General features: G+C 60.8%; 109 protein-coding genes, 2 tRNA genes, 2 pseudogenes and 1 riboswitch (1 of these 114 running past the window's edge). Of the genes and pseudogenes, 96 read left to right on the top strand and 17 right to left on the bottom strand.

Going from position 1 to position 115343, the window contains the following annotated elements:
• Positions 1-266 precede the first annotated feature (266 nt).
• From ACEXKH_RS00005 to rpsJ, 6 genes are all read left to right on the top strand, one after another.
• Positions 267-785, top strand: coding sequence for an RNA polymerase sigma factor (locus ACEXKH_RS00005; RefSeq protein ID WP_195364297.1), 519 nt, complete (start codon positions 267-269; stop codon positions 783-785).
• The gene (locus ACEXKH_RS00010) at positions 736-1812 is read left to right on the top strand and encodes a DUF4179 domain-containing protein (protein ID WP_373572629.1); all 1077 of its coding nucleotides are present in this window, start codon (positions 736-738) and stop codon (positions 1810-1812) included. Before ACEXKH_RS00005 ends, ACEXKH_RS00010 begins: the two co-directional genes overlap by 50 nt.
• A gap of 524 nt (positions 1813-2336) precedes the next feature.
• Positions 2337-2714 (top strand): 30S ribosomal protein S12, encoded by a 378-nt coding sequence (rpsL, locus tag ACEXKH_RS00015; protein WP_006235012.1) that lies wholly within the window; start codon positions 2337-2339, stop codon positions 2712-2714.
• A 73-nt stretch (positions 2715-2787) separates the two neighbouring features.
• Positions 2788-3261 (top strand): 30S ribosomal protein S7, encoded by a 474-nt coding sequence (rpsG, locus tag ACEXKH_RS00020; protein ID WP_006235013.1) that lies wholly within the window; start codon positions 2788-2790, stop codon positions 3259-3261.
• A 19-nt stretch (positions 3262-3280) separates the two neighbouring features.
• Entirely contained in the window at positions 3281-5380 is a 2100-nt protein-coding gene (fusA, locus tag ACEXKH_RS00025; RefSeq protein ID WP_152067423.1) for an elongation factor G, read from the top strand.
• Between the two features lie 60 nt (positions 5381-5440).
• Complete coding sequence (rpsJ, locus tag ACEXKH_RS00030; RefSeq protein ID WP_022094184.1) at positions 5441-5749, top strand: 30S ribosomal protein S10; 309 nt, start codon at positions 5441-5443, stop codon at positions 5747-5749.
• A gap of 116 nt (positions 5750-5865) precedes the next feature.
• Here the strand turns inward: rpsJ and ACEXKH_RS00035 are convergent, their stop codons facing one another.
• Positions 5866-6642 (bottom strand): biotin--[acetyl-CoA-carboxylase] ligase, encoded by a 777-nt coding sequence (locus ACEXKH_RS00035; RefSeq protein ID WP_373572630.1) that lies wholly within the window; start codon positions 6640-6642, stop codon positions 5866-5868.
• Between the two features lie 176 nt (positions 6643-6818).
• On the opposite strand from ACEXKH_RS00035, the gene ACEXKH_RS00040 reads away from it, so the two are divergent.
• From ACEXKH_RS00040 to ACEXKH_RS00170, 27 genes and pseudogenes are all read left to right on the top strand, one after another.
• Positions 6819-7778, top strand: a complete 960-nt coding sequence (locus ACEXKH_RS00040; RefSeq protein WP_373572631.1) for a 3-oxoacyl-ACP synthase III family protein — start codon at positions 6819-6821, stop codon at positions 7776-7778.
• A 52-nt stretch (positions 7779-7830) separates the two neighbouring features.
• On the top strand, positions 7831-8067 hold the full coding sequence (locus ACEXKH_RS00045; protein ID WP_055285196.1) for an acyl carrier protein: 237 nt from the start codon (positions 7831-7833) through the stop codon (positions 8065-8067).
• A 2-nt stretch (positions 8068-8069) separates the two neighbouring features.
• A complete protein-coding gene (fabK, locus tag ACEXKH_RS00050) occupies positions 8070-9014 on the top strand; it encodes an enoyl-[acyl-carrier-protein] reductase FabK (protein ID WP_373572632.1) in 945 nt (314 codons plus the stop codon).
• The gene (locus ACEXKH_RS00055) at positions 9002-9928 is read left to right on the top strand and encodes an ACP S-malonyltransferase (RefSeq protein ID WP_373572633.1); all 927 of its coding nucleotides are present in this window, start codon (positions 9002-9004) and stop codon (positions 9926-9928) included. Before fabK ends, ACEXKH_RS00055 begins: the two co-directional genes overlap by 13 nt.
• A gap of 30 nt (positions 9929-9958) precedes the next feature.
• A complete protein-coding gene (gene fabG / locus ACEXKH_RS00060; protein ID WP_373572634.1) occupies positions 9959-10732 on the top strand; it encodes a 3-oxoacyl-[acyl-carrier-protein] reductase in 774 nt (257 codons plus the stop codon).
• 39 nt (positions 10733-10771) lie between these two features.
• Positions 10772-12019 (top strand): beta-ketoacyl-ACP synthase II, encoded by a 1248-nt coding sequence (fabF, locus tag ACEXKH_RS00065; RefSeq protein ID WP_373572635.1) that lies wholly within the window; start codon positions 10772-10774, stop codon positions 12017-12019.
• Positions 12020-12022: 3 nt separating this feature from the next.
• A complete protein-coding gene (gene accB, locus ACEXKH_RS00070; RefSeq protein WP_346977376.1) occupies positions 12023-12496 on the top strand; it encodes an acetyl-CoA carboxylase biotin carboxyl carrier protein in 474 nt (157 codons plus the stop codon).
• A 9-nt stretch (positions 12497-12505) separates the two neighbouring features.
• The gene (gene fabZ / locus ACEXKH_RS00075) at positions 12506-12928 is read left to right on the top strand and encodes a 3-hydroxyacyl-ACP dehydratase FabZ (protein WP_117563763.1); all 423 of its coding nucleotides are present in this window, start codon (positions 12506-12508) and stop codon (positions 12926-12928) included.
• Positions 12929-12938: 10 nt separating this feature from the next.
• On the top strand, positions 12939-14282 hold the full coding sequence (locus ACEXKH_RS00080) for an acetyl-CoA carboxylase biotin carboxylase subunit (RefSeq protein WP_373572636.1): 1344 nt from the start codon (positions 12939-12941) through the stop codon (positions 14280-14282).
• Positions 14275-15993 carry an acetyl-CoA carboxylase, carboxyltransferase subunit beta gene (gene accD / locus ACEXKH_RS00085; protein WP_373572637.1) on the top strand — a complete coding sequence of 573 codons (1719 nt, stop codon included), beginning with the start codon at positions 14275-14277 and terminating at the stop codon, positions 15991-15993. Before ACEXKH_RS00080 ends, accD begins: the two co-directional genes overlap by 8 nt.
• Positions 15994-16032: 39 nt before the next feature.
• Positions 16033-17247: a PTS transporter subunit EIIC gene (locus tag ACEXKH_RS00090; RefSeq protein WP_373572638.1), complete on the top strand. Its 1215-nt coding sequence runs from the start codon at positions 16033-16035 to the stop codon at positions 17245-17247.
• A gap of 149 nt (positions 17248-17396) precedes the next feature.
• Positions 17397-18551: a cation diffusion facilitator family transporter gene (locus ACEXKH_RS00095; RefSeq protein ID WP_373572639.1), complete on the top strand. Its 1155-nt coding sequence runs from the start codon at positions 17397-17399 to the stop codon at positions 18549-18551.
• Between the two features lie 39 nt (positions 18552-18590).
• On the top strand, positions 18591-19217 hold the full coding sequence (locus tag ACEXKH_RS00100; RefSeq protein WP_373572640.1) for a histidine phosphatase family protein: 627 nt from the start codon (positions 18591-18593) through the stop codon (positions 19215-19217).
• A gap of 458 nt (positions 19218-19675) precedes the next feature.
• The gene (rplC, locus tag ACEXKH_RS00105) at positions 19676-20296 is read left to right on the top strand and encodes a 50S ribosomal protein L3 (protein ID WP_035137484.1); all 621 of its coding nucleotides are present in this window, start codon (positions 19676-19678) and stop codon (positions 20294-20296) included.
• A gap of 46 nt (positions 20297-20342) precedes the next feature.
• Complete coding sequence (gene rplD, locus ACEXKH_RS00110; protein ID WP_373572641.1) at positions 20343-20969, top strand: 50S ribosomal protein L4; 627 nt, start codon at positions 20343-20345, stop codon at positions 20967-20969.
• The gene (rplW, locus tag ACEXKH_RS00115) at positions 20970-21257 is read left to right on the top strand and encodes a 50S ribosomal protein L23 (RefSeq protein WP_006235033.1); all 288 of its coding nucleotides are present in this window, start codon (positions 20970-20972) and stop codon (positions 21255-21257) included. It abuts the gene before it with no gap.
• A 179-nt stretch (positions 21258-21436) separates the two neighbouring features.
• The gene (gene rplB, locus ACEXKH_RS00120) at positions 21437-22267 is read left to right on the top strand and encodes a 50S ribosomal protein L2 (RefSeq protein ID WP_117583062.1); all 831 of its coding nucleotides are present in this window, start codon (positions 21437-21439) and stop codon (positions 22265-22267) included.
• 32 nt (positions 22268-22299) lie between these two features.
• Positions 22300-22560, top strand: a complete 261-nt coding sequence (gene rpsS / locus ACEXKH_RS00125) for a 30S ribosomal protein S19 (RefSeq protein ID WP_006235035.1) — start codon at positions 22300-22302, stop codon at positions 22558-22560.
• A 14-nt stretch (positions 22561-22574) separates the two neighbouring features.
• The gene (rplV, locus tag ACEXKH_RS00130; RefSeq protein ID WP_006235036.1) at positions 22575-22946 is read left to right on the top strand and encodes a 50S ribosomal protein L22; all 372 of its coding nucleotides are present in this window, start codon (positions 22575-22577) and stop codon (positions 22944-22946) included.
• A gap of 6 nt (positions 22947-22952) precedes the next feature.
• Positions 22953-23663: a 30S ribosomal protein S3 gene (gene rpsC / locus ACEXKH_RS00135; RefSeq protein ID WP_006235037.1), complete on the top strand. Its 711-nt coding sequence runs from the start codon at positions 22953-22955 to the stop codon at positions 23661-23663.
• Positions 23663-24079 (top strand): annotated as a pseudogene (gene rplP / locus ACEXKH_RS00140) (50S ribosomal protein L16); the annotation flags it as partial. The gene rpsC and the pseudogene rplP, both read left to right, overlap by 1 nt.
• Before the next feature lie 86 nt (positions 24080-24165).
• On the top strand, positions 24166-24381 hold the full coding sequence (rpmC, locus tag ACEXKH_RS00145) for a 50S ribosomal protein L29 (RefSeq protein WP_006235039.1): 216 nt from the start codon (positions 24166-24168) through the stop codon (positions 24379-24381).
• 16 nt (positions 24382-24397) lie between these two features.
• Positions 24398-24658: a 30S ribosomal protein S17 gene (gene rpsQ / locus ACEXKH_RS00150; RefSeq protein ID WP_006235040.1), complete on the top strand. Its 261-nt coding sequence runs from the start codon at positions 24398-24400 to the stop codon at positions 24656-24658.
• Positions 24659-24776: 118 nt separating this feature from the next.
• Entirely contained in the window at positions 24777-25145 is a 369-nt protein-coding gene (rplN, locus tag ACEXKH_RS00155; RefSeq protein WP_006235041.1) for a 50S ribosomal protein L14, read from the top strand.
• Positions 25146-25158: 13 nt separating this feature from the next.
• Entirely contained in the window at positions 25159-25464 is a 306-nt protein-coding gene (gene rplX / locus ACEXKH_RS00160) for a 50S ribosomal protein L24 (RefSeq protein WP_006235043.1), read from the top strand.
• Positions 25465-25805: 341 nt separating this feature from the next.
• Positions 25806-26885 (top strand): Gfo/Idh/MocA family protein, encoded by a 1080-nt coding sequence (locus tag ACEXKH_RS00165; protein ID WP_373572642.1) that lies wholly within the window; start codon positions 25806-25808, stop codon positions 26883-26885.
• A gap of 3 nt (positions 26886-26888) precedes the next feature.
• Complete coding sequence (locus ACEXKH_RS00170; protein ID WP_373572643.1) at positions 26889-27635, top strand: DeoR/GlpR family DNA-binding transcription regulator; 747 nt, start codon at positions 26889-26891, stop codon at positions 27633-27635.
• A 378-nt stretch (positions 27636-28013) separates the two neighbouring features.
• Here the strand turns inward: ACEXKH_RS00170 and ACEXKH_RS00175 are convergent, their stop codons facing one another.
• Positions 28014-28673 carry an RluA family pseudouridine synthase gene (locus ACEXKH_RS00175; RefSeq protein WP_373572644.1) on the bottom strand — a complete coding sequence of 220 codons (660 nt, stop codon included), beginning with the start codon at positions 28671-28673 and terminating at the stop codon, positions 28014-28016.
• Positions 28674-28688: 15 nt separating this feature from the next.
• The gene (locus ACEXKH_RS00180; RefSeq protein WP_373572645.1) at positions 28689-31184 is read right to left on the bottom strand and encodes a U32 family peptidase; all 2496 of its coding nucleotides are present in this window, start codon (positions 31182-31184) and stop codon (positions 28689-28691) included.
• A gap of 378 nt (positions 31185-31562) precedes the next feature.
• On the opposite strand from ACEXKH_RS00180, the gene ACEXKH_RS00185 reads away from it, so the two are divergent.
• Positions 31563-31940 (top strand): RidA family protein, encoded by a 378-nt coding sequence (locus tag ACEXKH_RS00185; protein WP_055285184.1) that lies wholly within the window; start codon positions 31563-31565, stop codon positions 31938-31940.
• A 118-nt stretch (positions 31941-32058) separates the two neighbouring features.
• Here the strand turns inward: ACEXKH_RS00185 and ACEXKH_RS00190 are convergent, their stop codons facing one another.
• Positions 32059-32715: a helix-turn-helix transcriptional regulator gene (locus ACEXKH_RS00190; RefSeq protein ID WP_373572646.1), complete on the bottom strand. Its 657-nt coding sequence runs from the start codon at positions 32713-32715 to the stop codon at positions 32059-32061.
• Between the two features lie 352 nt (positions 32716-33067).
• Here ACEXKH_RS00190 and ACEXKH_RS00195 point away from each other — a divergent pair, with 352 nt between their 5' ends.
• The 5 genes from ACEXKH_RS00195 (at position 33068) to xdh (ending at position 42443) form a co-directional block, all read left to right on the top strand.
• The gene (locus tag ACEXKH_RS00195) at positions 33068-34462 is read left to right on the top strand and encodes a uracil-xanthine permease family protein (RefSeq protein ID WP_035137475.1); all 1395 of its coding nucleotides are present in this window, start codon (positions 33068-33070) and stop codon (positions 34460-34462) included.
• A gap of 196 nt (positions 34463-34658) precedes the next feature.
• Positions 34659-36014, top strand: coding sequence for a putative aminohydrolase SsnA (gene ssnA, locus ACEXKH_RS00200; protein ID WP_373572647.1), 1356 nt, complete (start codon positions 34659-34661; stop codon positions 36012-36014).
• A gap of 148 nt (positions 36015-36162) precedes the next feature.
• Positions 36163-39162, top strand: coding sequence for a putative selenate reductase subunit YgfK (gene ygfK, locus ACEXKH_RS00205; protein WP_373572648.1), 3000 nt, complete (start codon positions 36163-36165; stop codon positions 39160-39162).
• 11 nt (positions 39163-39173) lie between these two features.
• A complete protein-coding gene (locus ACEXKH_RS00210) occupies positions 39174-39653 on the top strand; it encodes a 4Fe-4S binding protein (RefSeq protein WP_035137469.1) in 480 nt (159 codons plus the stop codon).
• A 12-nt stretch (positions 39654-39665) separates the two neighbouring features.
• Positions 39666-42443 carry a selenium-dependent xanthine dehydrogenase gene (xdh, locus tag ACEXKH_RS00215; RefSeq protein WP_373572649.1) on the top strand — a complete coding sequence of 926 codons (2778 nt, stop codon included), beginning with the start codon at positions 39666-39668 and terminating at the stop codon, positions 42441-42443.
• Between the two features lie 654 nt (positions 42444-43097).
• On the opposite strand, the gene ACEXKH_RS00220 is transcribed toward xdh, so the two are convergent.
• Complete coding sequence (locus ACEXKH_RS00220; protein ID WP_373572650.1) at positions 43098-44087, bottom strand: hypothetical protein; 990 nt, start codon at positions 44085-44087, stop codon at positions 43098-43100.
• Between the two features lie 667 nt (positions 44088-44754).
• Between ACEXKH_RS00220 and ACEXKH_RS00225 the strand changes: the two genes are divergently transcribed.
• Positions 44755-46134, top strand: a complete 1380-nt coding sequence (locus tag ACEXKH_RS00225; RefSeq protein WP_373572651.1) for an ATP-binding protein — start codon at positions 44755-44757, stop codon at positions 46132-46134.
• An 892-nt stretch (positions 46135-47026) separates the two neighbouring features.
• Positions 47027-47761, top strand: coding sequence for an exonuclease domain-containing protein (locus ACEXKH_RS00230; protein ID WP_373572652.1), 735 nt, complete (start codon positions 47027-47029; stop codon positions 47759-47761).
• Between the two features lie 110 nt (positions 47762-47871).
• On the opposite strand, the gene ACEXKH_RS00235 is transcribed toward ACEXKH_RS00230, so the two are convergent.
• The 3 genes from ACEXKH_RS00235 to ACEXKH_RS00245 all read right to left on the bottom strand — a co-directional run bounded on the left by ACEXKH_RS00235 (position 47872) and on the right by ACEXKH_RS00245 (position 50437).
• Entirely contained in the window at positions 47872-48294 is a 423-nt protein-coding gene (locus ACEXKH_RS00235) for a hypothetical protein (RefSeq protein ID WP_373572653.1), read from the bottom strand.
• A gap of 8 nt (positions 48295-48302) precedes the next feature.
• Positions 48303-48393: riboswitch (SAM riboswitch) on the bottom strand.
• 273 nt (positions 48394-48666) lie between these two features.
• Positions 48667-49659, bottom strand: a complete 993-nt coding sequence (locus ACEXKH_RS00240; protein ID WP_373572654.1) for a hypothetical protein — start codon at positions 49657-49659, stop codon at positions 48667-48669.
• A gap of 124 nt (positions 49660-49783) precedes the next feature.
• Positions 49784-50437, bottom strand: coding sequence for a helix-turn-helix transcriptional regulator (locus tag ACEXKH_RS00245; RefSeq protein WP_346963628.1), 654 nt, complete (start codon positions 50435-50437; stop codon positions 49784-49786).
• Between the two features lie 277 nt (positions 50438-50714).
• On the opposite strand from ACEXKH_RS00245, the gene dpaL reads away from it, so the two are divergent.
• The 6 genes from dpaL to hydA all read left to right on the top strand — a co-directional run bounded on the left by dpaL (position 50715) and on the right by hydA (position 58094).
• Positions 50715-51929 (top strand): diaminopropionate ammonia-lyase, encoded by a 1215-nt coding sequence (dpaL, locus tag ACEXKH_RS00250; RefSeq protein ID WP_373572655.1) that lies wholly within the window; start codon positions 50715-50717, stop codon positions 51927-51929.
• Between the two features lie 237 nt (positions 51930-52166).
• Positions 52167-53552 carry a YgeY family selenium metabolism-linked hydrolase gene (locus tag ACEXKH_RS00255; protein WP_373572656.1) on the top strand — a complete coding sequence of 462 codons (1386 nt, stop codon included), beginning with the start codon at positions 52167-52169 and terminating at the stop codon, positions 53550-53552.
• Between the two features lie 201 nt (positions 53553-53753).
• Positions 53754-54956 carry a knotted carbamoyltransferase YgeW gene (ygeW, locus tag ACEXKH_RS00260; RefSeq protein WP_373572657.1) on the top strand — a complete coding sequence of 401 codons (1203 nt, stop codon included), beginning with the start codon at positions 53754-53756 and terminating at the stop codon, positions 54954-54956.
• A gap of 14 nt (positions 54957-54970) precedes the next feature.
• Positions 54971-55921: a carbamate kinase gene (gene arcC / locus ACEXKH_RS00265; protein ID WP_260698748.1), complete on the top strand. Its 951-nt coding sequence runs from the start codon at positions 54971-54973 to the stop codon at positions 55919-55921.
• Positions 55922-56102: 181 nt separating this feature from the next.
• On the top strand, positions 56103-56717 hold the full coding sequence (locus tag ACEXKH_RS00270) for a nucleotidyltransferase family protein (protein WP_373572658.1): 615 nt from the start codon (positions 56103-56105) through the stop codon (positions 56715-56717).
• Between the two features lie 9 nt (positions 56718-56726).
• Positions 56727-58094, top strand: coding sequence for a dihydropyrimidinase (gene hydA, locus ACEXKH_RS00275; RefSeq protein ID WP_373572659.1), 1368 nt, complete (start codon positions 56727-56729; stop codon positions 58092-58094).
• A gap of 119 nt (positions 58095-58213) precedes the next feature.
• On the opposite strand, the gene yqeC is transcribed toward hydA, so the two are convergent.
• Positions 58214-58948, bottom strand: a complete 735-nt coding sequence (gene yqeC, locus ACEXKH_RS00280) for a selenium cofactor biosynthesis protein YqeC (RefSeq protein ID WP_373572660.1) — start codon at positions 58946-58948, stop codon at positions 58214-58216.
• 102 nt (positions 58949-59050) lie between these two features.
• Between yqeC and yqeB the strand changes: the two genes are divergently transcribed.
• The 23 genes from yqeB (at position 59051) to ACEXKH_RS00395 (ending at position 73664) form a co-directional block, all read left to right on the top strand.
• The gene (yqeB, locus tag ACEXKH_RS00285) at positions 59051-59845 is read left to right on the top strand and encodes a selenium-dependent molybdenum cofactor biosynthesis protein YqeB (RefSeq protein ID WP_373572661.1); all 795 of its coding nucleotides are present in this window, start codon (positions 59051-59053) and stop codon (positions 59843-59845) included.
• A gap of 9 nt (positions 59846-59854) precedes the next feature.
• Positions 59855-60898 (top strand): XdhC family protein, encoded by a 1044-nt coding sequence (locus tag ACEXKH_RS00290; RefSeq protein ID WP_373572662.1) that lies wholly within the window; start codon positions 59855-59857, stop codon positions 60896-60898.
• A gap of 311 nt (positions 60899-61209) precedes the next feature.
• Positions 61210-61767: a 50S ribosomal protein L5 gene (gene rplE / locus ACEXKH_RS00295; protein ID WP_006235260.1), complete on the top strand. Its 558-nt coding sequence runs from the start codon at positions 61210-61212 to the stop codon at positions 61765-61767.
• Between the two features lie 79 nt (positions 61768-61846).
• A complete protein-coding gene (locus tag ACEXKH_RS00300) occupies positions 61847-62032 on the top strand; it encodes a type Z 30S ribosomal protein S14 (RefSeq protein ID WP_022094280.1) in 186 nt (61 codons plus the stop codon).
• Positions 62033-62151: 119 nt separating this feature from the next.
• The gene (gene rpsH / locus ACEXKH_RS00305; RefSeq protein WP_215694729.1) at positions 62152-62550 is read left to right on the top strand and encodes a 30S ribosomal protein S8; all 399 of its coding nucleotides are present in this window, start codon (positions 62152-62154) and stop codon (positions 62548-62550) included.
• Between the two features lie 33 nt (positions 62551-62583).
• Complete coding sequence (gene rplF, locus ACEXKH_RS00310; RefSeq protein WP_006235263.1) at positions 62584-63120, top strand: 50S ribosomal protein L6; 537 nt, start codon at positions 62584-62586, stop codon at positions 63118-63120.
• A gap of 75 nt (positions 63121-63195) precedes the next feature.
• Positions 63196-63564: a 50S ribosomal protein L18 gene (gene rplR, locus ACEXKH_RS00315; protein WP_055252235.1), complete on the top strand. Its 369-nt coding sequence runs from the start codon at positions 63196-63198 to the stop codon at positions 63562-63564.
• A gap of 14 nt (positions 63565-63578) precedes the next feature.
• The gene (gene rpsE, locus ACEXKH_RS00320) at positions 63579-64103 is read left to right on the top strand and encodes a 30S ribosomal protein S5 (RefSeq protein WP_195364328.1); all 525 of its coding nucleotides are present in this window, start codon (positions 63579-63581) and stop codon (positions 64101-64103) included.
• A gap of 2 nt (positions 64104-64105) precedes the next feature.
• A complete protein-coding gene (gene rpmD, locus ACEXKH_RS00325; protein WP_006235266.1) occupies positions 64106-64288 on the top strand; it encodes a 50S ribosomal protein L30 in 183 nt (60 codons plus the stop codon).
• Between the two features lie 3 nt (positions 64289-64291).
• On the top strand, positions 64292-64741 hold the full coding sequence (gene rplO / locus ACEXKH_RS00330; RefSeq protein WP_006235267.1) for a 50S ribosomal protein L15: 450 nt from the start codon (positions 64292-64294) through the stop codon (positions 64739-64741).
• Positions 64735-66021, top strand: coding sequence for a preprotein translocase subunit SecY (secY, locus tag ACEXKH_RS00335; RefSeq protein ID WP_343006246.1), 1287 nt, complete (start codon positions 64735-64737; stop codon positions 66019-66021). Before rplO ends, secY begins: the two co-directional genes overlap by 7 nt.
• 18 nt (positions 66022-66039) lie before the next feature.
• The gene (locus tag ACEXKH_RS00340; protein WP_006235269.1) at positions 66040-66666 is read left to right on the top strand and encodes an adenylate kinase; all 627 of its coding nucleotides are present in this window, start codon (positions 66040-66042) and stop codon (positions 66664-66666) included.
• Positions 66663-67451 carry a type I methionyl aminopeptidase gene (map, locus tag ACEXKH_RS00345; protein WP_373572663.1) on the top strand — a complete coding sequence of 263 codons (789 nt, stop codon included), beginning with the start codon at positions 66663-66665 and terminating at the stop codon, positions 67449-67451. Before ACEXKH_RS00340 ends, map begins: the two co-directional genes overlap by 4 nt.
• A gap of 145 nt (positions 67452-67596) precedes the next feature.
• Positions 67597-67815, top strand: a complete 219-nt coding sequence (gene infA, locus ACEXKH_RS00350) for a translation initiation factor IF-1 (RefSeq protein ID WP_035137443.1) — start codon at positions 67597-67599, stop codon at positions 67813-67815.
• A gap of 150 nt (positions 67816-67965) precedes the next feature.
• A complete protein-coding gene (rpmJ, locus tag ACEXKH_RS00355; RefSeq protein WP_006363204.1) occupies positions 67966-68079 on the top strand; it encodes a 50S ribosomal protein L36 in 114 nt (37 codons plus the stop codon).
• A 14-nt stretch (positions 68080-68093) separates the two neighbouring features.
• Entirely contained in the window at positions 68094-68468 is a 375-nt protein-coding gene (gene rpsM, locus ACEXKH_RS00360; RefSeq protein ID WP_022094275.1) for a 30S ribosomal protein S13, read from the top strand.
• Positions 68469-68482: 14 nt separating this feature from the next.
• On the top strand, positions 68483-68887 hold the full coding sequence (rpsK, locus tag ACEXKH_RS00365; RefSeq protein WP_006235274.1) for a 30S ribosomal protein S11: 405 nt from the start codon (positions 68483-68485) through the stop codon (positions 68885-68887).
• Positions 68888-68906: 19 nt separating this feature from the next.
• Positions 68907-69503: a 30S ribosomal protein S4 gene (gene rpsD, locus ACEXKH_RS00370; protein ID WP_006235275.1), complete on the top strand. Its 597-nt coding sequence runs from the start codon at positions 68907-68909 to the stop codon at positions 69501-69503.
• A 32-nt stretch (positions 69504-69535) separates the two neighbouring features.
• On the top strand, positions 69536-70477 hold the full coding sequence (locus ACEXKH_RS00375; RefSeq protein ID WP_006235276.1) for a DNA-directed RNA polymerase subunit alpha: 942 nt from the start codon (positions 69536-69538) through the stop codon (positions 70475-70477).
• 30 nt (positions 70478-70507) lie between these two features.
• Positions 70508-70975, top strand: coding sequence for a 50S ribosomal protein L17 (gene rplQ, locus ACEXKH_RS00380; protein WP_006235277.1), 468 nt, complete (start codon positions 70508-70510; stop codon positions 70973-70975).
• 92 nt (positions 70976-71067) lie between these two features.
• A complete protein-coding gene (gene truA, locus ACEXKH_RS00385; protein WP_373572664.1) occupies positions 71068-71892 on the top strand; it encodes a tRNA pseudouridine(38-40) synthase TruA in 825 nt (274 codons plus the stop codon).
• A 161-nt stretch (positions 71893-72053) separates the two neighbouring features.
• A complete protein-coding gene (locus ACEXKH_RS00390) occupies positions 72054-73094 on the top strand; it encodes a glycosyltransferase family 2 protein (protein ID WP_373572665.1) in 1041 nt (346 codons plus the stop codon).
• Positions 73095-73226: 132 nt separating this feature from the next.
• On the top strand, positions 73227-73664 hold the full coding sequence (locus ACEXKH_RS00395) for an arginine repressor (protein ID WP_006235280.1): 438 nt from the start codon (positions 73227-73229) through the stop codon (positions 73662-73664).
• Positions 73665-73839: 175 nt separating this feature from the next.
• On the opposite strand, the gene ACEXKH_RS00400 is transcribed toward ACEXKH_RS00395, so the two are convergent.
• Positions 73840-76023 carry a transglycosylase domain-containing protein gene (locus ACEXKH_RS00400; protein WP_373572666.1) on the bottom strand — a complete coding sequence of 728 codons (2184 nt, stop codon included), beginning with the start codon at positions 76021-76023 and terminating at the stop codon, positions 73840-73842.
• 165 nt (positions 76024-76188) lie between these two features.
• Between ACEXKH_RS00400 and ACEXKH_RS00405 the strand changes: the two genes are divergently transcribed.
• The 3 genes from ACEXKH_RS00405 (at position 76189) to ACEXKH_RS00415 (ending at position 81568) form a co-directional block, all read left to right on the top strand.
• Entirely contained in the window at positions 76189-78159 is a 1971-nt protein-coding gene (locus tag ACEXKH_RS00405) for a U32 family peptidase (protein ID WP_373572667.1), read from the top strand.
• A gap of 97 nt (positions 78160-78256) precedes the next feature.
• Complete coding sequence (gene tyrS / locus ACEXKH_RS00410) at positions 78257-79468, top strand: tyrosine--tRNA ligase (protein ID WP_196033333.1); 1212 nt, start codon at positions 78257-78259, stop codon at positions 79466-79468.
• 279 nt (positions 79469-79747) lie between these two features.
• On the top strand, positions 79748-81568 hold the full coding sequence (locus ACEXKH_RS00415; protein ID WP_373572668.1) for an adenine deaminase: 1821 nt from the start codon (positions 79748-79750) through the stop codon (positions 81566-81568).
• A 98-nt stretch (positions 81569-81666) separates the two neighbouring features.
• Here ACEXKH_RS00415 and ACEXKH_RS00420 read toward each other — a convergent pair whose 3' ends face one another.
• The 3 genes from ACEXKH_RS00420 to ACEXKH_RS00430 form a co-directional block, all read right to left on the bottom strand.
• Positions 81667-82509 (bottom strand): Cof-type HAD-IIB family hydrolase, encoded by an 843-nt coding sequence (locus ACEXKH_RS00420; RefSeq protein WP_373572669.1) that lies wholly within the window; start codon positions 82507-82509, stop codon positions 81667-81669.
• A gap of 87 nt (positions 82510-82596) precedes the next feature.
• Positions 82597-84015 carry a citrate synthase gene (locus ACEXKH_RS00425; RefSeq protein ID WP_055310358.1) on the bottom strand — a complete coding sequence of 473 codons (1419 nt, stop codon included), beginning with the start codon at positions 84013-84015 and terminating at the stop codon, positions 82597-82599.
• Between the two features lie 77 nt (positions 84016-84092).
• Positions 84093-84380 (bottom strand): ACT domain-containing protein, encoded by a 288-nt coding sequence (locus tag ACEXKH_RS00430; protein ID WP_006235289.1) that lies wholly within the window; start codon positions 84378-84380, stop codon positions 84093-84095.
• Between the two features lie 305 nt (positions 84381-84685).
• On the opposite strand from ACEXKH_RS00430, the gene rpmE reads away from it, so the two are divergent.
• The 6 genes from rpmE (at position 84686) to ACEXKH_RS00460 (ending at position 92410) form a co-directional block, all read left to right on the top strand.
• A complete protein-coding gene (rpmE, locus tag ACEXKH_RS00435) occupies positions 84686-85111 on the top strand; it encodes a 50S ribosomal protein L31 (RefSeq protein ID WP_006235303.1) in 426 nt (141 codons plus the stop codon).
• Positions 85112-85452: 341 nt separating this feature from the next.
• Positions 85453-88260, top strand: a complete 2808-nt coding sequence (gene secA, locus ACEXKH_RS00440) for a preprotein translocase subunit SecA (RefSeq protein WP_117778512.1) — start codon at positions 85453-85455, stop codon at positions 88258-88260.
• On the top strand, positions 88260-89408 hold the full coding sequence (gene prfB, locus ACEXKH_RS00445; RefSeq protein ID WP_117583026.1) for a peptide chain release factor 2: 1149 nt from the start codon (positions 88260-88262) through the stop codon (positions 89406-89408). The genes secA and prfB overlap by 1 nt, the downstream gene beginning before the upstream one ends.
• 130 nt (positions 89409-89538) lie before the next feature.
• A complete protein-coding gene (locus tag ACEXKH_RS00450) occupies positions 89539-90429 on the top strand; it encodes a YitT family protein (RefSeq protein WP_373572670.1) in 891 nt (296 codons plus the stop codon).
• Between the two features lie 207 nt (positions 90430-90636).
• The gene (locus ACEXKH_RS00455; protein ID WP_373572671.1) at positions 90637-91467 is read left to right on the top strand and encodes a transketolase; all 831 of its coding nucleotides are present in this window, start codon (positions 90637-90639) and stop codon (positions 91465-91467) included.
• 1 nt (position 91468) lies between these two features.
• On the top strand, positions 91469-92410 hold the full coding sequence (locus ACEXKH_RS00460; RefSeq protein ID WP_117797450.1) for a transketolase family protein: 942 nt from the start codon (positions 91469-91471) through the stop codon (positions 92408-92410).
• Between the two features lie 117 nt (positions 92411-92527).
• On the opposite strand, the gene ACEXKH_RS00465 is transcribed toward ACEXKH_RS00460, so the two are convergent.
• The gene (locus ACEXKH_RS00465; RefSeq protein ID WP_373572743.1) at positions 92528-93709 is read right to left on the bottom strand and encodes a hypothetical protein; all 1182 of its coding nucleotides are present in this window, start codon (positions 93707-93709) and stop codon (positions 92528-92530) included.
• A 24-nt stretch (positions 93710-93733) separates the two neighbouring features.
• Positions 93734-93826, bottom strand: a pseudogene (locus ACEXKH_RS00470) (zinc-ribbon domain-containing protein); the annotation flags it as partial.
• Between the two features lie 384 nt (positions 93827-94210).
• On the opposite strand from ACEXKH_RS00470, the gene ftsE reads away from it, so the two are divergent.
• From ftsE to ACEXKH_RS00520, 10 genes are all read left to right on the top strand, one after another.
• Positions 94211-95431: a cell division ATP-binding protein FtsE gene (ftsE, locus tag ACEXKH_RS00475; protein WP_445012647.1), complete on the top strand. Its 1221-nt coding sequence runs from the start codon at positions 94211-94213 to the stop codon at positions 95429-95431.
• Entirely contained in the window at positions 95418-96338 is a 921-nt protein-coding gene (gene ftsX, locus ACEXKH_RS00480) for a permease-like cell division protein FtsX (protein ID WP_343006266.1), read from the top strand. Before ftsE ends, ftsX begins: the two co-directional genes overlap by 14 nt.
• Positions 96339-96530: 192 nt before the next feature.
• Positions 96531-98666 carry a ribonuclease R family protein gene (locus ACEXKH_RS00485; RefSeq protein WP_373572672.1) on the top strand — a complete coding sequence of 712 codons (2136 nt, stop codon included), beginning with the start codon at positions 96531-96533 and terminating at the stop codon, positions 98664-98666.
• Positions 98667-98840: 174 nt separating this feature from the next.
• Positions 98841-99446, top strand: coding sequence for a recombinase family protein (locus ACEXKH_RS00490; RefSeq protein ID WP_373572673.1), 606 nt, complete (start codon positions 98841-98843; stop codon positions 99444-99446).
• 120 nt (positions 99447-99566) lie between these two features.
• Positions 99567-100136 carry a VanZ family protein gene (locus ACEXKH_RS00495; RefSeq protein WP_373572738.1) on the top strand — a complete coding sequence of 190 codons (570 nt, stop codon included), beginning with the start codon at positions 99567-99569 and terminating at the stop codon, positions 100134-100136.
• Positions 100137-100333: 197 nt separating this feature from the next.
• On the top strand, positions 100334-101185 hold the full coding sequence (locus ACEXKH_RS00500; protein WP_343006269.1) for a MurR/RpiR family transcriptional regulator: 852 nt from the start codon (positions 100334-100336) through the stop codon (positions 101183-101185).
• 10 nt (positions 101186-101195) lie between these two features.
• Positions 101196-102119, top strand: a complete 924-nt coding sequence (murQ, locus tag ACEXKH_RS00505; protein ID WP_373572674.1) for an N-acetylmuramic acid 6-phosphate etherase — start codon at positions 101196-101198, stop codon at positions 102117-102119.
• 57 nt (positions 102120-102176) lie between these two features.
• Complete coding sequence (locus tag ACEXKH_RS00510; RefSeq protein ID WP_373572675.1) at positions 102177-103607, top strand: PTS transporter subunit EIIC; 1431 nt, start codon at positions 102177-102179, stop codon at positions 103605-103607.
• Positions 103608-103724: 117 nt separating this feature from the next.
• Positions 103725-104777 (top strand): MupG family TIM beta-alpha barrel fold protein, encoded by a 1053-nt coding sequence (locus ACEXKH_RS00515; protein ID WP_373572676.1) that lies wholly within the window; start codon positions 103725-103727, stop codon positions 104775-104777.
• Between the two features lie 92 nt (positions 104778-104869).
• Positions 104870-105229 carry an arsenate reductase family protein gene (locus ACEXKH_RS00520; protein WP_373572677.1) on the top strand — a complete coding sequence of 120 codons (360 nt, stop codon included), beginning with the start codon at positions 104870-104872 and terminating at the stop codon, positions 105227-105229.
• A 212-nt stretch (positions 105230-105441) separates the two neighbouring features.
• Here ACEXKH_RS00520 and ACEXKH_RS00525 read toward each other — a convergent pair whose 3' ends face one another.
• A complete protein-coding gene (locus ACEXKH_RS00525; protein WP_373572678.1) occupies positions 105442-105852 on the bottom strand; it encodes a hypothetical protein in 411 nt (136 codons plus the stop codon).
• A 276-nt stretch (positions 105853-106128) separates the two neighbouring features.
• Here ACEXKH_RS00525 and ACEXKH_RS00530 point away from each other — a divergent pair.
• The 6 genes from ACEXKH_RS00530 to ACEXKH_RS00555 all read left to right on the top strand — a co-directional run bounded on the left by ACEXKH_RS00530 (position 106129) and on the right by ACEXKH_RS00555 (position 108712).
• Positions 106129-106202, top strand: a tRNA-Gln gene (locus tag ACEXKH_RS00530).
• 17 nt (positions 106203-106219) lie between these two features.
• A tRNA-Glu gene (locus ACEXKH_RS00535) sits at positions 106220-106293 on the top strand.
• A 98-nt stretch (positions 106294-106391) separates the two neighbouring features.
• Positions 106392-107309 (top strand): hypothetical protein, encoded by a 918-nt coding sequence (locus ACEXKH_RS00540; protein ID WP_373572679.1) that lies wholly within the window; start codon positions 106392-106394, stop codon positions 107307-107309.
• On the top strand, positions 107299-107769 hold the full coding sequence (gene smpB / locus ACEXKH_RS00545) for an SsrA-binding protein SmpB (protein WP_006235325.1): 471 nt from the start codon (positions 107299-107301) through the stop codon (positions 107767-107769). The genes ACEXKH_RS00540 and smpB overlap by 11 nt, the downstream gene beginning before the upstream one ends.
• 206 nt (positions 107770-107975) lie before the next feature.
• Positions 107976-108479, top strand: coding sequence for a flavin reductase family protein (locus ACEXKH_RS00550; protein WP_373572680.1), 504 nt, complete (start codon positions 107976-107978; stop codon positions 108477-108479).
• Between the two features lie 89 nt (positions 108480-108568).
• Positions 108569-108712 (top strand): rubredoxin-like domain-containing protein, encoded by a 144-nt coding sequence (locus ACEXKH_RS00555; protein WP_055251878.1) that lies wholly within the window; start codon positions 108569-108571, stop codon positions 108710-108712.
• A gap of 307 nt (positions 108713-109019) precedes the next feature.
• On the opposite strand, the gene ACEXKH_RS00560 is transcribed toward ACEXKH_RS00555, so the two are convergent.
• The gene (locus tag ACEXKH_RS00560; protein WP_373572681.1) at positions 109020-110276 is read right to left on the bottom strand and encodes an Nramp family divalent metal transporter; all 1257 of its coding nucleotides are present in this window, start codon (positions 110274-110276) and stop codon (positions 109020-109022) included.
• Between the two features lie 518 nt (positions 110277-110794).
• On the opposite strand from ACEXKH_RS00560, the gene gltB reads away from it, so the two are divergent.
• Positions 110795-115343, top strand: the 5' portion of a protein-coding gene (gltB, locus tag ACEXKH_RS00565; protein WP_373572682.1) for a glutamate synthase large subunit. 158 nt of this gene lie beyond the right edge of the window; the window shows 4549 of its 4707 coding nt (coding positions 1-4549); it begins with the start codon at positions 110795-110797; its stop codon lies off the right edge, out of view.

Raw genomic sequence — 115343 nt, forward strand, 5'->3', positions numbered from 1 at the left:
TTAAGTTTGTCGCGAGTTCCGCACGAGCCGGAGGCCACTTAATGTGGCCTCCGTGCGAGCCAGGACTGTAGAGCAGCAAACTTAAGCCCAGGGCCGCCTGGGACGGGAATCCGCCCTTGCGCACAGGCGCAGTTTCCTTTTGTGCTGAAAAAGGGTCAGGGTATTTTTGATAGGTATTTCCTCTTGAATTTGAAACATTTCGTTCGGTCAAAGCGTTTCTATGGTGAGGGCCTCATTAAGAACAACAGCGTCACCGGGAGGTGATTATGGAAGAACAAGCTTTTAGACAGGCGGTCGAAGATCACAGGGATGTCGTGTTTCGAATCGCATTGACGTATCTGCGCGATCGTGCCGATGCCGACGATGTCGCTCAAGACGTCTTTCTGAAGTTACTCAAAAGCGATGCGCAATTTGAAAGCTGGGAACATCTTCGTCGATGGCTTATCCGGGTCACGATCAATGAATGCAAATCTCTCTTTCGAAAGCCATGGAGGCGTGTGGAGGATATTGAGAACCTGGCCGATTCGCTTTCGACGGCGCAGGAGGAGACCAAGGCGGTCCTGTCAGACGTTATGCGACTTCCGGAACGATTCCGTGTTCCCATCATGCTCTATTACTATCTGGGCTTTTCGACCTCAGAGATTGCCGAGTTATTGCATGTGCCAGCCGCGACTGTTCGAACGCGTTTGGCTCGCGGCAGATCGAAGCTCAAGTTCATCCTAGAGGAGGGCGACCGTGAAATCCAATCAAATCAAGCAGGCCTTCGAGTCCGTCCAAGCCGATAGCGATCTTGCTGACCGTGTTCTTTATGCCGCTGCTGGTGAGCCGCTTCGCCGAAAGGGCCACGCGAAGCCTCTGTATGTTGCCGTGATCGGATGCCTTGCCGGAGTGCTGGCGACCGGAGGGGTCGCCTACGCCGTCGTCAATTCCAGCTATTTTGCCTCTGCCTGGGGAAACCACGGCAACGGGGATTCCATTACCTGGACCAACGGCGGCTCATCGGGAACTAAATATACCTACACCAGAGAGTTTGGCGATGGCATCGCGCCCCAAAGCCTGGAAGGCGCAGTCCAGGAGGTTAATCTGTCCGTCGAGGGCAACGGCTATACGCTTGATATCCATGAGATGGCAATCGACCAAAACGGCTGCGGAGCCGTGACGTTTACGTTGTCCAATCCAAATGGAGTTAACTACTACAAGCCAGCAGCAGAGATTGGCGAACTTGTTCTCTATGGTGAAGAAGAGCAGGGCATCGGCACGCCCGATATGAAGTTCGGCGAGGAATGGCCTGACACACGCAGCACAATTGATAAGGACACATCAAGCGATACTGTCATTAATGGCACGATGTACTTTGCCGCTATGGATCGCGAGCGAGATTTGCAACATGCTGTCACCTGGAATATCCATTGGACCGAGGGTGAAGGTGAGAGTGCGAGGCGGTTTGAGGCGTCGACACCCGAGTTCAATATTGGAGCGTACGTCGATACAAAGGAACTCCGCTCCGGTGACTCGCCTCTTGAGATTAGCCCGTTTTCCATCCAGACGCACATCGATGATTTGGGCTATGAAGCAGTTGATAATAAGCTGACCGTCAGCTACAAGGATGGATCGGAGCAGATTATCGAAGATGACGACGCAGGGGTGTTCAACTTATATTTTTCTTATGGGCGCAATAGCGGAGAGAACATCTGGGTGCCAACGAAGTTGATTGATGTCGATCAAGTTGTCTCGGTAACCCTTGAAATTGTGAGGTATACATCAACAGGGGAGACCGAAACAGAAGTACCCTTTACCATCGTCTATTCGTAAGATTTGGGGCCGCTTCTTACTAGGGGAAGCGGCCTCTTTTGCGTTAAATGGAAACGCCGCCGATTTCCATGCGACAGATGAGAGCAGATTACCGCTGGAGCGCGACGTTTCCCCAGATAAAACCGACCAAAATAAACCTGTCCCTTTTTGGCAGGTAGCGTTGCCTCGACGAGCATGTCGGATTCCCGGGCCGGGCGGCCTGCGGTTTAAGTTTGTCGCGAGTTCCGCACGAGCCGGAGGCCACTTAATGTGGCCTCCGTGCGAGCCAGGACTGTAGAGCAGCAAACTTAAACCGCAGGCCGCCCGGCCCGGGAATCCGACATGCGCACAGGAGGGGGATCCCTTTTGTGTAGGGTTTGCGGAAATATGCCAATTTTGGGATACGCCCGGCGGCGTGGTCTGTTGACGGCACAGCTAACGCCACGTATCCTATCGAACTGCGTGTTTCGTAGGGGGATGCTGACCCCTCGATTCAAGCCGTTGCACTTTACAGAAAGCTGGAATCATTCGAGAAGGAGTACGCTTTGCCTACTATTAACCAGCTGGTTCGCCAGGGCCGTCGTTCCGTGCCCAAGAAGTCCAAGAACGCTGCTCTGCAGCACAACTCCCAGAAGCGCGGCGTGTGCACCCGCGTCTTCACCACGAGCCCCAAGAAGCCGAACTCGGCTCTTCGTAAGGTTGCCCGTGTTCGCCTTGTCAACGGCATCGAAGTTACTGCTTACATCCCGGGTGAGGGCCACAACCTGCAGGAGCACTCCATCGTGCTCGTCCGCGGCGGTCGTGTCCGTGACCTCCCTGGTGTCCGTTATCACGTCATCCGTGGCGCCTACGACGCTGCTCCGGTCCAGAACCGTATGCAGGCCCGTTCCAAGTACGGTGCTAAGCGCCCCAAGGCCAAATAAGCCAGATAACGTTTTGATACTTTCGCCGTGTGCCGCCTAAGCGCCGCACGGTAGACACTTAAGGAGATTTCACATGCCGCGTCGTGCAGCAGCTAATCGTCGTGAGGTTCAGCCTGACGCCGTTTACAACAACCGCCTGGTGACTCAGCTCATCAACAAGGTCCTTCTTGACGGCAAGAAGGCCACCGCTGAGCGCATCGTTTACACCGCTTTCGAGATCGTTGCCGAGAAGTCTGAGGGTGGCGACGCTCTCGCTACCTTCAAGAAGGCTATGGACAACGTCAAGCCCACGCTCGAGGTTAAGCCCAAGCGTGTCGGTGGCGCTACCTATCAGGTCCCGATGGAGGTCAACTCCCGTCGTTCCACCGCTCTGGGTATCCGCTGGATCGTCAACTTCTCCCGCGCTCGCAAGGAGAAGACCATGGCCGAGCGTCTCGCCAACGAGATTCTCGACGCCTCCAACGGCCTGGGCGCTTCCGTCAAGAAGCGTGAGGACGTCTTCAAGATGGCCGAGGCCAACCGCGCGTTCTCTCACTATCGTTGGTAAGTTAAGGTAAGGAACTAACATGGCTAAGCCTAAGTACAAGCTTTCCGATACCCGTAACATCGGCATCATGGCTCACATCGATGCCGGTAAGACCACCACGACCGAGCGTATTCTTTACTACACCGGTAAGACCCACAAGATCGGTGAGGTCCATGAGGGCGCTGCCACCATGGACTGGATGGTTCAGGAGCAGGAGCGCGGCGTAACCATTACCTCCGCTGCTACCACCTGCTTCTGGAACAAGGACGGTAAGGACTACCGCATCCAGATCATCGACACCCCGGGCCACGTTGACTTCACCGCCGAGGTCGAGCGCTGCCTGCGCGTCCTCGATGGCGCTGTCGCCGTTTTCGACGCCGTTGCCGGCGTTCAGCCCCAGTCTGAGACCGTTTGGCGTCAGGCTTCCACCTTCAACGTCCCCCGCATCGCCTTCATCAACAAGTATGACCGCGTGGGCGCTGACTTCTTCAACGCTATCGAGACCATGAAGGATCGTCTCGACGCCAACGCCGTGGCCGCTCAGGTCCCGATGGGCGCCGAGGACAACTTCTGGGGCGTCATCGACCTCGTCACCATGACTGCATGGGACTTCAAGGCCGACGAGAAGGGCATGACCTACCCCGAGCCGATGGACGAGATCCCGGCTGAGTTTGCCGACATCGCTGCCACCAAGCGCGAGGAGCTCCTCGACGCTGCTGCCAGCTTTGACGACGAGCTCATGGAGAAGATCCTCATGGAGGAGGACTTCACCGTCGAGGAGCTCAAGGCTGCTCTGCGCAAGGGTGTTCTGGCCAACGAGCTCAACCTCGTCTTCGTGGGCTCCGCTTACAAGAACAAGGGCGTTCAGGAGCTGCTCGACGCTGTCGTCGACTACCTGCCCAGCCCGCTCGACGTTGAGGCCGTCACCGGTACCGATCCGGACACCGGCGAGGAGATCCAGCGTCATCCTTCCTTCGACGAGCCCTTCTCCGGCCTGGTCTTCAAGATCATGACCGACCCGTTCGTCGGTAAGCTCACCTACGTCCGCGTTTACTCCGGCCGCGCTGAGTCCGGCTCCTACGTTGTCAACGCTTCCAACGGTCAGCGCGAGCGTCTCGGCCGCATCCTCGAGATGAACGCCGCCGAGCGTATCGACCGTGACGACGCCGCTGCCGGCGACATCGTCGCTTGCGTCGGCTTCAAGAACTCCACCACCGGTGACACCCTGTGCGAAGAGGGCAAGGAGATCGTCCTCGAGAAGATCGAGTTCGCTAAGCCCGTTATCGACGTTGCCATCGAGCCCAAGACCAAGGCCGAGCAGGACAAGATGTCCCTGGCTCTGACCAAGCTCGCCGAGGAGGACCCGACCTTCCAGGTGTCCACCAACCACGAGACCGGCCAGACCATCATCGCCGGCATGGGCGAGCTGCACCTCGAGATCATCGTCGACCGTCTGCTCCGTGAGTTCAAGGTTGACGCTAACGTGGGTAAGCCCCAGGTTGCCTACCGCGAGACCGCTGGTCACGACGTCGAGAAGGCTGAGGGCAAGTTCGTCCGTCAGTCCGGTGGTCGCGGTCAGTACGGCCACGCCGTCATCAAGCTCGAGAAGATGGAGGAGGGCTTCGGCTACGAGTTCGTCAACGCTATCGTCGGCGGCGTCGTGCCCAAGGAGTACATCCCGTCCATCGACAAGGGCATCCAGGAGGCCCTGAACACCGGTGTTATCGCCGGCTTCCCGGTCCTCGACGTCAAGGTCACCCTGTTCGACGGTTCTTACCACGAGGTCGACTCCTCCGAGGCTGCCTTCAAGATCGCCGGTTCCATGGCTATCAAGGACGCCCTCAAGAAGTCCGACCCGCAGCTGCTCGAGCCGATCATGGCTGTCGAGGTCGAGACCCCCGAGCAGTACATGGGCGACGTTATGGGCAACCTCTCCGGTCGCCGCGGCAAGATCGAGGGCATGGAGGATCGCAAGAACAGCAAGCTCATCCGTGCCAAGGTGCCGCTGGGCGAGATGTTCGGTTACGCTACCGACCTTCGCTCCCAGACCCAGGGCCGTGCATCCTACACGATGCAGTTCGACTCTTATGAGCCCGCGCCCAAGTCCATCGTGGACGAGGTCATGAGCAAGAACGCCTAAGTTCGAGCTCCCTGTTACGTAATCCGCGAGAACATCTCTCGCACTCTTTGGAGGTTTAAGTTGGCTACCCAGAAGATCCGCATTCGCCTCAAGGGCTATGATCACGAGGTCGTCGATCAGTCCGCGAAGCTCATCGTCGAGACCGCTCAGAAGACCGGCGCTCGCGTTTCCGGTCCTGTCCCCCTGCCCACCGAGCGTAACCTGTACACGGTTATCCGTTCGCCGCATGTGAACAAGGACTCCCGTGAGCAGTTCGAGATGCGCACCCACAAGCGCCTCATCGACATCCTCGACCCCACCTCGGGCACCGTTGATTCGCTCATGCGTCTCGACCTCCCCGCTGGCGTCGACATCGACATCAAGCTCTAAGCGATATCGCTCATAGCTTAAAGAGCCCCGCTGCCATTATGGTAGCGGGGCTCTTTTGTTTTGAATGGTGGCCTTGGGGGCCCGGATAATGCGGCCGAATGGGTGGCTATGGCGTCTTATTTACCCATGGGGCGCAGCGATGCCTCCTCAAAATGGAAGGATCGCAAGTCGTCTTCTGTCTCGATGCACGCGCGACCAAAGTCATCGACCGTTTGAAAGATTCCACGCGCCAGCTCGTCCCCAGCGGGGGAACGGGCGATAACGTGATCCCCAATCCAATTGAGATGACCGATATATTCGCCGTGGACGGTCGCGAGCGGTCCGGCGTCTTCTTCCATGGCGTTGAGACGCTCTGCCCATGTGTCTACAGCGTTCACGACCGCGTGATAGACCTCCTTGAGTAGCACATCGACGGCGGGAACATTCTCGTTGAGGTCCGAGAGACCGATTGCCGGCAGGCCGTCATCAGGAACCTCCGAAGGCACATAGTTCACATTGACGCCAATGCCGCAGACGGCGAAAGGTTTGCCTTCGTTATCGCGTGCCGCCTCGACCAGAATGCCGCCGAGCTTTCGTCCTCGCGCGACCAGGTCGTTGGGCCATTTGAGGCCAATCTCGTTTGCAAGACCCTGCTTTTCGAGCGCCTCGAGCACCGCTAGGCCGCTGACGGCGGCAAGACCAGAGTACTTTGCAGGATTAACGCATGGACGCAGGACAATCGAAAGCAATAGGTTGCCGGCGGTTGAATCCCACTTGTGGCCGCGCCGGCCGCGTCCTGCAGTCTGAGCCCGGGCGGCAAGTCCTGTGCCGTGCGGCGCTCCTTGTTTTCCTGCTTCGAGCAGGTCATCGTTGGTCGATCCGGTTACGTCGACTATCGTTAATTTGGCATCCATAGCGGCTGCTACCTCCTTAATGAATAAGTGAATAACGCAATGGTGTCGTGAGGCAGACACAATGTGAAGCCTTTGTCGCATTTGGACAATTTAATGTTAACACGTCAACAATGACTGAAATGCGCTATCCTCTCTTGGTCGATGTAAACACGTCAACAACTCAAAGGAGGTTAGTGATGGGTTTCACGATACTGGGAACGGGCTCGGCGCTTCCTGCGCGCAGCGTTTCCAATGACGAGCTGTCCGAGTTCCTCGATACCTCGGATGAGTGGATTTTTACCCGCACCGGTATCAAGAGCCGCCACGTCTGCACCACTGAGTCACTCGACGACCTTGCCGTAGCGGCGAGCGAGCGGGCACTCCAGGTATCCGGAATCGACGCGAGCCAGCTGGATCTGATCGTCTGCTCGACGACGACGGGTGACCACCTTGTTCCCGCTGAGGCGTGTGCCGTTGCTGAGCGCCTGGGTGCCACATGTCCTGCCTTCGACGTTTCGGCGGCTTGTGCCGGCTTCGTTTTTGCGCTCGATGTCGCCGAGGGCTATATCGCCCGCGGTCGCGCCAGGCACGTGCTGGTCGTTGCCGCCGAGCAGATGACGCGCGCGCTCGATTGGACCGACCGCGCCACGTGCGTGCTCTTTGGCGACGGCGCGGGCGCTGCAGTGATAGGGGCTGGGGGAGACAACCCCCTTGCCGTTGAGCTTTCGACGGCGCCCGACGTCGAGACGTTGCGCGTTCCCGGTCTGGTCGGCACCTCGCCGTTTAAGGACTCCGCAGATAGCGCGAGCGTGCTGTCCATGAATGGTCGCCGCGTGTTCAAGTTCGGCGTCAACGCCATCTGCGACACGGTCCATAAGCTTGCGAGCGATGCGGGCATTTCGGTCGAAGACATCGACCATTTTGTATTCCATCAGGCTAACGAACGAATCCTGAGTCAGGCGGTCAAGCGTCTCGACGTGCCAGACGAGCGCGTGGTTCGAACGCTACGCGAGACCGGCAACATTTCGAGCGCCTGCATTCCCTTTGCGCTTGACCGGCTGGCACGTACCGACGCACTGAATGAGGACGACACCATCGCCCTCGTTGGATTTGGCGCCGGCCTGGATATAGGTGGCTATCTGCTTCGTTGGAAGTAGTCGCACATAGGAAATAAAAACGCCCCTAGGGCACAAACAAAGGAGAACTACCATGGCAGATCAGAAGACCTTCGAGCGCGTTTGCGACGTTATCCGCGAGACCGCTGGCCTTGACGACGTCGAGATGAAGCCCGAGTCCACGCTCGAGGAGATTGGCCTCGACAGTCTGGGCACCGTCGAGATCCTCGTCGCCGTTGAGGACGAGTTTGGCATTGAGCTCGATACCGAGGAGAACCCCAAGACGGTCGGCGAGTTCGTCGATACGGTCGAGGCGGCATTGGAGAAGTAGTGATGCTCAAGTCTCCTCTCTGCGATCTGCTCGGCATCGAAAAACCCGTGTTCCAGGGTGGCATGGCCTGGATTGCCGATGCCTCGCTGGCATCTGCCGTGTCCGAGGCGGGCGGCTTAGGCATTATCGCGGCCATGAATGCCGACGCAAACTGGCTGCGCGATCAGATTCACGAGCTGCGCGCCAAGACGGATAAGCCCTTTGGCGTCAACGTTATGCTCATGAGCCCGTTTGTCGACGAGGTCGCACAAGTGGTGATCGATGAGCGGGTGCCCGTTGTGGTGACCGGCGCCGGCAATCCCACCAAGTACATGAAGGCCTGGGGCGATGCGGGCATCAAGGTTATTCCCGTCGTGGCATCGGTGGCGCTGGCGCGTCTCGTGGCGCGTCGCGGAGCCACTGCCGTGGTTGCCGAGGGTACCGAATCAGGCGGCCATATTGGCGAGACCTCGACGATGGCGCTGGTGCCGCAGGTTGTCGATGCGGTCGATATTCCCGTGGTTGCGGCTGGCGGCATCGCCGATGGCCGCGGTGTGGCGGCCGCCTTTATGCTCGGCGCCGCTGGCGTCCAAGTGGGCACGCGTTTTCTCGTTGCCGATGAGTGCACCGTCTCCGAGCAATACAAAGAACTGGTGCTCAAGGCGGGCGACACGTCGACGCGTGCGACCGGTCGCTCGACGGGACATCCGGTTCGCGCCCTCAAGAGCCCCTTCACCAACGCGTATGCCAAGAACGAGGCGGCGGGCGCAAGCCCCGAGGAGCTCGGGGCCATGGGCACGGGCGCGCTTCGTAAAGCCGCCAAGGACGGCAACTACGAAGAGGGTTCGTTTTTGTGTGGACAGATTGCCGGCATGGTCAACGAACGCCAGAGCGCACGCGAAATCGTCGACGATCTGGTCGATGGCGCCGAGCATGTCCTGAAGGGTTCGTTCGCATGGGTAGCGTAGCGTTTCTGTTTGCCGGTCAGGGTGCCCAGCATCCCGCGATGGGCGTCGACCTCATCGAAGCATCACCGGCGGCTGCCGAGGTGTTTGCAATCGCCGATGAGGTACGCCCGGGGACGAGCGAGCAGTGCCGGAGCGCCTCGAAAGAGGAGCTCTCGCAGACCGAGAACACGCAGCCTTGCGTGTTCGTGCACGACTTGGCTGCCGCCGTCGCCCTGCGCGAGCGCGGCGTGGTGCCTGCCGCCTGTGCGGGATTCTCGCTGGGCGAGGTCGCCGCGCTCACCTTTGCGGGGGCATTCGATACGCGAGCGGGCTTTGAGCTCGTGTGTGAGCGCGCGGCGCTTATGGCCACGGCGGCCGAGCGTCACCCCGGCGGCATGCGCGCAGTCATCAAGCTCGATGCGGCGCAAGTTGAGGGCCTGGCAAAACAGGCAGGCGAGGACTGCTGGCCGGTCAACTACAACAGCCCCCAGCAGACGGTTGTGGCCGGAGCGCCCGATGCGTTGCAGACCCTCGACGTCCTGGTAAAAGAGGCTGGTGGCCGGGCCATGAAGGTCGCGGTGTCGGGTGCATTCCATAGCCCCTATATGGCCGAGGCGACCTGTGACCTTGCTGCATATATCGAGGCCGGTCACGCGCCGTCCCCGTTGCTCATTCCTGTTATGGCAAATATGACGGCGGCGCCCTATCCGGCCGACCCGCAGACGGCATCGGAGGTGCTGGCCAACCAGGTGAGCCATGCCGTGCGCTGGGTCGACACGCTGCATGCTCTGCAGGATCAAGGCATCGACACGTTTATTGAGGTCGGCCCCGGCAAAACGCTGTCCGGCCTGGTCAAGCGTACGCTGAGCGACGTTCGCGTGTATTCGTGCGAAACGGCCGAGCAGGTCGCAGCTATCGCCAACGAGCTCGCATAGTCCACAGGGCTGTAACCCGAAAGGAATGACATGGGCAACTTGAACAACGGCGCGCTCGAGCGCAACGACTCACATCGCGTGGCACTAATCACGGGCGGCTCGCGGGGTATCGGCCGCGCTTGTGCCGTGGGCCTGGCGGAGGATGGCTACGATATTGCCGTCGTCTATGCCGGCGGCGTCGATGCGGCACGCGAGACGTGCAAAGCCTGCGAGGCGGCTGGCGCCACGGCGCGCGCATATCAATGTGACGTGGCCGACCCCGATGCTGTCAACACATGCGTGGAGGCGGTCCTGAGCGACTTCGGCTCAATCTGGGCGCTCGTCAACAACGCCGGCATCACCCGCGATGGCCTGCTCATGCGCATGGGCGATGACGCATTCGATTGCGTGCTCGATGTCAATCTCAAGGGAACATTCAATATGATGCGCGCACTCACCAAGACCTTTATGCGCCAGCGCGGCGGCTGCGTCGTCAACATGAGCTCGGTCGTGGGCCTGATGGGCAATGCCGGGCAAGCCAACTACGCTGCCTCCAAGGCGGGTGTGATAGGGCTTACCAAGGCGGTGGCGCGCGAGCTTGCGCCCCGCGGCGTACGAGTGAACGCGGTCGCCCCCGGGTTTGTCGAGACGGACATGACGGCAAAGCTCTCGGAGAAGGTGCGTGCGGCAACCGAGGAGCAGATTCCCCTTAAGCGCATGGCGCGCCCCGAGGAAGTGGCCGGCGTGGTGCGCTTTTTGGCGAGTGATGCGGCTGCCTACATTACGGGTGAGGTCGTGCGCGTCGACGGCGGAATGGCGATGTAGAAACCAGGGCCGAAGAACGGCTTGAATGAGGAGACCAAGATGGAACAGAGAGTTGCAATCACCGGCATCGGTGCCGTATCGCCGCTCGGCAACACCGCGCTTGCCACCTGGGCGGCAATGTGCGCCGGCACGTGCGGCATCGGCCCGATTACGCACTTCGATACGGATGCGTTTGCCGTCAAGGTGGCGGCCGAGGTCAAGGGTTTTGACGGCAACGACTACTTTGGCAAGCACGACGCCAAGCACCTGGACCCCTGCGTTCAGTTTGCACTGGCGGCGTCGGACGAGGCCATGCACGATGCGGGCTTTGATGTCGAAGGCGCCATCGATCGCGAGCGCCTGGGCGTCTACGTGGGGTCGGGCGTGGGCGGCATGCAGACGCTCGTCGACAACGTCCATACGATTGCCGACCGTGGGCCCCGCCGCGCATCGCCTTACATGATCGCGATGATGATCCCCAACATGGCATCGGGCAATATCGCAATCCGTCACAAGGCAAAGGGTCCGACCCTGCCCGTGGTGACCGCGTGTGCAACCTCGGCCCATGCGGTGGGTGAGGCGTTCCGCGCCATCAAGCACGGCTATGCCGATGCAATCCTCGCGGGCGGCGCCGAGGCGGCCATTATCCCCGATGCCGTTGCGGGCTTTACGTCCTGCCGCGCATTGACCACCAACCCCGATCCCGCGACGGCCTGTCGCCCGTTCGATGCAGACCGCGACGGCTTTGTGATGGGCGAGGGCGCCTGCGTGCTCGTGCTCGAGAGCATGGAACATGCGCAGGCGCGCGGTGCGCACATTTATGCCGAGGTCGTGGGCTACGGCAACACCGATGATGCCTATCACATCACGAGCCCCGATCCCGAGGCTGCCGGCATTGCCCGCGCGATATCGCTGGCGGTGGCCGAGGGCGACGTCAAGCCTTCCGAGGGCCTCTACATCAACGCTCACGGCACCTCGACTAAGCTTAACGATTCGTCCGAGACGGCGGGTATCAAGCGAGCGCTCGGCGAGGACGCGGCGCGCGCCGCACATGTTTCGTCGACCAAGTCGATGACCGGCCACATGATCGGCGCCACGGGCGCCATCGAGGTCATGGCCTGCGCCATGGCGCTCGAGCAGGGCGTGGTGCCGCCGACCATTAATTACCACACGCCCGATCCCGGCTGCGATCTTGACTACACGCCCAATCGCGCGGTTCGCGCTGACCTTACCTGGGCACTTTCGACCAATCTGGGCTTTGGCGGACACAACGCCGCCATCGCGCTGCGTAGATATACGAGGAGCTAGAGCATGGATTCCAAAAGACTTGCCGAGATAGCCGATGTCATGGAGAACCGCGGCCTCACGCGCGTACGCGTTGAGGAGCCTGATGGCACCGCGGTCGAACTCGAGCGCGCGAGCGCCGCACAGCCGGTTGCCGTGCCCATGCCCATGCCGAGCGCTATGGCCGCTCCAGTTGCAGCTCCCACAGTCGCGCCTGCCGCACCGGAGCCCGCCGCGCAGACACCTGTTGCCGCACCGGAGCCCAAGGGCACCGAGGTGACCGCTCCCATGGTCGGCGTTTTCTATGCTGCTCCAGCGCCGGGCGACGAGCCGTTTGTGCGCGTGGGCTCCAAGGTCAAGGCCGGCGAGACCCTCTGCATCATCGAGGCCATGAAGGTTCTCAACGAGGTGACAGCCGAGGCAGACGGCGAGGTGCTCGAGATCTGCGTGGCCGACGGCGACCTCGTGGAGTTTGGCAGCTGCCTCATGAGAATCGGATAGGTGATATCCATGAACAAAGAAGAGCTTAAGGAACTGTTGCCGCATCGCGAACCGATGCTTTTGCTCGACGAGGCCGAGCTGGTGGGCGACGAGGCCCACGGCAAGATCACGATCACGGGCGACGAGTACTTTTTGCAGGGGCATTTTCCGGGAAACCCGGTGGTCCCCGGCGTGATTCAGTGCGAGATGCTCGCCCAAAACTGCTGCGTGCTGCTGATGGGCGATGAGGAAGCGCGCGGCGCGACGCCGTTCTATACGAGTCTGGACAAGGTGCGCTTTAAGCGTCCGGTGCGCCCGGGCGACACGGTTGATCTGGTGTGCACCATCACGCGTGCGCGCGGGCCGTTCCGCTTTGCGACGGGTACTGCGAGCGTCAACGGTGAGGTTTGCTGCCGCGCCGATATGTCTTTTGCACTCATGCACGAAAGTTAAGGAAGGCTTCATGTTCGACAAAGTGCTCATCGCCAACCGCGGCGAAGTCGCGGTCCGTGTTATCCGCGCGTGCCGCGATATGGGCATCAAGACCGTCGCCGTTTATTCCACGGCCGATGCGGACGCGCTGCACGTGCAGCTTGCCGACGAGGCGTATTGCATCGGCGGTCCGCGTCTTGCCGAGAGCTACCTCAACGACGATGCTGTGCTCACCTGTGCCGTAAAGTCGGGAGCTAAGGCAATTCATCCCGGCTATGGCTTTTTCTCCGAGAAGGCGAGCTTCGTGCGCGACTGCGACAAGTATGGCCTGGCGTTTGTTGGTCCTTCGGCCAAGGTGATCGACAGCATGGGCGACAAGGACGCCGCACGTCGAACGGCTGCCGCGGCGGGCGTGCCCATCGTGCCGGGCTGCGATTTGCTCAAAAGTCCCGAGGAGGCAACGGCCGAGGCTGAGCGCATTGGCTGCCCCGTGCTTATTAAGGCGCGTGCGGGCGGCGGCGGTCGCGGTATTCGTAAGGTCGAGCGCGTGGAAGATGCGGCAAAGGCCTTTATTGAAGCACGCGCCGAGGGCGAGGCCGTTTTTGGCGACGGCGAGTGCTACATGGAGAAGTTCGTCGCGCCGGCGCATCACGTTGAGGTGCAGATTATGGCCGATAAGCAGGGCCATGTGTTTTCGCTCGGCGAGCGCGAGTGCTCGGTGCAGCGGCGCAACCAAAAGCTAATCGAGGAGAGCCCCGCGCCGTGCCTCGACGGACACGACGACATTCGTGCCCGCATGCACAAGGCCGCACGCGACCTGGCTCGTGCCGTCGACTACGAAGGAGCCGGTACCATCGAGTTCCTGTATTCGGACGACGGCAATTTCTACTTTATGGAAATGAACACGCGCTTGCAGGTGGAGCATCCGGTTACGGAGTTTGTGACCGATACCGACTTGGTCAAGTGGCAGCTGCGCGTGGCAGCCGGCCAGCCTCTGCCCTTTGAGCAGGAGGACATGCCGGTCCGCAACCACGCCATGGAGTGCCGCATCAATGCCGAAACGCCGGACTTTCTGCCGTCATGCGGAACGGTCACCGCGTTGCGTGTGCCGGGTGGTCCGCGCGTGCGCTGGGATTCCGCCATGTTTACCGGTGCAAAAGTTCCGCCGTACTACGACTCCATGCTTGGCAAGCTCATCGTGTGTGCGCCCACGCGTGACGGCGCCATTCGCAAGATGCGCTCGGCCCTGGGCGAGCTCGTGATTGAGGGCGTGAGCGAAAACAGCGAGCTTCAGCTCGACGTGCTGGCAAACGACGAGTTCTTGTCGGGCATGTATCACACCGATCTGATGGGGCATCTCTATGCTGATGAATAGAAAAGCGAAGACGGTCAACGTCCTCGAGGGGCCGATGACCGAGTCGTGCGCCGAGTTTCCCGCGCGCCACGTGTTTATCAAGTGCCCGGAGTGCCGCCGTGTGATCGATGAGACACGCCTGCACGACAACCTCGAGGTCTGCCCCCGTTGCGGCAAGCATTTTCGCGTGAGCGGTCGTGCGCGCCTGGGTATGACAGTCGACGAGGGCACGTTTGAGGAATGGGATGCCAGTCTGGCGCCGGAGGACTTTCTCTCGTTTCCCGGCTATGCCGACAAGCTCAAGAGCGTGAGCGAACGTTCGGGCGAGCGCGATGCCGTTGTGTGCGGCAAGGGCAAAATCTGCGGTTGCGATACGGCGCTCTTCTTTATGGACGCCAACTTTATGATGGGCTCGATGGGTTCCGTGGTGGGCGAGAAGATCTGTCGCACATTTGAGCATGCGACCGAGCTGGGATTGCCAATTGTCGGCTTTACCGTTTCGGGCGGTGCGCGCATGCAAGAGGGCGTGACCTCGCTTATGCAGATGGCCAAGATTTCTGCGGCGGTTAGGCGCCATAGCGAGGCGGGCGGCCTGTATATTACGGTGCTCACCGATCCCACGACTGGCGGCGTGACCGCGAGCTTTGCCATGGAGGGCGACATTATCCTGGCCGAGCCCGATGCCCTGACGGCATTTGCCGGCCCGCGCGTGATCGAGCAGAACATGCACAAGCGACTGCCCAAGGGATTCCAGCGCTCCGAGTTTTTGCTGGAGCATGGCTTTTGCGATGCCGTTGTTCCGCGTGGCGAGATTGCGCTTACGGTAGGCGAGCTGCTGGCGCTGCACGAAGGGCATGCGCCCGGCCTGGGGGCACCGCATGAAATCGTGCGTACGGGTCGCTGCGGCAAAAAGCTGGGACACTTGTTTAGGCGCTCGGCCGCACCAAAAACCGCGCTCGAGATTGTCAAGCAGACCCGTTCGGCAGATCGCGCCACGGCGGGTGAGATAATCTCGCTGGGCCTGGATGGATTTGTGGAGCTGCACGGCGACCGTTACTTTGGCGACGACGCCGCTGTGGTGGCTGGCATTGGCTGGAAAGACGGACGCCCCGTAACGGTCATCGCCATCGAGCGCGGCACCACGACCAAAGAGCGCATGCGGCGCAACTTTGGCATGGCACACCCTGAGGGCTATCGCAAGGCGCGGCGCCTAATGCGCCAGGCCGAAAAGTTTGGTCGACCGGTTCTGTGCCTGGTCGATACTTCGGGCGCGTTTTGCGGCATCGGTGCCGAGGAGCGCGGCCAGGGCGAGGCGATTGCCCGGAACTTGATGGAGATGAGTGGTCTTAAGACCCCGATTGTTTCCGTCGTTACGGGCGAGGGCGGATCCGGTGGCGCACTGGCGCTGTCCGTGGCTGATCGCATTTTTATGCTTTCGAGCTCTGCTTACTCGGTCGTGAGCCCCGAGGCCTGTGCGTCGATCCTGTGGAAGGATACCGAGCGTGCGAATGAGGCCGCCGAGGCGCTTAAGCTCACGGCCCCCGATCTGCTGGCGCTCGGCATCATCGACGGTATTGTCGACGATAGGGGCCTGTCGCATGAGGAGATCGCCGGTGCCGTCATGTCCTCGGCATTTGATGCCTTCGATACGCTTGGGCAGCTCGACGACGCGACCCTCACAAACCTCCGCTACGAAAAGTACCGCACAATCGGTCAGTACCGCACGATGTGATAAGGGACAGTCCGCATGTCACATTGGGAAAGGTGTTCCATGCCACAAGTTTCTAACACCTCATTTACAACGACCGTTTCATCAAACGCCATGGCTGTGGTCGATTATCTGTCCAAAAGCATGATGTCGGCGCTGCCCTTTATTGTCTGCGCGGCGTTGTTTCGCACCGTCGCCGTCATTATGGGCGAAGGCATGCTGGGCCTGTGGTCTGTCGATTCCGAAATCTATCGCCTGTTCTACAGTTGGCTCTATAACGCCGGCTACTACTTCTTGCCCATTTATCTTGGTTGGGCGGCCGCCCGCCAGCTCGGTTGCTCGGAGCAGCTGGGCATGATGCTGGGCGGCGTATTGATTGCGCCCGATCTGCTCAAGCTTGTCGATGCCGTATCGACGACGGGGGCATCGATGACTTCCGTGTATGGTCTGCTTCCCGCGCCGGTCAATGATTACACGACGACTGTTATTCCGGTTCTCATCTCGGTGCCCGTGCTATGGCGAGTGGAGTGTTTCTTTCGACGCGTTATCCCTAAGGCCGTGGCGTTTTCGTTCGTTCCGTTTGCGACCATGCTTGTCATGGTTCCGGTTTCGCTGTGTATCACGGCGCCGGCGGGCAGCTATCTGGGCATGCTGTTGGGCCAGCTTATGTTTATGCTTGGCAATTCCGGTGGCATCGTGTCGCTGCTCACGCTCATGGGGCTTGCCGCGGGCTGGGAGTTTCTTAAGATTGCGGGCGTCAGCAACGTTGTCCTATCGCTTGCGTACGCGCAGTTTATGAGTGTAGGAACGGATTCGTGCATCCTGATCGCCGCGACGATGGCAACGTTCGCCGTTTGGGGCATGCCCTTTGGCGCGTCGCTCCGCGTTGCGGATAAGGACGAGAAGGCGCTCATGCTGGGCTATTCGATCTCGGGCGTGCTTGGCGGCGTAAGCGAGCCGGCGCTGTACGGTTGCGGCTTTAAATATGGCAGGTGCTTGACGTGCATGGCCATTGGCGGCGCCGTCGGAGGACTTGTTGCTGCCGTGGGCCACGTTACGGCCTATACCATCGGCATGACGAATGTCCTCATGGTCATTGGCTTTGCCACGGGCGGTATTTCGAACCTGCTCTGGTGCTGTGCTGCCGGCGGTGTGGCATTTGCGGTGTCTGCGGCGCTGAGCTACTGCTTTGGCGTGGTGTCGACGAAGGTGCAGGCGGCAGAAGACGAAGCCGATTCGCCCGAAACGATGACGAGCGTTGTCGAGGCGGACGCATAAGCCTGTGCGACAAAGGACGATTTCTTTGTCATATTCCAAGGCCGTGGCCCGTGTGGGTTGCGGCCTTTTTGTATCTGGAGGACAAAGTGGCTACACTACAATCCGTTTGAGCAATAGATATATAGGTAGTACCGTGGGGGCGGATGTAGATGGTCGAGTGGATTGTTCGTCGTGCGCAGGGCGACCGTGCGCGCGTGGGCACGTTGACGGGCGTGGTGTGTATTCTCGCCAATGTGGCACTATGCGCTGCGAAGGGCGCAATTGGCGTGCTGTCGGGATCGGTTTCGATCGTGGCGGATGCCATGAACAACCTGTCCGATGCCAGCTCGAATATCGTGAGCGTGCTGGGCTTTAAGCTGGCGAGCAAGCCGGCCGACCCCGAGCATCCTTACGGACATGGCCGCTACGAGTATCTCTCGGGTCTGGTCGTGGCGGCGCTCGTGCTGCTGATCGGCCTCGAACTGGTGAAGTCCTCGGTTGAGCGCATCATCCACCCCGAACCTGTCGAGTTCTCGCTTGCCCTGGTGGCAGTTCTAGTGCTTTCGATGGTCGTAAAGCTCTGGATGGCGGCCCTCAACCAAAAGCTCGGTGACCGTATTGAGTCCGATACGCTGCATGCGACCGCGCAGGATTCCAAGAACGATGTCCTAGCCACGGGCGCCGTGTTAGCGTGCGCAATTGTTTCGCAGGTGACGCACATCAATCTTGACGCATGGGTCGGCCTTGCCGTTGGCGCCTATATTGGCTGGAGCGGCTTTGAACTCATCCAGGATACGGTGAGCCCGCTTTTGGGTCAGTCGCCCGATCCTAAGCTGGTCAAGCACATTCGAGACAAGATCATGAGCTATCCCGGCGTTTTGGGCGTTCACGATCTGATGGTTCACGACTACGGCCCGGGCAGGAAGTTCGCAAGCGCTCACGCTGAGATGGCAGCCGAGGCCAGCCCGATGGAAAGTCACGACACGCTCGATAACATCGAGCAGTCGTTTAGGGACGAGGACGGCATGATCGTCACGCTTCACTACGACCCCATCGTGACCGACGATCCAAAGGTGGCGAGCATGCGCTTGCGCATTCACGTCATGGCCCAGGAGATCGATAGCCGCCTCTCGATTCATGACCTGCGCTGCGTGCCGGGTCCTACGCACACCAATGTGATTTTCGACTGCGTGCGCCCCTCGGATTTGCAGATGAGTGCCGAAGACTTAAAGCACGCGTTGGCGAAACGTGTCGAATCGGAATATCCCAAGTCGGTCGCAAAGATTACGATCGACGAGGACTATGTCGGCCATACCCACGAGTAGAGCTGTGCCGGCAAAGCAACTGATGCAGAAGGGGAGAGCATGAAGCGCCTATACCTACTCCGCCACGGCCAGACGGAATTCAATGTCAAAAAGCTCGTCCAGGGTCGCTGCGATTCACCGCTCACCGATTTGGGCCGTCAGCAAGCCGGGATGGCAGCCGCATGGCTCAAAGCCCACAACGTCGTTCCCGACAAAGTGGCCTCATCACCCTTAGGCCGAGCCATGGACACAGCTCAGCTCGTCGCATGCGAGCTCCTCGGCCCGGACGCAGCAGTCGAGCCCTGCGAAGGCATTATCGAGCGCTGCTACGGCACCTTCGAAGAAGGCCCCCACGACGCCCTGCCCACCGATGTCTGGGATCCGGGCGAGGACCTGGTCCCCTTCGGAGGAGAAGGAAGCCGCGCGCTGCAAGAACGCATGGTAGGCGCCCTCTCCAATCTCATGGGCGCCGAGGGCATCGAAACCCTCCTAGCAGTAAGCCACGGCAGCGCCAGCCGCCAATTCATCAAGGCTGCAGCTCCAGAGGGCTTCGAGCTCCCAACAAAACTCCCCAACTGCGCCATCATGATCTTCGATTTTGACGAGGAAAAACTACAAGCAGAGGGCGAGCCAATGCAATGCAAGTTCACCCTCCAGCAAATAGTGGACCCTCAACAAAGTAATTAGCTGAGCGAGCAGAGTTAAGCAGACATCAACGTGTCGTCTCCCGAGCTTTGGCGGAGGGGCGGGGCCGAGAGTAGTTAAGGTTGTCGCGAGTTCCGCACGAACAGGAGAGCACTTAATGTGCTCTCCGTCGTGAGCAGGACTGTAGAGCAGCAACCTTAACTACTCTCGGCCCCGCCCCTCCGCCAAAGCTCGGGAGACGTGCCACGCACTTTACCTGCGTAAACAATGTGAGTGAAATATGAATCTCGATGGATACGCCCGCAGCCGTGTATACTAAACAGCTGTGTGTAACCAGGGGAGTATTCTGGCTGGACAAAATGCCTGCTTAATAGGGTTGTCAGGTAGTCCGGACGCAATACAAGGTTGGGGAGCACGTCGTGTAAGTAGTGGTCCTCTAGGGGCGTACGCTCGGTGGTGTACGCATTGTCCCAAGACCACGCGAGAGTTGGGATCATATCTTGATCAGCATGATTCTCGGCCGCAAGATTGGCATGACCCAGGTTTGGGACGAGGACGACAACGTCGTTCCCGTCACGGTCATCCAGGCTGGCCCCTGCGCTGTCTCGCAGGTTAAAACTCAGGCAACCGACGGCTATGACGCCGTCCAGATCGGTTTCGGCGACATCAAGGCCAAGAACGTGAACAAGCCCATGGCTGGTCACTTCGCCAAGGCCGGCGTCGAGCCTGTCCGCTTCCTTCGTGAGGTCCGCGTCGAGAACGGCGAGGAGCACAAGGTCGGCGAGGTCGTCACCGTCGCTGATTTCGCTGATGTCGAGAAGGTCGACGTCATCGGTACCTCCAAGGGTAAGGGCTTCCAGGGTCGCATCAAGCGCTGGGGTCAGCGCCGCGGTCCTATGACGCATGGTTCTCACTTCCAGCGTCACCCCGGTTCTATCGGTCAGTGCGCCTATCCTGCGCGCGTCCTCAAGGGCGTCAAGATGGCCGGTCACATGGGTAACGAGCGCGTTACCGTCAAGAACCTTTCCGTTGTCCGCATCGATGCCGAGCAGAACCTCATCTTGGTCAAGGGCGCTGTCCCGGGTGCCAAGAATGGTCTCGTCGCCATCCGTATGGCCTAAGGGCCCAGCCCATTTAGCCCAGCGTCATACCAAGGAGAACACTTAAATGGCAAAGTTTGAAGTAAAGAACAGCGAGGGCAAGAAGGTCGCCGAGGCCGAGCTCGCCGCTGAGGTGTACGGCATCGAGCCGAACATCCACGTTATGCACCACATCGTCAAGTGCCAGATGGCCTCTTGGCGTCAGGGCACCCAGTCCGCTAAGGGCCGCTCTGAGGTTTCCGGTGGCGGCAAGAAGCCTTGGCGTCAGAAGGGCACCGGCCGTGCCCGCCAGGGTTCCATCCGTGCTGCCCAGTGGCGTCACGGTGGCGTTGTCTTCGCCCCCAAGCCCCGTTCTTACGCTAAGCGTATGAACAACAAGGAGGTCAAGCTGGCTATGCGCTCCGCGCTGTCCGCCAAGCTGGCCGAGGGCGAGCTCGTGCTCGTCGACGACTACGGCTTCGAGAAGCCTTCCACCAAGGCTGCCGTTGCCATGCTCAAGGCTCTCGGCCTTGAGGGCAAGCGTCTGACCATCATCGTTCGCGATGAGGACGTCAACGCCTACCTGTCGTTCCGCAACATTCCCAAGACGTTCATCATCACCGCCGACGAGGCCAACACCTACGATCTCGTCAACAACAACGCTGTGCTGATGCCCGCCGACATCGCCGCTCACTTCGGGGAGGTGCTTGCTTAAATGACCGCCCACGAGATCATCATCCGTCCGATCGTGTCCGAGCGTTCCTTCTCCGGTATGGAGCAGAACAAGTACACGTTCGAGGTCGCCAAGGATGCTAACAAGTATCAGATCAAGGATGCCGTCGAGGAGATCTTCGGCGTCAAGGTCGTTCGCGTGAACACCCTGACGGTCAAGCCCAAGACCAAGCGCGTGCGCTATGTCGCCGGCAAGACCCGTTCTTGGAAGAAGGCCATCGTCACGCTGGCCGAGGGCGACACCATCGAGGTCTTTGGCAACCAGGCCTAAGACTCGCTGCTGTTGAGTGAGCTCATGCCTCCCAAATAGGGGAGGCGAGAGCTCAAGGTTTTGGGCGTATAAAATGGACACGCCCGGAACCGTGTATACGTCCGGTGTCATCGCACCCGAGGCAGAACCTCGAATCCCTGTCTGCGATGGCTAACGGATTCCTATTGAAAGGGATTGTAATGGCTGTAAAGCACCTTAAGCCGACCTCCGCTGGTAGGCGTTGGCAGACGATCTCCGACTTCTCCGAGATCACCTGCACCAAGCCCGAGAAGTCTCTTCTCGAGCCCCTGCCCAAGAAGGCCGGTCGTAACAACAACGGCCGCATCACCACCCGCCACCAGGGCGGCGGCGTGAAGCGTCGTTACCGCGTGATCGACTTCAAGCGCAACAAGGACGGCGTGCCCGCCAAGGTTGCCACGATCGAGTACGATCCGAACCGTTCCGCTCGCATCGCTCTGCTGCACTACGCTGACGGTGAGAAGCGCTACATCCTGGCCCCCAAGGGCCTCGAGGTCGGTCAGACCGTCATGTCCGGTTCTGACGCCGACATCAAGCCGGGCAACGCTCTGCCCCTCGCCGACATCCCCGTCGGTACGCTCATCCACGCCGTCGAGTTCCAGCCGGGCAAGGGCGCTGCTATCGCCCGTTCCGCCGGTAACTCCTGCCAGCTGATGGGTAAGGAGGGCAAGTACGCCATCGTCCGTATGCCTTCCTCCGAGATGCGCCGCATCCTCGTTACCTGCCGCGCCACCGTCGGTGAGGTCGGCAACGCCGATCACGCCAACATCGTCATCGGCAAGGCCGGCCGTAAGCGTCACATGAACGTGCGCCCGACCGTCCGCGGTACCGTCATGAACCCTGTCGACCACCCGCACGGCGGTGGCGAGGGCAAGAACCACACCTCTGGTCGTCCCTCTGTTACCCCCTGGGGTAAGCCGACGAAGGGCCTTCGTACGCGCAAGAAGAAGAAGGTCTCGAACCAGCACATCATTCGTCGCCGTAAGAAGTAATTTCGGATACCGAGTTTTAGGAGAAAGCACTTATGAGCAGAAGTCTCAAAAAGGGCCCGTTCGTGGAGACTCGCCTTCTCTCGCGTATCACCGCGATGAACGAGGCTGGCAAGAAGGACGTCGTGAAGACCTGGTCCCGCGCGTCCACCATCTTCCCCGAGATGGTTGGTCACACCATCGCCGTCCACGACGGCCGCAAGCATGTGCCCGTGTATGTTACCGAGTCCATGGTTGGTCACAAGCTCGGCGAGTTCGCGCCGACTCGTACGTTCCGTGGCCACAAGGCCAAATAGGGGGTTAACCGTAAATGGCAACTAAGTCTATTGAAACTGAGGCCACCGAGGTTCGCGCCGTCGCTAAGTACGTGCGTGTTTCCCCCAGCAAGGCCCGCCTGGTGGTCGATCTGATCCGCCGCAAGCCTGTCGCTCAGGCCTTCGACATCCTCCACTTCTGCGACCGCGCCGTCGCCGTGGATGTCGAGAAGGTTCTCCGTTCCGCCGTTGCGAACGCCGAGAACAACAACGGTCTGCGTGCCGACAACCTGGTTGTCGCCGCTGCCTATGTTGACGAGGGTCCGACGCTTAAGCGCATCCGTCCCCGCGCCAAGGGTTCCGCTTCTCGCATTCTGAAGCGTACTTCCCACATCACCGTCGTCGTTGCTCCTCGAAAGGAGGCGTAAAGCTGTATGGGTCAGAAAGTCTACCCCACCGGCTTCCGTCTTGGCATCACCGAGAACTGGCGCTCCCGCTGGTTCGCAGAGAAGGATTACGCTAAGACCCTCGGTAACGATCTCGAGATCCGCAAGTACCTCGAGAAGCGTCTTTCCCGCGCAGCTGTCTCCCGCGTCGAGATCGAGCGCGCTGGCGACAAGGTGAAGGTCATTATCCTCACCGCTCGCCCCGGCGTTGTCATCGGTAAGAAGGGTGCCGAGATCGATACCCTCCGCACCGAGCTCGAGAAGGTCGCTGGCGTCTCCAAGGGCCAGCTCTCCGTCGACGTTGTCGAGATCAAGCGCCCCGAGCTCGACGCCAACCTCGTTGCTCAGTCTATCGCCGAGCAGCTCGAGGGCCGCGTTGCCTTCCGTCGCGCTATGCGCAAGGCTGTCCAGTCCGCCCGCAAGGCCGGCGCTAAGGGCATCCGTATCCAGTGCTCCGGTCGTCTCGGCGGTGCCGAGATGGGCCGTCGTGAGTGGTACCGCGAGGGTCGCGTGCCTCTGCACACCCTCCGTGCTAAGATCGACTACGGCACGGCTGTCGCCAGCACCACCATGGGCGCTTGCGGCGTGAAGGTCTGGATTTACCTGGGCGAGAAGCTCCCGGGCCAGCCTGTTCCCAACCCTGCACTCGAGGGCTCTTCCCGTCCTCGTCGTCGTAACTCCGAGAGGAGGGGTCAGTAGTGCTTGCCCCTAAGCGTATTCTTCACCGCAAGGTGCAGCGTGGCTCCATGAAGGGCCAGGCCAAGGGTAATACCGAGCTGCATTTCGGCGAGTTTGGTATCCAGGCTCTCGAGGCCCATTGGATCACCAACCGTCAGATCGAGGCCGCTCGTATTGCCATGACCCGCTACATGAAGCGTGGCGGTCGTGTCTACATCACGATCTTCCCCGATAAGCCCATCACCAAGAAGCCTGCCGAGACTCGCATGGGTTCTGGTAAGGGTAACCCCGAGGAGTGGGTGGCCGTCGTCAAGCCCGGCCGCATCATGTTCGAGGTCAAGGGTGTTCCCGAGGAGGTCGCTCGCGAGGCTCTGCGTCTTGCGCAGCACAAGCTCCCCATCAAGACCAAGATTGTTGCTGCCAAGAACGCTGAGCAGCGCATCGAGAAGGAGATGGCTGAGGAGGCCGCTCTCGAGGCCAAGTGGGCTGCTGAGGACGCCGCCGCCGCCAAGGAGGAGAACTAATGAAGCCCGCAGAGATTCGTGAGCTCTCGGACGCTCAGCTCGTTGAGAAGCTGAAGGAAATGCGCGCCGAGCTCTTTAACCTTCGTTTCCAGATGGCCACCAGCCAGCTGGACAACACCGCTCGCGTCAACACCGTGAAGAAGGACATCGCTCGCGTCCTCACGGAGCAGCGCGCCCGCGAGATCGCAGCGGAGAAGTCCGCTGTCGCCGAGTAGGACCTAAGGAGAGAACATGACTGATTCGCGTAACTCGCGTAAGGTCCGTACGGGTGTCGTTACCTCCGTCTCCGGTGCCAAGACCATTGTTGTCACCATCACCGAGCGCAAGCGTCACCCCAAGTACGGCAAGATGATGACCAGCTCCAAGAAGCTGCACGCTCACGACGAGGAGTGCACGGCTGGCGTGGGCGATACCGTCCGCGTTATGGAGACCCGTCCTATGTCCAAGATGAAGCGTTGGCGCCTCATCGAGGTCGTCGAGCGCGCTAAATAAGCAGTCGCTCTTACGACTTGTACGTTTCCGAAGATGTGCGTATGCCTGGCTTGCATACCACGGGCCGTATAAAGGCTGCGCACCTCTCTTCGGTTCTTAGTTCGGAGGAACATCTACCATGATTCAGATGCAAACCATGCTGAACGTCGCCGACAACTCCGGCGCTCGCAAGATTCGCTGCATCAAGGTGCTTGGCGGTTCCAAGCGTCGTTATGCAGGCATCGGCGATGTGTTCATCGGTGCTGTCCAGGAGGCTACCCCTGGCGCCAACGTCAAGAAGAAGGACGTTGTCCGTTGCGTCGTCGTTCGCACCGTTAAGGAGATCCGCCGCAAGGATGGCTCCTACATTCGCTTTGATGAGAACGCCTGCGTTGTCATCAACAACGATGGTTCGCCCGTCGGCACCCGTATCTTCGGGCCCGTCGCTCGCGAGCTTCGTGACAAGAAGTACATGAAGATCGTCTCGCTCGCTCCCGAGACCCTGTAGTTAGGGGAGATATATGTATATCAAGAAGGGCGATAAGGTCCAGGTTCTCTCTGGTAAGGATCGCGGCAAGCAGGGCGTTGTCCTGCGTGCTCTCCCCGCCGAGAACAAGGTCGTTGTCGAGGGCGTTTCGGTCGTCAAGAAGGCCGTCAAGCCCAACGCTGCCAACCAGCAGGGCGGCATCGTTTCGCAGGAGGCCCCCATCGATGCCTCCAACGTCAATCTCGTTTGCCCCGAGTGCGGTAAGGTTACCCGCGTCGGTCACGAGAAGGACGGCAAGAACAAGCTGCGCGTCTGCAAGAAGTGCGGCCACAAGTTCTAAGCTGCCCGCAACATCAAGTTGCTAGCAAAGGCCCGGATGCCACGGCACCCGGGCCTTTTTCTATCCCTACTCATTAGGGATACTCATTGGGGACAGACTTAAATGAGTACCCTAACTGGGTAAGCATAAATGAGCGGGTTGTGCTGTATAAATTGCTTGTGTGCGCGTTTATGCGCGTTAGATTGCGTTTAATTACGCAGCTATGCGTATATATGCGCCGTTTACGGGGTAATAATGACCGTTTAGCGGTGAGATACGCAAAAACGCGCACAGACGTGCGTGTTTGTGCGAATATAGAGCTGTCAGAAATGCAAGACGTTCTATGACACAGGAGACACATAATGGCAGATTCCAAGCAGGCTCCACTCGACGCCGCGGCAGCCGCCAAAGCAGCATTTGCTTCGGTCCAGGACAAGCCGTTCCCTAACGACATCTTTACGGCTCCCGAGCTCCGTTGGGCTGTGATCGGTTGCGGCGTTATTGCCAACCAAATGGCCCAGTCCCTCGCGCTGGCCGGCCGCAAGCTTGCGGGCGTCGCCAACCGCACGCTGTCCAAGGCCCAGGCTTTTGCTGAGCAGTATGGCATCGAGAAGGTCTATGAAACGGTTGAGGACCTCTATGCCGATCCGGATATCGACGCCGTCTATATCACCACGCCGCACAACACGCATATCACCTATCTGCGTGCCGCGCTGGCCGCCGGCAAGCACGTGCTCTGCGAGAAGGCCATTACCCTCAACTCTGCCGAGCTCGACGAGGCCCGTACCATCGCCGACGAGCACAACGTGGTCCTTATGGATGCTACCACGGTGCTCCACATGCCGCTGTATCAGGAGCTGCGCCGTCGCATGGATGCGGGCGACTTTGGCCGCATGAACCTCGCCCAGCTCAACTTTGGCAGCTATAAGGAGTGCGGCGACCTGACCAACCGCTTCTACAACCGCAGCCTTGCCGGCGGCGCCATGCTCGATATTGGCGTGTATGCCCTGTCCGTCATGCGCCTCTTTATGGCAAGCCAGCCCGCTGAGGTCGTTTCGCTGGGCAATACCTGCGAGACTGGCGTTGACGTCGCAGGTGGCATTGTCTGCCGTAACGCCGAGCAGCAGCTGGGCGTCGTGAGTCTTACGCTCCACTCCAAGCAGCCCAAGCGCTCGGTTATCAGCTTCGACAAGTGTTATATCGAGGTCAACGAATATCCGCGTGCTGACCATGCGACCATCGTGTGGACTGCAGACGGTCACCGTGAGGAGGTCCACGCCGGAACCGAGGCCTACGCACTGTGCTACGAGATGGCCGACCTGGAGAAGGCCGTTGCCGGCGATGATTCGAAGCGCGAGCTTCTGGGCTATGCTTCCGATGTTATGGAGCTGATGACCAAGCTCCGCGCCGATTGGGGAGTCGTGTACCCCGAGGAGGAGTAAGCGATGCTTGCGGAAGATAGGCTCAACGCGATCGTGTCAATGGTGCAGCAGGCTGGCTCGGTTACCGTGCCGGAGCTTGCTGAGGCCCTGGGCGTGACGGCGTCTACTATTCGGCGCGACCTGCAGACGCTCGACCGAGCACACCGTATCGCCAAGGTGCACGGAGGTGCGACAAGTCTGGAGCGCGCGCACGTGACGCGCGACCTGACGATCAACGAGCGCAGCGATCTCCATAATGATGACAAGGAGCGCATCTGCGCCCGTGCGGCGGCGCTTGTGGAGCCCGAGAGCTTTGTGTACATCGATTCAGGTTCGACGACGCTTAGGCTCATCGAGCATCTTCCGCGCCTTGAGGGCGTCACCTATGTGACCGACTCCGTGCTCCATGCTCAGCATCTCGCTCTGCGCGGCATGCGCACCGTGGTGCTGGGCGGCGAGCTCAAGCCCGAGACCGAGGCGCTCGTTGGCCCCGATGCCTTGGCAACCCTGGACCATTACAACTTCAACTGCGGCTTTTGGGGTTCTAACGGCATTGCCGCCGAGCAGGGCTTCACGGCGCCCGATATCGAGGAGGCGCAAGTAAAGCGTATCTCGATGCGCCATACCGCCAAACGCTTCGTAATCTCGGACGCCAGTAAATTCGGCATGGTGGCGCCCGTCAAGTTCGCGGACTTCCGCGACGCAACGATTATTACCGCGGGCGAGGTGCCAGCCAAGTACCAGTCGATGGACAACGTCATCACGGTCTAGCGACAGGGCAAGGTCAAAACCATTTAGGTTCCTCAATAGAAAAGCGGCAACACCCTCGATGGGCGATGCCGCTTTTGTTGTCTACCGGTTTTGTCTAAGTCTGTAACAACTAGACCGTTAAAAGTGGGCTAGGTGCTACAGATTGAGATACTTCCGAACCGCGCCGTCCCTTTGTCTCAATCTGTAACATCTGGGACCGATTTTGCCGAGTTATTGTTACAGATTGAGATTTTCCCTTAAGGGGGATTCGAATGTCTCGATCTGTAACAGATAGACCGGAAAATGGGTTCTAACTGTTACAGATCGAGACGTTTTGGGACCGCGGCTGAGCCATTGGGGCAAAACCACCACAAAGGTGCCTGTCCCCATTGTGGTGGTTTAGGGTTCCCAGGGGCAGGGGGCTTCGATGTAGATGTGCTCGCCGGTTACGGGATGCGTAAAGGACACGCTGTGGGCATGGAGCATGAGGCCGCAGGGGCGCGGCGTGCCATAGAGCTCGTCGCCTACCAGGGGATGACGCTCGCTCGCCAGGTGCACACGGATTTGGTGTTTGCGGCCGGTGAGCAGCTCGACATCGATATACGAGCGTGTGGGCAGGCCACGACGGCTCTTAAGGCGCTTGAGCACCTTTACGCGCGTCTGAGACGGCTTGCCGCTGGCACCGACGCGCATCTTGCGACTGTCGTGGCGGTCGCGGGCGATGGGCTTGTCGATGAGCTTTTCGTTCCAGTCGATTTTGCCCTCGGCAAGCGCCAGATAGTGCTTTTCGAAGGCGTGATCGATGACCATCTGATCAAAAGCAGGCTGCGTCTGCTTGTCGAGCGAGAACAGCACCACGCCGGTGGTGTTGCGGTCCAGGCGGTTGAGCGGCTGCATGTCAGTCGCGGCAAAACCGTCGCCCATGGCCAGCAGCAGGTCGCTGGCGTAGTCGGTAAGTGTACGCTCGCCGGTGCCGTCACCGTGGACGATCATGCCGGCGGGCTTATCGATGGCCATAAGCCAGGCGTCGCAGTAGAGGACTTGAGGTTCTTCGTTCACGTGTAAGCCTTTCGGTTAGCTAATTCCCACAAACATGCAGCCCGAGGTCGCCCCGCGCAGGCGGGCGGCGGGCTTGCGGCCGGCTTGAGCTGCCTCAATGGCGCGGCGGACGCGAGCGACGGCACGGCCAATCTCATCGGCCTCGAGCAAGGTTCCGTCGACCATAAGACGGCGCACGCCGGCATCGAGCAGTTGTGGAACCTGTGGCGTGAGGTCGATAGGGTAGGCATCGTACAGGCGCGAACGGCCGTGGATGTCGGTACGCACCGGCATGACCTTGCCGTCGATATTCTTGAGCGACAGCTTGCGGGCGCGCAGACGGCAGCTGGCACAATCGTGGATGCAACCGTTGGCCACCTGCAGGATGCAGTGCTCGCTCGTCATAACGCGCGGGCGGCCGAAAACGGTGATGCCCAGGGCTGCGGGCGCGGAGGTGCCAAGCGAGACGATCTCGTCGAGCGTGATCTCGGGCGAGAGCCAAAACGCCCCGGCCCCGCGCTCGGCGAGTGCCTCCATGCAAGGCGTGTTGTGCACGGGCAGGCAGGATCGAATTTCGGCCGTGGCACCAACTTGGGCGGCCAGGGCGAGCTCAGAGATGTTGCCAATAGCGACCGTGGCACCGGCAACAATCCACGGGTCGACGCGTACGTGGTCAGCGGCGCGGCAGACCTCGTCGAGTACGGGTACGATGCCCTGCTCAAACGCATCGGCGGGGGAGAGCTCGGCCGCATCGAGCGCGTCGGTAGTCATGTAGACGCGCGTTGCACCCTCGGCACGAGCTGCCTCGGCGGCCTCGAGCGAGCTGACGGTGGCGCAGATCTGCGGCTCATCGCGGTAGTGCTCGGGCGCGGGGTGGGAATCACTGGTGACAATCGCCGGCAGCTCGAGTGTGCGGGCGCGCTCGTCATACGGCGCCAGAATGGCCTCCTCGAGCGCCTTGCAAGCGGCGGCGCGCACTTTATGTACGGCGGAGAAACCCATGCCGCAGCCCTCATCGAGGGCCACGTCAAAGCTCGCGGCCTCAAAGGGAGAGGAGCCCATGCGGCCTACATGCTCAACCAGATCGGACGCCTCGACGGCGCGGGTCTTGGCACCCTCGACGGTAAAGCCCGTGGCTGTAGCCGTAAGCGAAGGGTCGTCGCAGCAGGTGAGCGTCACGGTAAACGGCTCGCCCAGACGCGCCACAACGGACACGTCTACGGCGCGGCGGCGCAGCACATCGCGCTTGAGCGCGGCGCCGGCGGCGTCGATGGCACGCTGGCTGCGGATGACGCGCACGCGGCAGCCCTCGGGCATGCTGCGGGGCACGCGGCACTCGATGATGTCGCCGGCAGCGGCATCATCGGCGGCAATGGTGGTCAGGAACTGGTCAAACTCGTTATCGTGGCGAAGCTCCAGCAGGTCGCCCTTGCCCACGGGCTCAAACAGCTCAATGCGGGCGATGGCGGCGCGGCGACGGCGGTCGTCGGGCTTGAGTCCGCGTACATCGCGGTTGGCCAGACGGCTGCCCAGCACCGTGCCCACAATCTGGCCGCGGTTGTTGGAGCGCTCGTAGCTCATCATCTCGTCGCCCGAGGTGCCATCCTGGTAGGCGTGCGTAAAGTCGCGATTAAAGCAGCGCTTGAGCTGGCGCTGGCGGGCTGCCTCTTCATCCTTGGAGGTCGAAACATCGGCCAGCATGTCATCAATCTGATGACGATACACATCAACGATGGAGTACACGTAATCGGGCGCCTTCATGCGGCCCTCGAGCTTGAGCGACGCGGCGCCGGCGTCATACAGACGGCGAACAAGCTGTGAGGTGTTGGTGTCGCGCGGGCATAGCGCACGCTCGCGGCCGGCGGGGGAGAGCGCGCGGCCGTTCTCGTCGATCAGCTCGTAGGGCAGGCGGCAGGGCTGAGCGCACATGCCGCGGTTGGCCGAGCGGCCCGCCATGGCAAAGCTCGAAAGCAGGCACAGGCCCGAGTAGCAAAAGCAGATGGCGCCGTGGCTAAAGACCTCCAGGTCCACATCGGGCGCAGCATTATGAATGACGGCAATCTCGTCGATGGAAAGCTCGCGCGAGAGGGTCACGCGGTCGGCGCCCTGCTCGCGGCACCAAAGGGTTCCGCGGTCGTCGTGGACGTTTGCCTGGGTCGAGATGTGCGTCTCGATGCCGGGCATCGTGCGCTTGACCTCAAAGAACAGGCCCCAGTCCTGGATGATGAAGGCGTCGGCACCCAGTGTGGAGCAGCGATGGATGAGTTGCAGCGCATCGCCCATCTCAGACTGCTTGATGACGATGTTGACCGTGACGTAGACGCGCGACCCGGCCAGGTGTGCAGCACGGCAGGCCTGCTCAAAGGCCTCGTCGGTAAAGTTGGTGGCCTTGCGTCGGGCGTTGAAGCTGCCCATGCCGCAGTAGATGGCGTCTGCCCCGGCGGCGAGTGCGGCGGCAAAGGGCTCAGGCCCTCCGGCGGGCGCCAAAAGCTCGGGTCTGCGGTTGGTGGTTCGACTGGCGGTTGCGGTCATATCCTGCCTTTCAAAATGCTCAGATACTCAAAAGTATAGTGGTGCTGTTGCGGCGGACGAGCCCTGTGGCCCAAGCAGGATAAAGTCTTCAGCAGCCCTTGCAGCAAAAACGATCCGTTTCCCTCCGTCCCCTATGGATCACCTGATCGGCTGGGGACGGAGGGAAACGGATCGTTTTGAGTTTCACCGTCCGGTCGTGCCGTTCAGCGGCCGACAGGTGCCGTTGGGCGATAAAATATTCTCGCAACGTGATAATAATCTTGCATCGCGCGGAAACCTTGAGTACTATCCCAATCAAGCGCGGTGTTCAGACCGAATTGTGCCTCCCGGTGTGAACGCCGCGCTCACGCTCTCTCAACTGATCGTAAGGAGATAAACATGAGCAAGACCGTCGTGTCTTCCGATAACGCACCTGCAGCCATCGGCCCGTATTCCCCCGGCATCCAGGCCGGTAACATGGTGTTCCTGTCCGGCCAGCTGGGTATCGATCCCGCAACCGGCAAGATGCCCGAGGGCGTCGAGGCCCAGGCTAAGCAGTCCCTTGCTAACGTCGAGGCCCTGCTGACCGCTGCCGGCGCCACCTTTGCCGATGTCGTCAAGACCACGGTCTACCTGGCCGACATCGCCGACTTCGCTGCCGTGAACGAGATCTACGCTTCCAAGTTCGAGGCTCCGTTCCCCGCGCGCAGCGCTTTCCAGGTTGCCGCCCTTCCGGCCGGCGGTCTGGTCGAGATCGAGGTCGTCGCCGCTCTCTAAGGCGTTGACAACAACTAAACATGACATGCAAAAAGACCCTGCAGTGCGAGCTGCAGGGTCTTTTATCAAGCGATGCGACAAAAATAATCCGTTTCCCTCCGTCCCCAAGGGATCACGTTTAGCCTTCCTTGCGGACTTTTTGCAGGTAGCGGTAGACGCTGGGCTCCGAGATGCCCAGCGCGGTGGCGGCGCAGGCCACGGCGCCCTTGAGCATGAATACCCCGTTGCCGTTGAGGTGGCGAATGACGTCCACGCGGTCGCTCTGACCAAGCGACGCTACATCCAGCCCGCGCGCGCTCAGCAGCTCGGCAATACTGCGGTCGATGAGCTCCTGCGTGGACTCCGAAAGGCTTTCGACCTCGATAGACGCGGGCTCCGTGCGCGTCGGCGCCGCGTCGAAGCATGCCATGAGCTGCTGTGCCATGGCGTTGATGGAGCGCACGGTCGAGAGGTCGGTGTTGACGCAGAGCATACCGACGATCTCGTCACCCTCACGGATAAAGTACGTCGCCGACTCCAGCGTCTTGCCACCGGCACCGCGCCCCTCATAGCCCGTAATAAACGGCAGGTCGCGATACTTGGGGTCGTGCATGATCTTGAGCGCCAGATCGGTGGCGGGACCGCCGACCTTACGGCCGCTTACGATGCCGTTGCGAATATCGACGATGGCGTGGTCGGGATCCGAGAAATCATGCAGCACGATCTCGCTGTTTTTGCCGAGTATCTGCTCCAGGAAATCGACCATCGGCAAAAAGCGACGTACGGTCTCGTTCACGGGCAACTCCTTTGGGTGAAATCGGAAATGTTCATAACAATTTTTTCTCATGGTAACACGGTGTCTATTGACTCGTGTATTCGCAGGTACATTGCGTAATACAGACGAGCGGTAGGAATTTGGCGGTAAACGGTCGACCAAAAGAAAAGTTATATGTTATTTTGACCAGACACTTTTCTGACCTGCGGAAATGCGTTATCTCAGCTGAAGAATAGTCTGATAACAAAAAATTATTATTGAGAATGAGAATCATCTTTAATACGATATGCAACGAAGGCACAACCTCAACCCCGCACTGCGTCACAATGGAGCGTTAGATGCGAAAACAACTATTTCGAGGATTGGTGGTCAAATGACCCAGGAGACGGTTACGAACGGCACTGAAGCCCTGTTCACTCGCGAAGGCATGCCTCCCGTTAAGGAAATGATCCCGTGTGCCCTTCAGCACGTACTGGCATCGTTTGCCGGCATCATTACCCCGGCGGTCATCATGGCCGGCGTCTACGGCTTTAATAGCCAGCAGAGCACCGACATCATCCAGGTTGCACTCATTCTTTCGGCAATCGACACGGCCCTTCAGGCCTTCGCTCCCTTCCGTCGTATCGGCGGCGGCCTGCCCATCGTCATGGGCGTTTCGTTCGCGTTCCTGCCGGCCCTTCAGGCCATGGGCGCCTCGGGCTTTAGCTTTGGCGCGCTGCTGGGCGGCGAGATCGTCGGCGGCGCCGTTGCGGTCCTCTTTGGTCTGGCCTACAGCAAGATCAAGTGGCTGTTCCCGCCCGTCGTGACCGGTACGGTCATCTTCTCCATTGGCGTCTCTCTCTATCCCACGGCCGTCAAGTACATGGCCGGCGGTATGGGTACGCCGCTGTGGGGCACCCCGCAGGCCTGGTGCGTTGCTCTTATCACCTTCGCCGTGGTCTTTGCGCTCGCCAACTTTGGCAAGGGCACGCTCAAGCTGGGATCTGTGTTCTTTGGCATGATCGTTGGCATGATCGTCTCCATCCCCTTTGGCATGATCGACTTCTCCAGCGTCGCTACCGCCCAGGTCTTCGCCCTTCCCAAGCTCATGCCCTACGCACTCGAGTTTGATCCCGAGGTCTGCATTACCCTCGCTGTCGTGTTCCCCATGGTTGCCATCCAGGTTATCGGTGACGTTTCCGCCGCCTGCCTGGGCTCCATCGACCGTATGCCCACCGAGCGCGAGCTCTCCGGCGCTATCGTGTCCCAGGGCCTCACCTCTATGGTCGGCGGCCTGCTGGGTGGTCTTCCCACCAGCGCCCTTGGCCAGAACGTGGGCATCATCTGCTCCAACAAGGTCGTCAACAAGTGGGTCTTTGTGATCATCGCGGCCGTCTTTGCCATCGCCGGTCTGTTCCCGCAGCTCTCTGCCGTGCTCTCCGCCATCCCGCAGCCCGTCATCGGCGGCGCGACCGTCGGCGTCTTTGGCACCATCACCATGAACGGCGTGCGCATGTTCACCCGCGAGGGCCTCACGCAGCGTACTACCACCATCGTCGGTACCTCCGTCGTCTTTGGCCTGGGTATCTGGATGGCCAGCGGTTGCCTTGCCGGCGAGGGTATGCCCACCTGGGTGTCCACCGTCATCGGCTCCAACGCCGTGACCCCCACTGCCATCATGGCCATCGTGCTCAACCTGATCCTTCCGCAGACGCCGGTCGTGGCTCAGCACATCGATGCCGCCAAGGATGCCGCTGTTGATCTGGTCCTGCCCGAGAGCAAGAAGTAACCAATTCGGTGCTATTCGCCGGCGGATGCATCGCCTCGTCCGTCGGCGCCATGCGGCGCCAAGCCGCACTTCAAAGGGCTTGTCCCTTTGGTGAAGCGTTGACGGGAGAGGGCCCGTTTCCGGTGTAGGCCGGCGCTTCGCACTTCCGCCATGTCAGAGGTGTCAAACCCCGCCTCTGATGTCGAAGGGAGCATCCATGCTTCTGGTCGCTAACGGTTCCGTCTTTACCCGCAACGCTCAGACTCCGTTTATTCCCAACGGTGCGGTCGCCATTGACGGAGATACGATCGTCGAAGTGGGCCCCGAGCGCGAGCTCAAGGCCAAGTACCCGGATGCCGAGTACGTCGACGCCCGGGGCAACCTCATCATGCCCGGACTCATCAACTGCCACACCCACATCTACTCGGGTCTGGCCCGCGGCCTTGCCATTAAGGGCTGCAACCCCACCAACTTCCTGGAGAATCTTGAGCAGCAGTGGTGGAAGATCGACGACAACCTGACGCTCGACGGCACCAAGGCCAGCGCCTATGCCACGATCTTGGACTCCATCCGCGATGGCGTCACCACGATCTTCGATCACCACGCGAGCTTCTGCGAGATCCCGGGAAGCCTCTTTACCATTAAGGACGCCGCTCAGGAGCTGGGCATGCGTTCGTGCCTGTGCTACGAGGTCTCCGATCGCCGCGGCCAGGAAAAATGCGACCAGGCCATTGCCGAGAACGCCGAGTTCGCCCAGTGGGCCGCCAAGGAGCGTCGCGATAACGACAACCACATGATCGCCGCCATGTTTGGCGGTCACGCCACCTTTACGCTGTCGGACGAGACCATGGACAAGATGGCCGAGGCCAACAACGGCCTGACCGGCTTCCACATCCACGTGTGCGAGGGCATGAACGATGTGTGGGATTCCCGCCTCAACCGCGGCGGTATCAGCCCCGTCGAGCGCCTGCTGCAGCACAACCTGCTCGGTCCCGACACCATGCTCGGCCACTGCATCCACGTGACGCCCGCCGAGATGGATATCGTCAAGGAGTCCGGCGCCTGGCTGGTCAACAACCCCGAATCCAATATGGGCAACGCCGTGGGCTGCGCCCCCGTGCTCGAGTTCTTCCGCCGCGGCATCCCCGTGTGCATGGGCACCGACGCCTACACCCACGATATGCTCGAGAGCCTCAAGGTCTTCCTGATCATTCAGCGCCACAATGCCGCCATGCCCAACGTGGGCTGGTGCGAGGCCATGACCATGCTGTTCGAGAACAACGCCAAGATGGCCAGCAAGTACTTCGATCGCAAGCTCGGTGTGCTCGAGGCCGGCGCCGCTGCCGACGTCATCGTTATGGACTACAAGCCCTTTACGCCGCTGAGCGAGGAGAACATCGACGGCCACATGCTCTTTGGCATGATGGGCAAAAACTGCCGTACCACCATCATCAACGGCAAGGTTCTGTACAAGGATCGCGAGTTCGTTGGCATTGACGAGGAAAAGATCAACGCGTGGACCATGGCTGAGTCCAAGAAGCTCTGGAGCACGCTCAACGATCGCACCTACTAATAACAAGTAGATTAACGCGCGTCGGATGTTTCGCCGCATCCGACGCGCGTATAGGCGACCTCCGCGGGGTCGCCGGCGCTGTGCTAGCGCTACACCGTATTTGCGCCCGCCGCGCGGTCTCGCCGGGCGTTACAGAGAGGAGCTCATTATGAGCGACATCATGAGGCCGATCCCGTTTTCGCAGCTGATGAACTGGATCATCGAGGAGCACAAGACTCAGGGCGCCATCTTTGGCGTGCGCAAGATGGTCACGGCCAACCAGGAGGGCGCGCTTCCCATTTTTGACGAGCGCATCGAGACTCCGTTTGGCCCGGCCGCCGGTCCCAATACGCAGCTTGCCCAGAACATCGTGGCATCTTACGTTGCCGGTTCCCGCTTCTTTGAGCTCAAGACCGTCCAGGTTATGGACGGCGAGGAGCTCTCCAAGTGTGTGAACAAGCCCTGCATCGTGGCGCAGGACGAGTGCTACAACTGCGAGTGGTCGACCGAGCTCGAGGTTCCGCAGGCCTTTGCCGAGTACGTGAAGGCATGGTTCGCCTGCCACCTGATCGCTCGCGAGTACGGCCTGGGAAGCCCGGACGGCTTTGTCTTCAACATGTCCGTGGGCTATGACCTGGAGGGTATTAAGAGCCCCAAGGTCGATGCCTACATCGAGGGCATGAAGGATGCCAGCGGCTCCGACGTCTGGAACGAGTGCCGCGCATGGGCTCTCGCCAACCTGGACAAGTTTGAGCATGTCGACGCCGCGTTTGTCGAGTCCATCCCGGCACGCGTTTCCAACTCCATTACCGAGTCTACGCTGCATGGCTGCCCGCCGGCGGAGATTGAGCGCATCGCGACCTACCTCATCACCGAGAAGGGCCTCAATACCTACATTAAGTGCAACCCCACGCTGCTGGGCTATGAGTTTGCACGTCAGCGCCTCAACGAGCTGGGCTTTGACTACATCGTCTTCGATGACACGCACTTCCGCGAGGACCTGCAGTGGGCCGACGCCGTGCCCATGTTCGAGCGCCTGATTGCCCTGTGCGCCGAGCGCGGCCTGGAGTTTGGCGTCAAGCTGACCAACACGTTCCCCGTCGACGTGACGAGGAACGAGCTGCCCTCCACCGAGATGTACATGTCCGGTCGTTCGCTGTTCTCGCTGACCATCGAGGCTGCCCGCCGCATTACCGAGCAGTTCGATGGCAAGCTGCGCATCAGCTACTCCGGTGGCGCCACGGTCTACAACATCCGCGCCCTGTATGACGCCGGTATTTGGCCCGTCACCCTGGCGACCGACGTTCTCAAGCCCGGTGGCTACGAGCGCTTTAGCCAGATGGCCGGTGAGTTTACCGACCTGGACGGCAAGCCGTTTGAGGGCATTTCGCTCGAGGCCGTGACTGCGATCCAGACCGACTCGCTCACCAACCCGCTCTACAAGAAGCCACTGCGCCCGCTGCCCGACCGCAAGGTCGCCGGCAAGAGCCCGCTTTCCGACTGCTTTACCACGCCATGCCGCACGAGCTGCCCCATCCAGCAGGATATTCCCGCCTACCTGGCGGCCGTTGACGAGGGCCGCTACGAGGACGCACTCAACATCATCATCGAGCGCAACGCCCTGCCGTTCATTACCGGCACCATCTGCCCGCATCCCTGCGGCCGTGCCTGCGAGCGTGCGTTCTACGAGCCCGAGGGCGCCCAGATTCGCGCCAGCAAGCTCAAGGCCGCCCGCGAGGCCATGACCGCCGTGCTGCCCAAGCTGCGCGCCCAGGCTATCGCCAACGACGGCGAGCGCAACGTTGCCGTTATCGGCGGCGGCCCGGCCGGCCTGGCGACGGCGTTTTTCCTGACGCGCGCCGGCGTGCCCGTCACCATCTTTGAGGCCCGCGATTCGCTTGGCGGCGTGGTCCGTCACGTGATCCCCGAGTTCCGTATCGCCAGCGACGATATCTCGCACGACGCCGAGCTTTGCCTGGCCTTTGGTGCCAAGGTTCAGCTCAACGCCCGCGTGGAGTCCATCGACGAGCTCAAGGCCCAGGGCTTTACCGACGTGGTCGTGGCCACCGGCGCCTGGATGCCCGGCTCTGCGGGCTTAGGCGAGGGCGCCGAGCTCGACGTGCTGGAGTTCCTCGAGGCCGCCAAGAAGGGCGAGAAACTCGAGCTGGGCGAGGACGTCGTGGTTATTGGCGCCGGCAACACCGCCATGGACGCCGCCCGCGTGGCCAAGCGCCTGGCAGGCGTGAAGAACGTGCGCCTGGTGTATCGTCGCACCAAGAAGCAGATGCCCGCCGACGAGGAAGAGCTCGATCTTGCTCTTGCCGACGGCGTTGAGTTCTGCGAGCTGCTGGCGCCCAAGGCACTCAATGGCGTCGTGCTGACCTGCGACGTCATGGAGCTTGGCGAGCCGGATGCAAGCGGCCGTCGCAGCCCTGTCGCCACGGGCGAGACCGTCGATCTGCCCGCCACCACGGTGATCTGCGCCGTGGGCGAGGGCATCGATGCCAGCCTGTACGACGCCGCGGGCGTCGAGCACGACCGTCGCGGCCGCCTTGCCGCCACCTCCACCGGCGTCGAGGGCGTCTGGGCTGCGGGCGACTGCCGCCGCGGTCCCGCCACCGTGGTCGAGGCTATTGCCGACGCCGCCGAGGTCGCCCGTGCCATCGCCGGCGTGGACTTTAACAAGTACGCCGACCAGAATGCTCAAGCCGGTCGCGAGGACGCCTGCTACGAGCGCAAGGGTACGCTCTGCCGCGACAAGCGTAACTGCACCAAGACCCGCTGCCTGGGCTGCGGCTCGGTGTGCGAGGTCTGCTGCGACGTGTGCCCCAACCGCGCCAACGTTGCCATTAAGGTGCCGGGCCTGGCCAAGCACCAGGTGGTACATGTCGATGGCATGTGCAACGAGTGCGGCAACTGCGCCGTGTTCTGCCCCTACCAGGAGGGTCGTCCCTACAAGGACAAGCTCACCCTGTTCTGGAACGAACAGGACATGGAGAACTCCGAGAACGAGGGCTTCCTGGCCGTGGACGAGGACCACTTTAAGGTCCGCGTCGCCGGCACGGTCCGCACCGTCTCGGTCGATGCCGTCAACACCGGTCTTCCCGAGGCCGTCCGCCTGACCATCAAGGCCGTGCGCGACAACTATCCGTATCTCCTTAAGAAATAGGCGAGTCTCTTATGGCCAAATCCATTCAACATAACGTGGCCTACGTTGCCTGCGGAAGCGGCTGTGCTTCCGCAGGCGGCGACGCCCGCTGCAGCGAAGGCTGCATTGGCTGTGGCGCCTGCGTCACGGCCTGCCCCCACGGCGCCATTGCGCTGGTCGATGGCGTCGCCCGCGTGGATCGCTCAAAGTGCACGGGCTGTGGCCTGTGCGGCATGGCGTGCCCGCAGCGCGTGATCGCCTTCGTTCCCGGCTACCAGAACATTCTGGTGCGCTGCAACAACACCGATAAGGGCGCCATTGCGCGCAAGATCTGCGACACGAGCTGCATCGGTTGCGGCATGTGCGCCAAAAAGTGCCCCGCCGGCGCTATCCGCATTGAGGACAACTGCGCCCATATCGACGGCGCGGACTGCCTGTCGTGCGGCATGTGCGCCGTCGTCTGCCCGCATGGCGCCATCCACGACCGTACCGGCATCGCCGCCGGCGTGTAGAAGGGAATCACCATGGCACAGGAATTCACTTTTACCGTTAACGGCGTCGAGCACACGACGACCCAAAACAAGCCGCTGCTGCGCTACCTGCGCGACGACCTGCATATTCACTCCGCCAAGGACGGCTGCTCCGAGGGCGCGTGCGGTACCTGCACCATCCACGTGGACGGTGCGGCCGTCAAGGCCTGTGTGCTGACCACCGCCCTTGCCGCCGGCCGTAACATCGTGACCGTCGAGGGCCTGCCCGAGGACGTGCGCGAGGCCTTTGTGTACGCCTTTGGCGCCGTGGGCGCCGTGCAGTGCGGTTTTTGCATCCCCGGCATGGTCATGGCGGGTGCAGCGCTCATCGCCGAGGATCCCGAGCCCACCGAGGAGCAGATCAAGTACGCCATTCGCGGCAATGTCTGCCGCTGCACCGGCTACAAAAAGATTATCGAGGGCATCTCGCTGGCCGCTGCGGTGCTCCGCGGCGAAAAGCAGATCGACGAGGACCTGGAGCGCGGCGATGACTACGGCGTGGGCAAGCGCACCTTCCGTATCGACGTGCGCAAGAAGGTGCTCGGCGAGGGCAAGTATCCCGACGACATCGACGAGCTCGATCAGCCGGGTCTGACCTACGCCAGCGCCGTGCGCTCCAAGTATCCGCGCGCCCGCGTGCTCTCCATCGATACCTCCAAGGCCGAGGCCCTGCCCGGTGTGGTGGGCATCCTGCGCGCCGAGGACGTGCCGGTCAACCAGGTCGGCCACCTTATCCAGGACTGGGACGTCATGATTGCCCAGGGCGATATCACCCGCTGCGTGGGTGACGCCATTGTGCTGGTGGTCGCCGAGGACGAAGCGACGCTCGAGAAGGCCAAGAAGCTCGTAAAGATTGATTACGAGCCGCTGGAGCCCGTGCGTAACATTGTCGAGGCCAAGGCTGCCGACGCCCCGCGCCTGCACGACAGCTTCTTTGCCTTTGGCAACACGGTGGAGCTCAAGGACAACGTGTGTCAGAGCCGCCATGTGACGCGCGGCGACGCCGCCAAGGCGCTGGCAGAGAGCGCGTTTACCGTGACGCAGCGCTTTACCACGCCCTTTACCGAGCATGCCTTCTTGGAGCCCGAGTGCGCCGTTGCCTTCCCGTACAAGAACGGCGTCAAGGTGCAGTCGACCGACCAGGGTGCCTACGACACGCGCAAAGAGTGTGCCCACATGTTTGGCTGGGACAACGAGCCCGAGCGCGTGGTCGTCGAGACCATGCTCGTGGGCGGCGGCTTTGGCGGTAAGGAGGACGTTTCGGTCCAGCACCTGGCCGCGCTCGCCGCATATAAGTTCCAGCGTCCTGTGAAGTGCAAGCTCACGCGTGCCGAGTCGCTCGCGTTCCATCCCAAGCGCCACGCCATGGACGGCACCTTTACGCTGGGCTGCGACGCCGAGGGCAACTTTACCGGCCTGGACTGCGAGATCAACTTTGATACCGGCGCCTACGCTTCGCTGTGCGGCCCGGTGCTCGAGCGCGCCTGCACGCATGCCGTTGGCCCCTACAAGTACCAGAACACCGACATTCGCGGTTTTGGCTACTACACCAACAACCCGCCCGCCGGCGCGTACCGCGGCTTTGGCGTTTGCCAGTCCGAGTTTGCGCTCGAGAGCCTGATTGACTTGCTGGCAGAGAAGGTCGGCCTGGATCCGTGGGAGATTCGTTACCGTAATGCTATCGAGCCGGGCGAGGTTTTGCCCAACGGCCAAATTGCCGACTGCTCCACGGCGCTTAAGGAGACGCTGCTCGAGGTCAAGGATGCCTACTACGCGCATCCCGGCCACGCCGGCATTGCCTGCGCCATGAAGAATGCCGGCGTGGGCGTGGGCCTGCCCGATGCCGGTCGCTGCAAGATTCGCGTCGAGGATGGCGTGGCTGTGGTCTATGCCGCCACGTCCGACATCGGCCAGGGCTGCAACACGGTCTTTTTGCAGGACGTTGCCGAGGCCTGCGGTCTGCCGCTTCGCTGCATTGCCAACGGCGAGTGCTCCACCGAGAACGCTCCCGATTCCGGCACCACGTCTGGTTCGCGTCAGACGGTCGTGACCGGCGAGGCCGTGCGCGGTGCCGCCTTCCTGCTGCGCGACGCCATGGTTGGCATCGAGGCCGGCAAGCCTGCGCCCGCCGCTCCGGTGAGCGCGCATGGCGACGGCGTCAAGATCGAGTACGACGACGGTCGCGCCTACCAGCTGCGCACACAGGAACTCGTCGCCGGCCAGGGTATGCATCCTCAGGACCCTGCGGCCACCATCAAGGCGCTCGAGGGATGCGAGTTTGGCTACGTGTATCTGGAGCCGACCGACAAGCTGGGCGCCGATGTTCCCAACCCCAAGAGCCACATCTGCTACGGTTTTGCCACACATGTGGTCATTCTGGATGATGACGGCCGCGTGAGCGAGGTCTATGCCGCGCACGATTCCGGCAAGGTGGTCAATCCCATCTCCATCCAGGGTCAGATCGAAGGCGGCGTGCTCATGGGTATGGGCTATGCGCTTACCGAGGACTGGCCGCTCAAGGACTGCGTACCCCAGGCCAGGTACGGTACGCTCGGGCTGTTCCGTGCGCCCGAGATTCCGAATATCCACGCCATCTACGTGGAGAAGGACGAGCTGTTGCCCGTGGCATACGGCGGCAAGGGCATCGGCGAGATCGCAACGATTCCCACGGCGCCCGCCGTGCAGAACGCCTACCGCGCGTTCGACGGCAAGCTGCGTCCGGATCTTCCCATGGTGGATACGCCCTACAGCCGCGCCCGTCACCGCGGGTAGGGTAGGACGCGCACGGCCATTGCTGACGGGCTGTTCGCGCACAACACCAACTGCATACGCTGCACCTTTGGCCCCGGCTCCATCGCGAGCCGGGGCCTTTTGTTTGGAGCGGAGGCAGCATCCCGGAATCCGCGCCTGGAATGGGATGCGCTTTCCGGAACAGCTCTCAAGCGGAAATTGCATCCCGGAATCGACGCTCAGAATGGGATGCACTTTCCGGTAGAGCCTCTAGCGGAAAGCGTGTCCCGGAATTCGGCTCCAGAGTGGGATGCGCTTTCCGGTTGGAGCTTCAAACGGAAACTGCGTCCCGGAATTTCGCTTCAGAGTGGGATGTCGTTTCCGGCTGAACCCTCTGGCGGAAAGTCCATCCCAGAATTGACGCTCGAAGTGGGACACGGTTTCCGGATTGGCCCTCAGCGGAAAATGTATCCCAGTTTGAGCGTCTATTCCGGGATGCCGTTTCCGCTGAGAGCTTCATCCGGAAAGTCTGTCCCGTTCTGAGCCTCGATTATGGGATGCGCTTTCCGCTAGGCATGCCATATGGAAAGCGCATCCCGTTTTGAGCACTCAATCTGGGTCCTGGTTTCCGCGGGTGCTACCAACCGGAAAGTGTGTCCCGGTTTGGTAGGCAGACGGGCATAAGCTCAGCAGCCCCTACAGCTCTACCTCGTTGAGCCATGTCGGCAGCGCGGTCTGCCGGATGCCTGCCGTCTGCAGCTTTTTCGCGAGCGTGCCTGTCGAACGGACTTCGTTCATGGTAAAGCGCAGCAAGGGATGACCGTAAAGCGATAGGTGTGCCTCGCGCTGGCGTTCGGAAACGAGTGCCTCGGCGGTGGTGCGCCCGGCTAGCATGGTCTGGTCGGTATATTTGACAAGCCCGTCGAGTTCGCCAAGCGTGAGCTCCCTGGCTTGACGCTCCCAGGCAAAATCCGTTCGCATGCTTTCGGTCGAATCGAAGGGATCCGTTAGCTCGTATTGAAGTTGGTCGGGTGCAAAGCCGGTCTCAATCATGACAGCGCGGGCGACAGATTCCCCGCCGCTCTCGGCGCGCGCGTCAGCATATTGGAGCGTGGTGAGGGCCGTGCGCACCGCGCGACCGTTGCGAGCGCCCGCTCGTTTTTCAACTGCTCCCATCAGCTGCTCTCGCGGTAGGCCGAGCTTTGAGATCGCCGAATCGGCAATGGGCATGCCATCGGCAAAACCGGTCTGCAGCAGGCAATCCGTTACCGTTTGGATGGGCGGCGTTACCGATGTACCGGATAGACGGATTGCTCCGGCCGGCTCGATCTGATGCCGCTGAATATGCGCGCCCGGGCGAGCCGACGGCTTTGTCGAGCTGCAGACATGCGCAACATTCAGGTGTCGCCACGAGACCTCGAGCTCCAGCAGACAGGCGGCCGAAAACGAGCAGAACGTCCAATCGGGGTGGATGATCGCAAGGGCGCGAATAATCTCGCAATGACGCTGTGCCCGGTTGAGTTCATCCCAGCGCGTTTTTCGCGCAAACAGCCCCGGTATGGGCGAAGCGACCGTGACGCCCGTGCGCCGAAGGAGCGCTTTGCGGATTGCCGTGCTCGGGGGAATCAGACAGCGCCCCTCCTGCTGGCTTGAGTGAGCAGTTGGTCGATGATTTGGTCGTTGCAATGCGCCATGGGCTACCGCCTCCTTTTTTGGGGTGGCAAAAACGTATCAGCCGGAACTTGCCGCTCAACTGACCAAAAGCTGACCAAAATCTAACCATGCAGGTAGATGGCTTGGTTTTGACGTCACTTTTTGAAGCCGAATCGGTGGGCGGCAATCGACATCCGTGAACGGTAGCTAGTTATGAAGCCTTGGTAAGTTTCGGGACGTGTACTTTTTCGAAAAAGAGCAATCTATCTGCTGTTTTGTGTTTCTGGATCGCATAATTTGAAGGCATGTGATAAAGGCGGCGGATCGTCGACTGGTATCTGCGGAAACTGTGACCCAGATTTCGGCCCCAGGGTGGGATGCCGTTTCCGGATCGGGCCTCAAACGGAAATTGCATCCCGGAACGAGCGCTCAGAGCGGGATGAACTTTCCCAACGGGGCCGCAGGCGGAAATTGCGTCCCGGATTCAAGCCTCAGAACGGGACGCGCTTTCCGGATGGCATGTTTGGCGGAAACTACGGCCCAGTTTTTGGCTCCAGAACGGGATACATTTTCCGGAACGGTCCACGTGCGGTGGTGTACCGCCCCTTTCGTGTGCGCCGCTTGTCGAATTACGTTATAGCTAGCTATATTATAGGAAGGTATAATATAGCTAGCTATAACGCAAAGGAAGGATGGCCCTATGTTTATCGGAAGAACAGTGGAAATGTCCGAGCTCAATCGACTGTATGGCACGGGCTCCTTTGAGATGCCTGTGATTTACGGCCGCCGTCGCGTGGGCAAAACGCGTCTTATCACAGAGTTTATCCAAGGCAAGAAGGCTATTTACTTTCAAGCTCGTCGTACCAATGCAGAGGCAAACCTGCATGGCTTTAGCCAGGCGATACTTGCGGGCTCCGTTGGTGTTGCTGGCGTGTCGTTTCGTAGTTTTGACGAGGCGTTCGATGCGTTGGCTACCATGGCTCGCACGGAACGTTTGATTGTCGTGATCGACGAGTATCCTTATCTCGCCCAATCGAATCCCGAGATCAGCTCGTTGCTGCAAGACAAGATCGATCACTTGTACAAAGAGACCAAGCTTATGCTTATCCTGTGCGGGTCGTCGCTTTCGTTTATGGAAGAGCAGGTGTTGGGCTACGAGAGTCCGCTATACGGTAGGCGTACGGCCCAGTTTAAAATCATGCCGCTCGATTTTATGACGACCCTCGGCCTGTGGCAGAGCATGGGTCGCGAAGACGCTGCAGTTTGCTATGGCATGACGGGTGGCATTCCTGCATATATCGAGAAAGTCGATCCTGCCGCACCGCTCAAGGACAACATCAAACGTCTTTTTCTTACTCCTACGGGCTATCTCTTTGAGGAGCCGAGTAACCTGCTATTGCAGGAGTGCCGCAATCCCGAGCAATATGATGCGATCGTGCAAGCAATTGCTCAGGGGCGCTCGAAGATCTCGGAGATTGCGAGCTCTACGGGAATCCCTGCGAGCAACGTAAAGAGCTATGTGGATAAGCTGGCGTCGCTTGGGATTGTCGAGCGCGAGCTGCCCCTAAACGAGACGAGTAATAAGCGAGCCGTGTATCTGCTGAGCGATCAGATGTTTAGGTTCTGGTACAAGTTTGTTCCGCAGAACATCGGGCTGATTCAAAACGATATGGCCGAGATGGCGTATAAGCGCATTGAGCCACACGTATCGGATTACATGGGTACGGTCTTTGAGCTTATATGCAGACAATACGTGTACGAACTCGCGCGCGCGGGCCAGCTCGATGTGGTTCCGGCGAGCGTCGGGCGCTGGTGGGGGACGGATAATCGCACGCATACGCAGGAAGAAATCGACTTGATTGTTGACGATGGCGAGAGCACTGCTCTGTTTGCGGAGTGCAAATGGCGCAATGAACCGGTGGGCGAAGACGTGCTGCAAAAGCTCGTGTACCGAAGCGAGCTCTTTAGGCGGCAACGAAAAAGCTATGCACTTTTCTCAAAAAGCGGCTTTACACAGGGATGTTGGGATGCCGCGGAGAGCAGGGGAGGCGTTAGGCTGATCTCGTTTGCCGAGATGTGAGGGCGGGGTAGCTCTGCTCGAGGGCAAGAGCCTGTCCTCGAATTGCTGGAATAGGGCCCCTTCTTTTGTCGTGTTGGCTGCCTGCGGAATGCCGGCGGAAAGCGTGTCCCGGATTATAGCTCCAGAGTGGGATGGCCTTTCCGGATCGGCCCCTCGCGGAAAATGCATTCCGGAATGAGCGCTCAGACTGGGACGCATTTTCCGGATCGGCCTTCAAGCGGAAACTACGTCCCGGATTCAAGCCTCGGAATGGGACGCGCTTTCCGGATGGGCTTCAAGCGGAAACTGTGTCCCAGAATCGACATGGCTTCAAGTGGAAAGCGCGTCTTAGAATGCCGCGCCGGCGTTTTTGGCGGTCGTGGTTGGAAAGGGGAGCATTGCCTACACACGCGACGACGGCGTGGCGGTGATCCCCATGGCGGCACTTGGGGCGTAGTGGTTTTGCGGGGCGTCGGGCTTCCTTTACCGAAAATCCATTTGGTAAACCAGATGCTCGCGGATAGAATAAAGTTGACGGCAGCCCAAGTGGTGAAGAGCTGGGCAGCGCCGTTGCTTGGTCAAGAGGTCAATGCCTTAATGGCAGCGACTTGTTATGCTTCGAATGCTGCTTGAGTGCCTCGGAAAGTTCGATAAGCGCCGTGAAGAGCGAGACCAAAGCAACCAAGAGCTCTACGAGCTCTGATGGGCCCGGGATGACCTCTGATTCAAGTCACCGGGCCTCAATCTTTTTCATGCATTTGAATAGAGTGGGCGACTCTCTTGGGGCCGTCTGCATGGCGTGTGCTTGACGCATGGTATTGCGCCCCGCTTTCATGTCCGCACGGGCGCCTATCCTTACGGCAATGTAGCCGCCTATGTAGCAAGCGGCAGGCAACGGAGAAAGGCCCTAACCGTGTCAGCTGAAAAGACGCCGTGTATCTCGGCTATCGATACGACGAACTTTGCGCGCCAGATTGTGCTGGACTTTGAGTTTGCGCCGGTGCCAAAGCAACGCCAGCGCCGTGGGCTGCGCAATGAGATCATCGAGGTCGGCGCCGTCAAGCTCGATTACCACGGCAACGTTATGGGCGAGTTCTCGCAGTTTGTGCAGACGGAATTTACCGAAGGCGTTGCGTATCCCGTCCGCGAGCTCACAGGGATATCGGCTGTGGACACCGCGATGGCCGATCCGCTCTGCATGGTGATCAAAAGGCTCAGCGACTGGATCGGTCGCTACTCCGCCCAGGTGGTTTGCTGGAGTGGGGCGGATCGTCGACAGCTTTTGACCGAGTGCCAGGCAAAGCACATCGACCTTTCCGCATTTCCTACGGACTGGGCCGACCTGCAGGCGTTTTACACCTCGATCATGGACGTTGGCAGCCACGGGCGCGTCTCTTTGAGTGACGCGGCGACGTGGTTTGGCATCGAGTTCGACGAGTCGACGGGCCACGCTCACAGTGCCCTAGCCGATGCGCGCGTGACCGCCAAGCTGCTCAAGCAGATGATGGACGGGGACTATCACGTGAGTCCGCACGCCCAGGAGATCCGCCAGCGGTGGGGGATGGGCGAGCGAGCCCAGACGCGCCTTACCAGTAAGTGCCCCGAGCTGGGCGACCTTCTGTTGAAGCTGAAGGCGGAGGGGAGGTAGGCCTTTTGAGAACGCCATTCGGTTTGGCATGGCGGGACTGTAAGCGCGACTTCGCCCTGCTGTTTGAATCGAAGCGTCAACCAGTATGGCGAGCTGTCTGGTCTGTCTGCCTACGCCCCCGCAATCTCACGCGAAGCACTCAGCAGCTCGTACTCCCTCTGGCTCCACTGGTGCAGTCTCGTCGCGTTGACGGCATCACGACACAAGTCCAAAAACACCTCGGCTCCCTCGCAGAAGCACTCGCGGGCAAAGGCGCCGGATCCGTCCGCAACGCACTTGCCGTCGGCAAAGAGCTTCCAGCTGGACGGCTCGCGCGAGTCGTCTCCGAGCAGCTTGATCTGCAGTACGTGCGGGTTGCCAGCAGCACAGAGCTCTTCCTCGAGCTTCTGTACCGTAAAGCGCATCTGGTGGGAGAGGCTGCTCTTGACCATGGTCGAGGCGTAGCCATTTGGCTTATCCAGAAGATGCATGTGATTCGGTTTGACGACCAGATTGTGGAAGTTGCGCTCGCTGCGCACGGAGAAATTGTCCATACGGACTCCTTTCATCGATGTTGGCAGGGCCACCGTGCCTCTTGGCCGGTTGGCGTCGGGATCGTGGAGCCAACTCTCTACCCCGACTCTGGATAAAACGCGCCCACTCCTTGCGGGCACGATGGAGTCTATCAGCGCGCGCGGACAGAAATCAAGCGCCGCCTGCGAAATGATGTGCAGACGGCGCTTGATTACGCGGCAATTATTCGGCAAACATCCGGAAAAGTGTCGAAATCAGCCGTATGAAAGTACGGAAAAGTGTCAAATTCGAGCCGCCCAAATTACGGAAAAGTGTCGAAATGGGCGCGTGGAAATCACGGAAAAGTGTAAAACCGCACGTAAACAGGGGTGCGGCATAGCTTATGTTCCAACCTAGCTGTTGGGGTCGCCCTTGAGGGTGTTGATGTCCAGGTGTTGGTTGTCGTCCTCTTTTTGCTGCGTTGCCGATTCGGACGCGGTGGGGCCGCGGAATAGCTGGAATCCCTCAAATGCAATCACGCCGAGCAGAGCGATGATGATGGCGATAAAGACAACCTTTGCCGCCTGCGAAAACTCCGAAAAGCGCGGCGGTTCTTCTTCGGTGTGGTAATCGGCAGCGCGCTTATCGTCGGTGCCGTGGGTATACGACGATGCCGAGGCTGCCTTTACGCTCGCTTGGTTGTAATCGGGAGCGGGCGTGGCGGCAAACGGGTCGCGAGAATAGCCGCTCGACGTTTGGCCGTAATCCTCGGTTTCGATGTGGCCGGCGCGAGCCTGTTCGCTCGGGCGGTTGGCGTACGCTGCGGTGTTGTCGTATGCGGAGTCGCGTTCCTCGACAGCTGCAAACAGGGGGTTGACCGGAATGTTGAGCGCAGGCATGCCACCCGAGGTCTCGTCCAGATCTGCCGCCGCCCAGGAATCAAAGGCAAACTGGCGGTTGGAAAGATCATCCAGATCCATGACAGGCGGCTCGAGCTCGGGCTCGGGAGCCGTGTATGCCGGCTGCTGCGGGGCAGCGTAGCGAATCGTGCTGTCTGCCGTGGGGCGCTGTGCCGCTGCAGCGAGAAACGCCGCCGTCTCGGACGGATCGCTGGCAGGACGGGGTGCAGGGGCGGCTTTGCGCGTCGCCTGCACGATGGGACGGGTGGCAAAGTCGTCCGCGGGCACGGATGCCGGCGCGGGCGTGGCGGAAGGTACGGGCTTTGAACTTGTCGGGCGAACTCCGCCGCCCATGAGTTCCTCGGCGGTCCAGGGGCGGTCGCTCATTACGTCGTCGAGGCTCAGCGCAAAAAGGCCCTCTTCGCCCTCGTCAAACGCGTGTTTCGCATGCCTGGCGCCAGAAGCGGTGCCTCCGCGGCCGTTGCGTGATGCGTTGCTCGACCCCATCTTGTTCCATCCTTTCGAAATACTCGCATTCATCGATTATATGGAACTTCCCAAGCGGCTCGGTCTTGGATTCGTGCTTTCCAGAACTCGCGCCCAAAAGGGGAGGGGCAATCCAGGCGAGTGCCTACTTGTCGCCGGCCGCCGCCTTGGCCTCATTGAGGTAGCTATAGAAGCTGTACTTTGAGATGCCAAAGAACTCGCAGGCGCGCTCGCTCGACTTGGAAATGAGAAAGGCGCCGCGACGGTCGAGGTAGCCAATGGCACGAATGCGCTCGTCTTTGGTCATGAGTGCCGCGGGCTTGCCCACAAACTGTTCGCACTCGCGCAGCAGATCTTCGAGCAGGTCGCCGATGTTTTTGGTAATGGGCTCGGGCTCGGTGTATCCCTTGTCGCCCGTGCCGGTGAGCGCGTCGAGCGAGCGCTCAAAAGCCTTCATGAGCGTAATGTCAAAGTTAATGCCCAAAATGCCGACGGGCTTGCCCTCGTCGTTGCGGATAAAGATGGTCGAGGACTTGAGCAGCTTGCCATCGGCGGTTTTGGTGAGGTATGGCTCGCGGTCGTGCACGTCGGCGGTGCCCTCGTGCATGGACTCAAGCACAATATGGCTGGGACCGTCACCTAGTTTGCGTCCGCTGACGTGGCCGTTTTCGATCACTACGATGGAGTGGTCCACGTCCTCGGTCTCCAAGTCGTGGACGACGACTTCGCAGTTGGGGCCAAACTGGAGCGCCAGGCCGTGTGCAAGGCGCTTGTAAAACTCTATCTGTGCGGGGGTCATGGGTGCCTTCCTAAAAATTAGTTTGGGCTCACTTTGCCATAAACCCCACTTGTTCGCAAATAACGAAAACGTCGCTGCGTTATGTAACCGTTCGGCGGCGAAAAGGTACCGATTACGGCAACAAACAATTTGTTAGGTTTGCCAATCAAAAAGTGTGATAGAACAGTGCTAACAAACTTTTTGTTTGGCATCCACATAAAAGTTCAGTCGCATGAATGGGAATGGGCTGAAACGCGTATGCGGGGGCCGGCAAGAGAGGACTTAAGGAGTTCACCGTATGGCCGATAAGATCCAGTGGGCGGGCAACACGATGCCCAAGAGCGATGACAAGCACTTGGGAATCATGAGCCTCGACCACGTGAAGAAGGCCCGTGCCTTCCACCAGTCGTTCCCCCAGTACACCGTCACTCCGCTTGCCCGCCTGGATGGCCAGGCTGCACGCCTGGGCCTGTCCAACCTGTGCGTTAAGGACGAGAGCTATCGCTTTGGCCTCAACGCCTTTAAGGTCCTGGGCGGTTCGTTTGCCATGGCCAACTACATTGCCGACGAGACCGGCAAGGACGTTGCCGACTGCACCTTCGATTACCTGACTTCCGATCAGCTTGCCAAGGACTTTGGCCAGGCCACCTTCTTTACCGCCACCGACGGCAACCATGGCCGCGGCGTGGCATGGGCTGCCAATAAGCTGGGCCAGAAGGCCGTCGTGCACATGCCCAAGGGTTCCACCAAGCCCCGCTTCGACAACATCGCCGCCGAGGGCGCCACGGTGACCATCGAAGAGGTCAACTACGACGAGTGCGTGCGCATGGCCGCCGCCGAGGCCGACGCCTGCGAGCGCGGCGTTATCGTTCAGGACACCGCCTGGGAGGGCTACGAGAAGATTCCGTCTTGGATCATGGAGGGCTACGGCACCATGGCTTCCGAGGCTGCCGAGCAGCTGCGCGAGATGGCCATCAACCGCCCGACGCATGTCTTTGTCCAGGCTGGCGTAGGCTCGCTCGCCGGCGCCGTGGTGGGCTACTTCACTAACCTGTATCCCGATAACCCGCCCACCTTTGTCGTGGTCGAGTGCGCTCCGGCCGCCTGCCTGTACAAGGGCGCTGCCGCCGGCGACGGCGACCCGCGCATCGTGGACGGCGACATGCCCTCCATCATGGCCGGCCTGTGCTGTGGCGAGCCCAACATCCTGGGCTGGGATATCCTGCGCAACCACGCTACCGCCTTCGTGTCCTGCCCCGACTGGGTCACCGCTCGCGGCATGCGCACCCTGGGCGCTCCCGAGAAGGGCGACCCGCGCGTCATCTCCGGCGAGTCCGGCGCGGTGACCACCGGCCTGGTCGAGACCCTCATGCTCGATCCCGAGTACGCCGAGCTCAAGGAGCTCATCGGCCTGGACAAGACGAGCTCCGTGCTCTGCTTCTCCACCGAGGGCGACACCGATCCGGAGCAGTACCGTCGCATCGTCTGGGAGGGCGAGTACCCCACCTGCTAGCAGACTGACCTGTCCGGAGGCAGCCGGAGGACTTTACTCCCTGCTCGGACAGTCCTGCTCGCACGGAGAGCACATTAAGTGCTCTCCGGCTCGTGCGGAACTCGCGACGGAGCAAAGTCCTCCGTCCGCCTCCTATGGTTACTTGCTTGTGGGGTGCTCAACCTCACGCTGCTTGGCACAAGTGATCTATCTGAAATATCTACCTGTAGGTAAACCCTTGTAGAAAGGTTGACTGTTATGACTAAAGAACTCGATTTTGATGCCATTAAGGCTGCGGCTGAGTCCCATCGTGCTGATATGACTCGCTTCCTGCGCGCTATGATCAGCCATCCCTCTGAGTCCTGCGAGGAGGGCGAGGTTGTCGCTTGCATCAAGGCCGAGATGGAGAGCCTTGGCTATGACGAGGTCAAGGTCGACGGCCTGGGCAACGTTATGGGCTTTATGGGCGAGGGCGACAAGATTATCGCCATCGACTCTCACATCGACACCGTCGGCATCGGCAACATCGAGAACTGGGATGCCGATCCCTATGAGGGCTACGAGACCGACGAGATCATCTACGGCCGTGGCGGCTCCGACCAGGAGGGTGGCATGGCTTCTGCTACCTACGCTGCCAAGATGATGAAGGACATGGGCCTCATCCCCGAGGGCTACAAGATCATGGTCGTCGGCACCGTCCAGGAAGAGGACTGCGACGGCATGTGCTGGCAGTACATCTACAACAAGGACGGCATTAAGCCCGAGTTCGTCATTTCCACCGAGCCCACCGACGGCGGCATCTATCGCGGTCACCGCGGCCGCATGGAGATCCGCGTCGACGTTCACGGCACCTCCTGCCACGGCTCCGCTCCCGACCGCGGCGACAACGCCATCTACAAGATGGCCGACATCATCGCCGACGTCCGCGCCCTCAACAACAACGGCTGCGACGAGTCGACCGACATCAAGGGCCTCGTCAAGATGCTCGACCCCAAGTACAACCCCGAGCACTACGAGGATGCCCGCTTCCTGGGCCGCGGCACCTGCACCGTCAGCCAGATCTTCTACACCAGCCCCAGCCGCTGCGCTGTCGCTGACTCCTGCGCCATCTCCATCGACCGTCGCATGACCGCCGGCGAGACCTGGGAGTCCTGCCTGGACGAGATCCGCAACCTGCCGGCCGCCAAGAAGTACGGTGACGACGTGAAGGTCTCCATGTACATGTACGACCGTCCGTCCTGGACCGGCGAGGTCTACGAGACCGAGGCTTACTTCCCCACGTGGATCAACAAGGAGACCGCTCCGCACGTCAAGGCCCTCGTCGACGCCCACAAGGCCATGTTTGGTGACGAGCGCATCGGCTGCGAGCCCAGCATGGACAAACGCACCGGTCGCCCGCTGTGCGACAAGTGGACCTTCTCCACGAACTGCGTCTCCATCCAGGGCCGCTACGGCATCCCCTGCGTGGGCTTTGGCCCGGGTGCCGAGTCTCAGGCTCACGCTCCCAACGAGGTCACCTACAAGGACGACCTGGTCACCGCTGCCGCCATGTACGTGGCTGCCCTGAACCTCTACGATCCGAGCAAGGCCGATGGCGACGCCACCGTGTTCCGCGCCGGTCTGACCAACAACAAGATCGACTAGTCCCATTCCTCGATTTTGTTGAGCCGGGGGCCGCTCGTGTCCCCGGCACCCCCTGTTGACTTGGGGCCCGCGGTCGTTATCTCCCATGCTTCCTCAACGGTGGCGGGTCCTCGTCATGGTGCTCTGCATGTTCTAGCCACACGCGCATGGCGGAGCACATCTACTCATTGCGATCGTTTCATCTTTAGAAAGGACATTTCCATGGACGCTAAGTTTACCGAGCTCGTCGAGCAGCTGAACGGCCTCGATTTTAAGGGTATGTACGGCAGCGACTTCCTGCACACCTGGGACAAGACCACCGATGAGCTTAAGGCGCTCTACATCGTCGCCGACGCCCTGCGCGAGCTGCGTGAGAACAACGTTTCGTCCAAGATCTTCGACTCCGGTCTTGCCGTCTCGCTGTTCCGCGACAACTCCACCCGTACGCGCTTCTCCTTCTCTAAGGCCGCCAACCTGCTCGGCCTTGAGCTGCAGGACCTGGACGAGAAGAAGTCCCAGATCGCTCACGGTGAGACCGTCCGTGAGACCGCTACCATGATTTCCTTCATGGCCGACGTCATCGGCATCCGCGACGACATGTACATCGGCAAGGGCGACGCCTACATGGCCGAGGTCTCCGAGTCTGTCCAGCAGGCCTACGAGGACGGCGTTCTGGATCACCGTCCCACGCTCATCTCCCTGCAGTCCGACTCCGACCACCCCACGCAGTCCTCTGCCGACATGCTCTACCTCATCAACGAGTTTGGCGGCCTTGAGAACCTCAAGGGCAAGAAGGTTGCCGTCACCTGGGCCTATTCGCCCTCTTACGGCAAGCCGCTGTCCTGCCCGCAGTCGCTGATCAGCCTGCTGCCCCGCTTTGGCATGGACGTCACCCTGGCCCACCCCGAGGGCTACGACCTCATGCCCGAGGTCGTCGAGCGTGCTAAGGGCTACGCCGCCGAGTCCGGCACCACCTTTAAGCAGGTCAACACCATGGCCGAGGCCTTCGAGGGCGCCGACATCGTGATCCCCAAGAGCTGGGCTCCGTTTGCCGCCATGGAGAAGCGTACCAACCTGTACGCCGAGGGCGACGACGCCGGCATCGCTGCGCTCGAGAAGGAGCTGCTCGCTCAGAACGCTACGCATCAGGATTGGTGCTCCACGACCGAGCTCATGGAGAAGACCGCCAACGGCCAGGACACCATCTTTATGCATCCGCTGCCCGCCGACATCTCCGGTGTCTCCTGCGAGCACGGCGAGGTCAACGCCGACGTCTTCGACATGCACCGTGTGGGCATGTACAAGGAGGCCAGCTACAAGCCGTACGCCATCGCAGCCATGATGTTCCTGCAGAAGGTTGCCGATCCCGCCGCTACCCTCAAGGCCCTCGGCGAGCGCAACACCGCCCGTTGGTTCCAGGCCTAAAGCTGGGCTGAGAAATGGCTAAGCGTATTGTTGTCGCCTTGGGCGGAAACGCCCTCGGCGCCAACCTTCCCGAGCAGATGGAGGCCGTCAAGACGACTTCCAAGGCTATCGTCGACCTGATCGAGGAAGGCAACGAGGTTGTCGTCGTGCATGGCAACGGCCCCCAGGTGGGCATGATCGCCAACGCGATGGCTGAGCTCACGCGCTCTAACCCTCAAAAGTACATTCCCTGCCCGCTGTCCGTTTGCGGCGCCATGAGCCAGGGCTACATTGGCTATGACCTGCAAAATGCGCTGCGCGAGGAAATGCTCGACCGCAACATCGACAAGGGTGTCGCCACCGTGCTCACCCAGGTCGAGGTTGCGGCGGACGATCCGGCCTTTGCCGACCCGGTCAAGCCGATCGGTCCGTGGATGAGCGAGGCCGAGGCCAAGGAGCTGGAGGCCGACCGCGGCTACCAGTTCATTCACGACGAGAAGCAGGGCTTCCGTCGCGTGGTTGCCTCGCCCAAGCCCGTGAACATCGTCGAGCTCGACACCATTAAGTCGCTCGTCGAGTCCAACCACGTGGTGATCTCCTGCGGCGGTGGCGGCATTCCCGTCACCAAGGCCCAGGGTAACCACCTTAAGGGCGCTGCCGCCGTCATCGATAAGGACTTTGCGGCCGAGAAGCTCGCCGAGCAGCTCGACGCCGATGCCCTGATTATCCTGACGGCCGTGGAGAAGGTTGCCATTGGCTTTGGCACCGACCACGAGCAGTGGCTCGACACACTGACCGCGGCTGACGTAAAGCGTCTGTCCGAGGCCAACGAGTTCGGTCGCGGCTCCATGCTGCCCAAGGTCCAGGCTGCCTCGACGTTTGCCGAGAGCAAGCCGGGTCGCACGGCGCTCATCACGCTGCTCGAGAAGGCGCGTGACGGTCTTGCCGGCAAGACCGGTACCACGTTTACCGGCGACGCTGAGTAGGCATATCGCACTGATGTAGAGGAGGGTGTCCTGCGCCGCGGGATGCCCTCCTTTGTGCTATGGAGAGCCAAGGGGCGTTCGCTGGAAAAAACGAGCGCGTGCCTGTTCCGATGGAGTGCGAGCTTGCTATGGTGGGTATAGCAACTATGGTGTCCAAAGCAGCCAGGGGAGGTTTGCGGAGATGAAACTCGGTTGCGTCATTATGGCTTCGGGCGAGGGCAAGCGGTTTGGCTCTAACAAGATGCTCGCCGATATCTATGGCAAGCCACTGATTGCCCGGACTATCGATTCGGTTCCTCGGGGCTTTGACGTTGTGGTTTCGACGCGTTGGCCCGAGGTCGCCCAGATTTGCGAGGACAAGCATTGCCCGTGTGCGCTGCACGATGGCAAGCTCAGAAGCGAAAGCGTCCGTGCGGGCCTTTCGTGGGGGGTCGATCGCAACTGGAAAGGCTGCCTCTTTTTGCCGGGCGACCAGCCACTCGTGAGTTCGGATTCATTTGAGGCCATGGTTCGCGCGTTTGATGAGCGTGGCCGCAAGCATCCGGTGCGTCTTGCGTGCAACGGTGAGCCTTCGAGCCCGGTGCTCTTTCCGGCGGAACTGTTCGATGCACTCATGTGTCTTGAGGGCAAGGACGGTGGCGGTTCGATTCTCAAGGACCGTATCGACGTGGTGCTGGTCGAGGCGCGTGCCTACGAGCTGTGGGACGTCGATACCGCCAAGGGACAGCGACGCATAACGGAGCATATCGCCGCCTGCTCGTATTTTGATCGCGTGGCCAACTGCATCAATCAATAAGGAGCAATTATGATCATCATCAAAAACGGCGCGCTCGTGACGCCACAGGGGCTTCGCCGCGCCGATCTTGCCATGGATGGCGATAAGATCGTGCGGATCGCCGCGGCGATCGAGCCGGCCGAGGGCGATACCGTCGAAGATGCCGCGGGCTGTTGGGTGTTTCCCGGCTTTATCGACGGCCACACGCACATGCAGTGCTGGACTGGCATGGATTGGACGGCCGATAGCTTTGAGACCGGTACGCGTGCGGCTGCCTGCGGCGGTACGACGACCATCGTGGACTACGCGACGGCCGATCGCGGCGTGACCATGCCCGATGCCTTGGCCGAGTGGCATCGCCGCGCCGATGGCACCTGCACGGCTAACTACGCCTTTCATATGGCACTCGCCGAGTGGAACGAGCGTAACCGCGCCGATCTCTCGGCCATGCGCGAGGCGGGCGTATCGTCGTTCAAGACCTACTTTGCCTATGACCACCTGCGCCTGGACGATGCCGAGACGCTTGAGGTGCTGGAGGAGCTCAAGCGTATTGGCGGCATACTGTGCGTGCATTGCGAGAACGGTACGCTGGTGAATGAGCTGCAGAAGCGCGTGTTTGAGCAGGGCATCCACGGGCCCGAGGGCCATGCGCTCAGCCGTCCGGATGTGTGCGAGGCCGAGGCAGTGAGCCGGCTGCTGTATCTGGCGCACTTGGCCGGGGATGCTCCGGTCAACGTGGTGCACCTTTCGACCAAGCTGGGGCTCGAGGCCATCCGCGCTGCCAAGGCGCGCGGGCAGAAGAATATCTATGTCGAGACCTGCCCTCAGTATCTGATGCTCGACGATACGTGCTACTTGGAGCAGGGCGAGGACGGCTTTGCGGGTGCCAAGTATGTGATGAGCCCGCCGCTGCGCCATGCCGGCGACCGTGCGGCACTGCGCGAGGCGCTTGTGGCCGGCGAGATCGATACGATTGCGACCGACCACTGCAGCTTTAACCTGCACGGGCAAAAGGACCGCGGGCGCGACGACTTCCGCGCGATTCCCAACGGCGGGCCCGGTGTGGAGCATCGCCCCGTCGCGATCGCTACGAGCTTTGAGGGACAGCTGGGCCCCGAGGATCTGTGCCGCTTGATGAGCGAGAACCCGGCGCGCGTCTTTGGCATGTATCCGCGCAAGGGCTGTCTTGCCGAGGGTGCCGATGCCGACGTGTGCGTATGGGATCCCAAGGCGCGCTGGACGATCAGTGCCGCGACGCAGCACCAAGCTGTGGACTACACGCCGCTCGAGGGCTTTGAGGCACATGGCCGCGCCAAGGCTGTGTTTGTGAACGGCGTGCTGGCCGCGCGCGACGGCGAGCCCACCGGAGCCCAACCCGGCCGCTACGTCCCCCGCTAGCAGGAAGATCACCGGATTCCCCTCCGCAGTTGCGGTGGAATAGTTCCTGTTTAGCCGCCAAATAGGCCGTTTCAGGAACTATTCCACCGCAACTTATAGGTCTGCTGGGGTAGCGCCGGCTATTTGAGGCTGGTGGCGATGAGGGGGCGGCCGAGGGCGGCCTCAAAGCGGTCGGCCATCGTGGGGTCGCTGAGCTTATCGACTTGGTTGAGCATGATGCGGGCATTATTGAGGTTCAGCATCCGCAGCTCGGCATTGAGCACCATGGCGACGCGCTCTGGGGTGGCAGCGTCGGTGGGCTCGCAGCCGCAACGCTCGCAAAAGAGCTCGGGGCGGTGGACGGCTTCGTTGATGGGCTTGCCGAGCCCCAAGGCGCCGACGATCCAGACAACGTTTGCCGTGGCGGCGGGAATTACCGGCTCCCAGGCGGCATGCGCTTTGAGCGGGAGTCGCTTGCTGCCATCTGCCTCGGCCAACACATAGTCAAAGCGCTGCGCCAGCTCGTTGAGCGGCTCGGCGGGGGCGGAGAGCTTGCCTGTCTCCGGGTCCAAAACACCCGCCTGGCAGATACTTCCGCGGTTCATGCCCGCGCATGCCTCGCAGGTGCAGCCGGGAACATGCAGGGTCCCCGGCTTCCAAGGCGCGGCGTCCAGGCGACGGCTCGACCCGTCCCATGGCACGCCGGCGACGGGAAACATGTGCGTGGTGGTACAGAGGAGCACGCGGCCGCCAGCGCGCATAAGCTCAAGGCCGAGCGTCTTCAGCAATGTCGACTTGCCGCCACTGCCGATAATTGCGGTAATGCCCGGCTCGATCTTGAGCGCGGAGGCAAGGTTTCCGCTCGTCGTTTCCATCTGTTCACCGCCGTATAATACTGTGATAATAAATAATCATCAGAGTAGCGGTCGAACCGCTTTTGCTCTGCTCAAACCGTAGCACAGGGAGGTGCCCCGGGAATGCTCGTTTATGTTCGCGGCGCTGGCGATATCGCCACGGGCGTCGCCGCTCGCTTGGTTCGCGCCGGCGTGTCGGTCGTTATGGCCGATATCGCGGTTCCCACGTGCATCCGCCGCACAATCAGTTTTTGCGAGGCCATTCGCCTGGGCGAGGTCGAGGTCGAAGGCATTCGCGCTCGCTTGGCACAGACGCCGGCAGAGGCGCTTGCGATTACCGAGGCTGGAGACGTCGCCGTTGTGGTGGACCCCCAGGCCAAGATGCTCGGCGAGCTGAAACCCGCGGCTGTGGTCGACGCGATTTTGGCCAAGCGCAACCTGAGCACCACGCGCGACATGGCGCCTGCCGTCATCGCCGTGGGGCCGGGCTTTACCGCGCCGGTCGATTGCGACGCCGTGGTCGAGACCATGCGCGGTCATTTCCTCGGCCGCGTCATCACACAGGGCTCGCCCCAACCCAATACGGGCGTGCCGGGCATCATCGCCGGCTTTGGCAAGGAGCGCGTTATCCACAGCCCCGCCGCCGGCGTGTTTCGGTCCGACCGCGCGATCGGCGACATCGTGAGCGCCGGAGACGTGATCGGGTATGCGGGTGATACTCCCATGGTCACGCAGATTGACGGCTGCTTGCGCGGCCTTTTGGCCGATGGCGTTCAGGTGACCGAGGGCTTTAAGTGCGCCGACGTCGACCCGCGCGGCGATGCCAGCTATATCAACTATATTTCGGACAAGGCGACGTCGGTCGGCGGCGGCGTACTCGAGGCGCTCGCCATGCTCACCGGTGTATTCCAGGGATAGGAAATTGCAATGGAAAAGCTCGATGTTGTGAATGCGGCGCTTGCCGCCCTGCGTGCTGGCGAGACGTGCGAACTCGTGGTCGTGGCCGGCACGGCAGGGTCATCGCCGCGCGGCGTGGGCGCCTGGATGGCCGTCTTTGCCGATGGCAGCCAAGCGGGTACCATCGGCGGCGGCAAGATCGAGCTCTTTGCGCTGGATGAGGCGCGCGAGCTCCTGAGCGCGGGACAGTCGCGTCTGGTCCGCTACACCATGGGCGGCGAGAACTCCGATACCGGCATGATCTGCGGCGGAGCCATCTGCCTGTGCTACCTGCATCTGGATGCGACTCAGGCATCGTTGTTCCAAGAAATTGCCGACGTCTTGGCCTATCGGCGCATCGGCGACTTCGTCATCGACTTTGAGCCGTTTATCGCGAGCGCACTCGAGGGCGATGTGGCCGAGTACCATGGCGAGGAATCGCGCCGCACCATTGCGGGCTGCCCCGGGCTTTCGCTGGTGGAGGAGGGGAGTAAGGTCACCTACACCAACGCCGCCTCCGAGATTCCCCCGGCGCACATCGAGACGCTCTGCCCCGAGGGCCTGACCTATATCTTTGGCTGCGGCCACGTGGGCGCCGCGACGGCGCGGGTGCTCACGGCGGCGGGCTTTGCCGTTGTAGCGTGCGACGATCGCCCCGGCACGTTGACACCCGAATGGGTGCCCGGTGTCTACGACCGTCGTCTGGTCGACTACAAGAACCTGAGCGAGCTGTGTCCCATCGGTCCGCGCGATCTGGTGGTGGTCGCTACAGCAGGTCACAAGTCCGATATCGACGTGGTGATCCAGGCCATGCGCGCCAAGCCTGCCTACCTGGGCTGCCTGGGCTCGCGGCGCAAGACGGCCTTTGTGCGCGCCCGCCTGGAGCAGGAGGGCTTTACACAGGACCAGATCGACGAGCTGCACCTGCCGATCGGTGTCGCCATCGAGGCCGAGGATCCCGAGGAGATCGCCATCTCCATCGCCGCCGAGATGATTCACCTGCGCCGCACCAAACTCGTCCCCCGCAAGCGCTAATCGCATCCCCATCAATAAGTTGCGGTGAAATAGTTCCTAGATGGGCCCGACGGGCGGTCGGCCAGGAACTATTTCACCGCAACTGCTTTTTGGGATCCATTTGTGCGGGGGAGTTGTGGAGTTGTGCAGGCAGACGAGGTTTTTCTGGAAATACGTACCCAATGCGCGTATAGTACCGATTGTTTTGTCGGCTCCTGCTGCGTCGAGTCCAAACCGCGAAATGCCATGAGCGGCGCGGATGCAGCCAGGAGGCACGAGGACAACCCGTCGTGGCCACGCCCCGTGCTTAAAACCCCAAGAAGGAGTGAACAATGGCAGAAGAGAAGTATGTGCCGCGTCTGAAGACCAAGTACAACAATGAGGTCAAGCAGCAGCTTCAGGACAAGTTCCAGTACGAGAACGTCATGATGATCCCCAAGTTTGAGAAGATCGTCGTGAACATGGGTGTCGGCGAGGCCGCTACCGATTCCAAGGCCATCGACGGTGCCGTGCGCGACCTGCGCGCCATCACCGGCCAGCAGCCGATGATCACCCGTGCCCGCAAGTCCATCGCTACCTTCCGCCTGCGCGCTGGTATGCCGATCGGCTGCAAGGTTACCCTGCGTGGCGACCGTATGTGGGAGTTCTTCGATCGTCTGACCTCCGTCGCGATCCCCCGTATCCGCGACTTCCGCGGCATCTCCGCCAAGAGCTTCGACGGCCGAGGTAACTTCTCCATGGGCGTCACCGAGCAGCTCATCTTCCCCGAGATCGACTTCGATTCCGTCGATCACCAGCGTGGTATGGACATCACTTTCGTGACCACCGCCAACACCGATGAGGAGGCCAAGGCCCTTCTGGACGCCTTCGGTTTCCCGTTCAAGAAATAGGTTCACCTGCCCTATAAGCGCCGTTCCCACAAGGGGGCGGCGCTTGGGGCGAACAATACTCTATGTGAGGAGGATATAAGTGGCTAAGACATCGATGATCGTCAAGTGCAATCGCAAGCAGAAGTTCTCTACTCGTGAGTACACGCGCTGCCAGCGCTGCGGCCGTCCGCACTCTGTGTACCGCAAGTTCGGCCTGTGCCGTGTCTGCTTCCGCGAGCTTGCACTCAAGGGCGAGCTTCCCGGCGTTAAGAAGGCCAGCTGGTAAGTCACTACCAGCGTTTCAAGCATCCGTTTGGAACAGGGAAAACGCGCTAGTTAGGCTTTGCCGTTAAGGGCGGCGAAGAACCAAGAGCACGTGTTCATCAAGAACGAAGGAGAATCTGTATGAACCTTACAGACCCGATCGCAGATATGCTTACGCGCATCCGTAACGCTAACTCTGTGAACAAGGCCACGGTCTCCATGCCGAGCAGCAAGAAGCTCGTCGAGATCGCTCGTGTTCTGCACGAGGAGGGCTACATCGAGGGCTACGATGTCGAGGACACCGTTCCCCAGAAGACTCTGCACATCACGCTTAAGTATGGTCCCAAGAAGGCTAAGGTCATCAACGGCATCCGCCGTATTTCCAAGCCGGGCCTGCGTAAGTACACCGGCGTTGCCGACATGCCCCGCGTCCGCGGTGGCCTTGGTACCGCCATTATTTCCACCAGCCATGGCGTCATGACCGACCGCGATGCTCGCAAGCACAACGTCGGCGGCGAGATCATCGCTTTCGTCTGGTAATTCGCTCGGTAGGTAGAAGGAAAGGAGATCACCGTGTCTCGTATCGGTAATAAGCCTGTCCAGATTCCCGCCGGAGTCGAAGTGGCAGTCAACGGCAACAACGTTGTCGTCAAGGGCCCCAAGGGCCAGCTCGAGCTCGATGTCTTTGAGAAGCTCGCTATCAACGTCGAGGACAACGTCCTCACCGTTTCCCGTCCCGACGACGAGCGTGAGACCCGTGCCCGCCACGGCCTCACCCGCGCCCTCATCCACAACATGGTTGTTGGCGTTTCCGAGGGCTTCGAGAAGAAGCTCGAGCTCGCCGGCGTCGGTTACCGCGTGCAGCAGAAGGGCAAGAACCTCGAGTTCTCCCTGGGCTTCTCGCACCCCGTGATCGTCGAGGCTCCCGAGGGCATCACCTTCGAGGTTCCCGACAACACCCACGTGAACGTCAAGGGTATCAACAAGCAGCAGGTCGGTCAGATCGCCGCTGAGATCCGCGGTCATCGTCCTCCCGAGCCTTACAAGGGCAAGGGTATCCACTATGTTGGCGAGCACATCCGCCGCAAGCTGGGTAAGGCCGCCAAGTAGTCGTAACCGACTCACTCGCATAAGACCAGCACCCCGTCAGGTGCTGGCAAGATCAACCTTTTTAGGAGTTTACGTATGAACAAGCATAAGGCGAAGCTGGAAGGCCTCAAGCGTCGTCAGCGTCGTGTTCGCGGCAAGGTCTCGGGTACCGCCGAGCGTCCGCGTCTTCGCGTGACCCGTACTAACGCCAACATCTATGCCCAGATCATCGACGACAGCAAGGGCTCCAGCCTGACGCTCGTCTCTGCCTCGACCCTCGAGGCCGAGTTCAAGGGCACCCACACCTCGAACAAGGAGGCTGCGGAGAAGGTCGGTCAGCTCGTTGGCAAGCGCGCCATCGAGGCCGGCATCACCAAGGTCGCCTTCGATCGCGGTGGCCGTATCTACCATGGCCGCGTCAAGGCCCTCGCCGACGGTGCTCGTGCCGCCGGTCTCGAGTTCTAGGAGGTATGTAGCACATGGCTCGTAATCAGAAGCAGCAGCGCGAGGCCTCCGAGTTCGAGGAGCGCGTCGTTTACATCAACCGCGTGTCGAAGACCGTCAAGGGTGGTCGTCGCATGAGCCTCGTCGCTCTCGTCGTCGTTGGCGACGGCAAGGGTAACGTCGGCGTTGGCATGGGCAAGTCCGCTGAGGTGCCCCTGGCCATCTCCAAGGCGTCTCTCGATGCCAAGAAGAACATGTTCCACGTGCCGGTGACCGATCAGGGCACCATCCCGCACGAGGTTCTCGGTCACTTTGGTGCCGGCCGCATCATCATCAAGCCCGCTGTCGAGGGTACCGGCGTTATCGCCGGCGGCGCTGTGCGTCCCCTCTTCGAGCTTGCTGGCATCAAGAACGTCCTGTCCAAGTCCCTCGGTACCGACAACGGCCTCAACATCATCAAGGCTGCCGTCGAGGGCCTCAAGGAGCTCTCCAGCCCTGAGGACGTCGCGGCTCGCCGTGGCCTGACGGTCTCCGAGATGTTCGTCGGTAAGGAGAACTAAGCATGGCTGACACCATCAAGATCAAGCAGGTCCGCAGCACCAACGGTTGCAAGCAGGACCAGGTCCGTACTGTCCGTGCCCTCGGTCTCCACAGGATCCGCGAGGTTCGCGAGATTGCTGACAACGAGTCCGTCCGCGGCATGATCTTCAAGGTCAAGCACCTTGTCGAGATTGTAGAGGAGTAGCAAATGCAGCTTCACGATCTTACTCCCGCGCCCGGTTCCACCAAGAACCGCAAGCGCGTCGGCCGTGGCAATTCTTCGGGTCACGGCACCACTTCTGGCCGCGGCCAGAAGGGCCAGGGCTCTCGCTCTGGTGGCACCAAGGGTGCCGGCTTCGAGGGTGGCCAGACTCCGCTGGCTATGCGCCTGCCCAAGCTTCCGGGCTTCCGCAACCCCCGTCGTATCGAGTACACCGCTGTCAACGTCGAGCGTCTCGAGCGTAAGTTCGAGGACGGCGCTGTGATTGACGGTGCCGCTCTTAAGGCCGCTCGCATCACCAAGAGCGAGTTCGAGCCCGTTAAGGTGCTCGGCAATGGTGAGCTCACCAAGAAGTTCACGGTCAAGGTCGACAAGGTCAGCGCCTCTGCGCAGGCCAAGATCGAGGCCGCCGGCGGAAAGGTCGAGCTGCCGTGCTAAATGGTCTTAAGAATGCTTTCCGCATCAAAGAACTGCGCGAAAAGATTCTTTTTACCATAGCTATGCTCGTCGTGTACCGCATTGGTGCGCACGTTCCTGTGCCCGGCATTCCCTTCCAGGGGATGCTGGGCCTTTTCTCGACCGGGAGCAACTCGGTCGCCGCAGGTGCTATGGCCCTCCTGAATCTTTTCTCTGGTGGCGCGTTGAGCTATGTCTCGGTGTTCTCTTTGGGCATCATGCCGTACATCACGAGCTCGATTATCCTCCAGATGCTCCAGGCCGTCGTGCCTTCCCTGCATGAGCTTGCCCGCGAGGGCGAGGTCGGTCAGACCAAGATTACGCAGTATTCGCGTTACCTCACCTTGGCTCTGGCTATCCTCAACTCCGTGGGTTACCTCTTCCTCTTTAAGAGCTTCGGCATTAGCTTCAACGGTGCCGGTGCTCCCGAGATCATCTTCGACCTCATGATCGTCGGTACGCTCACCGCGGGCGCCATGCTGATCATGTGGATTGGTGAGCTCATCACCCAGCGCGGTATCGGCAATGGCATGTCGCTGATCATCTTCGCGAACATCATGGCCGGTCTTCCGCAGGCGATCTTCTCCAGCACCGAGGGTAACGCCGGTGGCATCATCACCATGGTGATTATCTGCGCCATCATCCTGCTGGTCATCCCGCTGATTGTTTTCCTTGAGCGCGGCCAGCGCCGCATCCCGGTCTCCTACGCCAAGCGCGTCGTTGGCCGTCGCATGATGGGTGGCCAGACCACCTACCTGCCCATCAAGGTCAACACCGCGGGCGTCGTGCCGATCATCTTCGCTTCGGCGCTGCTGTACTTCCCGGCTCAGATTGCCGTGTTCTTCCCCGGCATCGGCTGGATTCAGGCAGTTGCCTCTGCGCTTTCGACCGGTTGGCTCAACTGGGTGCTTAACGTTGTCCTCATCGTGTTCTTCGCGTACTTCTACACCTCTATGGTGTTCAACCCCGATGACACGGCCGACAACCTTAAGAAGCAGGGTGGCTTTATTCCGGGCGTCCGTCCGGGTAGGGCTACCGCGGCCTACATCAAGAACGCGCTCAACAAGATTACGCTTCCCAGCGCTGTCTTCTTGGCGCTCATCGCCATCGTGCCTTCGATCATCTTCTCCTTCACGGGTAACCAGCTGATCCAGGCATTTGGCGGCACGTCCATCCTCATCATGGTCGGCGTTGTGCTCGACACGGTCGACAAGCTCGAAGGCCAGATCAAGATGTATGATTATGATGGATTCTTTAAATAGGCTAGAGGAGGATTGCTCATGAACCTCGTATTGCTCGGAGCTCCGGGTGCCGGTAAGGGCACCGTCGCACAGGAGCTCGTCGCCGAGTTCGGCGTCGCTCACATTTCCACGGGCGACCTGCTGCGTGCTGCCGTCAAGGGTGGCACCGAGCTTGGTATTCAGGCTAAGAAGTACATGGACGCCGGCGAGCTCGTTCCCGACCAGCTCGTAATCGACCTTGTCAAGGAGCGCCTTGCCGCCGATGACGCCCAGCAGGGCTTCATCCTCGACGGTTTTCCGCGCAACACTGCCCAGGCTGTGACGCTCGATTCCGAGCTCTCCGCCATGGGTCGTGAGATCGACTGCGCCCTTCTGGTCGACGTGGCCCCCGAGGTCATTATCGACCGTCTGTCTTCGCGTCGCACCTGCCGCGCCTGCGGTTACACCGGCACCGCTGCCGATGCTACCTGCCCCAAGTGCGGTGGCGAGATGTATCAGCGCGACGACGACAAGCCCGAGACCATCAAGAACCGTCTCGACGTCTACGAGAAGTCCACGAGCCCGCTCGTCGACTACTATCGTGGCCAGGGTCTGCTCAAGTCGGTCAACGGTGACCAGGCTCGCGAGACCGTGTACGGGGATGTCAAAGAGGCTCTCGGTCTATGATCAAGATTAAGTCTGCAACGCAAATCGAGCAGATGAAGAAGGCAGGAGCGCTATCTAAGATGGCGCTCCGCCACGTTGGAGCCATGGTTCGCCCTGGTGTTTCGACCTTTGAGCTTGATCAGCTTGCGGAGCAGATTATCCGCATGCATGGTGGCACCCCGGCCTTTAAGGGCTACGGCGGGTTCCCCGGTACCATTTGCGCATCGATTAACGATGCCGTGGTGCACGGTATTCCCAATCCCGACATGATCCTGCGCGATGGCGATATCATCTCCATCGATACGGGTGCCGTTGTCGACGGTTGGGTCGGCGATAACGCTTGGACGTTTTTCGTCGGTACCCCCACGCCCGAGGCCAAGGCCCTGTGCGAGGTTACGCTCGATTGCCTTAAGGCTGCAATCGAGCAGGCTGTTCCCGGTAACCATATTGGGGACATTGGTTATGCCGTCCAGTCCCTCGCCGAGTCTCACGGCTATGGCGTGCTTCGCGATTATGTGGGGCACGGCATTGGCCATGTGATGCACGAGGACCCCAATGTTCCGAATTACGGAAAAAAGGGGAGGGGCGTTCGTCTCCAGGCCGGTATGGTCATTGCCATCGAGCCGATGGTCACGATGGGATCCAGTCATGTGAGCACGGGCTCCGATGGTTGGATCGTCACGACCAACGATCACCTGCCCGCCGCGCACTACGAGAACACCGTCGCCATCACCGATGACGGCCCGGTGATCCTCACCACCGACGCACAAGGCGCTTGGTGCTCCTTGCAAGGTGGCGAGATGTAGAGGCTGCGTTCAAATTCGTCGGCATTTACATTTCAAAGTAACAAGTTTCACTTAGTTGTGGAGCCATTACGAAGATATTACGATACGTGCACGCGTATTGTAGAATACTCAATCGCTGTCGTTTTCTAGAGAAAGATGATTGCTTGTGAAGAAGGAAGACGCAATTGAGCTCGAGGGTACGGTAAAGGAACCGCTGCCCAACGCCATGTTTAAGGTCGAGCTCGAGAACGGTCATTCGGTTCTGTGCAACATTTCTGGCAAGATCCGAATGAATTACATCCGTATTCTCCCCGGTGACAGGGTTGTCGTGGAGCTTTCCCCGTACGACCTGACCCGCGGCCGCATCACCTATCGCTATAAATAGCGGCACGCATACACGCACTCCTTTTCCGACTGCAGGCTTAGCTCAACCTACGGTCGGATTGTGTGTGAAGACCAGCCATAGTTTTAAACGCCTGCGGCTGGGCGAGTAGATAGTAGGGAAGTAGTTTGAGCGCTACCGAAAGGAAGAACGATGAAGGTACGTCCTTCGGTCAAGAAGATGTGCGATAAGTGCAAAATCATTAGGCGCCATGGCAAGGTCCTCGTCATTTGCGAGAACCCCCGTCATAAGCAGCGTCAGGGTTAAGAGAGGAGACTACGTTGGCCCGTATTAATGGTGTCGACCTCCCGCGTGAGAAGCGCGTTGAGATCGGTCTGACCTACATTTACGGCATCGGCCGCACCACTGCGACGAAGATTTGCGTCGAGTGCAACGTTAACGTGGATACGCGCGTTAAGGACCTCACCGAGGATGAGGTTAACGCCATCCGCGATTATATCGACAAGAACCAGATCATGGTTGAGGGCGACCTCCGCCGTGAGCGCAACCAGAACGTCAAGCGCCTTATGGACATCGGCTGCAACCGCGGCCTTCGTCACCGCAAGGGCCTCCCGGTCCGCGGCCAGCGCACCCACACTAACGCTCGTACCCGCAAGGGCCCGAAGCGTCAGATCGGTGCTAAGAAGAAGAAATAAGGAGCGCTAGATAGATGGCTACTGCTAAGAAGAACGTTCGCGCTGCCCGTCTGAAGCGCGCGGACCGTAAGAACATTTCCGTGGGCCAGGCTCACATTCGTTCTACGTTCAACAACACGATCGTTTCGATCACCGATCCCCAGGGCAACGTCATTTCCTGGAAGTCAGCTGGCCAGGTGGGCTTCAAGGGCTCCCGTAAGTCCACGCCGTTCGCTGCCCAGATGGCTGCCGAGGCTGCTGCCAAGCAGGCCATGGAGCACGGTATGAAGAAGGTTTCCGTCTTCGTCAAGGGCCCCGGCTCCGGTCGTGAGACCGCCATCCGCTCCCTCCAGGCTGCTGGCCTCGAGGTCTCGAGCATCCAGGACAAGACCCCCATCCCGCACAACGGCTGCCGCCCCAAGAAGCGTCGCCGCGTGTAACTGAAAGGATCGTATCAATATGGCAATCGACAGGACTCCTGTTCTTAAGCGCTGCCGTCAGCTCGGGATCGATCCCGCTGAGCTCGGTTATAGCAGCAAGAAGGAATCTATCCGTCAGCCCAAGCGCCGTCGCAAGGAATCTGAGTACGGCATGCAGCTGCGCGAGAAGCAGAAGGTCAAGTTCATCTATGGCGTTCTGGAGAAGCAGTTCCACGGCTACTTCAACAAGGCCCGTAAGATGAACGGCGTCACCGGTGAGAACCTCATGATCATCCTTGAGTCTCGCCTCGACAACGTCGTCTTCCGTCTTGGCTTCGCCCGCACCCGCAAAGAGGCTCGTCAGTCCGTCCGTCACGGTCACTTCACCGTGAACGGCAAGCGCGTGGACATCCCGTCCTACCGCGTCAAGGCCGGCGACGTCGTCGCTGTCGGCGAGAAGTTCCGTGACCTCCTCCCCATCAAGGAGGCTCTGATTTCCTCCGAGCGTTTCGAGGTCCCTGGCTGGCTCGAGGTCGATATCGAGAAGCTGTCTGGTAACGTGCTCGCTCTGCCGACGCGTGAGCAGATCAGCGGTGATATCAACGAGCAGCTCATCGTCGAGCTCTACTCTAAGTAGTCCATCCGGGCTGCTGAGGCTGGAGGTAATACATGTCAGAATTCATTAGGCCTCAGGTTCAGGTCGAAGAGATTAACGAGACGTCTGCTCGTGTCTCCGTTGAGCCGCTCGAGCGTGGCTACGGCGATACGCTGGGTAACTCCCTTCGTCGCGTTCTTCTGTCCTCGCTCGAGGGTGCCGCCGTCGAGGCTATTCAGATCGATGGCGCGCAGCACGAGTTCATGACCATCCCTAACATGGTCGAGGATGTCACCGACATCGTCCTGAATGTCAAGGGTCTTGTCTTCAGGGCTCTCGGCACGACCGACGAGGCGACCGCCACCATCTCGGTTGACGGCCCCTGCGAGGTCACCGGTGCGGACTTCTTTATTCCGTCCGAGTTTGAGCTGGTCAACCCCGAGCAGCACATCGCTACGCTCACCGAGGGTGGCCATCTCACCATGAGCATGCGCATCGGCTATGGCCGCGGCTATGTTTCTGGCGAGGCCAACAAGCGCGACAACGATCCCATCGGTGTGATCCACGTCGACTCGCTGTACTCGCCGGTTTCCCGTTGCGCCAAGCTCGTTGAGGCTTGCCGTGTCGGTCAGCACACCGACTACGACCGCCTTGTCCTCGAGATCGAGACCAACGGCTCCATCGCTCCGCGCGACGCCGTGGTCCAGGCTGCCAATATCATCAACCAGCATATGGCTGCCTTTATGAACCTTGCCGAGACCCCCGAGGTCGAGGAGGAGGCTTCGATCTTCGCTCCCGAGGTCACCAACGACAACGCCGAGCTGGACAAGCAGATCGAGGATCTGGACCTTTCCGTCCGTTCCTACAACTGCCTTAAGCGCGCCAGCATTCACTCGGTCCGTCAGCTCGTTGAGTTCTCGGAGAACGATCTGCTTAACATCCGTAACTTCGGTGTTAAGTCGATCGAGGAAGTGAAGGACAAGCTTGAGTCCATGGGCCTGAGCCTGAAGGCTTAATGCTTCGCATATTTGAGGAGAAACTAGACCATGCGTCACAACGTTAAGAAGGGCCTGAAGCTCGGCACCGATGCGAGCCACACCAAGGCCATGAAGAAGAGTCTGGCCAAGGCCCTCTTCGAGAACGACCGCATCAAGACCACCGAGACCCGCGCTAAGGCGCTGCGTTCGGTCGTCGATCCGATCATCACCTGGGCCAAGAAGGGCGACCTGCACTCTCGTCGTCTGGCCATCGCCAAGCTCGGCGATAAGCAGCTCGTTGCCGAGATCTTCGACAAGGCTGCTCAGGGCATGTGGCAGGACCGCAACGGCGGTTACACCCGCATCATGAAGCTCGGAAACCGTAAGGGCGACAACGCTCCTATCGTTATCATGGAGCTCGTCACCGAGCCTTGCACGCCTAAGGCCAAGAAGGCTGCTCCGGCCCCCAAGAAGGCCGCTGCTCCCAAGAAGGTCGAGGCCGTCGAGGAGGCTCCTGCTGAGGAGACCGCTGAGTAGACAATCCGTCTGCATAGGCTATATTCGAGGGGTACGTTCGCGTACCCCTCTTTTTTTGTCGCGATACCGTTGATTGTTTGTTGGGAGCGCCCATGACCGCGCCGTCTGATTTCAATTCGATTCCAGAGCTCGATGCCACGCTCGTATTCCGTGTTGCCTATGATGGCTCGTCCTATAGCGGATTTGCCGAGCAGCCGGGCCAGACGACCGTTGCGGGCGAGTTGCGCCGCGCTATCGAGACGCTGCTGCGCCGCCCGATCGATCTGACGTGTGCGGGGCGTACCGATGCCGGTGTGCATGCGGTGGCGCAGTACATTAGCGTGCCCGTAACGGACGCTGAGCTCGCGTGTACGCGCCGTAGGTGGCTGAGGGCTATGGATGCCCTCCTGCCCAAAGATATTGCCATAAACGAGGTCTACAAGGCCCGTAAAGGCTTTTCCGCACGCTTCGATGCGCGGTCCCGTACGTATACGTACCGTATTGCCGACCGCGATGCACGCCCAGTGCTCTCGCGCGGTGCGGTGTGGTGGCATCGCTACCCCTTGGATGTCGATGCCATGGCTGCCGCGTGCCCTGCGCTCTTGGGCGAACAGGACTTTAAGAGCTTTTGCAAGGTCGCCTCTGCTGTGGGCAAGCCCACGCACCGCTGCGTGATGCGTGCCGAGTTTGGCCACGAGGTCGCTTTTGGCGAGGATATCCTGACGTTTACCATCGAGGGCAACGCATTTTTACATTCGATGGTGCGCACTATTGTGGGCACGCTCGTGGAGATCGGCATGCATCGTCGCGATCCCGAGTGGATGCGCGAGGTCATTGATGCCTGCGACCGTACCGCTGCGGGTCCCACGGCGCCTGCCTGCGGCCTTACGTTTATGGGTGTGGATTACGGCCCCGACGAGCTTGTCGTGCTCGACTAGGGGAGTGCTCGGCGCGTCCGTGCCTGGCACATACTATGTGTGAGCTGCGCGTGTGCAACATCTGTTCTTGGCGTGCAACATGTTATGCGGCTCGTTGCTTTTATAGCTCGGGTGTACCATGAACGGCGGTTTGATTTGGCGCTGTCGAGAGGACGGAAAACTTGGTTCGACGTGGTTCGCATCCGCGACTTTCGGTGATCCTAATTGTTGAGGGTTCGCCCAGCTATGCGATGCGCGCGCTCGAGAGCGTCCAGAACCAAGACCTCTATGATCTGCAGATTGTCATCGTATGCCGCGACGTTGCGCCGGGCGTGCGCCATTCGCTCGAAGTTGCCGCAGGCAGGGATATTCACATCGATTTGATCGACGTCGAGGATTCGGCGCGCGGAGCATGTCTCAAGGCCGGTTTTGCCGCCTCGCGCGGATTGCAGATTGTTGCCATGAACGCCGACGAGTGGTTTGCCCCGCAGTCCCTTTCCAAGATGGTCGATGTTGCTTGTGATGCTGGGGCAGACATGGTGATTCCCACGGCATCGCTCGACCGCTACGATGCTCATCGTGAGCGCCATTCGCGTGTACTGGATGCCACCTCTCTTGCGATCGATGACCGTGCTTCTTTGGCGGCTGGTCTGTCTCAGATGATTTCCGGCGGCTTGATTGCCCAGACTTCCGGTGTGATGTACAGCCGCTCGTTGTTCGAGACGTGTTTGTCGCGCGGCCGTGCGCTTCGCTCGATTGGGTTTATGACATGTGCCCTTTCGCAGGCACAACGCATATCCGGGTGCGGTGGCGCCTGTTTCCATGCGGTGGCGCCACGGCTTACAGATGCTTTTGACCCCACATTGTTTGCCAAGCTGACCGATGACACCCGGGTGCTCGACGAGCTTACTGATTCGCTTGTAGAGGCGGGCGGTGACACGCAGCTAAAGGTTGCGAGCCATATGTTTTACTTCGCCGGGCTGGTCGCCTGCATCGAAAATTTGTGCTTGAGCCCGCATGGGGTTTCTTCAATTGAGCGTTCCGCTCGTATGCGTGATATGCTCGATGCATCTCGAACTCGTCAGATGGCCGCGGCACTCAAGGATAACCATCGTGGGCTCGGCCTGTTGTTTGGACCGATTGCCAGTGCCAAGCCTGCGCGTTGCGTGATGTATACGCACCTGGCCGCTTTTTTTAACCGGACGGGCGTCAAAACTGCTTAAGACGGCTATGTTCGAAACAATCTTGCATGGAATTGTTTCGAAATGCGTTCTTATTCACAAATACCCTTAAATAGCGCTAAACTATACAATCACTGATTGATTGTCTCCGCCATCTATGGAGTGAGGTTTTGTATGGCTAAAAAACGCAATGGGCGCCAGGATGCCATCAGAGATATCGTGCGCAACAAGGATGTTCGCACGCAGCGCGTGCTGGTGGACGAGCTTCGCGCTATGGGTTTCGATTGCACGCAGGCAACCGTTTCGCGCGACATTGCCGATATGGGTCTGCGCAAGCTTCCCGAGGGTATCTATGTTCTGGCCGAGGACTTGCATCTGCAGCGTATGGTTTCCGAACTGGTAACGGGCGTTCTGCGCACCGACAACCTGGTTATGATCAAGGCCCAGCCCGGTACCGCTTCGGGCATTGCCGCTGCGGTCGATGCCGCCGAGCTGCCCGACGTGCTCGGTTCGCTCGCCGGTAACGACACCATCTTGGTTATCGCCCAGACCGCCGAGGACGGCGAGCGCCTGGAGGCCCTCATCAACAAGCTGAGCAACTCTCGTAAGTAGGCGAGAACCGCGTCGTGCAGGCGGCTACAGAGCCTTGTAAGGGGGCGTCGACGATGGTCGGCGCCCTTTTTTATGCCGTATCGTGTTGAGGCGCGTGCGAGGTTTCTCGTGACAAAAAGGCGCCCGAGCAGCATTTGATCTACTCGGGCGCCTTTGATTGGCTATGGCTTGGTGCCTACTGACCCGTAGAGGGATCGGGCGTGGGCGTAGGCGTTGGAGTGGGGGAACCGCCCTCGCCGCCGCCTTCGCCACCGCTACCGTCGCCGCCGGTGGAGCCGCCGGTCGTTCCGGTGCCACCGGCGGTGCTGCCGCCCGTGGTCTCGGTGGTCGTGGTCGTAGTCGTGGTTGTCGTAGTCGTGGTCTCTTCCTCGTCGTTGTCCTCGGTGTTGCTTTCCGTCTTCTTGGTGTTGCTGGTGCCGTAGAACTTCCAGACGTTGTTGTTCTTGTACGTGGGGGCCGTTCCGGTTGGGAACTCCTCGCGGTTGGTGCCGGCAAGGACGGTGTTCATGAACTTCTTAAAGACGGGCAGGTTAGTGCTGTCGCCCAGCAGGTCCGTGCCGTACTTTTGGATGGGAATCTCACCTGCGGAGTAGCCGGTCCACAGGGCGCATGCCAGCTGCGGGGTGTAGCCGCAGAACCACAGGTTGGTGGTGTTGTCGGTGGTACCTGTCTTGCCGGCATAGGGCTGGTTCACGCTCAGAGCGCCGGCGGCACCCGTGCCGCTGCCCTGCATGACGCCGGTCAGGACATCGGTCACTGCCGCGGCCTCGCCGGTGGAGAGCACCTGTGTGGGGTTATCGGTGTGCTGGTACAGTACCGAGCCGGTTCGCGAATCAATCTCGGTGATGGCGATCGGCTGGCGATAGTAACCGCCGTTGGCAAACGTGGCATAGGCCGCGGCCATCTCGAGCGGCGAGATGGAGCCGGTGCCGAGAGTCATGACGGGAACGTCCTCGATATTGTCCTTAGAAGGATCGATGCCGAGCTTTTTGACGAGCGACATGATCTTGTTATTGCCGATAGCCTCTGCAACCTGGATATAGCCGGTGTTGGAGGAGTATGCCGTCGCCTGCTTGAGCGTGATGGTGCCGTAGCTTTGGTTGGCGTAGTTTTGCACCTCGGTCGTGGTGCCCTTGGCCTTGAGCGGCGAGTTGCAGTTGAGGGTGACGTTGGGGTTCATGCCGTTTTGGATGGCAGTGGCCAGCGTAAAGGCCTTAAACGTGGAGCCCACAGGACGCTTGGCCGTGGCGTGGTTCACGTGGTTCTCGTCGGCGTTATAGTCGTAGCCGCCCACCATGCACTTGATGTAGCCGGTCTTGGGGTCGACGACGACCATGCCCATGTCCAGGCCGTCGAGCGAAAGCGTGTCGAGCTGGGCACGCACGGCCTCCTCGGCAGTCTGCTGCATCGTGGGGTCGATGGTGGTCTTGACAGTTAGGCCGCCCTTAAACAGCACGTCGGTGGAGAACTCCTGCTCCAGCAGCTGCTTAACATAGGCGACAAAGTAGGGCTGCGAATACACGTCGACGCCGCTGCCCGAAATCTCGGTTACGTTGAGGGTGATGGGCTCTGCCTGCGCGGCGTCGTGCTCCTCCTGGGTGATGTGGCCCAGGCGCAGCATGTTGTCGAGAACCTTGTTGCGGCGAGACAGTGCCAGATCGGGATTGACCGTGGGGTCGTACTGCGAAGGCGAGTTGGGAAGGCCGATGAGCAGCGCGGCCTCGCTCAGGGTGAGGTCGGCGGCGCTCTTGGACAGATAGGTCTCGGCGGCGGCCTCGATGCCGTAGGCACCGTGGCCGTAATAGATGGTGTTGAGGTACATCATAAGGATCTCGTCCTTGGAGTACATCTCCTCCATCTTGATGGCGATATAGGCCTCGCGCACCTTACGCTCGATGGTCGAATCGAACTGCTCCTCCTGCAGGATGGTGTTGCGTACCAGCTGCTGGGTGATGGTCGATGCACCCTCGTGGCCACCGGAGACGGTTGCCACGGCAGCACGCGCGATACCCCACAGGTCGATACCGCCGTGCTCGTAGAAGCGCTCGTCCTCGACGTCGACGGTGCCCTGCAGCACGTACGGAGAGACCTGGTCCTTGGTGACGGACTTGCGGTTTTGCGTGTAGAAGCTCGCGATCTTGTTGCCGTTGCAATCGACGATCTCGGTGGGTTCACTCACCAGATAGGCGTTGGCGTCGGTATAGTCGGGCAGATCGGACAGCCAACGGTTGACGTTGCCGATCATGCCGATGCCAAACGCTACGCCCGCGATGAGCAAAAAGCCCAAGAACGAGAGCAGGATCATGGGCAGGGCATGCGTCTTGGAACGACTGCGTCCCTGTCGTTGGCGAGGACCCATATATTGACCTCCAGGTATGTCGTGCCGGGCGGCGGGTGCGCCGCTGGGGCAGGATGGACATAAGTTATTACACGATAAACCAAACGAGGCGCGCGAGGCCTCGTGTATGCTGGATGACGGCATTTTTCAGAGTGAATGCATACCTTGTTGGTAAGGAGTTTGCCGATGGCGATTCGGGCGATGGGGTCGAGTGGACAATATGGGAGGAAGCCGGGGGCTGCTGGGATGGCGCTGCCCGAGCTGTTGGCGCCTGCGGGCGGGCTCGATCAGATGCTCGCTGCCATCGCGGCGGGTGCCGATGCCGTCTATGCGGGCCTGGGCGGGTTTAACGCCCGCGTGAGCGCACACGGCTTTACCGACGACGAGTTTTTGCGCGGCTGCGTCGTGGCGCATGCGCACGGCGTGCGTGTATACGTGACGCTCAACGTGTTTGTGTTCGATGACGAGTTGGCCGACGCGGTGGCGCTGGGGGCGCACGCGCATGAGTTGGGTGCCGATGCCTTGATCGTGGCGGATGCCGGTCTGGCCTACGCGTTGCGCGCGGCGATTCCCGCGGTCGAGATTCACCTGTCCACGCAGGCGGGCGTCCATAGCGAAGGCGCCGTGCGCCTGGCTGCCGACGAGCTGGGCGTCGAGCGTGTGACGACCGCGCGCGAGCTGGCGGTCGACGAGATCGCCGCCCTGTGTGCTACCGGCGTGCCTATCGAGGTATTCTGCCACGGCGCGATTTGCATTGGATATTCGGGTGCCTGCGAGTGTTCGGCCCTGCGGCGTGGACGATCGGCGATGCGCGGCGACTGTACGCAGCCGTGTCGCTTGGCGTACGACCTGGTGGACGAGGCGGGAGAGAGCGTCGTTTCCGTGGAGGGCGATCGTCTGCTGTGCCCGCGCGACTATCTGGGCATTGCGCACCTGCCTGAGCTTGTTGGGGCCGGGGTGGCGTCGCTCAAGATCGAGGGCCGCATGAAAAACCCCGACTACGTGTTCAACGTGGTGCGGGTGTGGCGTCGTGCGCTCGATATGCTGCGCGATGGCGCGTGGGATGCCGCTGTCGTGTCGGCGCTTGAGCGCGAGCTGGGCAGGTCGTTCAACCGCGGGTTTACCGATGCGTATCTGCGGGGACGATCGGGTGCTGAGCTCATGAGCTTTGAGCGTGCGATTAACCAGGGCGTACGCGTGGGCCACTTGGTGACGGTGGGTCACGAAGAGGTGACCGTCGAGCTCGATGCCGCCGTGGCCGCGGGCGACACGCTCGAGATCCGGTTCTATCCGGGTGCCGATGCACGCCCCGATGTGCCCAAGCGCTGGCCCCAGGTGCCCTGCCCGGTGGATGCGGCGGCGGGGGAGCGCGTTGTCGTGCACTGCAAGCGTAAGGTGGATGCGGGATGCGAGGTGTACCTGATTCGCAGCGCTGGCGTGTTGGGGCAGACGGCAACGGCGCTGGAGCACATGCGGGTCGAGGCGGACGCGGTCGTACCCGTAGCACGAGCCGTTGAGATACTGCCCTTTGAGGGCGCCGTGACTGTTGACGACGTGCCCGAGGCGGCGTTGACGGAGCCGACGGAAAAGGGGGCTTCCGCTCGCATGGTCTTTGCCTGGCAGCTGATGGATGCCGACCCGTGCGGCGAGCGCGATCTGTCCGATGCGACCGTGGTGCTCGACGAGGTCTGCCGCGCAGCTGATGCCTCGCGTACCCGCTCGCTTATGCGGCGTGCCGGGCGCGTCGTCTGCCGTAATCTGGGACAGGTGGCGATGGCGCGTGAGCTGGGCGTGGCGTTTGACGTTGCGGCACCGGTGTTTTGCGCGAACCGGGTTACGCTTGCCTGGCTACGCGGGCTCGGCGCGGGCCGTGTGTATTTGCCTGCCGAGCTTGCCGCCGACGACGCGGAGCGTGTTGCCGAGCTTGCCGCTTGCCCCGGTGTCTTGGGGCCTGTCGACGCCCACCGCCCCGAGCTCATGGTGTGCGAGCACTGCTTGCTGACTGCCGAGGGCGCCTGCGCCACGGATGCGACGGGGCAGGTCCGTTGCCGTGACTGCTCGCGCCGTCAGCAGGCGCGCTTTTTGGTCGAACGCGACGGCACGCGTTTGCCGGTCGCCGTTGACGCGTGCGGCAGGACGAGGATTTTCCTGTCGTAGGTGTTCGGTCGCGCCGTTTTGGTTATTATTAGTGGGTTTATGAACTTCGAGCACCGCCGTATCCGGTGAGGGTGCTATAGCAAAAGGAGGATACCCAATGCTGTCTGTCGACGAGCAAATGCGTATCATCACCTCGGGCGCAGCGCAGATCGTCCCCGAGGCCGACCTTCGCAAGAAGCTTGAGAAGGGCGAGCCCCTCAACATCAAGCTCGGCGTCGATCCCACCAGCCCCGACCTGCACCTGGGCCATGCCGTGCCCCTGCGCAAGATGCGTCAGTTCCAGGACCTGGGCCACAAGGTCACCCTCATCATCGGTAACGGCACCGCACTGATCGGCGATCCTTCGGGCAAGAACTCCACCCGCCCGCAGCTTTCGCAGGAGCAGATCGAGGCCAACGCCGAGACCTACGTGAGCCAGGCCATGAAGATCCTGGATCCCGAGAAGACCACCATCGTGCACAACGGCGACTGGATCCTGTCGATGGATCTGGCCGGCCTGCTGCAGGTGTGCTCCAAGTTCACCGTCGCCCGCATCCTCGAGCGCGATGACTTTACCAAGCGCTATCAGTCCCAGACGCCGATCGCCCTGCACGAGTTCCTGTACCCCGTGATGCAGGCCTTCGACTCCGTTCAGATCAAGGCTGACGTGGAAATGGGCGGCACCGACCAGCTCTTCAACCTGCTCGCCGGCCGCGAGCTTATGGAGAAGATGGGCATGGAGCCGCAGATCGCGCTTACCATGCCGCTGCTCGAGGGCACCGATGGCGTGCGCAAGATGTCCAAGTCCTACGGCAACTACATCGGCCTGACCGATGCTCCCAAGGACATGTTCGGCAAGACCATGTCCATCCCGGACGAGATGATCGGCAAGTACTATCGTCTGGCCAGCTCGCTCACCCCGGCCGAGGTCGACAAGATCGACGCTGCCCTGGCCGACGGTTCCGCCGATCCCTATGAGCTCAAGCGTGCGCTGGGCCGCGACCTGTGCGACACCTATCACGGCGCCGGTGCCGGTGACGAGGCTCAGGCCGAGTTCGACCGCGTGTTCAAGGAGGGCCAGCTTGCCGACTTCCCCGAGAAGCACGTTGAGCTGACCGTCAACGACGAGGGCCAGATCTACCTCGCAGGCCTGCTTAAGGACCTGGGCCTTTCGGCGAGCGCCGGCCAGGCCCGTCGCGACATTGACGGCGGCGGCGTCAAGATCAACGGCAAGGCCGTGGCTCCCAAGAGCTACAACATCGACCCGAGCGCCCTCAAGCTGGGCGACACCCTCTCCGTAGGCAAGCGCAAGGGCTTTAAGTTGGTCTAGCAAGTAGGTCAACCTAACATGTGCAATAGGGCCGCAGCCGGAACGATTCCGGCTGCGGCCCTTTGAGTTGCGGTGAAATAGTTCCTAAAAATGCCATACGGCGCCCAGGCAGGAACTATTCCACCGCAACTTTTCTTCCGCACCCAAGGGATCATTTGGCGGTGCCGTTAAGCGGAGAGGCGTATTGTTGACCCATCGTTTGGGCATACAATTGCTATTGGCTTGCTGCGGTGAAGGCTCGTCCGCTCCGCAGTTATTTCTACAGGTAAAGGAGTATGTATGTCCGTTGAGGTCATGAGGTCTGTGATTGATGCAGCCGAGGGTCGCGTGCCCGTCGACACGCTGTTTACCAATGCGCAGATTGTCGACGTATATGGCCAGCGCGTGGCGCCCGGTAGCGTTGCCGTCAAGGATGGCGTAATCGCCGGCGTGCTCTACGACGGTCGCGACGATGTCGCCGGCACCTACGAGGCGACCGAGGTCATTGACTGCCAGGGTCGCTATATCGCCCCCGGCTTTATCGACGGACATCTGCACATTGAGTCCTCGAACATCCGCCCCGCCGAGTACGCGCGCATGGCGGCGACGCGCGGTACCACCACCGCCATTGCCGACAGCCACGAGATCGCCAACGTTTCCGGCCTGGACGGCCTGCGCTTTATGATCGAGGACGGCCGCCGCGCGCCCATTTCCATCAAGTACATGATGCCCTCGTGCGTGCCCGCGCTGCCCGATGAGCAGGCCGGCGCTGTGATTACCGCCGCCGATATGCAGGCGTTTTTTGCCGAGCATCCGGGCGACGTCTTTGGTCTGGGCGAAATGATGAACCTGCCGGGTGTCTTTACGGCCGACCCCGAGACCTGCGCTCGCATCGATGCTGCCAACCAGACGCCGTCCAAGCAGGTCGACGGCCATGCGCCGCTCGTTGCCGGCAAGGACCTCAACGCCTATGCCGCGGCGGGCATTATCGCCGACCACGAGTCGACGATTCCCGAGGAGGCACTCGACAAACTGTCCCGCGGCATGTATGTGATGTTGCGCGAGGGTACGTGTAGCCACGACCTGGCCAACCTGTCGCCGATGCTGCTGGAAAACCCCGCCCGTGCCCGCCGCTGCTGCTTCGCGACCGATGACCGCGCTCCCTCCGATGCACTTTCGACCGGCATGATCGACAATGCCTGCCACGTGGCTATCGAGGCCGGTATTGACCCCGTGGTTGCCATCTCTATGGCGTCCCTGTCCACGGCCGAGGCGTTTGGCCTGGACCACGGTTGCCGCGACCCACACGAGCTACGCGGCGCAATTGCCCCGGGCAAGCGTGCCGACCTGCTGGTGCTCAATGACCTGACGTTTGCCAAGGCTCCGCATCGTGTTTATGCCGCCGGTGCTTTGGTGGCGCAGGACGGCACCTTTGTGGGCGAGATTGCACCCGAGATGGCCGAGGTTGCGGCCCTTGCCGATGAGCTGCGCGCCTCCGTTAAGCTGCCGAAGCTTTCGCTCGACGTGTTCGACTATGCCTTTAAGCCGGGCGAGGCTGTGATTGACGTGGTGCCGGGTAAGGCCATCACGGGCATGGCTCGCCCCGAGAGCGCCGAGGGCCTGCGCCGCATTATGCTGATTGAGCGCCACGGCCGCGGCGTGTCGCTGCAGGTCGAGGGCGTCGACGGCGACGGTCCCGCTGGCCTGGGTCTTGTCGGCAAGCATATCGGTCGCGGCTGGGTGCGCGGCTTTACCATCACGGGTGGTGCCATCGCCTCGACGATCGGACACGACTCGCACAACGTGTGCGTGGTGGGCGACAACGCGGCCGATATGATGGCTGCCGTCGAGGCCGTGGGCCAGGGCGGTCACGTGCTGGTGCGCAACGGCGAGGTCGTGGCGCGCATTCCGCTGGCGCTCGGCGGCCTGATGAGCGAAGGCACGGCCGAGGATGTCGCCGCGCAGCACGACGACTTTATGGTCAAGGCGTGCGCCATGGGTATTGAGCCGCCGCTCGACCCCATCATGGGCATCATCTTCCTGCCCCTGCCGGTGATTCCGACGCTCCGCATCCGCCCCGAGGGCATGTTCGACGTCACCACCTTCACATACGCCGACTAGTCATTAGGCGTTCCTATTTTGCCCGGCACTTGGGGACGGTCCTTGCGGCGCTCCGTGAAGACTGTCCCCAAATTAGCTACCCTGCCGGGTTGCTGCTGCTAGGCGAGGGCAGCCATGATGGCGCGGGCGACGCCGTCATGGTCGTTGTCGTATTCGGTGATGGCGTCGGCGGCGTCGCGGTCCTCGGGCTCGGCGTTGATCATGGCCATGCCGTGGCCCGCTGCCTGCAGCATGGGGATGTCGTTGATGTTGTCGCCGAACGCCCAGGCGTCGGCGAGACGCTCGCCCAGGTGCTCGCATAGCCACGTGAGGGCCGTTCCCTTGGTGGTGCCCGCGCCCATGACCTCGATATTCATGGCGTACGAACGCGTGACCTCAATGCCTCCGAGCGTGTCGAGCTCCGCCGCGATGGCGTCGCGATCGGCTGGGTCGTGCCAGTACATGGCGATGCGTTCGAGCGTCTCGACCTCGTCGATCTTGCTGTCGATATCTATGTCGATCGGTGTTCGTGTGCGCTTGAGCGAAGCCGCGATGTGGGGGTCGCCGCCGCAGAATTCGTCCAGGCGCGTGTAGAGCGAGCGGGGGAGGAAGCACTGCCCGTCCGCGAAGATATCGAAGGTGACGTCATGGCCGGCGGCAATGCTATGGACGCGGTGGGCGATGGCGCGGTCGAGCGGTCGGCTCAAAATGCGCGTAGCACGTGAGGTATCGGTGGGCACATCGTCGTCGAGCTGCCAGACGCTGGCACCGTTGGCGCAGACGGCATAGTGCACGGCGGGATGGGCGAGGATGGGCTCAAAGACGCCCGACAGCGGACGTCCCGTGCAGGGCACAAATTCAATCCCGCGTCGAGCGAGTTCGTCGAGCATCGCCCAGGTGGCGTCGCTCAGCTGCTTATCACTCGTCAGCAGCGTTCCATCCATATCGGAAAACACAATCATTCGCTGCGATCCTTTCTACTGGCATAAAAAGCGTGGCCGAGGGCGGTGATGCCCTGGCCACGCTCGGGTTCTATAACGGTCCGCGTCCTAGCGATCGGCGAGCGGCTTGTACTCCAGCGGCTCGATAACCGGGCGATACGCGGGACGGATGATGCGGTGCGCGCAGAAGAGCTCTTCCATGCGGTGCGCCGACCAGCCTGCCATGCGGGCGACGGCGAACAGCGGCGTAAAGAGCGTCTCGGGTACGCCGAGCATCTTGTAGATAAAGCCCGTGTACAGGTCAATATTGGCGCAGATGGGCTTGGTCATGCCATGGTCGCGCATGACCTGGGGCGCCAGGCGCTCGATGCGCTCGATGAGTGCGAACTCTTCGCCCAAGTCCTTCTTGGCTGCCAGTGAGCGCGCGTAACGGCGGCAGACCTCGGCGCGCGGGTCGCTGAGCGTATAGACGGCGTGGCCCATGCCGTAGATGAGGCCGGTGCCGTCGAAGGCCTGCTTGTCGAGGATCTTGCCCAGGTAGGCCGCGACCTCGTCCTCGTCCTCCCAGTTGGAAACATGCGCGCGGATGTCCTCGTGCATAGACACGACCTTGGCATTGGCACCGCCGTGGCGCGGGCCCTTGAGCGAGCCGATAGCCGCGGCGTAGGCGGAATACGGGTCGGTGGCCGAAGACGACAGCACACGGCAAGCGAAGGTGGAGTTGTTGCCGCCGCCGTGCTCGGCATGCAGCATGAGCATCACGTCGAGCAGCATCGCCTCATCGCGGGTGAACGCCATGCCGCCGCGCAGGACCTGCAGAATGGTCTCGGCGGTGGAGAGGCCGGGCGTGGGGTGCGGCACGTGAACCTCGGAGCCGCGAAGCTTGGCAATCGAGGCCATGTGGGCGAAGGCGGCGATGCGCGGGAGACGTGCGAGCATGGAAATGGCGACGTCGATTTCGTGCTCGGGCGTGATCACGTCTGGTTCGGCATCGAAGGCGTAGAGCAGCAGCACGGCGCGCTGGAGCACGTTCATGATGCTCGACGACACCGTGGTCATAGGGAACTCTTTGACGTACTCGTCGCTCAGATGTCTAAAGGCGCCCAGGCGCTCGCAAAAGCCGTCGAGCTCTTCCTTGTTGGGCAGCGAACCCGTGATAAGCAGATAGGCGACTTCCTCGTAGCCGTAGCGATTCTCGGCCTGGGCATTGTTGACCAGATCCTCGATGCTGTAGCCGCGAAGCGTGAGCTTGCCCTGATCGGGCACGACCTTTCCGTCGACCTTGTTGTAGCCGTGCACATCCGAGATGCGAGTGAGGCCCGCGACCACGCCCGAGCCGTCGGCATTGCGCAGGCCGCGCTTGACATTGTGCTCAACAAACAGGCCCTCGTCATAAGGGTCGGTCGGCAGGCCGTGGTAGAGGCTTTCGCTCTCAGGCGAAATCTGGCGGCTTGCTTCGTAATCCAGAACCAGGCGGCTCAAGTGGTCATCGAAGCGGTAATAGATTTTCTTGGCGTCGTAGGCCATGCGCGCTCCTCTCCGGGCCGCATCGGGGTGACTTGCATGGGCATGCGCGCGTCAGGCTATCCCCAGCGGCTTGCTCGCTACAGGCGGTACATAAAGTTGAAGACGTCCTCGCGCTGGATGGACACGTTGACGCCCGAAAGCTCGCCGGCCTCGGCCAGCGCCTTCTGCAGCTCGGCGAAGTCGAGCTTGGACTCGGCGGTATCGGCCAGCATGGTCATGGTGAAGATGTCCTCGATAATGGACTGCGTAATGTCGCGGATGTCGACGTTGGCCTCGCCCAGAACACGGGTGACGCCGGCGACGATACCGGGGCGGTTCTTGCCAAGGACGGTGATGACGATGCGGGAGGACGAGATCTCGGCCATGGGAAACCCTTTCGCGTGGTTGCGGCGCGCGGGGGCGCTCCGCTACGGTACAGTGTTCATCATTGTACCTGTCTGGCGCCAAAAGGGGTGTGCTTGCTGCGGCGTTACACGTCTGCAACATGGATGAAGGTTCGATGGGGTGCGTGCTCGCTGAGGTTGGCCACGCCGCATTGCACAAAGACCGTGAACCTTTTGTGGGACGCGCGGCGCCGTGGTACCATAGCCGAGTTTGTTGTCTTGGTCGGAAACCAAGACGCCTTATGCGCTGATCGGTAACCAGCGCCTGACCAATAAGGAGTCCTACCATGAAACAGGGTATCCATCCCCAGTATGTCGAGTGCACGGTGACGTGCTCCTGCGGCAACACCTTCAAGACGCACGCTACCGTGTCCGAGATGAAGGTTGAGCTTTGCAACGAGTGCCACCCGTTCTACACCGGCCAGCAGAAGTTCGTCGACACCGGTGGACGCGTCCAGCGCTTCGCCGACAAGTTCGGTGGCGCCGCTGCCGCCCAGCTCAAGAAGGCCGAGGAGGCCAAGGCTGCCAAGGCTGCCAAGGCTGCTGAGGCCGAGGCCGCTCGCAAGGCCGCCGCTGAGGCTAAGGCTGCCGAGAAGGCCAAGCGTGCTGCTAAGTTTGCCGAGGAGGCTGCCAAGCAGGCCGCCGAGGCTCCCGCAGAGGCTCCCGTCGAGGAGGCCGCTGCCGAGGCCGAGACCACCGAGGCTGCTGAGTAAATAGCTCGCCGAGGAATCGCTCGCATTCATGGCAAAAGGGCCGTGCATCCAATGGGGTGCGCGGCCCTTTTCATTTTATTGGTGCAAACCAACCTGTCCCCATTGCACCAGATTGGTGCGAAGGGGACAGGTTGGTTTGCACCAAATGGCAGAGAGACAGCGTTTTCCCAGATAAAAGCTGCCAAAATAAACCAGTCCCTTTTTGGCAGGTTGGTCGTAGTTATTACGTGGCGGTTGAGGTCGACCGCATAGGCGGTGCCTTGTTTGGCTAAAGTACAATTATCTGTGTTTAACTCGCCCAAGGTTTCACGCCGCGGGCGATGGCCAAAAAGGAAAACCACATGGGATTCATGTCAAAGCTGCTGTCCTTTGGATCCGATAAGGACCTGAAGCGCTACTACAAGATCGTCGACGAGATCAACGGTCTTGAGCCCCAGTTTGAGAAGATGACCGAGGAGGAGCTCCGCGCCCAGACCGATAAGTTCCGCGAGCGATACGCCAACGGCGAGTCGCTCGACGATATGCTCCCCGAGGCTTTTGCCACCGTGCGCGAGGCTTCAAAGCGCATCACGGGCATGCGTCACTTTGATGTACAGCTTATCGGCGCCATGGCGCTTCACGAGGGCCACATTGCCGAGATGAAGACCGGCGAGGGCAAGACCCTGGTCTCCACCTTGGCCGGCTACCTCAACGCTATCGCTGGCAAGGGCGTGCATGTCGTTACTGTCAACGATTACCTGGCAAAGCGCGACTCCGAGTGGATGGGCCGCATCTACAAGTACCTGGGAATGACCGTCGGTCTGCTCCAGAACAACATGCCGCTCGAACTCAAGCGCCCGGCCTACCAGGCAGACGTCACCTACGGCACCAACTCCGAGTTCGGTTTCGACTACCTGCGCGACAACATGGTCACCCGCCCCGAGCAGCGCGTACAGCGCGGCCACCATTACGCCATCGTCGACGAGGTCGACTCCATCTTGATCGACGAGGCCAGAACGCCGCTCATCATCTCGGGCGCCGGCACCAAGTCCGCCAGCACCTACAAGGACTTCGCGCGTGCCGTGCGCGGCCTGGAGCGCGGTGAGGACGTGTCGCACGACATGCTCACCGCCACCGAGGACGTCGAGCCCACGGGCGACTACGTCATGGACGAGGCCAAGCACACCATCGCCGCCACCGAGCGCGGTCTTAAGAAGATCGAGCGCCGCCTGGGCATCGAGGACATCTATGCCGACCTTTCGGGCCAGCTGGTCAACCACCTGCAGCAGGCGCTGAAGGCTCAGTACATGTTCCATCGCGACAAGCAGTACGTGGTCACTAACGGCGAGGTCAAGATCGTCGACGAGTTCACCGGTCGCATCATGGAAGGCCGCCGCTACTCCGAGGGCCTGCATCAGGCCATCGAGGCCAAAGAGGGCGTGCTCGTGCGCGAGGAGAACCAGACCCTTGCCACCATCACCCTGCAGAACTACTTCCGCCTGTATGACAAGCTCTCCGGCATGACCGGTACGGCACTCACCGAGGACGCCGAGTTCCGCGAGATCTACAAGCTGCCCGTCGAGGTCATCCCCTCCAACAAGCCCGTTCAGCGTGTTGACCACGAGGATCTGGTGTACCGCACCATCCAGGCCAAGTACAACGCCGTTGCCGACGACGTCGAGCGACGTCACGCCAAGGGCCAGCCGGTCCTGGTGGGCACCGTCTCCATCGAAAGCTCCGAGAAGCTGTCGGCCGCCCTTACCAAGCGCGGCATCGCGCACGAGGTCCTCAACGCTAAGCATCACGAGCGCGAGGCTCATATCGTTGCCCAGGCCGGACGCTACGGCGCCGTGACCATCGCTACTAACATGGCCGGTCGTGGTACCGACATTCTGCTGGGTGGCAACCCCGACGAGCTGGTGCGCGAGCGCCTTGAGTACGAGGGCCTGACCATGGAGGACGTGACGCCCGAGCAGCTCGAGCAGTTTAACGCCGAGGCCAAGGAGACCTGCAAGGCCGAGCGCGAGCGCGTGCTTGCCGCCGGCGGCCTGACCGTCATCGGCACCGAGCGCCATGAGTCCCGTCGTATCGACAACCAGCTGCGCGGCCGCTCCGGTCGTCAGGGCGATCCGGGCGAGACTCAGTTCTACTTGTCGCTCGAGGACGACCTCATGCGCCTGTTCGGCGGCGACAAGATGGACCGCGTCTCCAAGATGATGGTTACCGCCGACATGGGCGACGACATGCCCATCCAGCACAAGATCATCTCCAAGGCCGTTGAGAGCGCCCAGCACAAGGTCGAGAGCATCAACTTCTCCATGCGCAAGAGCGTTCTTGAGTACGACGACGTCATGAACAAGCAGCGCCAGGTCATCTACGCCGAGCGCAACAAGATTCTGGACGGCAAGGACCTGACCGACCACATCACCGAGGTCATGCACGACACCGTGTACCGCTGCGTGCAGGAGTTCTGCACCAAGGACAGCCACGATGGCGAGCGCGATCTCGAGGGCCTGCGCAAGTGGGTCGTGGAGCTCACCGGGCATATCGATACGCCCAAGTTCCCCGACGAGGACTTCGAGGCCCTGGCTGCCGATGTCCTGGCATACGTTGAGAAGTGCTACAACATGAAGGCCGAGCGCCTGGGTGAGGACCTCATGCGCGAGCTCAACACTCAGGTCATGCTGCGCGTCATCGATACCCGCTGGATGAACTACCTGCAGGAGATGGACTACCTCAAGACCGGTATCGGACTGCGCGGCTTTGGCCAGCGCGACCCGCTGGTCGAGTACAAGACTGAGGCTTATGGTGCCTTCCAGATGCTCGTTGACACCATGTACGAGGATTACCTGCGCACCGTTCTGCGCATCGAGATCAAGGCCGCCCCGCAGGCCGTGGAGCACAAGGAGGACCCCGCGCTCGAGGGTGCGCGCTTCTCCGGCCCCGCCGACGTCGATGGCGACAACGGCAGCTCGGTGCTGCGCAAGCAGGCACAGGTTCAGGCTCGTACGGCCGTCCAGGGAGGCCCGGCTGCTGTCAACAACGGCGGCAAGGTGACCACCTACCGCAAGTCCGAGAGCGATGACCCTTATGTCAACGTGGGCCGCAACGACCTTTGCCCCTGCGGCAGCGGCAAGAAGTTCAAGTACTGCCACGGCAGGAATCGTTAATGGCCGAGGCTTTAGAGGTAACGCCCGCCGAGCTGGACGCGTTTGCGGACCGGCTCGGCGAGGTCGAGTCGTATCTTCATTTGGACGAGAAGCGCACGCGCGTGACCGAGCTCGAGGCAAAAAGCGTGGCCCCCGGCTTTTGGGATGACGCCGACGCCGCTCGCGCAACCATGGAGGAGATCGCTCGCGCCAAGGAAGATATCGCTGCCGTGGATACCGCGCGCGGCGAGCTATCTGACGCCCGCGCGGCGCTGGAGCTTGCCGAGGAGATGGGCGACGACCCCGATGCCGCCGCATTGCGCGAGGAGGCTGCCGCTACGGCAGAACGCCTGGCCCGCGCTATCGACGAGCTCGAGCTTTCGAGCTGGTTTACCGGTGAGTTCGATCACGGCGACGCGATTGTGACCATCAAGCCCGGACAGGGTGGCCTGGAGGCGCAGGACTGGACCTTCATGCTCTTTAAGATGTACATGAAGTACTGCCAGCGTCGCGGCTGGAAGGTCACCATTAACGACTGTCCCGCGGCTGAGGTCATCGGCATCGACCGTGCGACCTTTACCGTCGAGGGCAAGGACGCGTTTGGCATGCTGCGCGCCGAGGCCGGCGTCCACCGTCTGGTGCGCATTAGCCCCACCGACGACAAGAAGCGCCGCCAGACCACGTTTGCCGGCGTCGAGGTCATTCCCGTGCTGCCTGACGATATCGACATCGAGATCAGTCCCGACGATATCCGTGTGGACGTGTATCACGCGAGCGGCCCGGGCGGTCAGGGCGTCAACACCACCGACTCCGCCGTACGCGTTACGCATTTTCCCAGCGGCATCGTTGTCACTTGCCAAAACGAGCGCAGCCAGATTCAAAACAAGGCCGCGTGCATGCAGATTCTTAAGGCCCGTCTGTACGAGATCGAGCTCGAGAAGCGCGCCGAGGCCCTGGATGAGATTCGCGGGCCCAAGACCACGATCGGTTTTGGCAACCAGATTCGCAGCTACGTGCTCTACCCGTATCAGATGGTCAAGGACCTGCGCACGGGCGTGGAGACCAGCAACGTCGAGGCCGTTCTCGACGATGGCGATCTGGATCCGTTTGTGATCGGCTACCATCGTTGGGCAACCGGCAACGCCGATGCGGAAGCATCGTCTGCCTAGGCACATGATTGGCTCCGGGTCGATGCAAACACTTCGCAGGGGTGGTATTTGCCCGGTGAATCGGTAGAATCGAATACAGCAAGAAGTTCAAAGCGCACTCGTTTGGGTGCGCTTTTTTGAGGGAGGCAGCATGGCATATCGTCTGGACATCAAGCGCATTCTTTCGATGAACTTCTTTCATGACTTGCCCAAGATTATGTTTGGCTGCGCCCTGGCAGCTATCGCGACAGACTTGTTTTTGATCCCCAACGGCCTTGCCGCCGGCGGCGTTACGGGTCTCGCCACGATTATCCAGGCGGTCGGTGCGTCTCATGGCGTCTCGCTGCCTGTCGGTATCCAAACTATCGTGATGAACGCCTTGCTGCTGCTGGTGGTTATGCGCGAGGGTGGCATGTTCTACGTGGTGCAGACGGCGACGGGTTTTGTGCTGCTGGGCTTTTTCACCGACCTGTTCGCTCCGTTTGTGGCGCCGCTGGCACATGCCGATCTGATGCTGCCCGCTATGTGGGGCGGCATTATCACGGGCATCGGCTACGGCATGGTGCTGCGTGCCGGTGCCAACACTGGCGGCTCTGACACCATCGGTCAGATTATCTCGCGCAATACGTCGCTACCGGTGGGCTCCACCGTCATGGCGATCGATGTTGCCGTGTGCGCGCTGTCGGCCCCGGTCTTTTCGGTCGAAAACGCGCTATATGCGGGCCTTTCGATGGTCATTAGCGGCTACGTGATCGATGCTGTGGTCGACGGCGGCAACAGGCGCCGTATGGTGCTCATCATCTCGGACAAGTTTCCCGATATCGCGGCCGACATCATGTATGGCCTGGGCCGCGGCTGCACCAAGTTTAAGGCGACCGGCATGTACTCGGGCGCCGAGAAGCCGGTGATCATGGTCATCGTGAGCCGTCGCGAGCTCAACACGCTCAAGACCATTGTTCGCGAGCGCGACCCGCGCGCCATCGTGACCGTGGCCGACGTTACAGAAACTTTCGGTGAGGGCTTCAAGGACATTAACGCGTAGGGCCGACTGCGTTCCATCCAAAAGACTTTCACATTGATAAACCGTTTCATCAGCGGTTCTGCCTGCTAAATTGCTCAAATAATGATAAATACTCTGGTAAAGCTTCCAGTTTCCAGCATAATGAATGACGTACGTGCATCGCGGCTGGGTTGGGACGACCTTCTGTGCCGTGCGCATCTTGTCTAAAGAGGATGAAAGGAAGGCACAATGAGCGACGAAGAGCTCAAAAAGGTTGCCAACGAGGTAAGGAAGGGCATCGTCACCGGCGTGCACGCTGCCAAGTCCGGCCATCCGGGCGGTTCGCTCGGCGCTGCCGACATCATGACCTATCTGTACTTTGAGGAAATGAACGTCGACCCGTCCGACCCCCGCAAGGCCGACCGCGATCGCTTCGTGCTTTCCAAGGGTCACTGCGCGCCTGGTCTGTACGCCGTGCTCGCCGAGCGCGGATTCTTCCCCAAGGAGGATCTCGAGACGCTGCGCCACATCGGCAGCCACCTGCAGGGTCACCCCAACATGAACGACACCCCGGGCGTCGACATGTCCACCGGTTCGCTCGGCCAGGGCATCTCCGCCGCCGTGGGCATGGCCGTTGCCGCCAAGCACTGGGGCGATACTTACCGCACCTACGCCCTGCTGGGCGACGGCGAGAGCGAGGAGGGCCAGGTCTGGGAGGCCGCCATGTTTGCCGGCAACCAGCAGCTCGATAACCTCTGCGTGATCGTCGACCACAACGGCCTGCAGATTGACGGCCCCGTCGAGGAGGTCAACGACCCCATGCCGCTCGCCGACAAGTTCCGCGCCTTCAAATTCCACGTGGTGGAGCTCGCCGACGGCAACGACTTCGATCAGATCCGCGCCGCCTTTGCCGAGGCCCGCGCCACCAAGGGTCAGCCGACTGCCATTATCGCCGAGACCATGAAGGGCAAGGGCGTCTCCTTTATGGAGAACCAGGTGGGTTGGCACGGTAAGGCCCCCAACGATGAACAGTTTGAGCAGGCCATGGCAGAGCTCACGGCCGCCGGAGAGGAGCTCTAGGATGGCAGACGTCAAGAAAATCGCCACGCGCGTAAGCTACGGCGAGGCCCTCGTCGAGCTCGCCAACGAGCACGATGACTTTGTGGTCCTCGACGCCGACCTGGCCGCCGCCACGCAGACTGGCAAGTTCAAGGCAGCCTGCCCCGACCGCTTCTTCGATGTGGGCATTGCCGAGAGCAACCTGATGGGTGTTGCCGCCGGTATCGCAACCACCGGCCGCGTCGCCTTCGCGAGCAGCTTTGCCATGTTCGCCGCCGGCCGCGCCTTTGAGCAAGTCCGCAACTCCATCGGCTACCCGCACCTTAACGTTAAGATCGGTGCCACGCACGCCGGTATCTCGGTGGGCGAGGACGGCGCCACGCACCAGTGCTGCGAGGATATCGCCCTGATGCGCGTCATCCCCGGCATGACCGTGATTGTTCCCGCCGACGACGTCGAGGCCCGCGCCGTGACGCGCGCCGCCTACGAGTGCGACGGTCCCGTGTACATGCGCTTTGCCCGTCTGGCCTCGCCGGTCATCAACGACCCCGAGACCTACAAGTTCGAGGTAGGCAAGGGCATCGTCATGCGCGAGGGCGCCGACGTCACCATCATCGCCTGCGGCCTGATGGTCGGCGAGGCCCTCGAGGCCGCTGAGCAGCTCGCTGCCGAGGGCATCGATGCCGAGGTCATCAATATGCACACCATCAAGCCCATCGATGCCGACCTGATCGTCAAGAGTGCCACCAAGACCGGCCACGTCGTGACCGTCGAGGAGCACTCCGTGATCGGTGGCCTGGGCAGCGCCGTTGCCGACGTCCTGTGCGAGCAGTGCCCGACGCCGCTTAAGAAGATTGGCGTCAACGACACCTTCGGTGAGTCCGGCCCGGGTGCCGAGCTCCTGCACAAGTACGGCCTGGACGCCGCCAACATCGTGGCGACCACCAAGGAGTTCTTGGCCTAAGGCATTTTGCGTTGGCCTTACCTTGAGAGCCGTTCCCGCATTGGGCAATAAATAAGCCGGGGTGCCTTCCATGTGGGGGCACCCCGGCTTTGCGTTTGGAGACGGCAGGGAAAGAAGCTAGAGAGGTTTTACGGTCGGGGCCAGGGTGCCGGCAAAGATTTCGTCTGCCTTGAAGAGCGTTTTGGATTCCTGCGCGTTTGTCGCTTTCATTTCGGAGACAATGGTATCGAATGAGACGGCTCCCAAGGACTGTAAGTCGAGGGTCTCGCGGGCGGCATCATCAGAGCAGGCGCTCGAGCTCGATGAGAATTTGGAAAGATGAGCCGTCGCGGCGTCGTAGGCCCAGCGACGAATCCAAATCTCGACATAGTGACCGCTGCCAAGGTTGATGTCCTTTACCAACGAGCCGCTGACATCGCCACCAACCTGTGCTTCGTGGTCGTATCCGGTGAGACTGCCGATGTACTTATCTGGATAGGCGGTCGAATATAAGCATATCGAATCTCCGTCGACTTCTGCTGTCACCCTACCATCCCAGTACTCGGGCAGGTCGACACTGAAGGTTTGGGCCTCGATGTGGCGTGCGGCGGCTTTGCGCTGTTCCTCGGCCTGGCGCGCCGCTTCCTCTTCGGCGGCTTTCTTGGCCGCGACGGCGGTGTCGCGGCGGTTCGTTGCGGCGTGTTGCAGCGCATCGACGTTGGGCGCGTCCTTACCCTTGTATGCCATGGCGAGTGTCACGGCATCGTTGATCTCGTCGTCGGTCACGTCGACAGCATCGATGGGCGTAAAGTCCAAAACCGAATCCTGCTCGGCGAGTTCTGCCAAGTCGATCTTCTCGCCCTTAGCAAAAGCGTCGTCGATCGTAAGCTCGGCCTTTGTGCAAGGCACCTGGTAGATAGTGCCATCGGCGGCGATGGGGGAGCCTGCCGCCTTGAGCGTGTACTTGCCCTGGATAAGCTTGATGCCCGAGCCGTCGGAAGCGACATATTCGACCTTGTCGACCTTCTTTCCGTCGACCGTCTTGCCCTTTACGCGCACCGGCACACGCGAAGCGCCGTTATCGGTGTCCCACCCTTCAGCCTTTACGCTCACCACGAGCGCATGCTTGGAATGCGCCGACTCATACTGCTCCTGCTCCTGAACATGCTGCTGATACAGGTGATACGCCAGCCCACCGCCCCCGCCAACAACAAGTATTGCTGTGCAGACGATGGCGATCACGACGCCTTTCTTAGGCTTCTTACCGGGAGCGGGCGAACCCACAGGTGCCGGCGCAACCGCAGGTTCGGCTACAGGCATAGTCTTTGGCCCATCAGCAAGCGCGGCTCCGCATCCCACGCAAAACCGTGCACCATCAGCAAGCTCAGCACCACAATACGGACAAACCATATCAACCTCCAGCAAGCCGAGAACCATCTTTCTAACTCAACTGTAAAACGAAAACCCCAACCCAAGTTGCGCAACAATGAGCCCCAATATAAGTTGCGGTGAAATAGGGACTGATGAGGGCTTTTAACTGCTAAAACAGTCCCTATTTCACCGCAACTTCTAAAGAGGCCCCTTAGCAGCCGCAGGCCGGGCACAGGGTTACCTCCCAAATCTTTCCGCAGGACGGAGGAGCCCCCGCAGCGCGAAGCGCGCAGCGGGGGCTCCGACATGTCCGAGGACGATTTGGGAGGTAACCCTGTGCCCGGCCGGACAGAACCCAAAGCCCGCCATGCTTCTTATGTGCAGCAAAGGCAATCCTGCTAAAATACAAAGCGCTCATGTAGTTTAAACGCACGACGATAAGGAGCACCAGTGGGTAACCACTTCCGTACCTCCGGTGCGGGCGATGAAGCCCCCAAGACGCAGTCGAGCGCCGCGGGCAGTCGTTTCGCCACTCCGGATTCAGAGGATCAGCTGTTTAGCCCGATCCCCGCACAGCCGGCAGATCAGGCACAGCCGGCGGCAGATCCCTTTGCCTACAACCCCAACAACGATGTTGCGCTTTCCGGCACGGCTGGCTTTGAGCCCGTTCAGGCGGTGACCGCTCGCGTGGCTCAGCCTCAGATGAGCGCCGCCACGCCGCAGCCTACCATGGCCGGCATCCCCGATCCCATGGCCCCTGCGGCTCCCACGCCGCAGCCCGCGCAGTCCGGTCTTTTTGCCGGCATTCCCGACCCCACGCAGCCTGCGGCTCCCGTGGTCGAGCGCGATCAGGCCGCCGAGGTCGCAAGCCTCGACAACGCGCTCAACAACCCCGACTTCACGTCGGTGTTTGCGCCCATCGACCCGCAGGCCAGCCGCAAAAAGATGGCCAAGCAGGCCGGTGTCGAGCCCGTCATCCTTATGGAGCACGTCACCAAGATCTATCCGGCGCAGCCCAACAAGCCCGCACTCGACGACATTAACATCGAGATCTATCCGGGCGAGTTCGTCTTTTTGGTCGGTCACTCCGGCTCGGGTAAGACCACGCTGCTGTCGACGCTCAACCGCGACGTCAAGCCCACAAGCGGTCGCATTTTGGTCGCCGGCCAGGATCTCATGAAGATCAAGAACCGCAAGGTCCCGTTCCTGCGTCGTCAGATTGGCGCCGTGTTCCAGGACTTTAAGCTCCTGCCGCAAAAGACCGCCTACGAAAACGTGGCGTTTGCCCTGCAGTGCATCGGCAAGCCCAAGGGCGTCATTCGCAGCCAGGTGCCCGAGGTGCTGCGTCTGGTCGGTCTGGCCGACCAGATGGACTCGCTGCCCGATCAGCTTTCCGGTGGCGAGCAGCAGCGCGTGGCCGTTGCCCGCGCTATGGTCAACCGCCCGCCGCTGCTGATTTGCGACGAGCCCACGGGCAACCTCGACCCGGCGATTTCGCTGGGCATCATGAAGCTGCTCGAGCGCATTAACCGCACCGGTACCACCGTGATCGTCGCTACGCACGACCGCGAGATGGTCGATAGCATGCACCGTCGCGTGATCGCCCTCGAGGGCGGCCACGTAATCCGCGACCAGGAGAGGGGAGGTTACGGCAACTATGGCACCAACTAACGTGGGCTACTCGCTCAAAGAGGCAATCAGCCACTTCTTCCGTAACTGGACCACCTCGCTCGGCGCCGTCATCACGATTTTCCTTTCGCTGTTTATCATCGGCCTGTTCATTATGGGTTCCGCGATGCTGAACTCCGTGATCGGCACCGTCGAGGATCAGGTCGTCATCAACGCCTTTATTAGCGATGACGCCGACCAGGCAGATGTTCAGGCCTTTGAGGCCGAGCTCAAGACGTGGAGCAACGTCAAGTCCGTGACGTACAAGGACAAGGACGACGCGCTGGCCGAGTACACGAGCAAGATGTCGGGTAACGCCGACGCTACCATGAGCGCGCTCGACGGTCAGAACCCGCTGCCGGCTTCGTTTGCCATCGAGATGGACGATCCGTCCATGGTCGAGAGCACGGCCCAGAAGCTCAAGAAGAACGCCGACTTCCAGAAGATCGCGGACGACGGCGACGTTAACGCGAGCGTTCTGTACGGCCAGGAGGAAGTGAGCCGCCTGTTCCAGGTGACGAACTACATCCGTATCGCCGCTGTGGTGCTCGTCGGCCTGCTGACCTTTATCGCGTTCATTTTCATTAACAACACGATTCGCCTGTCCATTACGGCGCGTCGTCGTGAGATCGCGATCATGCGTCTGGTGGGCGCAAGCAACGGCTTTATTCGCGGACCGTTCATTACCGAGGGCGTGTTGCAGGCCATTTTGGGCTCGCTGCTTTCCATCGGCGTGCTGGAGCTGCTGCGTAACCTGATGGTTCCGCGTCTGCAGGAGAGCATCGGCTGGATGTCGTTTGCGCTGCCGATGCAGTACTACCTGGTGACCTACGCCGCACTGATTCTGGTCGGCGTCATTATCGGTCTCTTTGGTTCCGCCATCGCCATGCGCCGCTATCTGCGCGTGTAGGTGTGCTTGGAATTCGTTCCTTCAACGGGTCGTCTCTTTTGGGGCGGCCCGTTTTTTGTCCCCTAGGGGACGGCAGAATTGCGGATCATCGTGGCGCTGGTCTATCCATGTGATCCGCAATCCTGCCGTCCCCTAGGGATCATTTGGGTAGACTCTTGGGGTGTAAACGGCCATCGATAGTAAGGAGGCGCCATGGGGCGCAATAACAAGCATAAGCGTGGAGCTCGCAATAAGCGCGGGCCGGTACGCAGCGAGCGTCGCCCGAGTCTGACCGGACGCGTGCAGCTCCATGAGCACAGCGCCTACGTTGTAACCGAAAACGGCGACTACAAGGTCATGGGCCGCGGCAAGCGCGAGATTATGGACGGCGATACCGTTGCCGTGAGCATTAAGAACAGCCCGCATGGCGAGCGACGCGCCGTAATCGAGGGCGTCGTCGAGCGTGCAGCCATTAGTGTGGTGGGCACGTACCAGACCGCCGGCCCGCTCGGGGTGATCGAGCCGCTTGATTCTCGCCTTAAGGCCGATTTCTTTATTCTGCCGGAGGACACTTCGGCGGAGCGCTTGGGCGTTCATCCGGGTGATGCGGTCGTCGCACGCATTTTGACGTATCCGACGCGCCTGGAATCGGGCACCGTGACGATCGAGCGCCGTATTGGCGGCGATGATGCGCCCGATTTGGGCGTTCAGTATGTGATGGCGCGTTATGGCTATACCGATACTTATCCCGAGGCCGCGCTAGCCGAGGCCGAGGCACTTTCGCTCGATGTGGCCTCGGCACTCAAGGACCCGCTCCGCCGAGACCTGCGCGACCGCTTTGTCATTACGATTGACCCGGTCGACGCGCGCGACTTTGACGACGCCATCTCGCTGGAGCGCACGCCCGAGGGTGGCTATAAGCTGGGTGTCCATATTGCCGACGTTTCGCACTATGTTGCCTGGGATGGACATATCGATCTGGAAGCCCGCCATCGCACGACGTCGGTGTATCTTGCCGATCGCGTGCTGCCTATGTTGCCCGAGCGCCTGTCGAACGATTTGTGCTCGCTGCGTCCCGACGAGGACCGTTTGGCGTTTACTGTCGACATTGAGCTCGACGCGCAGGGTCGCGTGCGCCATTACGATCCCTATCCCAGCGTGATTCGCTCGCGCGTGCGCATGGACTACGACGGCGCCGAGGCGCTGCTGGTACGTGCCGGTGCGGTGGAGTATTCGGTGCTGGAGGGTGCCGCCGAGGATGTTGCCGCGGTTGAAGCCTCGCGCGAGGAAGCGCTCGAGCGCGGGCTTGCGTGCGAGGAGACCGCTCGCGGCTATAACGTCGACTTGGGGGATTTCCTCGTAGCTGCCAACGAGCTCGCCGAGCTTCGCCGTCGTATTCGTCGCGCACGCGGTTCGGTCGACTTTGATACGGCCGAGATCCGTGCGCTGTTGGACGAGGACGGCGTGCCCGTGCAGATCGTGGCCCGTGAGCGCTCGTGTGCCACGTCGCTGATTGAGGAAGCCATGCTGCTGGCCAACGAGTGCGTGGCGGAGTGGCTGGCCGACCGCGATATCGAGGCCTGCTATCGCGTGCACGACGATCCCAGTCCCGACAGCTTGCACGGTGCCGCCGTGGCGCTGGCACAGCTGGGCATCATCGATGACCGTCGCGCGGCAGGCATTGCCCTGGGAAGCCCCGACGAGCTGCAGGCGGCGGTTGATGCCGCAGCCGGTACGGCCAACGCGCCGCTCGTCAACACGTTGCTGCTGCGCAGTATGCAGCGCGCACTGTACAAGCCGCGCAACGAGGGCCACTTTGCACTTGCCGCGCCGTGCTATTGCCACTTTACGAGTCCCATTCGCCGCTATCCCGACCTGGTAGTGCATCGCGTACTCAAGCTGCAGCTGGCCTACGAGCGGCTGGGCGGTAAGGACGCCTTGGTGCGTACGCCGCGGCTGATCGGTAAGGGCCGCGAGTCCCTGCCGCGCATCCTGCCGCAAATCTGCCGCGCGTGCAGCGATGCCGAGCGTGCGGCCGACGCCGCCAGCCATGCGACGCAAAAGATCAAGATCGCCCAGTACTACGAGGACCGCCTGGGCGAGCGCTACGCCGGAACGATCTCGTGGGTCAGCAGCATGGGCCTCTTTGTGCGCCTGGATCTGACACAGGTTGAGGGTTTGGTTTCGATCAAGAGCCTGGGCAACGAGTGGTTCGAGTTTGATGAAGACGCGCTCACGCTCACGGGCGCCGACACGGGGACTCGCTATGAGCTGGGGCAGCGCGTGATCATCGAGGTCTCGCGCGTCAACACCACGCGCGGGCACTTGGATTTCAGGCTTATTCATTAGCCGGAATTTGGTGATTGATAGAGAACGGGGCGGTCTTTTGGGGCCGCCTTTTTTGTGGCGGTTCAATCGTCTTGCCGCCCGCGCGCTTGCGTCTTCCGCCTGCTATAGGGGAGATAAAACCTACCAAAATAAACCTGTTCCTTTTTGGGAGGTCTACGAGAGAGCGGGGATGAGATGACAACGGTGTACGGGTATGCGCGGGTGAGCTCGCGTGATCAAAATCTGAATCGGCAGCTGGATGCGCTGGGCGCCTATGGCGTGGAACCGGCGAATATCTTTGCCGACCATGCGAGTGGCAAGGACTTCGATCGACCGCGGTATCGCGAGCTGCTGTGCGCGTTGGATTCCGGTGATGTGCTGGTGGTACTTTCCATTGATCGGCTGGGCCGTAACTACAGCGAGATCCTCGAGGAATGGCGGTGCATAACCAAAGAGCTCGGCGCCGCCATCGTGGTGCTGGACATGCCATTGCTCGACACGCGCGCCAGAGACTGTGGTGGGTCGGACGTGACGAGTGCGTTGATTGCCGATATTGTTTTGCAGCTGCTGAGCTATGTAGCGCAGGTGGAGCGCGAGAACATTCACCGGCGCCAAGCCGAGGGCATTGCGGCGGCACGAGCGCGCGGCGTGCGCTTTGGCCGGCCCCGCAAGCCCTGTCCTCCGCAATTCGAGCTGGTGCGCGATACCTACGAGGCGGGTGATATCACGCGGAGTCAGGCGGCAAAGCGGCTAGGCGTGTGCGTGGGGACGTTCAATCGCTGGATGCGCGAGACGGAGTAGGGGCGCCACGGTCCTTTGGCGCCCCGATTCGAACATTTTGGATTCCGCTACGGCGACAACTGCATTTGGGGGTACACTCGCTGCTGCTCAAAAAATGACGGAGGTTAGCTCTTGGCGCGTGTGAAGCACATAGTCGGATGGATTTCGGTTGTCCTGCTGGTCGTGACGCTGGCAAGTATTTGGATACTGACGGAGCAAAACGTGGAGCAGACGTCGTCGCTCAGCGAGTCCACCGCGCGTGCGGTGGAAGGACGGGCTGCGGACGTGCGGCCAGACGCCGCGCAGGAGTCCCAGGCGGGAGATGCCGCCGGGGGCGCGGGCTCAAAGGCCACCGTCGCCCATTCCGACCCGCTTGCACCCGTTCGTCTGTGGATGGGTGTCAACATTCGTCGCGTCGCACATACCGTTGAGTTCTTCTTTGTAGGACTGTTTGCTTCGGCGACAGCGGCATGCCTGGGCGAGTGCCTGCCATGCGCGCGATTCCGGTACGTAGTCGCTCTGCTCTTTTGCGCCGTCTGCTCTGTCGGTGACCAAGTGCACAAGATCTTTGTTCCTGGTCGTCATTTCGACATGATCGATCTGGGCTTCGATGCCGCGGGCTACATTGCCGCCATGTTGTTGGTACTGCTGGCGGCGGTGCTGGTTCAGCGCGCGACCTGTCCCATTGGCGCCCATGCGAGACGCCGTTAACAACTCTGTTACGAATAATGCGACCTCGATGAATCATTTTGTGTCGCGTGTATTTCCGAGCGGTCGGATTTGAGGGGCGAGCGGTAGAACGCTCGCCCCTTGTGCACCATGATGCGGCACAATGTACCGTAAAAGCTGTTTATATCCGGTACGAATCATTCTTTGGTCTTTAATTCTTCTCAACGGAGGTGTTTGAGATGGCAAACGGATTGCTTTTAAGGCTTCGTGAGCGTGAGCTCAGCGCGAGCCCGGCAGAACGCAATGTCATCGCATATGTGAGCGCTCATCCGCATGAGGTGGTCGGGCTGTCCGTCCGCGGTCTTGCCGATGCCACGTTCTCCTCGCCCTCGAGCATTTTGCGCTTTTGCAAGCGTTTGGGTTTTGCGGGCTACAAGGAGTTTCAGCGCGAACTGATTGCCGAACTTGCGCTCTTGGGCGACAGAAAGGACGTTGCCCTCGAGGACATCTCCATGGATGACAGCGTCGAGCGAATCGTGGGGAAGGTGATGAAAAGCAACGTGCGTACGATCGAGGCGACGGCGCGAACACTCGATTACACCGTTTTGGAACGATGCGCAGCCTATCTTAAGCAGGCGCGCATGGTCAATCTGTTCGGTATTGGTGCTTCTCGCTTAGTTGCTCACGATCTGGCACAAAAGCTCATGCGTGTCGACAAGGAATGCCATCTGTACGATGACTGGCACGACCAACTCTTGTGCGCCAAGAACATGCACGAAGGCGATATCGGCATTGCTTTTAGCTACTCGGGCTTAACGCAAGAAGTGCTGGACTGCACTGCCGAGGCCCAACGCCACAACTGTCCCGTTGTGGCCGTGACCAAGGTAGACGGATCGTCCAAGCTTGCCACCGTGGCCGATGCCGTGCTCGGCGTTGCTGCAAGCGAGCCCTTGGTCCGCAGCGGTGCCATGGCCTCGCGTATGGCCCAGCTTATGGTTGTCGATGCCCTCTACGCTGCTTACGTTGCGAGCGATTACGAACGGGCGACGCATGCCATCAAGCAAAACTACATCGAGAAACAGGAAAGATGAGGTGAACAAAATGCTTGATTTAACGAAATTCACGACAGAACAGCGAAATCAAAAGTCAATGGACCTCGACACGATGACATCGCTGCAAATCGTCACGACGATGAACGATGAGGACCTTCGCGCCGTCCAGTCGGTTACGAAAGTGTTGCCACAGGTTGCCACGGCAATCGACTGGGCTGCCGAGGCGCTCGAGCGCGGCGGTCGCGTCTTTTACATGGGCGCGGGCACTAGTGGTCGTTTGGGCGTGCTTGACGCTTCGGAGTGCCCGCCTACGTTTGGCGTATCGCCCGATCTGGTTGTCGGGCTCATTGCCGGGGGCGAGACGGCGTTTATCAAGGCTGTCGAAGGTGCCGAAGACAGCGAGGAGCTTGGCGCGAACGACCTGCGGGAGCGTGGACTTTCGGACAAGGATCTTGTCGTTGGCCTGGCGGCAAGCGGTCGTACTCCCTATGTGGTGGGCGGCCTTGTGTACGCCAAGGCAACTGGGTGCAAGACCATTGCAATTGCCTGCAACCAAGGGTCGAAGATCGGGGAGAGCGCAGATCTTGCCATTGAGCCCGTGCCCGGTCCCGAGGTGCTGACCGGCTCAACGAGGCTCAAGGCGGGAACGGTCCAAAAGCTCATTCTCAACATGATTTCGACCGGTGCCATGGTCAAGATTGGCAAGGTGTACCAAAACCTGATGGTCGATGTGCAGCAGACGAACGAGAAGTTGGTGGTGCGCGGCCAGAACATCGTGATGGAAGCGACCGCCTGCACGCGCGAGCGCGCTGTTCAGGCGCTTGCGGATGCCGGCGGCCACGTAAAAACCGCTATTGTCTCGGTGCTGTTGGACTGCGATGCCGAGCAGGCTGCGGTAGCTCTTGAACGGGCGCACGGCCATGTCCGTACTGCGGTGAGTGGCCATGAGAAGAGCAATGCCGATGTCCAATAGGTGCACGGCGTGAGCTGATATGACATCTAGACGAGATACCCAATACAAGGAGGAGTTATGACGAACAAAGAGCTGGCTCAAAAGCTGCTGGACCTTTTGGGCGGTAAAGACAACGTGCTCGCAAACGCGGCGTGCATGACGCGCCTGCGCGTGACCGTCAAAGACACGGGCAACGTCGACACGGAGGGTATTAAGGCGCTCGACGGCGTGATGGGCCTGGTTGAGGATGACACGATGCAGATCGTGCTGGGTCCGGGCAGGGTGAATAAGGTACTCGAGGAGTTCTCCAAGCTCACCGGCCTCGCGAAAGGCGTTGCTGACGAGAGCGTGGTTGACGCTGCGGCCACAAACAAGGCCGCGCAGAAGGCCAAGTACGAGTCTAAGCCGGTTCAGGCCTTCCTCAAGAAGATTTCCAATGTTTTCGTCGCGCTGCTTCCCGGCATCATTGCGGCTGGCCTCATCAACGGTATCTGCAACGTCATTAACGTCTCGACGGCAGGCGCGCTTGCAGGCGAGTGGTGGTACCAGGGCATTCGTTCCATGGGCTGGGCCCTGTTTGCCTATCTGCCCATCTTGGTGGGCTATAACGCGGCGCGTGAGTTTGGTGGCTCCGCTGCGCTGGGCGGCATCGCCGGCATGATGTGTATCGCCAACAGTGCCATGCCCCTGCTTGCGCCTGGCGCGGCTGATCCTGCCACTGCCATTCTGCTGCCGCTCACCAGTGCGCAGTACAACCCCGCAGCGGGTGGCATGATCGCGGCTCTCATCGCTGGTGCGTTTTTCGCCTGGATGGAGCGTCAGATTCGCAAGGTTATGCCCAACGCACTCGACACGTTCTTGTCCCCGCTGCTGGTGCTCATCATCGGCGCCTTTGCTCTGATGCTCGTCATCCAGCCGGTTGGCGCATGGCTGACGACTGCCATCTTTAGCGTCCTCACCTTTATCTTCGAGAAGCTGGGCGTCCTGGGCGGCTATATCCTGTCGGCAGGCTTCTTGCCTCTGGTGTCCGTCGGCCTGCATCAGGCGCTCACACCGATCCACGCTATGCTCAACGATCCCGACGGCGCTACCAAGGGCATCAACTACCTGCTGCCCATCCTTATGATGGCTGGCGGCGGCCAGGTCGGTGCCGGTCTGGCGCTGTACTTTAAGACCAAGAACGCCAAGCTCAAGAAGTACGTCGCAGAGTCCATTCCCGTTGGAATCCTGGGCGTGGGCGAGCCTCTGATGTATGCCGTTACGCTGCCGCTCGTTCGTCCGTTTGTGACGGCCTGCCTGGGTGCCGGATTTGGCGGCGCGCTTGCGGCGCTGCTTCACATCGGCACGGTTTCCCAGGGTGTTTCCGGTCTGTTTGGCCTGTTGATCGTCGTTCCTGGCCAGCAGCTCGGCTACGTTGCCGCTATGCTGCTTGCTTATGCCGCCGGCTTTGTCCTGACGTGGTTCTTTGGCGTCGACGAGCAGAAGATCAACGAGTTCTTTGGCGAGTAGTTTGATACCGCGAGCCGTGTTGCTCAGGGCTCGCGGCGCGCGGAAGATTTCTTGATGCTATGGTTGTGCCGGCGGGGCTAACTGCTCCGCCGGCCTTTTTTAAAGGAGCGTTGAAGCGTGAAAACGGGTATTTCGATTTATCTTTCCAGCCCTCTGCAGGATATTGAGCGGACGATTGAGCGTGGTGCTGCGGCGGGTGCGCGCTATGCGTTTACCTCACTGCATATTCCCGAGGATGGGGGAGCGGCGTATGCCGATAAGGTCCGTCATGTGCTGTCGCTGCTTTCCGCCCGCGGCATTGCGCTCATTGCCGATGTGGGACCGCGCACGTGCGATTTGCTCGGGCTTGAGCGTATCGAAGATCTGCGCGATCTGGGGCTGGAATACCTTCGTTTGGACTATGGCTTTAGCGCCCAGCGGGTCGCGGAGCTGTCCGGTGAATTTCGCATTGTGGTCAATGCGTCGACGGTGAGTTCTGATGAAATCGCATCGTGGCGAGAAGCCGGTGCCGATGTGACTCGTTTTGCCGCCTGCCACAATTTTTATCCCAAGCCTTATACCGGTTTAGCTCTGGAGGACATTGCTCGGACGAATCTTCGTCTTGCGGCGCTTGGCTTCGAAATCATGGCTTTTGTGCCAGGTGACGCCAACGTTCGCGGGCCGGTATTCGAGGGACTGCCGACGGTTGAGGCGCAGCGCGGTCGCGCGTCGAAGGTTGCCCTCAACATGCTTGAGCTCGCACACGGCGCCGATTGCGACATTGTTTTGGTCGGCGACCCCGATCTTTCCGATGCGGGTTGGGCGCAGTTTGCTCAAGTTTCTGCCGGATACGTGGATTTGCAATGCGAGCTTGACCCCGGCTATGCCTATGTGCGCGGGCAGATTCATCACGACCGGCCCGATTCGAGCGCCCTCATCTTTAGGTCTCAGGAGTCGCGCACGACGCTTAAGCCGGATTTCGTGCCGACGGACACCAGTGTCGGCGTGCCGCGAAAGACGGGGTCGATCGCTGTGAGCAATAGCGGCTATGGGCGCTACGAAGGTGAGCTTGAGATTGCGCGGGTCGATCTTCCCGGCGACGAGCGTATGAACGTTGCAGGCCATATCACGCCCGAGGCAATGGAGCTGCTGCCGTTCATCAAACGCGGATTCGGGGTATGGTTCGTTTAGCGTGTGACCCGTGGGCTACAATTGCCTCACCATGCGAAGGCGCCTCGTATGGTGTGTACCTGCGTTGGCCGATCTACATTCGGAGGATTCCCATGACCGTACTGTTTGTTGGATATCCCAAGTGCTCGACCTGTAAAAAGGCCAAGGCATGGCTGGACGAACATGGGGTTGAGTATATCGACCGCGATATCGTTACGGACAATCCCACGGCCGATGAACTTGCGACCTGGATTGCTCGTTCGGGGCTGCCGGTGCGACGCTTCTTTAACTCGTCGGGCATGAAATATCGAGAGCTGGGCCTGAAGGCGCGCCTGGATGAGGGTATGACGGACCAGGAATGCTGCGAGCTGCTGGCGACCGACGGCATGCTGGTTAAGCGTCCGCTACTGGTGGGCGACGACTTTGCGATCCCCGGCTTTAAGGAAGCGGCTTGGACCGAGGCGTTGCTGTAGCGGCTGCGGAAGGTACGTCCCGTTTCGAGCGCTGATTCTGGGATGTGCTTTCCGGTTGAGGGTTCTATCGGAAATGATATCCCGTTTCGAGCGCTGATTCCGGGACACGGTTTCCGGTTGAGGGTTCGACGGGAAAGTGGGGACCAGTTTGAGCTTGAAATCTGGGATGCGCTTTCCGCCGGCGGGCCTGCCCCAGGGCGGGCCTGCCCCAGTCAGTCCTCCAGCTGCGCCCATTCGCGTGGGTCGTAGATCTTTACATGCTTGTCGGGCGTGTCGCTCCAGTACTCTTCGTCCATAAAGGGCAGGTATGCCTGAATGCCGGGGCAGATAAACGGAATCCGTTGCCGCTGCAGGCGCTCGCGCTGCCGCCGCTCCAGGTTCGTCTCGGATATGACGGTCGGCATGCCGGACAGCTCGACGAGGCTTGCCTGGATGCGCTTGAGGTCGGGGAGCGCCGCATGCCATGACGTCCGCATGATCAAAAATGAGGCGCGACGGTAGCTTGCCTGCATCACCGTGATGGCTGGGCGCAGTGTGGGATGGATTTTGTCCCGTTCGGGCCAAAGGTCAGCAGCGATCTCGAGGCCCAGGGTCTCCCATAGGTAATCAAGCTCTTCGTCCATGGTGCCTCGATATCTACGCGATCATTGATACTTCGATTGTGTTGCCTAGTGCTATCGTTTTCGCGGTAGAATCTGCCAACGGTTGACGGCTACCGCTCGCGGCGTTTTGCCCTTCATGTACAGCGGTCGGCTTCACAGGTCCTTCACGGGTTGGACGAAATTAGGCCAATTTGGCCGAATTTCAAAAAAGTCAAAATTGGGGCTTGCGTCATGGCGGGACTTCCCGTATATTTCTTTCTTGCGCAAAGGCACAGCCGAGCGCAGCGATGCAGTCATTGGGATGTCGTCTAATGGCAGGACAGCGGATTCTGGTTCCGTCAATGGGGGTTCGACTCCCTCCATCCCAGCCATTGCATTTGCTACATATGGCCCGTTCGTCTAGCGGTTTAGGACGCCGCCCTCTCAAGGCGGAGATCACCAGTTCGAATCTGGTACGGGCTACCCACAAATGAACGCCCGGGCCTCGCAAGAGACCCGGGTTTTGTGTATCGACCGTATATACGGCGCCTGCCGTGTTTCGCTCAGATCGAGGAGTAGCCATGGATCTGCCCATCAGCTTGCAAGACATCACGTATGCCGAGAACTATCTGGCGCAGGGCGACCTGGCTACGGCGACGCCGCTGCTGGAGCGTCTGGTGGAGCTTGCCGAGGAGTATATCGATGCCGAGTGCAAGACGGAGGAGAAGCGCCAATACTTTAGCTTCGATAGCAAGTTTGAGCGCTTGGCCTATCGCCGCGTGGAGAAGGATCCGCGCGAGCTCGTGCAGGTCGAGGTGCCGTTTGACCGCCTGTACTCTGACATGGCGTTTGCCTACATTCGCCAGCAGGATTATGTGAGCGCTCGTAATGCCCTGATGCAGGCTGTGCGCTGGGACCCCATGAACTGCAACTATCGCTTGGACTTGGCCGAGCTGTTCCGTGCACTCGAGGACAAGCAGGAATGGGCATCGCTCTCGTTCTCGGTGCTGGAGCGTGCAAGCGATGGCAAGTGCGCCGCCCGCGCCTATGCCAACTTGGGCCAGTATTTCCTTGAGCCCGAGACCGAGAATGTCTCGGCCGCCGTGGGTTGCGCGCGTCTGGCACTGCGCTTAGCGCCCAACGATGCGCACACGACGCGCCTGCTCAACAAGATTCATACCACCTATCCGGATGCCGCCGAGGAGAGCGACGAGCACGTGATGGGTGAACTGGCCCTGCAAGGCGTGCCGACCTCGCCTTCGGCCGAGATTGCCATCTGCCTGATTATGTGCGCGACCGATGCTGCAAGCGACGGCGACAAGCAGGAGGCGACGCGCCTGACAGTGCGTGCTCGCGACCTTGTGGGCGAGGAGGCCTGCGCGGCGATTATCAAACTGGTGCGCGAGAGCGACGCCGAACTCAATGCTGAGCGCAAGGCAAAGCGCGACACCGCGGGCTCAAACGCCGATGGAGCCAAGGAGGCCGGCGATGCCCAGTAAGCGCGAACGCAAGCTCATCTCCAAGAATCGCTCGGCACACCACGAGTACTTTATCGATGAGACCTTTGAGTGCGGCATTGAGCTGAGCGGTACCGAGGTCAAGTCGATTCGCGAGCGCGCGTGCCAGATCACCGACACCTTTGCACTGATTCGTGGCGGCGAGTGCTGGCTCGTGGGCCTGCATATTCACCCTTATAGCCATGGTGGCGTGTGGAATCGCGACCCTGATCGCCGCCGTCGTCTGCTGCTGCACCGCAAGGAGATTGACTTTCTTGACGGCAAACTGCGCAACCGCGGCTATGCACTGGTGCCGCTGGAACTCTACTTTAATACTGACGGCCGCGTAAAGCTGCTGCTGGGCCTAGGCCGCGGCAAAAAGCTTTACGACAAGCGCGAGGATATGGCCAAGCGCGATGTCCAGCGCGAGATTGACCGCGCCCTCAAGGAGCGTAACCGCTAGACGCTCTGTACAAGTTGCGGTGGAATACGGACTGTTTTGCCTGTTTGAGGGGCTATTCAGTCCCTATTTCACCGCAACTGCGGGCGTCTCATCTTGCTTACTGTTCTGACACATATGTCTCAAAGGCGGTGTCCGTTATGGGCTCCGCCTTTTTTGTGGGTACATACATCCATGAGGTTCCAACCCAGGTTAGGGGAGTGATCGTTATGGACAAAACTGCGTTCTTTACCATGCCGAGCGGTCTGTACGTGGTGAGCGCCACGGCAGACGGGCTGCGCGCCGGCTGCGTCATCAACACGGCGGTGCAGGTGACGTCCGCACCGCCGCGCATTTCGGTTGCCGTGAACAAGGACAACGTCACCTCGGGCGTCATCGCATCGGCCAAAGCGTTCGCGCTAACCGTGATCGATCAGACCGCCGATATGCTCTACATCGGTAACTTTGGGTTCCGCACCAGCAGCGATTATGACAAGTTTGCTAAATACGAGACCCGCGAGACGGCTCTGGGCATGCCCTATGTGCCCGAGCACGCGGCAGCGCTGTTTAGCTGCCGTTTGATCGATACTGTGGATGTGGGCACGCATCTACTGTTTATCGGCGAGGTCGAGGATGCCGAGCGCCTGAGCGACGAGACGCCGCTGACGTACGACTACTATCACAAGGTTCTGAAGGGCAAGACGCCTCCGAAGGCGTCCTCGTATCAAGGCTAGAAATGTTTTAAAAACACTTGCATTATATTATTGAGAATATATACTAATAAGCGAAGTACATCACCAGTCACGTTCGAGAGGAGAACATCATGGCTGAGGAGAAGAAGACGTATAAGTTTGTGTGCGTCGTTTGCGGTTACGAGGTTGAGGTCGACACGCCCGAGCTGCCCGAGGACTACGTGTGCCCGGTGTGCGGCGTCGGCCCCGATCAGTTTGAGCTTGTCGAGGAGTAGCTCGCAGGCACACGGCGAAAGCCGAACATAGCTCTGTCCAAGGGCCCCGGTCGGTCATCCCGGCCGGGGCCCTTTTCTTCCGTCCCCAAGGGATCACGGCTGCTGTTAGCCGATCCTGTCTGTCGTGAGTCCGGCCGACCGTTTGTCTCAATCTGTAACATCTGGCGGCTCAAAACGGGTCTATCTGTTACAGATCGAGACAAAAGGTTGGAGCTGAAGAAATGTCTCGATCTGTAACATCTAGACATCAAAAGCGGGTCTAGATGTTACAGATCGAGACGTTTGCCTAGGTGGACCCCCCGTTCCATTACATCCCGGTCAACAGCACGACGTCGAGCGCCGTTACGACAGCACTGATCCCTACGAGCAACGCGTTAAGTGGGCGCGAGTTGGCATATTTGCCCATGACGCTGGGCGAACTGGTGAGTCGTATGAGCACAAAGACCGTAATCGGCAGTTGAAGCGACAGCAGCGCCTGACTCCAAATGAGACCCTCAAAAGGATTCGGGACGACCAAGCACGCCGCCACTGCGCCGACGAAACAAGCCGCCACACCGATCGAGGAATGTCGGTCGTGGATGTCGTATTCCTCGTCGAACATGCCCGCGGTGATGGTGCCCGCCGCCATGCCCGCCGTCACACTACTCGAGAGGCCCGCAAACAGCAGCGCCACGGCAAAGATGGTCGAGCTTGCCGGGCCCAAGATGGGGGAGAGCGTGGCCGCTGCGACGGCGAGGTCGTCTACGACAATGCTGTGTGCAAAGAAGGTCGTTGCGGCCAGGATGACCATGGCCGAGTTGATTGCCCAGCCCACGCCCATCGAAAAGAGCGTGTCGAAGAGCTCATAGCGCAGACGTTCCTCGATAACTTGCTCGCCTTGGCCTTCGAAGTGCATGGATTGGATGACCTCGGAGTGCAGAAAAAGGTTGTGGGGCATAACGACCGCACCCAGGACACTCACGATAATCGCGGCAGAGCCAGTGGGCATACTGGGCGTGATCCAGCTTGCGGCGACTTGCGGCCAGTCGACCTTGACTAGCGCAAGCTCGGCCAAAAACGAGAGTCCTACCACGCCTACGAAGGCGATGATCCAGCGCTCGGCACGCTTGTAGGAGTTCGTCATGAGCATCGCCATCGATACTGCCGCCACGATGACGCAGCCCGCGCGCACGGGCAGCCCAAAGAGCATTTGAAGGGCAATCGCGCCACCCAGGACTTCGGCCATGGCGGTGGCGATGGTCGCGAGATAGGCGCTGACGAGTACCGTGCGTCCAACGAAGCAGGGGAGGTAGCGTGTCGTGGCCTCGGCAAGACAGGTGCCCGTGGCGATACCCAGGTGTGCCGCGTTGTGCTGCAGCACAATGAGCATAATCGTGGACAGCGTGACGATCCACAGCAGCGCGTAGCCAAATTGCGAGCCCGCGGCCATATTTGAGGCCCAGTTGCCCGGATCGATAAAGCCGACGGTCACGAGCAGCCCGGGGCCGATATGCCGCGCAATGTCTAGGCCTCCGTGACCACCGGTGCGTCGGGAGCCAAAGTGTTGTTTGAGATGGTTGAGCATGGTGCGCTCCTGCGTGCCGTTTGTTTGACGCCGCAAAGGATACCCGTTTTAGGCTAAAAAGTTAACCAAGACTAACAAGATTGTTGTATTTGAATAGGATGGTGGAAGGGGATTGCTGAAATGTCTTGATCTGTAACAACTAGGGATGGAAATTGGACCTAGGTGTTACAGATCGAGACGGGAAGAAATGGTCCTATGGAAAATCTCGATCTGTAACAGCTGGCCGCCAAAATCGGCCCTTCGTGTTACAGATCGAGACAAACCAAAACCGTCCCGCAGAAAATCTCAATCTGTAACATCTAGGCGCCAAAATCGGCTCCTCCTGTTACAGATTGAGATGTTTGAAGCGGTGAGCTTAGAAGCCGAACTTGGGGGCTGACGTACATGTTTGATAGCAAGGCGTTGATGGCCGGCGTGCGTTACGCGATTGTTTCGAAACGGGTGGGAAACACAACGGGCCGTCGATGCTCCTAGTATGCCTATTCAACTGACTGTCTAATATCTAGGGGAGGATCGCGATGCAGGCAGATTCCGCTCAGCAGCAGGGCCTTTATCGCCCCGAATTCGACCACGATGCATGTGGCATCGGCGCGCTTGCCGATATCAACGGTGAGCGCCATCACCAGATTTTGGACGATGCGCTGTCCATTCTGGTCAACTTGGAGCACCGCGGCGGCACGGGACTCGAGAAGAACACCGGCGACGGCGCTGGCATCCTGTTCCAGGTTCCGCATCACTTTTTTCGTAAAGAGGCCCAAAAGTGCGGCCAGATTCTGCCGGCAGAGGGCGACTATGGCGTGGCCATGCTGTTCTTCCCGCAGGACGACAGGGGCGTAGAGGATGCCCGCCGCGTGTTTGAGGAGGGCTGCGCCGAGGCCGGCGTGCCGCTGCTCTTTTGGCGCGAGGTGCCGGTCGACCCGCACGACCTGGGCGAGACGGCCCGCGCCTGCATGCCCACTATCCTGCAGGCCTTCCTGGGCCGTCCGGACGACACACCCGCCGGCGATGCCTTTGAGCGCCGCCTGTACGTGTGCCGCCGCACCATCGAGAAAAAGGCCGACGCCGAGTTCGCCCTGCGCGACAAGATCTTCTACGTGTGCTCCATGAGCTCGCGCACCATCGTGTACAAGGGCATGCTCGTCGCCACGCAGATGCGCCGCTTCTTCATCGATCTCAACGACGCCGCCGTCAAGACGGCCGTGGCGCTCGTCCACTCGCGCTACTCCACCAACACCACGCCCAGCTGGGAGCGCGCGCACCCCAACCGCTTTATCATCCACAACGGCGAGATCAACACCCTCAAGGGCAACGTCAACTGGATCCGCGCCCGCGAACCCAACCTGTACAGCCCCGTGCTGCAGCACGATCTTGAGCGCGTGATGCCCATCATCAACCGCGAGGGCTCCGATTCCGCGATTCTGGACAATGTGCTTGAGTTCCTGGTCATGAACGGTCGACCGCTCACGCGTGCCGCGTCCATGTTGCTGCCCGAGCCGTGGGACCACAACGACAGCCTGAGTGAGGAGCGCCGCGCCTACGACGCTTACCAGTCCATGCTCATGGAGCCGTGGGACGGCCCGGCGGCCATCGCCTTTACCGACGGTCGCACGCTGGGCGCCGCCCTCGACCGCAACGGCCTGCGTCCCGCCCGCTACTACGTGACGCGTGACGGCCGCTTTATGCTGGCAAGCGAGGTGGGCACCATCGAGGTAAGCCCCGAGAATATCCTGACGAGCGGCTGTCTGGGACCGGGCCAGATGCTCGAGGTCGACTTTGCCCGCGGCCGCGTCATCTACAACGACGAGCTGCGCGCCCGTTACGCCAAGGAAAAGCCCTACCGTGATTGGATTGCCGAGGAGACGCTGACCGTCGACGCGCTCGATAGGCCTGCCACGGCGACGCCGGCCGAGGACGCCGAGGTGCCCGCCGCCGTGCGTATGGCTAAGCTCGGGTATCACTGGGATGATGTTGACGAGGTCGTGCGTCCCATGGCCCAGCAGGGCAAGGCGCCACTCGCCTCGATGGGCATCGATGCGCCGCTGGCCTGCCTGTCCAAGAAGACGCGCTCCTTCTACGACTATTTCTATCAGCTGTTCGCCCAGGTCACGAATCCGCCGATCGATGCCCTGCGCGAGCACATGGTCACCTCGACCACGCTCTATCTGGGCAACCACGGCAACCTGCTCGAGGACTCCCGTACGGCCTGCCAGCTGGTTCGCTTGGAGCGCCCGTTGCTCAACGAGGAGGAGTTCGAGCGCATCTGTGCCATCGACCGCGTGGGCTTTAAGACCCGCCGTTTCCGTGCCGTGTACCGCCGTGATGCCGGCGAGGCCGCGCTGCAGGCTGCGCTCAAGCAGCTTGCAGAGGACGTTGAGACTGCGGTCCGCGACGGCGTGAACATCGTGGTGTTGAGTGATCGTGCCGCTGCGGGCGAGGTGCCCGTGCCGTCGCTGCTCGCCGTGGGCTGCGTACACAATCACCTGATCCGCGCCGGCGTGCGTACCTTTGCCGACATCGTGGTGGAGTGCGGTGACGCCGTGTCCCCGCACGACTTTGCGGCGCTGGTGGGCTACTCCGCGAGTGGCATCTATCCGTACAACGCGCATGCGTGCATCCATGACCTGGCCGCGCGCGGCGACTTGGACGTGACGGCCGAGCAGGGCATCGCCAACTACAACAAGGCGGCGACCGCCGGCATCGTCTCCATCATGTCCAAGATGGGCATCTCCACGGTGCAGAGCTACCACTCCGCGCAGATCTTCGAGGCCGTGGGCTTTACCCCAGCGTTTGTCGACGCGTACTTTGCCGGCACGGTGAGCCGTGTGGGCGGTATGGGCGTCGAGGACGTTGAGCGCGAGCAGAATGAGCGCTATGACGCCGCGCTCGCCATCCTTAAGAGCCCGGCTCCCGATCAGCTGCCGACGCTCGGCCTGACCAAGTGGCGACCGCTGGGCGGAGAGGATCACCTGATCGATCCGCAGACCGTCTACCTGCTGCAGACCGCCTGCCGCGTGGGCAGCTACGATACGTTCAAGGAGTACAGCGCCCGCCTGCACCGCACCGGCCGCGCCGTGCGCCTGCGCGACTTGCTCGGCTTTGATGCCAACGGCCGCACGCCGGTTTCGCTCGACGAGGTGGAGCCCGCGCTCAACATCGTCCGCCGCTTTAACACCGGCGCCATGTCGTACGGCTCCATTAGCAAAGAGGCGCACGAGTGCATGGCCATCGCCATGAACCGCCTGCACGGTCGATCCAACTCCGGCGAGGGCGGCGAGGACCCGCGCCGCGAGACGCCGCTGGCCAACGGCGACTCCAAGAACTCCGCGATCAAGCAGGTGGCAAGTGCGCGCTTTGGCGTGACGAGCCGCTACCTGTGCAGCGCTATCGAGATTCAGATTAAGATGGCCCAGGGCGCCAAGCCCGGCGAGGGCGGCCACCTGCCCGGCAAGAAGGTCTACCCCTGGATCGCCGAGGTCCGTCAGTCCACGCCCGGCATCGGCCTGATCTCGCCTCCGCCGCACCACGACATCTACTCTATCGAGGACTTGGCAGAGCTGATCTTTGACCTTAAGAACGCCAATCCCGGCGCGCGCGTGTCGGTCAAGCTGGTCAGCGAAGCCGGCGTCGGCACCATCGCCACCGGCGTTGCCAAGGGTGCCGCCGACAAGATTCTGATCAGCGGCCATAACGGCGGCTCGGGTGCCGCGTCGCGCGATTCGATTTGGCACGCTGGCCTGCCCTTGGAGCTTGGCCTTGCCGAGGCCCAGCAGACGCTGCTGCAAAACGGCCTGCGCTCGCGCGTGGTGCTCGAGGCCGACGGTAAGCTCATGGACGGCACCGATGTCGCCGTTGCCTGCTTGCTGGGCGCCGAGGAGTTTGGTTTTGCGACCATGCCGCTCATTTCTATGGGCTGCCTTATGCAGCGCGACTGCCAGCAGGACACCTGCCCGGCAGGCATCGCCACGCAAAACTGCCGCCTGCGTCACGGCTTCCGCGGTAAGCCCGAGCACGTTGAGCACTTTATGCTCTTTGTTGCCGAGCAGCTGCGCGAGGTCATGGCGAGCTTGGGCTTCCGTACCGTCGACGAGATGGTGGGACACCCCGAGTGCCTGCGCCAGATCGAGGTGCCGGGTAACCGCAAGGCCAACCTGCTCGATCTGTCGCCCGTGCTGGCAAGTGCGACCTGCGAGTTCGGTGCCCATATTCCGGGCGCTGACGGTCGCCACTTCCTGCCGCAGATGGCTGCCGATAGCGAGCTCGACAAGACACTCGACTCCACGCTGTTCGTGCCCTACACGGCCGATGCCTGTGCGCACCTGCGTCCGATTCGCTTCCGCGCCGATATCGCCAACGTCAACCGCTGCGTGGGCACCATCCTGGGCAACGCGGTGACCAAGGCGCATCCCGAGGGCCTGCCCGCCGGCTCCATCACCATCGATTGCGATGGTTCGGCCGGTCAGAGCTTTGGCGCGTTCCTGCCGCGCGGCATTACGCTCAACGTGTGCGGCGACGCTAACGACTACTTTGGCAAGGGACTTTCGGGCGGCGAGGTATCGGTGCGCCCCAACCCGCATGCGACCTACAAGTTCGACGAGAACATCATCGTGGGCAACGTTGCGTTCTTTGGCGCCACGAGCGGCCGTGGCTTCATTAACGGTCTGGCCGGCCAGCGTTTTGCCGTGCGCAACTCCGGTGCCACCGTGGTGGTCGAGGGCTGCGGCAACCATGGCTGCGAGTACGTGACGGGCGGTCTGGCGCTCATCCTGGGCGAGGTCGGGCAGAACTTTGCAGCCGGCATGACAGGCGGCGTGGCCTATGTCTTTGACCAGTATGGCACGCTCGACGCCCGCGTGAACCACGAGAGCGTTGAGCTCAAGGCGCCGACGGCCGGCGAGCTGGTGCAGATTCGCGAGCTCATCCAGGAGCACGTGGACGCGACGCAGAGCCCGCGCGGCATTAAGTTACTCTACAGCTTTGAGACGATGAGCAAGCACTTTGTGAAGGTCATTCCGACCGAGTACGAGCGCGTGCTGGCGATTGTCGCCGCGGGCGAGGCTGCCGGCAAGA

The sequence above is a fragment of the Collinsella aerofaciens ATCC 25986 genome (assembly GCF_964259375.1).
GTDB classification, from domain to species: domain Bacteria; phylum Actinomycetota; class Coriobacteriia; order Coriobacteriales; family Coriobacteriaceae; genus Collinsella; species Collinsella aerofaciens_BO.

Coding starts and splice junctions, on each gene's coding strand:
- ACEXKH_RS00540 (WP_373572679.1), top strand. CDS start 106,392: ATGGATCTGCCCATCAGCTTGCAAGACATCACGTATGCCGAGAACTAT.
- xdh (WP_373572649.1), top strand. CDS start 39,666: ATGGCACAGGAATTCACTTTTACCGTTAACGGCGTCGAGCACACGACG.
- yqeB (WP_373572661.1), top strand. CDS start 59,051: ATGCTCGTTTATGTTCGCGGCGCTGGCGATATCGCCACGGGCGTCGCC.
- arcC (WP_260698748.1), top strand. CDS start 54,971: ATGGCTAAGCGTATTGTTGTCGCCTTGGGCGGAAACGCCCTCGGCGCC.
- fabK (WP_373572632.1), top strand. CDS start 8,070: ATGCTCAAGTCTCCTCTCTGCGATCTGCTCGGCATCGAAAAACCCGTG.
- yqeC (WP_373572660.1), bottom strand. CDS start 58,948: ATGGAAACGACGAGCGGAAACCTTGCCTCCGCGCTCAAGATCGAGCCG.
- rpsQ (WP_006235040.1), top strand. CDS start 24,398: ATGACTGATTCGCGTAACTCGCGTAAGGTCCGTACGGGTGTCGTTACC.
- accD (WP_373572637.1), top strand. CDS start 14,275: ATGAATAGAAAAGCGAAGACGGTCAACGTCCTCGAGGGGCCGATGACC.
- prfB (WP_117583026.1), top strand. CDS start 88,260: ATGGCCGAGGCTTTAGAGGTAACGCCCGCCGAGCTGGACGCGTTTGCG.
- ACEXKH_RS00450 (WP_373572670.1), top strand. CDS start 89,539: ATGGCATATCGTCTGGACATCAAGCGCATTCTTTCGATGAACTTCTTT.
- ACEXKH_RS00165 (WP_373572642.1), top strand. CDS start 25,806: ATGGCAGATTCCAAGCAGGCTCCACTCGACGCCGCGGCAGCCGCCAAA.
- ACEXKH_RS00185 (WP_055285184.1), top strand. CDS start 31,563: ATGAGCAAGACCGTCGTGTCTTCCGATAACGCACCTGCAGCCATCGGC.
- rplD (WP_373572641.1), top strand. CDS start 20,343: ATGGCAAAGTTTGAAGTAAAGAACAGCGAGGGCAAGAAGGTCGCCGAG.
- rplW (WP_006235033.1), top strand. CDS start 20,970: ATGACCGCCCACGAGATCATCATCCGTCCGATCGTGTCCGAGCGTTCC.
- ACEXKH_RS00095 (WP_373572639.1), top strand. CDS start 17,397: ATGGTCGAGTGGATTGTTCGTCGTGCGCAGGGCGACCGTGCGCGCGTG.
- ACEXKH_RS00500 (WP_343006269.1), top strand. CDS start 100,334: ATGGCAAACGGATTGCTTTTAAGGCTTCGTGAGCGTGAGCTCAGCGCG.
- ACEXKH_RS00395 (WP_006235280.1), top strand. CDS start 73,227: ATGGCTAAAAAACGCAATGGGCGCCAGGATGCCATCAGAGATATCGTG.
- ACEXKH_RS00415 (WP_373572668.1), top strand. CDS start 79,748: ATGTCCGTTGAGGTCATGAGGTCTGTGATTGATGCAGCCGAGGGTCGC.
- rplN (WP_006235041.1), top strand. CDS start 24,777: ATGATTCAGATGCAAACCATGCTGAACGTCGCCGACAACTCCGGCGCT.
- ACEXKH_RS00090 (WP_373572638.1), top strand. CDS start 16,033: ATGCCACAAGTTTCTAACACCTCATTTACAACGACCGTTTCATCAAAC.
- rplE (WP_006235260.1), top strand. CDS start 61,210: ATGGCAGAAGAGAAGTATGTGCCGCGTCTGAAGACCAAGTACAACAAT.
- rplQ (WP_006235277.1), top strand. CDS start 70,508: ATGCGTCACAACGTTAAGAAGGGCCTGAAGCTCGGCACCGATGCGAGC.
- ACEXKH_RS00225 (WP_373572651.1), top strand. CDS start 44,755: ATGTTTATCGGAAGAACAGTGGAAATGTCCGAGCTCAATCGACTGTAT.
- ACEXKH_RS00340 (WP_006235269.1), top strand. CDS start 66,040: ATGAACCTCGTATTGCTCGGAGCTCCGGGTGCCGGTAAGGGCACCGTC.
- fabG (WP_373572634.1), top strand. CDS start 9,959: ATGGGCAACTTGAACAACGGCGCGCTCGAGCGCAACGACTCACATCGC.
- rplO (WP_006235267.1), top strand. CDS start 64,292: ATGCAGCTTCACGATCTTACTCCCGCGCCCGGTTCCACCAAGAACCGC.
- ssnA (WP_373572647.1), top strand. CDS start 34,659: ATGCTTCTGGTCGCTAACGGTTCCGTCTTTACCCGCAACGCTCAGACT.
- rpmD (WP_006235266.1), top strand. CDS start 64,106: ATGGCTGACACCATCAAGATCAAGCAGGTCCGCAGCACCAACGGTTGC.
- rplX (WP_006235043.1), top strand. CDS start 25,159: ATGTATATCAAGAAGGGCGATAAGGTCCAGGTTCTCTCTGGTAAGGAT.
- ACEXKH_RS00400 (WP_373572666.1), bottom strand. CDS start 76,023: ATGGGTCCTCGCCAACGACAGGGACGCAGTCGTTCCAAGACGCATGCC.
- ACEXKH_RS00045 (WP_055285196.1), top strand. CDS start 7,831: ATGGCAGATCAGAAGACCTTCGAGCGCGTTTGCGACGTTATCCGCGAG.
- ACEXKH_RS00420 (WP_373572669.1), bottom strand. CDS start 82,509: ATGATTGTGTTTTCCGATATGGATGGAACGCTGCTGACGAGTGATAAG.
- ACEXKH_RS00465 (WP_373572743.1), bottom strand. CDS start 93,709: ATGCCTGTAGCCGAACCTGCGGTTGCGCCGGCACCTGTGGGTTCGCCC.
- ACEXKH_RS00490 (WP_373572673.1), top strand. CDS start 98,841: ATGACAACGGTGTACGGGTATGCGCGGGTGAGCTCGCGTGATCAAAAT.
- rpsE (WP_195364328.1), top strand. CDS start 63,579: ATGGCTCGTAATCAGAAGCAGCAGCGCGAGGCCTCCGAGTTCGAGGAG.
- rpmE (WP_006235303.1), top strand. CDS start 84,686: ATGAAACAGGGTATCCATCCCCAGTATGTCGAGTGCACGGTGACGTGC.
- hydA (WP_373572659.1), top strand. CDS start 56,727: ATGATCATCATCAAAAACGGCGCGCTCGTGACGCCACAGGGGCTTCGC.
- ACEXKH_RS00375 (WP_006235276.1), top strand. CDS start 69,536: ATGTCAGAATTCATTAGGCCTCAGGTTCAGGTCGAAGAGATTAACGAG.
- ACEXKH_RS00055 (WP_373572633.1), top strand. CDS start 9,002: ATGGGTAGCGTAGCGTTTCTGTTTGCCGGTCAGGGTGCCCAGCATCCC.
- fabF (WP_373572635.1), top strand. CDS start 10,772: ATGGAACAGAGAGTTGCAATCACCGGCATCGGTGCCGTATCGCCGCTC.
- tyrS (WP_196033333.1), top strand. CDS start 78,257: ATGCTGTCTGTCGACGAGCAAATGCGTATCATCACCTCGGGCGCAGCG.
- map (WP_373572663.1), top strand. CDS start 66,663: ATGATCAAGATTAAGTCTGCAACGCAAATCGAGCAGATGAAGAAGGCA.
- truA (WP_373572664.1), top strand. CDS start 71,068: ATGACCGCGCCGTCTGATTTCAATTCGATTCCAGAGCTCGATGCCACG.
- rpsG (WP_006235013.1), top strand. CDS start 2,788: ATGCCGCGTCGTGCAGCAGCTAATCGTCGTGAGGTTCAGCCTGACGCC.
- ACEXKH_RS00560 (WP_373572681.1), bottom strand. CDS start 110,276: ATGCTCAACCATCTCAAACAACACTTTGGCTCCCGACGCACCGGTGGT.
- ACEXKH_RS00195 (WP_035137475.1), top strand. CDS start 33,068: ATGACCCAGGAGACGGTTACGAACGGCACTGAAGCCCTGTTCACTCGC.
- rplR (WP_055252235.1), top strand. CDS start 63,196: ATGAACAAGCATAAGGCGAAGCTGGAAGGCCTCAAGCGTCGTCAGCGT.
- fabZ (WP_117563763.1), top strand. CDS start 12,506: ATGAACAAAGAAGAGCTTAAGGAACTGTTGCCGCATCGCGAACCGATG.
- ACEXKH_RS00430 (WP_006235289.1), bottom strand. CDS start 84,380: ATGGCCGAGATCTCGTCCTCCCGCATCGTCATCACCGTCCTTGGCAAG.
- rplB (WP_117583062.1), top strand. CDS start 21,437: ATGGCTGTAAAGCACCTTAAGCCGACCTCCGCTGGTAGGCGTTGGCAG.
- accB (WP_346977376.1), top strand. CDS start 12,023: ATGGATTCCAAAAGACTTGCCGAGATAGCCGATGTCATGGAGAACCGC.
- rplV (WP_006235036.1), top strand. CDS start 22,575: ATGGCAACTAAGTCTATTGAAACTGAGGCCACCGAGGTTCGCGCCGTC.
- rpsS (WP_006235035.1), top strand. CDS start 22,300: ATGAGCAGAAGTCTCAAAAAGGGCCCGTTCGTGGAGACTCGCCTTCTC.
- ACEXKH_RS00035 (WP_373572630.1), bottom strand. CDS start 6,642: ATGGATGCCAAATTAACGATAGTCGACGTAACCGGATCGACCAACGAT.
- ACEXKH_RS00555 (WP_055251878.1), top strand. CDS start 108,569: ATGGCTGAGGAGAAGAAGACGTATAAGTTTGTGTGCGTCGTTTGCGGT.
- smpB (WP_006235325.1), top strand. CDS start 107,299: ATGCCCAGTAAGCGCGAACGCAAGCTCATCTCCAAGAATCGCTCGGCA.
- ACEXKH_RS00485 (WP_373572672.1), top strand. CDS start 96,531: ATGGGGCGCAATAACAAGCATAAGCGTGGAGCTCGCAATAAGCGCGGG.
- ygfK (WP_373572648.1), top strand. CDS start 36,163: ATGAGCGACATCATGAGGCCGATCCCGTTTTCGCAGCTGATGAACTGG.
- ACEXKH_RS00245 (WP_346963628.1), bottom strand. CDS start 50,437: ATGACCCCCGCACAGATAGAGTTTTACAAGCGCCTTGCACACGGCCTG.
- rpsK (WP_006235274.1), top strand. CDS start 68,483: ATGGCTACTGCTAAGAAGAACGTTCGCGCTGCCCGTCTGAAGCGCGCG.
- ygeW (WP_373572657.1), top strand. CDS start 53,754: ATGGACGCTAAGTTTACCGAGCTCGTCGAGCAGCTGAACGGCCTCGAT.
- ACEXKH_RS00080 (WP_373572636.1), top strand. CDS start 12,939: ATGTTCGACAAAGTGCTCATCGCCAACCGCGGCGAAGTCGCGGTCCGT.
- ACEXKH_RS00170 (WP_373572643.1), top strand. CDS start 26,889: ATGCTTGCGGAAGATAGGCTCAACGCGATCGTGTCAATGGTGCAGCAG.
- ACEXKH_RS00235 (WP_373572653.1), bottom strand. CDS start 48,294: ATGGACAATTTCTCCGTGCGCAGCGAGCGCAACTTCCACAATCTGGTC.
- ACEXKH_RS00460 (WP_117797450.1), top strand. CDS start 91,469: ATGGCAGACGTCAAGAAAATCGCCACGCGCGTAAGCTACGGCGAGGCC.
- ACEXKH_RS00210 (WP_035137469.1), top strand. CDS start 39,174: ATGGCCAAATCCATTCAACATAACGTGGCCTACGTTGCCTGCGGAAGC.
- rpsH (WP_215694729.1), top strand. CDS start 62,152: ATGAACCTTACAGACCCGATCGCAGATATGCTTACGCGCATCCGTAAC.
- ACEXKH_RS00270 (WP_373572658.1), top strand. CDS start 56,103: ATGAAACTCGGTTGCGTCATTATGGCTTCGGGCGAGGGCAAGCGGTTT.
- ACEXKH_RS00550 (WP_373572680.1), top strand. CDS start 107,976: ATGGACAAAACTGCGTTCTTTACCATGCCGAGCGGTCTGTACGTGGTG.
- ACEXKH_RS00040 (WP_373572631.1), top strand. CDS start 6,819: ATGGGTTTCACGATACTGGGAACGGGCTCGGCGCTTCCTGCGCGCAGC.
- ACEXKH_RS00240 (WP_373572654.1), bottom strand. CDS start 49,659: ATGGGGTCGAGCAACGCATCACGCAACGGCCGCGGAGGCACCGCTTCT.
- ACEXKH_RS00100 (WP_373572640.1), top strand. CDS start 18,591: ATGAAGCGCCTATACCTACTCCGCCACGGCCAGACGGAATTCAATGTC.
- ACEXKH_RS00525 (WP_373572678.1), bottom strand. CDS start 105,852: ATGGACGAAGAGCTTGATTACCTATGGGAGACCCTGGGCCTCGAGATC.
- ACEXKH_RS00255 (WP_373572656.1), top strand. CDS start 52,167: ATGACTAAAGAACTCGATTTTGATGCCATTAAGGCTGCGGCTGAGTCC.
- rpsD (WP_006235275.1), top strand. CDS start 68,907: ATGGCAATCGACAGGACTCCTGTTCTTAAGCGCTGCCGTCAGCTCGGG.
- rpmJ (WP_006363204.1), top strand. CDS start 67,966: ATGAAGGTACGTCCTTCGGTCAAGAAGATGTGCGATAAGTGCAAAATC.
- ACEXKH_RS00455 (WP_373572671.1), top strand. CDS start 90,637: ATGAGCGACGAAGAGCTCAAAAAGGTTGCCAACGAGGTAAGGAAGGGC.
- ACEXKH_RS00405 (WP_373572667.1), top strand. CDS start 76,189: ATGGCGATTCGGGCGATGGGGTCGAGTGGACAATATGGGAGGAAGCCG.
- rpmC (WP_006235039.1), top strand. CDS start 24,166: ATGAAGCCCGCAGAGATTCGTGAGCTCTCGGACGCTCAGCTCGTTGAG.
- ACEXKH_RS00520 (WP_373572677.1), top strand. CDS start 104,870: ATGACCGTACTGTTTGTTGGATATCCCAAGTGCTCGACCTGTAAAAAG.
- secA (WP_117778512.1), top strand. CDS start 85,453: ATGGGATTCATGTCAAAGCTGCTGTCCTTTGGATCCGATAAGGACCTG.
- ACEXKH_RS00005 (WP_195364297.1), top strand. CDS start 267: ATGGAAGAACAAGCTTTTAGACAGGCGGTCGAAGATCACAGGGATGTC.
- ACEXKH_RS00290 (WP_373572662.1), top strand. CDS start 59,855: ATGGAAAAGCTCGATGTTGTGAATGCGGCGCTTGCCGCCCTGCGTGCT.
- murQ (WP_373572674.1), top strand. CDS start 101,196: ATGCTTGATTTAACGAAATTCACGACAGAACAGCGAAATCAAAAGTCA.
- ftsX (WP_343006266.1), top strand. CDS start 95,418: ATGGCACCAACTAACGTGGGCTACTCGCTCAAAGAGGCAATCAGCCAC.
- ACEXKH_RS00510 (WP_373572675.1), top strand. CDS start 102,177: ATGACGAACAAAGAGCTGGCTCAAAAGCTGCTGGACCTTTTGGGCGGT.
- fusA (WP_152067423.1), top strand. CDS start 3,281: ATGGCTAAGCCTAAGTACAAGCTTTCCGATACCCGTAACATCGGCATC.
- ACEXKH_RS00425 (WP_055310358.1), bottom strand. CDS start 84,015: ATGGCCTACGACGCCAAGAAAATCTATTACCGCTTCGATGACCACTTG.
- dpaL (WP_373572655.1), top strand. CDS start 50,715: ATGGCCGATAAGATCCAGTGGGCGGGCAACACGATGCCCAAGAGCGAT.
- rpsC (WP_006235037.1), top strand. CDS start 22,953: ATGGGTCAGAAAGTCTACCCCACCGGCTTCCGTCTTGGCATCACCGAG.
- ACEXKH_RS00180 (WP_373572645.1), bottom strand. CDS start 31,184: ATGACCGCAACCGCCAGTCGAACCACCAACCGCAGACCCGAGCTTTTG.